Origin of the sequence: Acrocarpospora corrugata (assembly GCF_009687845.1) — a bacterium.
Taxonomy (GTDB): Bacteria; Actinomycetota; Actinomycetes; order Streptosporangiales; family Streptosporangiaceae; genus Acrocarpospora; species Acrocarpospora corrugata.
Genome location: NZ_BLAD01000060.1, coordinates 1 through 115,343 on the forward strand (window position 1 = coordinate 1; position 115,343 = coordinate 115,343).

Consider the following 115,343-nt stretch of genomic DNA (forward strand, 5'->3'; position numbering starts at 1 on the left):
CCCCTGTGAATGGACACCTACCGGCCGGTCGACGGTCGCCTCACGGCTGTAGGCCCGGGTCTCGGGATTACCTGGAATGAGGAAGCGATCACCCGGTATGCGGCATGAACGCTCACGTCGCGGTGTCCGGCTTATGGCATCAATGGCACGGCCGGATGCCCCCATCTTTCTGCTGATGTGAAGGCTTTAATTTCTTTCGACCATTCCAGGATTGTCATGGAAAAGCCTGCTACATAGCGTTTTATGGTCAGAAGCTCGTCCGTCGTTTCCGGAGTCGAGCGCGAGGCGAGATCACGGTGGTGTTGTCCGCCGCCCCTTGGCGCGGGCCCACCTATCGCCGGAGCGATCGACCCCGACGGGACGACCCGGTCCGCCGTGGGTCAGCCCAGTAGCGCCTTTCCAGCTTCGGGGGCCCGGCATCACCAATGCTTCGCTTCGGGACCGCAAGCTCGCCGCCCGGCCGGAGAGAGAACCCGTACCCGCCGGGCTCTTTTCAGGTGCGTGAGGGCTTGGGCCGTACCAGATGTCGTGGCGGAGGTGGAGATGTGATGAGGACTCTGGTCGTGGGTGCGGGGGCGACCGGTGGCTACTTCGGGGGCAGGCTTGTTCAGGCGGGTCGTGATGTGACGTTCCTGGTCCGGTCTGGACGGGCCCGCGTGCTGCGCGAGCGCGGACTGCGGATCGTGGGTTTGGGGGAGACGACGACGCTCAACCCGCGAACGATCCTGACCGGTGAGATCACCTCGCCCTTCGATCTGATCCTGCTCTCGGTGAAGGCGACCGGGCTTCGAGGGGCGATGGAGGCTCTGGCGCCTGCCGTCGGCCCGCGCACGCTGATCTTGCCCGTCCTGAACGGCCTGCGGCACATCGACGACCTGGCAGAACGGTTCGGTGAGCGCGCGGTGCTGGGCGGGGTGGCGAAACTTTCCACCACCGTCGACGCCGACGGCTACTTCGTGCGCCTCGCCGACCTGCAGGGGCTGACCTATGGCGCACGCACCGCGCCCACCCCGGAACTGGCCGAGGCGCACCGCGCGCTCAGCGGCGCGGGGTTCGACTCCAGGCTGTCGGACGACATTCTCGGAGAGATGTGGGTCAAGTGGGTGTTCATCGCAGCGACCGGCGCGGTGACCTGTCTGATGCGCGGAACGGTGGGTGAGGTCGCGTCCGTCCCCGGCGGCGTCGAGTTCGCTGAAGCGGTGGTTGCCGAGTGCGCGGCCATCGCTGACGCGGCTGGCCACGCCGTACCGAAGGAGGAGTTCGAGAACACGCGCGACACGGTCACCGCGCCAGGCTCCGCCTTCTCCTCCTCCCTGTATCGCGACCTGGTCAGCGGCCAGGCCGTCGAGGCGGAGCACATCTTCGGTGATCTCGTTCTGCGGGCGCGGCGGCTCGGGGTCGAGGTCCCGCTGATGGACCTGGTCACGCTGCATCTGCGTGTGTACCAGGGCCGCCCGGAAACAAGCAGGCGGCCGACGGCTCCCTCTCATGACCGACGGCCCACCGATCACCAGAGCCATCGTGTGCGGGAGGGTTCCGGGACACGGGTGCGTCGCGGTCCCGCAGGAGGGAACTTGGCATGAGCTCGCAGTTCGGCGACTACCAGAACGAGATCTACGGCAACGGTCTGCGCGGCGTGGTGCCGGGGCTGCCGATGACCTTCGCCGAGCTTGAGGCCAGGGCTGAGGCCACGCTGCCGCCCTCGGTGTGGTCATATGTCGCGGGGGGCGCCGGCGACGAGCACACCCAGCTGCCAATGTCGCCGCCTTCCAGCGCTGGGGTCTCATCCCCCGGATGCCCGTGGGAGCCGTACGGCGTGAGCTGTCGATGGAGCTGTTCGGCATGAAACTGCCGGCCCCTCTGTTCATGTCCCCGGTCGGGGTGATCGGCCTGTGCGCCCAGGACGGGCACGGGGACCTGGCCACGGCACGGGCGGCGGCCCGCACCGGGATTCCGATGATCGCTTCGACGTTCTCCGTCGATCCGATGGAAGCCGTGGCCGGGGAGTTCGGTGACACGCCTGGCTTGTTCCAGCTCTACACCCCCGCCGATCGGAAACTGGCCGAAAGCCTGATTCACCGCGCCGAGATCGCCGGATTCAAGGGCATCGTCGTCACCCTCGACACCTGGGTCACCGGCTGGCGGCCCCGCGACCTGAGCACCGGCAACTTCCCCCAGCTACGTGGGTACTGCCTGGCCAACTACACCTCCGATCCGGTTTTCCGCGGCCAGCTCACCCGTACTCCCGAAGAGGATCTGCCGGCGGCCGCCGCGTACTGGGCCCGGATCTTCGGTAACGCCCTCACCTGGGACGACCTGCGCTGGCTACGCTCGATCACCGAGCTGCCCCTCCTGCTGAAGGGCATCTGCCACCCCGACGACGTCCGTCAGGCCAAGGATGCCGGCGTCGACGGCATCTACTGCTCCAACCATGGCGGCCGGCAGGCCAACGGCGGTCTGGCCGCCCTCGACGCACTGCCCGCCGTGGTCGACGCCGCGGACGGCCTGCCCGTCCTGTTCGACTCCGGCATCCGCTCCGGAGCCGACGTGATCAAAGCTCTCGCGCTCGGCGCCACCGCCGTCGGCATCGGCCGCCCCTACGCCTACGGGCTCGCCGTGGGCGGTATCGACGGCATCGTCCACGTCCTGCGCGCCATTCTCGCCGAAGCCGACCTGATCATGGCCGTGGACGGCTACCCCACACTCGCCGACCTGACGCCTCAAGCCCTCCGCTATTGCACTTGACGGACATTCGCGATCAGGGGTTCGTCCCCGGAGCATGGGGAAGAAGAGACGCACTCGCCGCTCGTTCAGGGTTGGATTCGGTGTTGGTCGAGGTGGGCCAGGATCGTGTGGTTCGCCGCCCAGCCGTCCGGGAATTTGATCGGGACGTTGAGTTGCATGCGCGGGCTGGACGGATGGTGGTCCAAAAGGTCGGCGATGCCCGCGCGGGCGACCACGATGCAGGCGTGGCGGTGGCGGGAGGTGAGGACGCAGAGGCGGCCGGATTCGAGGTGGAAGGCGGTGGCGTCGCGGCGGCCGGAGAGGGGGTGCCAGACGAGGGTGATGTCGTATTCGCGGCCTTGGAGGCGGTTGGCGGTGTCGATGGTGACGCCGGGTGGGGGGTTGGCGGCGCGGACGGCGGCGACCTGGTCGTTGTGGGCGCAGCCGATGGCGATGCGGTCGGGGGTGATGGGGTGGGAGCCGTGTTCGTCGTGGGCGATGGCGCCGCGGTCGAGGATTCGGCGGGCCAGGGCGGCGCAGGCGTGGGCCACGTCGGGGTCGGTCCGTACGGTGTGGCGGTCGGGGAGTTCGTGGAGTGCCCAGCCGGACGCGGTGGCTTCCTCGATGGTGGGGTCCCACGGGCCGGGGAGGCCGCGGACGGGGAGTTCGAGGCGGCGTTCGCCGGGGGCGGTGCCGGGGGAGAAGCCGGCGGCGGGGTAGAAGGCGCGGGAGACGACGGGTGCCGCGGAGGCGGGGAGGCGCCACGAGACGGGGAGCTGGTGGACTTTGAGGTTGTTGGTCCGCTGGGTGACCGCGACGGCGCTCTGCAGGGGGTCCCAGGCCATGCCGGTCCAGCGGTCGCTCTCGATCACTGAGAACGGGTCGAGTTGCCCGGGGTCGCCGACGAACAGGGCGTGCCCGTCGGCGAAGAGGGAGGCGACGGCGAGGAGCTTGTCCGACCGCATCTGGTACGCCTCATCCACGATCGCCCAAGGCCAGCTACGCCCGGAAATGTACGCCCATTTGTCGGCGGTGGCGACGACGACCTGACAATTCTCGACATTCTCGATCTTGTTGTGGAGCGTGACTCCGGGGTGGCGGGTGACGCGGTCCGGTGGTTCGAAGCCTTCGGCGTGGAGCCGCCCGATGTCGATGCCGGGGGCGTTGCTCGCGAGCTTGTCCACCAGGTCGTCGACCTGCTCGTTGGTCTGCGCCACGATCATCAGCCGTTCGTCGGCTTTGACGAGTTCGATGCTGGTCGACACGACCAGGGTGGTCTTGCCCGCCCCGGGCGGGGAGTCGACGACCAGTCCGCGATGCGCGCCGCTCGTGTAGTCCGAGAGGATTTCCGCCGTGGTGGCTCTGGATTGGTCCTGCGGCGTCATGACCAGGCCTCCTGCGCGTCCTCGTCCGTCGGTACGTACTCGGGGGGCGGGCCGCCGTGGGTCCACGGGGTTTCCGTCACGTCGGGGAGGGCCGGGCGGCGGCCCCCGGCGGGATCGAGTTCGGTGTAACAGACGACCTCTCCCGGCGAGGGCAGCGTCGCGTCCTTGGTCATGCCGCTGTTGATCTGAAGCGTCACGATATCGGCGTCTACGGACACCAGGACGGTGCCCTGCTTCGGCCGGGCGGGGGATAGCAGCTTCTTGCCGGGCGCGAACCTGACCGGATCGCTGGTCCCGATGGTCACCAGCGGGCGGGCCACCAGCCGTTTCTTGCCAGGCGGGATGATCTTACGGTCGGCGTCGACGGTGATCACCCGGCCGGTGAAGGCGGCGCCCTCGGCGCGGTGCTCGGCCATCACCAGCGGATCGTCGAACGCCTTGCTCGCCTCGTAGCTCTGCTGGGCGCCCTCCAGCCCGGCCAGCCGCCGCGCCGCCGCGACCGCGCTGTCCCACCGCCCCGGCGGCAGCCCGCCTTCGGCGATCCACGTGTTCTGCCTGGCCAGCGCCGTACGATCCCGCTCCCACCGTCCTTCGGCACTGTCCGCGTCCGGTACGGCACGCAGCAGATCGACCGCACGCCACATCAGCTCCCAGGTGGGTTCGAGCTGCCCGCGCAGGGCCTCGTGGAGCCGGGCCGGGGAAGGCGCGTCGATCAGCGGTTTCAGGACATGCCGGTCGAAGCCGGGATCGGTGTCGGGGCCCGCCGGGGGCGAGCGCAGCGGGTCTTCCGCGATGAGCGCCGCGTCCTGCCCGGTCATGCCGTCCGGCGGATCTATCCACGCCAGCTGCCCGGCGAGGTTCACGTTCTCGGGGCCGCTCAGGCCGGTCACCCAGTGTTCGGCGAGCAGGTCGGTCATGGCGAGCAGCATGGCCGAACCGGCGAACTCGCTGCGCTCGTGCAGGAAGGTCAGCCACCGGCCGAGCAGCGGCACCTGCGGCGCGACCGCGTGCGGGCCCTCGGTCGCCCGGAAGCGCGTCGACCGCCCGATCAGCCGGATGAAGGCGAGCCCGCCCGGATTGGGAACCAGGATCTGCGGCGCGTCCAGGCACCGCTCATACGCACTCTTGGTGTCCGAAATTTCAACCTGCGCCGCATATTTCTGGATGTACGGCACGATGATTTCGGCGAGTTCGGCCATGAAAGTGAAGCGCTGGTCGCGGCTGCGCGGGTTCGCGACCCCCAGCAGGCGGGCGTCGGCGCGGCCGGTGCCGACCATCGCCGCCAGCGGAGCGGCCGCCTCGCCGGCCAGGCGCAGCGGGATGAACACCAGCGGCTCCGCGGACAGATGGGCGTGGCGCACCGTCGCGGCCGGTTGGGCGCGGCCTTCCCGTACGGCGCGCACGGTCAGGAAGGATCGCAGCAGGCTCACGCGACCACCTCGTCGAAGATCCTGCGCACGAACCCCAGCCGCTCCGCGATGGCCGCGTGCTCGGCGGACGGCACGCCGCTGCCCGCGATCAGATCCATCGCCACGGGCAGCGAGGCGACCCCGCCGAGATCGTCGCGGACGGTCCGCCCCAGCGCCTCCAGCGACCCGCACGCGCGCGCCTCGTCCCGGCAGAAATACGCCATTTCACACGCCGACAGGCACTCAGGGGCGTACCTGGCCGGAATGGAGGACAGTGCCGCCGAGAGCTCCGGCACCGGCCGGGTCGGCGTCTCGCCGTCCAGTTGCAGGTCGAGGCTGAGCCCCGGCGGCAATCGGTCGAGGAGCGTGTCGATCTTGGCCAGCCGCTGCAACTGCCGCTTCAACGCCTCCAGCTGGAGCCGCACATCGACCAGGCAGGCGGTCGGAAAGTTCATGAAATCCTTGGGGCAGATCAGGACGACATCGTGCGAAACCCGCTCAGGGTCCAGCCCGAGCTGCGCGAACAGATCCCGCATCGCGTGCACGTAGACGGCCGCTTCGCGCGCGGCGGCGGACACCTTCCCCGAGTCGGCCTGCCCATCGATGATCGCGAACGATTTGATCGCCACGACGTGGAACCGCCGGTCGACCTGGAAGGCGATGACGTCCGGTTCCAGGTACACGTCGTAGCCGGCGACCCCGAGCTTGAGCAGCGGATGGTCGACGAGTGTGGCCGCGTCGGCCGGATTCTCGGCCGCCGATTTCAGCACGGCCATGGTGTGCCGATACCGGACCCCGTGACCGGCGTCTGCGCCGACATCGCCGACGTCGTGATATCCCGCCTCTTCGACGGACAACCCCAGCACTTCGCGCAGCAGCCGCAGGATGTGCGCCCCGCCGTGCGCTTTGACGGTGGCCCTGAACTCCTGCGTCCGCGAGACCGCGAACGGCGACTGCCCGAATCGCGTCGGAAATCCGAGATGCTCCACGGTCTTGGCCTTGTCGATCCCGGCGGCGTCCAGCACCGCCCGGCGGTCGCACGCGGGATTGGCGGCCAGCGCGGCGATGCGGCGCGCATCGTGATCGACCGGCAGGCTGCGCCCGCGAATCGCGTCCAGGCGGCTCACGCGATCCTCGCCGTCTTCAGCCCGGCTCCGAACAGCCGATTGACCTCCGGCAACTGCCGCGCCGCCCGCTCAGCCGCGGCCGCACGCTGCCGCAGATCCTTCTCCTGATGTACGGCAAGCTCAGCCTGAGCCGCCACGACGACCGCGGCCGGATCGGCAGGCCCGAAATCGTCCATCGCGCCCGGGATGTTCTGCGCCAGCTGGGTCAGGAGCCGGAATGCCACGACGGGATTCTCCCCCACAGAAGCGAGCCCCCGCACCCGTTCCGCGATCCTGACGGCCGTGGTCAGAAAGTCGGTACGCAGGCTGAGCGGCCCGACGACGCGCACCGGCGCCGCCCAGGTGCTGATCGCCAGCAGCCCCCGCGCCGGAGACAGCCGCTCGGCGGTCAGCGCCGCGCACAGATAGTACGGCCGGGCATTGGGGGCGGACCGGAACGACTTCTCCTCATCCCTGCGCAGACTGGAAAGCTGCGTGTTCACCAGCATCCCGCCGAAGAACGCCTCATCCACGGAGACAATGATCTTCGTCGCCGACGGCACTCCGAGGAACGTCAGCACTTGGTGCACGTTCTCCCGGACCGGCGGCCGAGGCAGCGGCGGCGGATCAAGCGTCTCCTCCCAGGCCCGCTCGGCCTGCCGGAGCTCCGCCCGCAACGACCTCACCCGCACCGGATCGTTCACCGCCGAGGCCGCACGAATCTCCCGCCGCAGAGCCAACATGCGCTCCTCCAGCCCATCCATGTCCACGTTGCCGTACCTTACCAATCAACCCACGATATTCCACACATTCCCACTAATTCCCACGGACGCGACCTTTGACCAACCCGGCCACGAAGACTCTCCGCACTACCCAGAGCCCGGCCCGCGCCGAACGGCCCCAGCCACAAGCCCTGCACAGCTTGACCTGGCCGCAGCCATCCAGAGCGCAAGCCAGTCTGCCAATCACCTCCGACATTTCCGGGGGACCGGAAACTGCGTCCCGGCTGAATCGCGGAGCGCTTGGGCGGCGGATGCCGGAGCTTTTCAGCGCTGCGATCGCCCATCCGGGCGTTCCCGCTGGCCTACCGGCTCCTCGTCCCCCTGATCCGGCTGCTCGGGCCGGTGCTCCTGGCCGATCTGGCGAAGCCCGCGCGATCCAGCCTGCACCTTGCCTCAAGCACCGAGGTGGAGGGCGTCAGCGGGACGTACTTCAACACCGAAGGCAAGCCGGCACCCTGGCCGGCCTCCGTCCGCGACCAGCGCAACCGCAAGGAGATCTGGGCCCTGTGCGAGAAACTGAGCGGAGTGGACGCGTCATGGTGAGTTTTGATGCCCGGCGTTGCAGGAGAGGCGCGGGCCTTTCTGTTGGTGGTGTCAAGTGGCTGGTTCGTCGCCCTCGATCAGGAAGCCCAGGTGGGGCTGGGGGAGGAGTGGGGCGGTGCCTAACAGCCAGTCGGCGAGGCGGTCTCGTTCGATGAGGAGTAAGGGCTGTCTGGCGGTGAGGGCTTCCTCGCGGGCTTGGCGGGTGAGGCGGCCGGAGGTGACCAGGACGCCGGTGTGGCCGGCGAAGGTGTTGGCGAGGGCGCCGAGGAAGTTGCGGACCTCGGGTGCGCCGACCGTTTTGCTGTATCGCTTGCACTGGACGGCGTAGCGCTGGCCTTTCGGGGTGGTCGCGGTGATGTCGACGCCTCGGTCGCCGCTGCGGCCGGTTTCCCTTACCTGGCGGAAGCCGTCGGCGGTCATTCGTTCGGCGATGAGATGCTCGAACTCGGGGCCGGACATCCGGTCGACCTTCGCCAGTTCGACGTTGGCCGCGAGGAACTGGGCCCGTCGTCTTTCGATCACGCGGAAACGCAGGAAGAGGCCGCCGACCAGGGCCAGCGCCGCCGCACAGACGATCGCCGCCGCCCAGCCCGGGTGCTCGTTGACGAAGCGTGCCACCACCACGATCGCCGCGACGGCGATCAGGACTCCCAGGACCCACAGTCCGCCGTCGCCGCTCGACCGTCTCCGTTTCTTGCCTCGCCCGGAGCCCCTCGCCATTGGTTCCTCCTGATTCGACGCTGTCGATTCGAGTGTGCGTCGCGGGACCGACAGAATCGGTGCTTCGATCAGCCCACCAGCAGAGATTGTTGGCGCTCCCTTTGCCGGACCTGAGAAGATTGATCGTGTGGGTGACGACGGGCGGCTGCGGCTGATCGATGATGAAGCGCTGGAGCGGTCGTCGACGGTGGCCAACTGCCTGATGAATCGTGAACGCCGCCTCCCCGGCTACAACCGGGAACTGGGGCTCGACATCCTGGCCGAACTGCGATCCCGGCGACGTCCGGGAACCGCCGTCCGCTGGCTGGATCTTTGCTGCGGCACAGCCAACGCCCTGCTCGAAGCCTCCGCCGACTTCGGCGCGGGGATCGAGATCGTTGGCGTTGATTTGGTCGATTTCTTCAGTGGGGCGTCTCGTCCGCCGGGGCTGGCGTTGATCACATCGTCGATCGCCGCTTGGGAGCCCCAGGGCGTGTTCGACCTGATCACCTGCGTCCATGGGCTGCACTACGTCGGCGACAAGCTGGCCACGATCCGCAGAGCCGCCTCCTGGCTCGCCGAAGACGGCCTGTTCGTCGCGAACTTCGACGCACGCAGCGTCCGCCTCGCCGATGGCACACCGGCGGGCCCCCGCCTGCCCGCCGCACTCCGCGCCGCCGGGCTGAACTATGACCCGCGCAACCGCCGGATCCGCTGCGAAGGCGCCCGGACCATCGAGCTTCCCTACGCCTACGCGGGCTCAGACGACCAGGCCGGACCGAACTACACCGGGCAGCCGGCGGTCAACTCCCACTACGACTATCAAGCTTCTGCGCGAACACGTCATACGCCTCATCAGTGAAGTCGACGGCCTGGACGAGCGTGATCCTCATGGTTCAGGAGTTCGCCACCATGCGGCTCGCGGCATGTTCACCGATCATCATCGAAGCGGCGTTGGTGTTGCCGCCGACGATAGACGGCATGATCGACGCGTCCACGACACGGAGCCCGTCGACGCCGCGGACCCGGAGTTCGGGGTCGACGACCGCGCGCTCGTCCGAGCCCATCCGGCAGGTGCCGACCGGATGGTAGACGGTGGTCGCGCGGTTGGGCACCTCGTCCTTCATCGAGTCGCGGTCCGGGTAGCCGGGCCCGGGGGAGACCTCCCCGTCGACCCCGGACGCGATGAGCTTGCTGGCCATCACGTCGCGGATCAGGTCGATCCCGTCCAGCAGCAGGCGCCGGTCGTCGTCGTCGCTGAGGTAGGCCGGGTCGATGACCGGCGCGGCGGCGGGGTCGGCGGAGGCGAGGCGGAGCGTGCCCCGGCTCTTGGGGTAGATCAGGGTGGCCAGCAGGGTGAGCGAGGGACGCGGGTCCACTTTGTGGCGGATGGGGGCGTCCTGGTTCGGGCCGGGGTAGCCCCACGGCAGCGCGTGGATCTGCAGGTCGGGCACGTCACCGGCCAGGGAGCTGCGGACGAATCCGACACCCTCGAAGACGCTGCGGCTCACCCACGTGCCGCCCCGCAGCGTCTCCTTGATCATTCCGGCCGCGAAGTACGGCGCCGTGCCCCGGTTGCGCGCCGATTTCATCAGGAAGCTCAGCGGCACGAACATGTGGTCGTGCAGGTTGTCCCCGACGGGCAGGTCGGAGATCACCTCGATCCGGTGTTCCCGCAGGTGCGCGGCCGGTCCGACCCCGGAGAGCATCAGCAGCTGCGCCGAGCCGAAGGCGCCCGCCGCGAGGATCACCTCCCGGGTGGCGCTGATCGTCTCGCGTACCGAACCGCGGACGACCTCCACGCCCGTCGCCCGGCCATTGGCGATCACGACCCGGGTGACCAGGCAGTTCAGCGCGACGGAGAGGTTGGGCAGGCCGTGCCCGTCCAGGTAGCCGACCGACGAGCTGTACCGGAGGCCGTCGTGGGCGCTCTGCTGGAACAGCGCCGCGCCTTCCTGGGATTCGCCGTTGTAGTCGTCGTTGCGTTTCACGCCCGCGGTGTCGGCGAGCGCTTCGATGAACGCCTGCGTGGCGGGGGTGATGTCCTTGGCCCGGGTCACCCGGATCGGGCCGCCGCCGCCGCGCAGTTCGGTCGCGCCGTCCTCCCAGGTCTCCATCCGCTTGAAACTGGGCAGCACGTCGTCGTAGGACCAGCCGGGGCAGCCGTCCGCCGCCCAGTCGTCGAAGTTCCTGGGGTTGCCGCGGACGAACACCATGCCGTTGATCGATCCGGAGCCGCCGAGGATCCGCCCGCGGGTCTGCGGGATCTTGCGCCCGAGCGCGTCGGCCTGCGGGGCGCTGTAGTAGCCCCAGTCGAAGCGCTGCTTGAGTTGCGGGATGCTGTGGAAGACGGCGATCAGGCCGGGTTTGCGTACCCACTGCGTCCGGTCCGATCCGCCGGCCTCCAGCAGGATGACGCTCGCCCCGGCTTCGGCCAGGCGCTTGGCCAGCACGCATCCGGCGCTCCCGGCTCCGACGACGACGTAGTCAGCGGTCTGATCCATAGTTCCTCGCAGCGGGGAGCTCTCTGGCCGCGAAACCACGGCCAGCGTGAATGTACTCCACCATGCAAGCGCTTGGTCAATAGCTGAGATGTCTTGATTGTGGGCATCACCAGGGTGGCCGAGATTCGACGCGGGAGAAGCGTAATGGTGGATTTGGTCGAGTTCTACCGGGAAAACGGATACGTGCTCGTCAGGGGGCTGCTGGGGAGGGAGGAGGCGCTGGGGTACCGGGAGGAGTGTCACGCGGTGCTGGGGCGGCTGCGGAAGACGGATCCGACCTGGGGGAGCGCGCGGGAGCTGGCGGGCGGGCCCACCGAGTTGCGGCACTGCCACGACGCCCAGTTCTATTCGGCGGCGTTCGCGAAGCTGATGGTCGATCCGCGGTTCACCGACGTGGCGGCGGCGGTGCTGGGGACGGAGAACGTGCAGCTCCACCACACGAAGATCTTCGTGAAGCCGGAGGAGAAGGGGTCGCCGTTCCCGATGCATCAGGACGCGCCGCACTTCCCGCACAGCCGGGACGCGGTGGGCGCGGCCATCTTCCACTTCGACGACGCGCCCGAGGAGAAAGGGTGCGTACGGGTGATGCCGGGCAGCCACAAGAACGGCGTCCTGCCGCACATCGAGGAGGGCGGCTGGCACCTGCCACTCGCGGAATGGCCGCTCGAAGCCGCCACCCCCATCGAGGCGCGGGCCGGCGACGTGCTGTTCTTCAGCTACCTCACCGTGCACGGATCCGGCGTCAACTCCTCGGCGGAGTCGCGTACCACCTGGCTGGTGCAGTTCCGCGACCCGGAGGCGGCCCCGATCGACGACGTCCATCAGTCCCGGGGCCAGGGGATGATGCTGCGTGGCATCGACCCGACGATGCGCGTCAACTGACGCGGCGGCCAATTACTCTGGATCGATGTCCGGTCCGCGCGGGCTGCTCCGACGTCACGGGTGAGCGGCACCGGAGGGGTGCCCCGGCGAAGGAGAAACCATGAAATACATGATCATGTTGTACGGCTCGCAGCGCGACTACGACGCCATGTCCGGCCAGTCCGGCACCGCCTGGTCCCCCGAGCAGGTCGGGGCCATGCACGCCTTCATGGAGAAGTGGAACAACGCCCTGGTCGAATCCGGCGAGTTCGTCGACGCCCAGGGCCTCAGCGCCCCCGTGCACGCCCGCCGGATCCAGCTCCAGAACGGGCTCCCGGTGGTGACCGACGGGCCGTACCCGGAGACGCAGGAAGTCCTGGCCGGTTACACGATCGTCGACTGCGAGAGCTTCGACCGGGCCACCGAGATCGTCGCCCAGCTGGCGCACACCCCGCACCCGGAGGCGGCCGGCCAGGTCTGGTACGCGGACGTCAGGCCCATCATCGAAGGCTTCGGCGACCTGTAACCGCACGGTGCTCGAACGCGACGTCGAGGACCTGCTGCGCCGCAGCGCGCCGCGGGTCCTCGGCGCGCTCGTCCGCCGTTACGGACATTTCGACACAGCCGAGGACGCGGTGCAGGAAGCCCTCCTGGCCGCCGCCGTGCAGTGGCCGAAAGACGGCGTCCCCGACAATCCACCGGCCTGGCTGATCACCGTCGCCGCCCGCCGGCTGACCGATCTGCTCCGCGCCCAGCAGGCCCGCCGGCTCCGCGAGGACACCGTCGCCCGCTGGACCCTCCCCGACGGCTGGCTCGCCCCGGCCGCCGACCGGCAGCCCGGCGACTCCGACGACACGCTCATCCTGCTGTTCCTGTGCTGCCACCCGTCGCTGTCGGCGGCCTCCCAGATCGCGCTCACCCTGCGCGCCGTCGGCGGCCTGACCACCGCTGAGATCGCCCGCGCGTTCCTGGTGCCAGAAGCCACCATGACCCGCCGGATCACCCGGGCGAAGCAGACCATCAAGGACAGCGGGCTCGCGTTCAGCATGCCGTCGGGCCCGGAGCGCGCCGAACGGCTCGGCGTGGTCCTGCACGTCCTCTACCTGATCTTCAACGAGGGGTACGCGAGCACGTCCGGGCCCTCCCTGCACCGCCCCGAACTGTCCGCCGAGGCCATCCGGCTGGCCCGCCTCGTCCACGGGCTGCTGCCCGGCGACGGAGAGGTGGCCGGACTGCTCGCGCTCATGCTGCTCACCGACGCCCGGCGGCCCGCGCGCAGCGGGCCCGACGGCGCGCTGATCCCGATGGCCGAGCAGGATCGCAGCCGCTGGAACGCCGGCCTGATCGCCGAAGGCGTGCGCCTGATCAGTGCCGCGCTGCCGCGTGGCGGCACGGGGCCGTACCAGCTGCAGGCGGCCATCGCCGCCGTCCACGACGAGGCGGCGAGCGCCGAGGACACCGACTGGCCACAGATCATGGCTCTGTACGGACTGCTCCTGCGCATCTCCGGCACTCCCATGGTCGCCCTCAATCACGCCGTCGCCGTGGCCATGGTCAACGGCCCGCAAGCCGGTCTGACCCTGCTGACCGAGCTCGACGGGCCGTTGTCCGAGGACCACCGGCTGCACGCGGTGCGGGCGCATCTGCTGGAACTGGCGGGAGACCGTGCCGGCGCGCGCGGCTGCTACCTCGCCGCGGCCCGGCGCACGATGAGCCTCCCGCAGCAGCGCTACCTGCACGCGCGCGCCGCACGGCTGGGATGACGGTCAGGTAGTCGTGCGTTCCACGGGGATCCAGAGTTCCGTGTCCGCCTCGGTTCCGTCCGCCGACAAGCGCGTGCTCAGAAGCTCGGGCCCCGGCCTGCTCTGGTACGGATTGGACGGGAACCACTGGGTATACACGTCCCGCCACAGATACTGGAGGGACTGCGGGAACGGACCCGAATTGTCGAATACCGCCCAGGTTCCGGCGGGCACGGTGAGCGTGTCCAGGTCCTCCGGCGCCGGCGCGGTGGTCACCACGCCGTGGTAGTAGTCGAGTTCGGTGCCCTCCGCGCGGCTCTCGGCGATGTCGTCGGTGACACTGAGGACGCCGCGGGGCTCGGAGTCGGACAGCCGCGCGATGCGGTCGATGGTCTCCTTGCCGAGGCCCTTGATGAACGAGACCAGTGCCGGGTTCATCCCCTCGTGCACGAGCGGGACGCGGGCCTTCATCCCGACCACGGTGAACGTTTCCTTCTCCACGATGCGGTATCGCATGGTGCTGCTCCCTTCGACGATGAGGCGGAAGGACATACGTGGCTGGGAGTTGAGCGCGGTGCCGGTGCGCCGGGCCTCGCCCGGGCCGACACCGTGCATGGCGCGGAACGCGCGGGCGAACGCCTCGCCCGAGCCGTACCCGTAGCGGACCGCGACATCGAGGAGCGTGCGGTCACCGGCCAGCACCTCGGCCCCCGCGAGGGTGAGCCGCCTGCGGCGGATGTACTCCGACAGCGGCATGCCCGCCAGTGCGGAGAACATCCGCCGGAAGTGGTACTCCGAGGTGATGGCGATTCGCGCGAGCTCGGCCGGCTCGATCGGCTGATCGAGATGCCGCTCGATGTGGTCCATCGCCTGGTTCAGCCGTTCCAGCACTCCCGGCCTCCTTCCTTGTGAGCACCACGCTAGAAAGCGAGGACCCTGCCGCACCCGACATCCTGTGCCCGTGCCGGTCGGGTCCTGTCCGGCTTCGCGGGATTTGCCCTTGATATCAGAGCGGGTTGGTAAAAGAGCAGGTCAAGAGTCGGGCAAAGATGGGAATCCGGTGTTCTGCTGGGTGCATGGAGGCTGGGTATCGGGTGCGGGTGGCCCGGCAGGGCGGACCGGATTGGCGGGAGTCTGAGGCGTGTCATCTGCTGATCTCGGTCGGGCAGCCGTACCACGAGGGGGAGAAGTTGGCCGCGATCGTCGACTGGGTGAACGGACGATTCCGGAAATGTCATGTCACGGTGGCTGACACGCTTTATCGGCATAATCTCGGTGCGCTCGACGGTATCGGGCCGGAGCTCGCGCACGAGACGGCCGCCCAGCACGGGCGGGCGTGGGCGCGCAGGAACCGGCCGATCCTGGTCCGGCTGGCGATGCCGGTCACGCTGCGCCGCTGGGACGACTGGCTGACCCATCCCGGTTATCCGGCGGCGCGGGCCGCCGTCGATCGGTTCCTCACCGTCGAACCCCGTTTCGCCGCGCTGGTCGACGAACACGTCGGCCAGATTCTCGCCCGGGTACGGGCCAGAGGCACGCAGGTCACCTCCTCGGCGGGGTTCCGTGAGTTCCTCGTCGAAGAACTGGCGTGCATGGAGCTGTTCACCGGCGTACTCCAAGCCGCCGAGGTCTATCCGGGGTCGCTCGGACTCGCCATGGAGGGCTGCCGCACCCTTCCCGGCGCACCCGCCGGACTGGTCTCCCGCCGGGTCGCGCAACTGGACTTCCGCCGCCGCCCCCAAGCCCAGCAGAACAGCTGACCGCGAAACTTTCAGAACCCCGCCCAGCCCGGCCCGCCCGAGTGATCTTGGAACGTTGACGGGAGCGCTGGGATCGTGCCAATAGTGTGGCGTTGATCCGGGCGCGCGAGAGGTTCCTGATGGCGAGCACATGGGCGAAGTCGAAGATCGCGATCGTCCTGGTGGGAGCGGCCGTGGCCCTGCCGCTCCCCGCGCACGCGACCCCCGCATTCAGCTGCGCCTACCGATTCGTCGCCTGGACCGGATCCTTCAACGCCGAACTCGCCATCACCAACAACGGCCCGGCCATCAACTCCTGGCGCGCCCACTGGACCTTCTCCACCGCCACCACGAACCTCGTCGGCTGGCAGGCGAAACTACACCAGCAAACCCCGTACGACCTGACCGCCAGCAACATGCCCTGGAACGGCACAATCCCATCCGGAGGCGTGACAACCTTCGGCTGGACGGCTTTCGCCGTGACCACCGCGGCGCCGACCGACATCACCGTCAACGGCATCCCCTGCTGATCTCTCGCCAGGGATGGTCGGAAGTATGTTCGCGCACGGTGTGGGCGATTTCGGCGGGTGCCTGTCCTGGATGGAGTATTCCGAGTCGTTGGGTGGCCCGGGTCATTGCCACGTACAGGTCGTAGTGGCCTCGGGGGGAGGCGGTCAGGATCGCGGCTGGGTCGGCGATCAGTACTGAGTCGAATTCGAGTCCTTTGGCTTGCTTGACCCCCAGGACCACGATGGGGGTTGTCAGATCGGGGTGGCTGCCGGAGGCGGCGTGGGGGAGTGCAGTCCGGACCGCTGTGGCCAGTTCGGGGAGCCGGTCGTCGGGGACGATCACCGCGAGTCGGCCGTCGTCCAGCATGGCGGCTTCCTCGGCGGCGTGGCGGGCCAGCAGCGCGGGGAGTGCGGCGGCGGACGTGGTCATTCGCCATGGGGGAACGCCCGTTTCGCGTACCGACTTCGGGGGTTCGAGGTCGGGCAGGAGGTCGGTGATGGCTGCCATGATTTCGGCGGGTGTGCGGTAGTTGACCGACAGCTGGGACAGCCGCCATCGGTCGCCGACGTGGGGGTGGAGAGCTTGGGCCCAGGAGGTGGCGCCGGCCGCGTCGGAAGTTTGGGCGACGTCTCCGACGAGGGTCATCGATCGGCTGGGGCAGCGGCGCATCAGCAGTCGCCAGGCCATCTGGGACAGTTCCTGGGCCTCGTCGACGATCACGTGCCCGAAGGTCCATTCACGGTCGGCGGCTGCCCGTTCGGCCACCGTGGCCTGGTCGGTGTCCTGGTGGCGGTCGGCGAGGCGGTGGGCGTCCAGTAGGTCAGCGGCCGTCAGCTCGTCGGGGGCGCCGTTGGAGGCGACGTCCAGAACGCCCTGGGCGTACGCGACGCGCTGGGCACGCTCATGTGCCGCCTGTGCCCGGAAGGCTCGATCGTCGAAGCCGAGTAGTTCGGCGGCTTCGTCCAGTAGGGGCACATCTGCTGTACTCCAGCCGCCGGGGGTCCGTACCAGCAAGGACTGTTCGGACTCGGTCAGCTGGGGGCCAAGCCTTCGCCGGTCGGCGAACAGGTCTTCCAGTAGTTGTTGCGGCGTCAGTTCGGGCCACAACGCGTCGATTGCGGTCCGCACGGCGGTGTCCGAGGCCAGCGCCCGGCGCAGATCGGGGCGGTCCGCATCGTCGATGATCTCCTGCGGCCACGGCAGACCCGCCAGATCGTTCTGTACGGCGTTGTCCACGTCGGCCTCGGCCAGGACGTCGGCCACTTCGGCTTCGAGGTGATCGACCAGCCGCCGGGTCTGTTCGGCGAGGTCGTCCGCGAGCTGATCGATGATCGCGTTCACGAAGACCGCCCGGGCCCGGTTGTGCGGCAGACCGGAGGCGCGCGCTCGGGTGACGGCGTCGGCGCAGGTGCCGGGGTCCAGGCGAAGGACTTCCGTACCGAATGTGAAGGAGACATCGACGCCGGGCGGTGCCTGCCGATCCTTCACGGCCGAGGCCAGCACCTCGGCCATCACCGCCCGGCCCTTGGCCTCCGCCGTCGCCGCCGACTCCACGCGGTCCGCGACGACGCCGGGGAACAGCTCGGCGACGGTGGCCAGCAGGACGCCGGTCTCGCCCAGTCCGGGGAGCACCTGGCCGATGTAGCGGAGAAACGTGGCGTTCGGCCCGACCACCAGCACACCCTGGGCGGCCAGCCCGGGACGGTCGTAGAGCAGATACGCGGCGCGATGCAGGGCGACCGCGGTCTTGCCGGTGCCGGGCCCGCCCCGCACCACCAGCACCCCACGATGGTCGGACCGGATGATCGAGTCCTGCTCGGCCTGCAACGTCGCCACGATGTCGCGCATCAACCCGGTCCGCCCGGCGTCCAGCGCCGCCAGCAACGCGGCCTCTCCAGCCAGACCCTCCCCGGCGGAGATCTCACCGCCGTCGAGGATCTCGTCATCCACGCTCACCACGCGACGCCCGCGGGTCACGATGTGCCGCCGCCGGTGTACGCCTTCCGGGACGGCGGCGGTCGCCACGTAGAACGGCCGGGCCGCACGCGCCCGCCAGTCCACCAGCAACGGATCACCCTCGCCGGACGCCGCCGACACCCCGATCCGCCCGATATAGAGCTGCCCGCCATCGCCGAAATCCAGCCGCCCGAAACACAACCCGTTCTCCGCCGCCTCAAGCCGGGCAAGCTTCCCGGAATACTCGCTGAAGGCCACATCCCGCTCGACGCGGGCCTGCGCGGTCCCACCCCCGCCCCGCGACACTTCGGCCAGCCGGGCCGCGGTGTCGGCACGAAGCGAGTCCACTCTCCGATAGAGCCGCGACACATACGCCTGCTCACGCTTGATCGGATCCTGAGATATCAACTTTCCGCCCTCTTGTCGCTGGTCTGAGGCCAGTCAAGAGTGCGGCGAAGAACACGGCGAAAACAGTCTTGTTCTTGCGGCCCGCGTCAGCCGCCCGGTGTCAGCGCAGGTCAAACGGTGCAATTCGAGGTGGTGCGGTGCTGCCCCGGACGGTGAGTTCGGTGCCCACCTCGACCCGGTTCTGCGGCAGCGGCTCGTCCTGGGCGAGGGCGATCAGCATGGTGGCCGCGGTGGCCCCCATCTCCGTCAGCGGCTGCCGGATCGTGGTCAGCGGCGGGATGGCCCACCGCCACGCCGGCATGTCGTCGAAGCCGATCACGCTCAACTCGTCGGGGATGCGCAGCCGCAGCTCATGGGCCGCGTGGTACACGCCGATCGCCTGGCCGTCGTTGCAGGCGAAGATCGCGGTTGGCGGGTCGGGCAGGCGCATCAGGCGAGGGGTGTGGAGCAGGCCGTCCTCGATCGCGAAGGCGCCGGGGCAGATCAGCTCAGGATCGATCGGCACGCCGGCGGCGTCGAGCGCGGCGCGGTAGCCGTCCAGGCGGGCCCGGCTGGCGAGCGCGTACTCGGGGCCGGTGATGATGGCGATGCGGCGGTGGCCGAGTTCCAGCAGATGGCGGGTGGCCACCAGGCCGCCGCTCCAGTTGGCCGCGCCCACCGAGGGAACCCGGTAACCCGGCTCGCCGGCCGGATCCAGCACGACCAGGGGGACCTCGCGGCTGGCGAGCTGGCCGCGCTGGTCGTCGGTCGGGCTGGAGAACACCGTGATCACCCCGTACGGGCGGTGGCTGAGCAGGTCCTCGATCCAGTCGCGCCCGGGGGTGTGACGGCCACCAGTTCCGAGATCATCACGCCCAGATGGTGCTGCCGGGCCACCTGCCGGACCCCCTTGATCACCTCTATCGGGTAGTCGCCGGCCAGCTCGTGGAAGACGAGTTCGATCAGGCGCGTCGTCCTGACCCGCCGCCGCTGCCTGCGGTAGCCGTGCTCGCGGATGAGGCCCTCGATCAGGGCTCGGGTCTCCGGGCCGACCTCAAAGCGTCCGTTGACCACTTTGGAGACCGTCGCCATCGACACTCCGGCCAGTTCCGCCAGCGTCAGCGCCTGGGATGACGCGGAGCCGGTGGCGAGCGGTTCCTCGATCGCGGTCATGGAGAAAGTCTAACCGGGAGTTTTCGGATTTCGATCACCGGCATTTGCGCTGCTCTTGCCAACGAGATGGGGAAGGTTCGAGAGCTCTCGCACTGCTCGATCCTAGAATTATCGGAGAAATGCAGAAACTTTCTGAAGGGAAGATGGCCGGGACGGCGACCATTCCTTTCGACCCGGAGCGCACCCGAGATCTCACTATCTGGTCCCGAAAATAGCATCTGATTTTCGGGGCCAATGACGATCAGATTTCTGAAAATTCTGGGACTCTGATTTTCTCCGGCGGGCGGGTTGAACCGCCTGGCGCTGCCGGGGAAGGTGCCGACCCCCGTGGGCGGCACCTGCCCCTAGCTCCGCGAATCCGCGAAATCCTTCGCCGCCCCCGGCGACAGCAGGCACGCGGTGAGGGCGATGGTGAGCACGGCCGCGGCGGCGGCGTACGCCACCGGCTCCAGCCAGCCCGGGTTCTGGTTCGGCGGGAACACTTCCGCGACAAGCCAGAAGGTCGACGCCACCGCGCCGGAGACGCCCAGTGTGGCGGCCGTCCAGCGGGCGGCGGCCCGGCGCCGGACCAGGCCGACGGCCAGTATGCCCAGGGCCGCGCACAGGAGCAGGACCGCCGGAGCGGCGAGCAGCACGAGGATTTCGTCGAGTTCTTTGGCCGCGCGACGCGCACCGTCCCACATCACGACCGCCTGGACGGCGCCCGCCACCAGCAGCCCGGCCGCCGTCTTCGTGGCTGCCGAAGCCGGATGCCCGGCACTTTCGCCCCGGCGTGTGCCGATCTCCAGCCGCTTCGCCGAAGCGCCCAGCGCGACCCCCGCGACGGCGCCGACGAACACCCCCACCGGAGTCGCCCCATCCATGCCGAAGCTGACGAACCCGGAGACCTCATCCGCGATCACGGCCCCGGCCGCACTCCCGATGGCACCCGCTCCGACCAACTGCCACGGCGCCAACGCGTCCGTCGTTTCGGGAAATCCGATGATTTTCATGTCTTGATCGTGCCGGGCGGGCTTTCCCGGAGACACCGCTCATGTACTCAGTTCGGCGGTAGATCGTACTCATGGGTAGCTTTTCTGTCGGGGCCGGTGGCCTCGGCGCACAGGCAGCGTCGTTAACGGCAATCCCACCTGTACCACTGAATTTTCATACCTCCGTTGAATCCTTCATGCGCAGGAGCAGGTCAGCCGCTTGGCCTGGGGAAACGTCCTGTACGCATACCTGAATCCCGCCAAACATGGGGGCGCTCCCAATTCGGGTGCTCCTTCCATGGAGGCTTGAAATGAAGAAACTACGTTTTGTGGGCTCTGTCCACGGCGGCCGCGCTCCTGGCGGCGATCGGGGTGGCCGTCACCTCGCCCGCGGCCCACGCGGCGGTCGCCTGCTCGGTGACCTACACCAAAGCGTGGGACAACGGCGGCGGGTTCGGCGCCAACATCACGATCAGGAACCTCGGCGACGCGGTCAGCCCGTGGACGCTGCGCTACACCTGGCCCGGCAACCAGCAGGTCACCCAGGGCTGGGGCGGAAACTGGACCCAGTCCGACCAGAGCGTGACCGTGACCGCCCCTTCCTATGCCCCGAGCCTGCCGACCGGAGCGAGCCTGACCGTCGGCTTCAACGGCAGCTACAGCGGCGCCAACACCAACCCCACCGCTTTCACCGTCAACAACGTGGCCTGCGGCGGCACCCCGACAGCTACCCCGACGCCCACGCCCACCCCGACACCCAGCCGGACGCCCACGCCGACGCCCACGCCCACACCGACGCACACACCGCCCCCCGGCAACGCGCGGGCCGCGGTGGCCGCGATGCAGCCCGGCTGGAACCTGGGCAACTCCCTCGACGCCACCGGCTCGGGCGAGACCTCATGGGGCAACCCGCAGATCACGGCGGCGCTGCTCGACAACATCAGGGCGCAGGGCTTCGACAGCATCCGGATCCCGGTGACCTGGGGCCAGTACCAGGGCGGGGCGCCCAACTACACCATCAGCGCCGCCCACATGAACCGGGTGAAAGAGGTCGTCGACTGGGCTCTCGCCGATGGTTTCTACGTGATGATCAATATCCATCACGATTCGTGGCAGTGGATCCAGAACATGCCGGGCGACCGTACCAACGTACTCGCCCGGTACAACGCGATCTGGACTCAGATCTCCAGCACCTTCCGGAACTCCTCCGCCAAGCTGGTGTTCGAGAGCGTCAACGAGCCGACCTTCACCGGCAGCTCCGGAGACGCCCAGAACGCGACGCTGCTGAACGAGCTCAACACCTCCTTCCGCACCATCGTCCGCCAGTCGGGCGGCAACAACGCGACTCGGCTGCTCGTCCTGCCGACCCTGCACACCTCCGCCGACCAGGCCAGAGTCGACGAGCTGGTCAGCACGTTCACCGCGATGAACGACCCCAACCTCATCGCGACGGTCCACTTCTACGGATACTGGCCCTTCAGCGTCAACGTCGCCGGCGGCACCCGCTTCGACGCCACCGTCCAGCAGGACCTGACCGGCGTCTTCGACCGGGCGTACAACACCTTCACCGCCCGCGGCATCCCCGTGATCATCGGCGAGTACGGCCTGCTGGGCTTCGACCGGCACACCGGCACGATCCAGCAGGGCGAGAAACTGAAGTTCTTCGAGTTCCTCGGCCACTACGCGCGTACCAGGCAGATCACCACCATGCTGTGGGACAACGGCCAGCACTTCGGCCGTACCTCGTTCCAGTGGTCCGACCCCGAGCTGTTCGCGCAGATCAAGTCCAGCTGGACGACGCGCTCGGGCACGGCCTCCTCGGATCAGGTGTTCAACGCGAAGGCGTCCGCCATCACCGGCAAGACGCTCACGCTGAACCTGAACGGCACCTCGTTCGTCGGCATCCGCCAGGGCAGCACAGATCTGGTACGCGGCACTGACTACACCGTCTCGGGCGACCAGCTCACGTTCACCGCGTCCGCGCTCACCCGCCTGACGAGCTCCCGGGCCTACGGCGTCAACGCGACCCTGTCGGCGCGGTTCTCCCAGGGCGTCCCGTGGCGGATCAACATACTCACCTACGACACCCCGACCGTGCAGAACGCGAACGGAACGACGAGCTCCTTGGCCATCCCCACCACCTTCCATGGTGACCAGCTGGCCACCATGGAAGCCAAGTACGCCAACGGCACCAACGCCGGCCCCCACAACTGGACGTCGTTCAAGGAGTTCGACGTCGCCTTCGCGCCCAACTACAGCACCAACACGACCACACTGACACCGGCCTTCTTCGCCGAGGTCACCGACGCCTCACGGGTCACCCTCACCCTCCACTTCTGGAGCGGCGCGACCGTGACCTACTACGTCACCAAGTCGGGAACCACGGTCACCGGCACCACGAGCTGATCGATCACCCGGCGGGCCACGGTTCAGAAGACCGGATCGTGGCCCGCCACCCCAGGCGACTTCAGCCGGCGAGCATGCTGAGCGAGACCTCCCAGAGACGCGCGGCGTTCCCGGGATCGAGGGCATACGGGTTGACGCACTCACGGACATCGGGGTCGGTCGTGCCCGTGGCTTCGTAGAGGCGGGGGTCGGAATCGGCACGCTTTACCGGCATTTCCCCACCCGCGAGGCGCTGATCGAGGCCGCCTACCGCAACGAACTGGCGGCGGTGTGCGACGCGGTCCCGGAACTGCTGGCGAAGGCGCCGCCGATCGAGGCCCTCCACACCTGGATGCATCGGTTCATCGACTACATGACCACCAAGATCGGTATGGCCGACGCGCTGCGGGCGGTCATCGCCTCCGGCGGCGATCCGTACGCGCAGAGCCGCAGCCTGCTCGGCGACGCCGTCGCGCGATTGCTGGACGCCGCCGCGGCGGGTGACATCCGCGGCGACATCGAGGCCGCCGACGTGCTGATCGGCCTGAGCGGCATCTCCCTCGCGGCGGGCGAGACCTCACAACGCGATCAGGCGGGACGGCTCATCGATCTGATGATGGACGCGCTGCGCTACCGGCAAGGGAAGCTCGATAGATTTTCTCCGGATCTGCCCGGGTTGTGATCAAATCGGCGTGGGGAATTCTGAGGGTGAAAAGGACCCATCCATGCGCCGTTTCGCAATGATTCTCGCCGTAGTGGTCAGCGCGCTCCTCCCATGGTCCGCGGCTTCCGCCGCCGGTGACCCCGGCCACGCGTGGCCGGCGAAGGCGTGGCCGGCGGTCCACACCAAGGGGAAGACCGTTGAGGCACGAGGCACCAGCTGGGAGTACCAGGAAGGCACGCGTGTCGAGACCCGCGTGAAGGGCCGGCTTCGCGTGAACAAGAAGAACCTGTGCGGCTGGGTACGGCTTGAGTATTCGGTTCTCGGTTCCGGCGTCATGCGCGAAACAGCCAGGAACTGCGGCAGCAAGTGGAAGGGGTTCCACTTCGCGGTGGACAAGAAGTGGGTTCTCTACGTCACCGTCCAGGCGTGTGAGGGCACCAAGAGCAAGCCGGGCAAGCGCTGCTCGCCGGTGAGATATCTCCCGGGCTTCAAAATCGATTCGGCGGACGACTGGAACAAGCCTTCCTAGCTCCACGGGGGAGTCGTCCGCTTTGTCGCCCCGGCCCTACGCTCCAAGTGGATTTGGAGGAGGGCCGTGGTCGAGCAGCGTCAGGCCAAGGTGGGACAGGGCGTCCGCCCCACCGGCGAGAACCATCGGGCGACTCCCTTCGAGCTGTTCTTCGACCTGGTCTATGTCTTCGCGGTGACGCAGGTCACCGGCTACATGGCGAATGAGCACAGCGCGCACGGCGTACTGCGGGGCCTGCTGATGCTGGCGCTGCTGTGGGGGACCTGGTCGGGCTACACCTGGCTGGGAAACCATTCGCGTGCCGACGAGGGTTTCGTGCGGGCGGGGATGGTCGTCGCGATGGCGGCCATGTTCGTGGTCGCCCTGACCATTCCCGAGGCGTGGCGCGACAGCCCCGGCGGCCTGAACGGCCCTCTGGTGCTGGTGTGCGCCTACCTGCTGGTCCGCTGCGTGCACCTCACGGTCTACGCCGTGGCCGCCACCGGCGACGCCGGGCTGCGGCACCAGGTTGTGATCACCTGGCTGCCGATGGCTGGGGGTGCGGCGCTGCTGGTGGCCGGGGTGCTGCTGGGCGGCTGGACCCAGACGCTGCTGTTCACCGTCGCCCTCCTGGTGGACTGGCTCGGCATCTATCTCACCGCCAGGCGTGGCGGCTGGCGGCTGCACAGCCCGATGCACCTGACCGAACGCCACGGCCTGTTCATCATCCTGGCCATCGGCGAGTCGGTCGTCGCCATCGGCGGCGGCGCCGCCGACCGGCCCATCAGCACGCCGCTGCTGTTTCGCGGCCATTCTCGGCGTCGCCGTCGCCGTCTGCCTGTGGTGGCTGTACTTCGACGTGGTGTCACTGGCGGCCGAGCACCGGCTCGTCGAGGCGCGCGGCAGGGCCCGGGTCAACCTGGCGGTCGAGGCGTACACGTACGGGCATTTTCCCGTCGTGGCCGGCATCGTGCTGGCCGCCCTCGGCGTTGAGGGCGTGCTGGCGCACGCCGGGGAGGGCGAGCCGCTGGGCGCCTTCTACGCGCTTCCGCTCTTCGGCGGCCTCGCGCTGTACCTGGCCGGGCATCTGCTGTTCGAGCGCCGCATGCACGGCGCGCTGAGCCGGCCGCGGCTGGTGGCGACCGGCGTGCTCCTCGCCGCCCTGCCTGCCTCCATCGCCCTTCCGCCGCTCGCCGGGCTGGGCGGTTCGGTGGCCATCCTGACCGCCCTCATCGTCGTCGAGACCACGCGCGACGCGCAGGCCCGCCGTAGCCTCCGGGGCACGCTGGTGCAGTGACCACTCGAATCGCGCGGGAACGGGTCAGATCATGTCGTGGGCGAGCAGGCTGCGGGCGCAGTCGAGGATGGTCTGGGCGGCGGGCCGGGGTCGCCAGCCGAGGACGTTTTCGGCCTTTTCGGTGCTGTGGCGGTTGCGGCGTCCCAGAGAGACGGTGATCGAGCGCAGGGGTTTGTCGAAGATCGCGGTGAGGCGGACGAGGAAGTCGGGAAGCTGGCGGGTGGGGACCTTTGATCCCGCGTCTCCGAGGCCGTCGCGCAGGATGGTCGCCATCTGGCGCATCCAGGTGAACTCGCCGGTGGCGAGGAATCGTTGCCCGGCCGCTTCCGGTGCGGTCATGGCGCGGATGTGGATGTCGGCGAGGTCGCGCACGTCGACGATCTCCAGCCCGATGCGCGGGCTGCCCGGGAGTCCGCCGCCGATCATGCGCGCGACGATCTGAACCGAGCCGAGATTGGCGGCGGTCAGGATCGGGCCGAAGACCGCGCCGGGGAGGATCGTGGTCAGAGTGGTCGGTCCGTGACTCTACCGGCACTTCCCCACCCGGGAGGCGCTCATCACCGGCGCCTACCTTCGCGAGATCGAACTGCTCTGCGACGGCGTCGACGACCTGCTGGCCGCCAGGCCGGCCGACGAGGCCCTGGTGGTCTGGATGCAGCGGTTCGTCGGCTAGGTGGCAGGCAAGCCCGGGATGGCGCTGGCCCTCAAATCCATCGTCACCAGCACCGACGCGACGGCCGTGCAGGACAGCCACGACCGCGTCTACGCCGCCCTCGGCCAGCTCATCGAGGCCGGTCAGCGTGCCGGCGTCATCCGCGCCGACGCCTCGTCCGAGGATCTGGCCAACGGCCTCAGCGGCGTCAGCCTCGCCAACAGCCAACCCGGCACCGGGGAGCGAGCGAACCGGCTCATCGTCCTGCTCGTCGACGGCCTGCGGTACAACGCCACACCTCACCGGGCGACCGCCCGGTGAAGGGCGTCCATCGGCGGTTGCGGTGACTCGGCGGGTTAGGCGAGACTCAGCGGCGATCACGAAGGGCCGGAGGGGATCATGAGCGCCGCCGACAGAGGCAACGCCTATTTGGAGCAAGTCGTCGCGCAGCAGGCGGTGCTTGAGGATGATCTCAGGGCGCGCCGCAACGCTGCCGCGCCCGGGGCGGCGATGCCCCCGGCGAGTCCGGCCGTGAGGCGGCCGAGTCCGCTGGCCAAGCGCGATCGGGCGCTTGGCGGGGCCGCGCCCGAGAAGCTGACGCCGGGGCCGGTGGATGTGCGGATCACCGGCTTCTGGCGCTGGAAGAACGTGCTCGTGCCGCCCAACGCGTTCGTGGTGCACACCCGGCGCGGCCGGGCGAAGCCGCTGCACATCGGGCTCGGGGAGTCGTTCCGCTTCAACCCCGCCACCGATTCCTTCCTGGTGGTGCCGGGGGCGACCCAGACCATCCTGATCAACGCGTACTGCATCTGCCGGGAGTTGCAGGGCGTGCTGGTGCAGGGCTACGTGCAGTGGATCACGCAGGACTTCGGCATCGCCTACCGCAAGCTGGACTTCAGCGACCCGGACGACCCGATGCGACTGGTCAACCTCCAGTTGCGGGAGCAGGCGGAGGCGGCGATCAAGGACAAGGTCGCCACCATGGGCGTCCGTGACGTGCTCAGCGACAAGCAGCCCATCATCGAGGAGCTGACCGCGCGGCTGCGCGCGGTGGCCGAGGGCGAGGGCGACAGCGACCAGGGGCTCGGCCTGCGCATCGTCACGGTCCAGATCAAGGAGGCCGTCGTCAGCTCGTCGCGGCTGTGGGAGAACCTGCAGAAGCCGTACCGGGCCGAACAGGGTCAGATCGCCCGGCTGGCCGAGTTGCAGGCCGAGGAGGCCATCGCCCAGCGGGAGATGGCGACCGAGCGGCTCAAGGAGACCCAGCGCCTGGGGTACGAGCGGGAGCTCGCCGAGCTGCGCGCCCGCAACGAGGCGTGGCAGTTCGACACCGAGGCGGCCGAGCGGCTGCGGCGCACCGAGCGGGAGCACGACGACGCCAGGGCGATGTCGGAGCTGGAGACCGAGACCACCCGGCACACGCTGCGGATGGAGCGCGAACGGCACGCCGAGGAGGCCGAGACCGGCAGGCTCAGGATCGAGCGGGAGCAGGAGCTCAAACGCCTGGAGCTGGACGGCACGCTGGGGCTGGCCCACTCCCAGGCGCAGTTCGACCACCATCGGGCGCTGCTGGAAGTGGAACGCGCGCGGCTGCGGGCCGAAATCGAGAACCAGCAGACCCCGACCAGCCTGCAGGCCATGCTGATCGGTTCGCTGCCCGAGATCATGGCGAAGCTCCCCAAGCCGGACGAACTGCGCACGGTGTCGATCAACGGAGGCGACCGGACTACCGTGGCCGGCCTCCTGGCTGAGATCGCCACCGTGGTCGGCGCGCTACGCTCGGCCGTCGACACCGACCGGCCGGGTTCCTGATCGGCTCAGCGGCGTTCCTGGATGCGGATCATGTTGCCCGCCGGATCGCGGAAGGCGCAGTCGCGAACGCCGTACGGCTGCTCGGTCGGCTCCTGGACGACCTCGGCGCCGCCGGCCTGCACCTGGTCGAAGGTGCCGTCGAGGTCGGCGGTGGCCAGGATGATGGAGGCGTAGCTGCCCTTGGCCATCATCTCGGCGATGGTGCGGCGCTCGTCATCGGTGATGCCGGGGTCGGCGGCCGGCGGGTGCAGGACGATGGAGGTGCCGGGCCAATTGGCGGGGCCGACCGTGATCCAGCGCATCCCGCCGTACCCGACGTCGCCGCGCACCTCGAAGCCGAGGGTGTCGCGGTAGAAGGCCAGGGAGGCATCCGGGTCTTCGTGCGGGAGGAAGGTCTGGTGAATGGTGATGTCCATGACCGTCACGCTAGTTGCGGCTCGGTAACCGGCGCTTCTCGATTCCTGATCGGCCTGGTCACCTGTTTCGCGACGCAGGACGGCATCCCGGCCGTCGCACGCGCCGCGTGGCGCCGGTAGACGCTGGGCGGAACCCCGACCAGCTCGGTGAAGCGGGTGCTGAAAGTGCCCAGCGAAGAACAGCCGACCGCGAAACATACCTCGGTGACGCTCAGGTCCCCCCGGCGCAGCAGCGCCATCGCACGCTCGATCCGCCGCGTCATCAGATAGGCGTACGGCGACTCGCCATACGCCTGTTTGAACTCGCGGCTGAGATGCCCGGACGACATGTTGACCCCCCGGGCCAGCGCCTCGACGTCCAGCGGCTGCGCGTACTCCCGATCGATCCGGTCGCGGACACGGCGCATCCGCGCGAGGTCACGCAGGTGCTGCGCCGCGGCGGAATTGCTGGTCACAGGCGAAATCCTGCCACGTCACACCCCTTGTTGCCCAGTGTGCTCCGCGCACAGGCAGGCGACGCCCTTCTCGATCCAGTCCTGGCCCTCCCACTGCGGATGCCCGGCGAGCATCAAGGCTTCCACCTCTTCGATGATCGTCTGCTCGCTCATGGCCGAATCGCGGCGTAGCCAGGTTTCGTCGCGCAGGAGTTGAAGGTAGTCACGGACGTCGGCCAGTAGGTGGGGGCCGCCGATGTCGCCGTGGCCCGGGACCACCAGCCGGGGGTTCTGTTCGGCCAAGCGGTGCATCACCGCCAGCCAGCGGGTGCCGGACACGTCGGTGTCGTATGGCGGGAACCACGGGAAGATGGCGAACTGGCCGGACTCCACGAGGTCGCCGGTGAACATCACCCCGGCGTCGGGGACGGTGATCACCTGGTCGCCCTTGCTGTGGGCCTGGCCGGTCGCGCGTAGTTCCACTGTTCTGCCGCCGAGGTCCAGGGTGTGCTCGTGGTCGTACACGAGGTCGGGGGTCGCCAGCCGGACGCCGTCGAGCTGGCGGGCGACGGGTTCGCCGAGACCTTTGAACATCTCGATGTAGCCGGGGCCTTTTCCTTTCAGGTCCTCGGCCTGCGCCCGGTTGATCAGGAAGGTCGCTTCGCCGGTGAATGTCTGCGCCCCGAAGGCGTGCTCGGGGTGAAAGTGGGTCGTGGTCAGGTACAGCCTGCGTCCTCTGGCGAACTCCGACGCGAAGGCCAGCACGGTTTCGGCGTTTCGCGGGCCCAGGCCGGTCTCGACCACGAGGACCGAGTGGGTGCCGCCGATGACGCCGATGTTCGGCACCAGCTGCACCCGCCGGTTCGGGATCACCACCAGGTCGTGGGCAAGCTCCTGGACATCCGTGACCTGCACGACGGGGTCTGGCATCACGTAATCGGTCATAGACGGAGTCCATCGCCGCGGGGGCGGCGGCGTCCAACACCGATTCCCCGCCCCCGATACCGTGCGGGTATCGTCGCCGCTGATGGACCTCCGCCTGTTGCGCTACTTCGTGGCCGTCGCCGAAGAGCTCCACTTCGGCCGTGCCGCCGCGCGCCTGCACATGACCCAGCCGCCGCTGAGCCGGGCGATCAAGCAACTGGAGACCGACCTGGGCGCGGTGCTGCTGCACCGATCGCCTGCCGGGGTGACCCTCACGGCGGCGGGGGCGGCGCTCTACGACGAAGCGCGCACGCTGCTGGAACAGGCCGATCGGGTCCGCCACCGGGTCGCGGCGGCGGCCGGGGCCGCCACTCTCACCATCGGCACGCTCGGCGACAGCGCGGAACAGGTCGGCACCCGGCTGGCCGCCGCCTACCGTGAACGCCACCCCGCGGTGCACATCCGCGTCCGCGAGGCCGACTTCACCGACCCGACCACCGGGCTCCGCGCCGGCCTCGTCGACGTCGCCCTCACCCGTACGCCGTTCGACGACACCGGCATCACCACTCACCTGCTGCGATCCGACCCTGTCGGGGTGGTCCTGCGCACCGACGACCCGCTCGCCGGCCGCGACACCCTGAGTTTGGGCGATCTCGCCGGCCGCCGCTGGTTCCGGCTGCCCGACGGCGCCGACCCCATCTGGTGCGCGTACTGGAACGCCACCACCCCCGGCGGCCCGCAGCGTGAGGGGCCCGTTGTGAGAACCGTGCACGAATGCCTGCAGGGCGTCCTGTGGAACGGCGCGATCGGGCTCACGCCGCTGACCCACGCCCTGCCCGAAGGGCTCACCTCGGTTCCGCTGCTCGACATGCCGCCCAGCTGCCTGGTCGTGGCGCACAACAGCGACGACGGCGGCCCGCTCATCCGCTCGTTCGTCCACATCGCCGCGTCCGTCTACTCGCCCGGCCCGTCGAGCAGGGCCAGGACGCGTCCGGCTTCCGGGACGCCCAACCGGCGGTAGATGCCGGCCGCGGCCCGCCAGTTCTCCCGGGCCTGGCCGGTACGGCCGGCGGCGTGCTGGACATGCGCGATGCCTTCGAGCGCCCGCGCGTGCTCGTACTGGTCGCCGGTCTGTTCGGTCAGCGCGTGCGCGGCCCGGTGGCGGGCGAGGGCCGAGTCCGGCTGGGCCATCGCGCGCAGGGTCTCGCCTAGCGTGTTGAGTGTTTCGGTCTCCAGGCTGCGGTCGCCCGTTTCGCGGCTGATGGCCAGGGCCCGATGCAGGTGGTCGAGAGCTTCGGGGTGGCGTTCCAGCCGGAGGTAGACCGCGCCCATCGTGCCCAGCGCGCTGCCCTCGCCTCCCGGGTCGCCGGATTCGCGGCAGTTCGCGAGGGCTTGTTCCAGGTGGGTGAGCGCGTCGGCGTGCCGCCCGAGCAGGCCGTACAGTGCGCCGAGATTGCCGAGCGCGTAGCCGCGCAGACGCAGATCGCCGACTTCGGCGAAGACCGAGGCGGCCTCAAGCTGGCAGTCGGCGGCTTCCTCTGGCCGGCCCAGCCGCCGGTACAGCGCGCCCATGTTGATCAGCTGGGTGCCCGCGCCGTGCCGGTTGCCGGTACGGCGGCAGAGTGCCAGCGCCTCCCGCAGCTGTTCCAGCGCCTCGGCCAGTTCGCCGAGGCGCTCGGACACCACGCCGAGCCGCCCCAGCGAGCGCGCCTCCGCCTCAAGATCCCCGGCCTCCCGCGCGGCGGCGAGCGCCTGCCCGAACCACGTCCTGGCCTCCCGGAAGTTGCCCAGCCACCAGTGGATCCCGCCCAGATTGGCCATCACCGCCGCCCGCCCTTCGCCGGCCGCGAGGGCTGCCCGCGCGGCGCACGTGTGCACGGTGAGCGCCTCCTGGTAGTGGCAGCCGACCTCGAAATGCCGCCAGAGCGCACGCGACAGATCGACGCAGTGCCCCGGCCAGCCGTGCCGGGCCGTGTAGACGGCGACCCCGACGAGGTTCGCCCGTTCCCGCTCCAGCCACCCGGCGAGATCGCCGGGTATCGGCGTTTCCGGCTCCGCGGGGGAGGGCCGCCCGCGCTCGTACGGAAACAGCGCGGCTGTCGCCGAGACCGCCGCGTACCGGTAGTAGTCGAACAGCCGGGTGAGCGCCGGGTGCGTCTCCGTCGCGTGTTCGACGGCGAAGGCGCGCAGCAGGTCGTGCATCGTGTACCGGCCGGAACCCGCGTGTTCCAGCAGGTGACCCCGGGCGAGTTCGTCGACCAGGCGGCCGGCGCGCGCCAGCCCGGTGCCGAGCAGGGCGGCGGCCGCGTACGCGTCGGCGTCCCGTCCCGGATGCAGTCCCAGCAGGTCGAACAGCCGCGCCGCGTCCGCGCTGAGCTGCCGATACGACCACGAGAACACCGCGCGCACCGCCGTACGGGGATCGCCGGCCGCGTCTAGCAGGTCCAGCCGCCGTTGTTCGTCCCGCAACCCGGCGACCAGCTTCGCCAGCGCCACCTCCGGCCGCGTCACCGCGAGTTCGGCGGCGATCCGCAGCGCCAGCGGCAGCCGCGCGCAGCTCTCCGCGAGCGCCGCCGCGTCCACCGGCGACTCCTCCACCCGCGCCCCGATCAGCGTCCGCAGCAGCTCCACCGCCTCCGCCGCGCCCAGCATGTCCAGCTCGATCCGGCTGGCGCCTTCGCGCGCGACCAGCCCGGCCAGATCCTCCCGGCTGGTCACCACCACGAAACAGGACGGGCTGCCCGGCAGCAGCGGGCGCACATGGTCGGCCCCGGACGCGTTGTCCAGCACGACGAGCATCCGCCGCCCGGCCACGACCGTCCGATACAGGGCCGCGCGTTCGGGAAGCCCATCCGGGATGTCCGGCCCGGCCACGCCCAGGCCGCGCAGGAATCCCGCCAGCGCGTCGGCCGCGGGCACCGGCCGCTCGGGGTCGTAGCCGCGAAGGTCGACGTAGAGCTGCCCGTCGGGGAAACGTTTCGCCGCCCGGTGCGCCCAGTGCACGGCCAGCGCGGTCTTGCCCACCCCGGCCGTGCCCGCGACCGCGGAGATCACCACGGTTCTTCCCCGGGCCAGCAGGGCGTCCAGCAGGGTGAGCTGGCCGGTCCTGCCGGTGAAACCGTACACGTCGAGGGGGAGCTGGCGGGGGACCGGGCGTTCGGCGGGCAGGGCCCGGCGGCGGCCCTCCTCGACCTGGTCGCGGGCGGTGGCGAGGGCGCCCTGCTCGGCGGGGGTCGCGCCGAGCAGGGCGATGAGCGCGTCGAATCGGTCGGTCGGCGGGAGGACCCGGCCGGCCAGGTACTCGCCGATGATTCCGTGCGACCAGCCGGTGGCCGCCGCCAGTTCGCGGTAGGTCAGCTCCTGCCTGCCCCGCTGCCGCGCGTGCCGCCGTCGCAGCCCGCGCAGCACCCGCGCGAGGTCCGCCAGGGTCCTGACCTCCGCCACCCGCCAAGCCGATGCGCCGTCGATGGGTGAAGGAAATCACGCGCGCGGATCGCGCGCGATCTCACACCGTGCAGGGGATGCCGTTGAGCGTGAACGAGCTTGGCGGCGTGAACGGGGTGGCCATGCCGCTGAAGCCGACGAACGCCTGGACGCCCGGCGCGATCACCGCGTTGTACGCGGCCGGGGTGATCGTCCCGGTGCCGCCGGCGCGGGTCAGCACGCCGCCGAATGTGCTGCCCGCGGACGCCGTCGCGGGCAGACTGAACCGGATCGTCCAGCCGCTGGTGGCGGTGGCCGTGGTGTTGACGATGGTGATGTTGGCCAGGAAACCGGGGCTGAACGTGATGACCTGGATCCGGCAGGTCGGCGTGGCGGTGAGGGCCAGCGTCGTGAAAGTTCCCGGATCCGAGCGGGCCGAGGTGTTGCCCTGCGCGTCGAAGGCGATCACCCCGAACGTGTACGGCGTGCCCGCCGTCAGCCCGGTGACCGGCTGGAAACGATCGGCCGGCCCGACCGTCCTGATCGTGCTCCAGCTGCCGCCGACGAGCTGCTGCAGGTAGTAGCCCGTGACCCCGACATTGTCGGTGGCCTCCGGCCAGAACACGTTCGCCGCCGTCGTGGTGACACTGCTGAACGTCGGCGCCGCCGGCTTGGACGGCGGCGTCGTGTCCGTGGACGCCCGCGCGGGCGCGGCGAGGAACGCCGCCGACAGCACCACGCCGAGAGTCGCGAGGAGGATTCTTCTCATCATCTGCACCTGTCCATGGGGGTAGCGGGCAATGCCGCAATGATCGGCAACCCACGCCCGGACGCCCCCGGATCCTGGACACGGTTGGACGGGCTACGGCTGGAGTTCCGCCACCCGGCGGGTGAGACCGGTGTTGCGCCGCCCGCCGAGCTGGCGGACGGCCAGCCGGAGCGCGTCGCGCTGGCCGACCAGGACGACCCAGGAGCGGGCCCGGGTGACCAGCGTGTACAGCAGGCGGCGTCGCAGCATGACGCCGCCCGCCTCGTTGACCAGCGGGGCCACCACGAACGGATACTCGCTGCCCTGGGCGCGGTGCACGCTGATCGCGTAGCAGTGGGTCAGGTCGTCGAGCTCGTCGAAGCCGTACTCGACCGGCTGGCCGTCGTCGGTGGTGAGGCGGATCAGGCGGTCCTGCGGCAGGACGGCGGTGACCGTGGCCGTCTCCCCGTTGAAGACGTTCTTCTCGTAGTTGTTGCGGATCGGCATGACCCGGTCGCCGGGCCGGAACACCGACGAACCCGACCAGTGTTCCGGCAGCTCGTCGCGGGCCGGGTTGAGCCGGTCCTGGATGGTGCGCCCGATCTCCAGCGTTCCGGTGGTCCCCTTGCGCATCGGGCAGAGCACCTGGACCTGGCCGGGGGAGATGTTCTGCTTGCGCGGGATCGCCACCGTGGCCAGGTGGATCACCCGTTCCGCCACCTCCTCGGGGCTGTCGACCTCCTCGAACCAGAAGCCGCCGCGCCCCGGCAGCGCGGGCAGCTCACCGGCCCGGATGCGGTGCGCGGCCTGGATGATCCCGCTGTCCCCGGCCTGGCGGAACACGTGCGTCAGCCGGACCCGCGCGATCTCCGCCACGTCCAGCAGGTCGGCCAGGATCCGGCCGGGGCCGATGCTCGGCAGCTGGTCGCTGTCGCCGACCAGCAGCAGATGGCTGCCGGTCGGGATGGCGGCCAGCAGCCTGGTCGCCAGGTGCAGGTCCAGCATCGACGCCTCGTCGACCACGATCAGATCGGCCTCGGCGGGGGAGTCGGGGAACAGCGAGTCGTCGGGCGCGGTGTGCGCGAGCATGCGGTGCACGGTCATCGCGGGCAGGCCGGTCAGCTCCGACAGCCGTTTGGCGGCCTTCCCGGTCGGCGCGGCGAGCGTGACCGTGCCGCCCATGGCCCGGACGGTGGCCGCGATGGCCCGCACGGTGTGGCTCTTGCCGCAGCCGGGGCCGCCGGTGAGGATGCTGACCGTGCAGGTCAGCGCGAGCGTCATCGCGGCGCGCTGGTCGTCGTGCAGCCGTGGATCCTCCTCGTAGGCCCGCAGCGGCAGCCGCGACTTGGCCTGGAGCAGCCGGGTCAGCTGCGCGGCCAGCGACACCTCCCGGCTGTGCTGCTCCTTCGGATAGACGACCGTCTGGCCCGAGTGCGCCTCGACGACCACCCGGCGTTCGGCGGTGAGCGCGTCCAGCGACCGGCGGATCAGCGCCCGATCCTGGTCGATCAGCTCGGCCGTCTCGGCCAGCAGCGCCGTCAGCGGCAGGAAGCAGTGGCCCGCCCGCGCCCCCGCTGACTCCAGCCGGTCCACGATCGCCGCCTTGACCCGTTGCGGGCTCTGCTCGGGCACCCCGGAACGCAGCGCGATCCGGTCCGCGATGCCGAACCCGATCCCTCTGACCTGGCCGATCAGCCGGTACGGATCGGTGGCCAGCACCTCGGCCGACTGCTCGCCATACACCTGGTAGATCTTGGCGGCGAGCAGCGGGCTGACGGCGAAACCCTGCAGGACCAGCATCAGCGCGGCGATGGCCCGCTGCTCCTGCCAGGCCTCGACGATCTGGGCCTGCCGGCCGGGGCCGATGTTGATGACCTCGCGCAGCCGGTCAGGCTCGGTGTCGATCACGGTCAGCGTGGCCTCGCCGAAGTGGCCGACGATCGCCTGCGCCAGCCGGGGGCCGATCCCGCGGATCAGGCCGGAGCCCAGATACGCCCGGATGGCCGGGACCGTGGACGGGGTGATCCGCTCGCACGCGGTGACGGCGAGGCGGCGGCCGTGGCGCGCATGGTCGGCCCATTCGCCGGTCAGCCGCAGGGTCTCGCCGGGCTGAATCCCGGCGAGGGCGCGCCCGGCCGCGATGAAACCGGGCCCGCCCTCGGCGGCCATCCGGGCGATGGTGAACTCGTCCTCCCGGACGAACACCAGCCGCTCGACCGAAGCCTCCACAGCAGCGATCCAATCACCAGGTCACGCGGGCTCCGCCGCCCGCCGCTCGGTGACCCACGTTACGGAACGCGGCCGACAATCGTGAATCAGGTGGCGACCAGGTCGAACTCCTCCCACCCGCCGATCGCGGCCCGGTTGGCGATCAGCGCCTGGGCGCCCGCGCCTTCGGCGCAGACGTACTGGTTGTTGGCCTGGGCGCGCAGGCTGACCGAGCCGTTCGGGTTGGTGACCAGCGCGAAGGTCTCCCAGGGGCCGACCGAGGCGCGGTTGGCGATCAGCGCCTGGACGCCGGCGGCCTCGGCGCAGACGTACTGGTTGTTGGCGCGGGCGCGCAGCGCGATGTTGCCGTTGCCGAGGTTGACGCGCTCGAACTGCTGGGCCGTGCCGGCCGAGGTGGCGTTGGCGATCAGCGCCGCGCCGGTCGCGGCCGTGACGAAACGGCTGTTGACGCGGGCCCGCAGCGCCACGAACGCGCTCGCCGCCGGGGTGGTCACGTTGACCGTGTTCGAGGGGGCGGAGACGTTCCCGGCCGCGTCGCGGGCGGTGACGTTGAAGCTGTACGCGGTGGACGCGGCCAGCCCCGTGACCGTGAACGGCGAGCTGGCAGGCGAGGCGACCACTGTGGTCCCGCGCCGCACCTGGTAGCCGGTGACCCCGACGTTGTCGGACGCGGCCGACCACGACAGCGTCAAGCTGGTCGACGTCGTGGCCGTGACCTGCAGGTTGCCGGGGGCGGTGGGGGCCTGGGTGTCGCCGCCGCCACCCGCGACCGGAGGCGTCGGCCGGACCGCGGTGAGGGCGATCTGGCCCTTCAGCATGCGGCCGCCGTCGCCGGTGAGCCGCAGGTAGTAGTCCGAGGAGCAGAACGTGCGGTCCTCGTCCAGGGCCAGCAGGCCGGAGTTGGCCGGCACGGTCGCCAGCGTCTCGGCGGTCTTGGCGATCTGGTTGCCCTCGTTGAACTCGTCGAACATCGAGATGTAGATGCCCTGGCAGCCCGCGCGGATCACGTTGTAGAACTGCCGCCACATGAAGTCGCCGTGCGCGCGGTGCCGGCGGGTCACCTCGCCGGGCATCACGCAGGGCTGGTAGTCGATCCCGCGGGCGTTGCATTCGGCCTGGTCGGGGACGGTGAGGTTGGTGTAGAAGTTGTCGGCGTCCTGGATGGTGCTGATCCGGCCGACCATCCACGGCGAGATCATGTTGAAGGCGCGGTAGACGTCGATGAAGCCCGGACGGGAGTCGTTGATGCCCTGCCGCCAGTAGGTGGGCACTCCGCCGATCACGTAGCAGCCCTGGGCCTTGAACCAGTTGACCACTTCGAGGCAGGGGGCCGGCGTGAAGGGGCGGGACGGCTCGCTGAAGCCGAAGCCCCAGATGCAGACGACCGGCTTGCCGTTCTGCCTGGCGTACATCGGGGAGGCCAGGTGGGCCGACATCTTGTTCAGCCAGTCGGCCTTGATCTCCGACTGCATGTTGGTCCAGCTGGTGACGTCGTACATGACGTACCACTTGCGGCCGTTGGCCTCGGCCGCCTGGCGGACCTTCACCGTCATCGCGTCCCGGGTCGGGCCTTCGCCCCCGTTCGGGTTGAACCGCTGCAAAGCGGCCGTGTCGATGTTGTTCTCCCGCATCCAGCGGAAATGCGCGTCCACGACCTGCTGGTCCCAGCTGGAGAATAGGGTGGCGGGCTGCCCGTTGTTCAGGTTCGAGTACGCGGTCACGTACGTCTTGGTGAACTCCCGCATGTCCGGCCAGGCCACGATCGTGTTGTTGCCCGGCGACGGCGCCACCTGGTTGTTGGCGCCGCTCCAGTGCCACCAGGCGTTGATCGGGGCGCCGTCGCCCTTGCAGGCGAACCAGCCCTGGTAGCCCACCGTGATCTTCCCGACCACGTCCCCTGGCGGGCTCGCCGCGTTCGCCGCGTTCGACAGCGCCGACAGCATCGTGGTCGACGATGCGGCGGCGAGAGCGGATCCGGTCACTGCGGAGGCCAGGAAGCCCCGGCGCGAGACGGTCACGTGCAACTCCTTCGTTTTGAGGGATCGTTCACGCACGTCGCGCCCGCTGGCGGAGATCGAGTCGGCGAAACGGAATCGAGGGCTTCATGCCAACAGAAACGCCACCAAGAGACACGAAGCGGATCCTGTTATCGCCGCGTAACATCGGACCGCTGGCGTCATCTTGACAGGATTCGATACGCAAACGCAACACTCAAAAATACGGAGGAAACTTCTGTACAACCTGCACGCAAGAGGATGCGTGGTGTGGACGCTCCAGCTGTGGCGTGCGATCGGTCCAGGATTCATCGGACCTCTAGCGCGTGGCGCGGCGTTTGGTCCAGACGTCGAAGGCGACCGCGGCGAGCAGCACGACGCCCTTCACGAGCATGACGCGCTCGCTCGGCGAGCCGATCAGGGACATGCCGTTGTTGATGACGCCCATGATGAGGCCGCCGGTGATGGCGCCGACGACCTTGCCGACACCGCCCTGGACGGCCGCGCCGCCGATGAAGGCGGCGGCGATGGCGTCGAGCTCGAAGGCGTTGCCGGCGGTGGGGCCGGCCTGGTTGAGGCGGCCGGCGAAGATGACGCCGGCGAGGGCGGCCAGCACGCCCATGTTGACGAAGATCCAGAAGACGACCTGGCGGACGTTGATCCCGGAGAGCTGGGCGGCCTGCAGGTTGCCGCCGATGGCGTAGATCTGGCGGCCGAAGACGGCGCGGGTGGTGAGCAGGGAGTAGGCCAGGACCAGCAGGGCGAGCAGCACCAGCACCCAGGGCAGGTTCTTGAAGCGGGCCAGCTGGACCACCACGACGATGATCACGGCGGCGGCGGTGAGGAGTTTGAGCAGGAAGACCGGGAGCGGGTCGACGCTCTGGCGGTAGCCGAGGCGGGCGGCGCGGGCGCGCCACTGGGTGGCCGCCATGCCGGCGATGGCCAGGGCGCCGACGATCAGGCTGAACAGGTCGGCGCCGCCGAGCGGGCCCAGGCCGATGTTGCCCAGGTAGCCGTCGGTGAAGCCGTTGGACAGCGTCCGTACCGGATCGGGGAAGGGGCCGATGCCCTGGTTGCCGAGGACGGTGAGGGTGAGGGCGCGGAACAGCAGCATGCCGGCCAGGGTGACGATGAAGGCGGGGATGCCGTAGTAGGCGATCCAGTAGCCCTGCCAGGCGCCGATGACGCCGCCCGCGATCAGGGTGATCACCAGGGCGAGCGGCCAGGGCAGGCCGTACTCGACCATCAGGACGGCGGCGATCGCGCCGGTCACGGCCACCACCGAGCCGACCGACAGGTCGATGTGACCGGCGATGATGATCAGGATCATGCCGATGGACAGGATCAGGATGTAGGAGTTCTGGACGATGATGTTGGAGATGTTCTGCGGCTGCAGCAGAGCGCCGTCGGTCAGGATCGAGAAGAGCACGACGATCAGCGCGAACGCGATGTAGATGCCGCTCTGGCGGATGTTCAGCGACCGGCCGAGCAGGGAAGTCGTCATCGGGGCTGTTCCTTGGTCATCAGCTGCATGAGGCGTTCCTGGGTGGCGTCGGCGCGGGCCAGTTCGCCGGTGACGCGCCCGGCCGACAGGGTGTAGATCCGGTCGCAGAGGCCGAGGAGTTCCGGCAGTTCTGAGGAGATGACCAGCAGCGCCTTCCCGGCGTCGGCCAGCCGGTTGATGATCGAGTAGATCTCGTACTTGGCGCCGACGTCGATGCCGCGGGTGGGTTCGTCCAGGATCAGCACGTCCGCGTCCGTGAAGATCCACTTGGACAGCACGACCTTCTGCTGGTTGCCGCCGCTGAGCTTGCCGGTGACGCTGAGCACGCTGGGCGCCTTGATGCCGAGGTCGTGGCGGTACTGGTCGGCGACGCGGTACTCCTCGTTGTCGTCGACCCAGCCGCGCCGGGCCAGCCGGCCCAGGTCGGCGGCGGAGATGTTGCGTTTGATGTCCTCGATCAGGTTGAGTCCGTAGCGTTTGCGGTCCTCGGTGGCGTACGCGATGCCGTGCCGGATCGCGTCGCGCACCGTCCGGATCTCGACCTGCCTGCCGTCGCGGTAGATCCGGCCGGAGATGTCCGTGCCGTAGGCGCGGCCGAAGACGCTCATCGCCAGCTCGGTACGGCCCGCGCCCATCAGCCCGGCCAGCCCGACGATCTCGCCGCGGCACACCGACAGGGTGGCCCCCGAGACGACGGCACGCCCCCGCTGCACCGGGCTGTGCACCGTCCAGTCCTCGATCCGCAGCGCTTCCCGGCCGATGTCCGGCTCGTGCGGCGGGAACCGGTGTTCCAGGTCGCGGCCGACCATGCCGGAGATGATGCGGTCCTCGGTCACCCGGTCGGTCGCCAGGTCCAGGGTCTCGATCAGCTTCCCGTCCCGCAGGATGGTGATCGAGTCGGCGATCGAGGCGACCTCGTTCAGCTTGTGGGAGATGATCACGCAGGTGACGCCCTCGGCGCGCAGGCCGCGCAGCAGGTCCAGCAGGTGCGCCGAGTCCTCGTCGTTGAGCGCCGCGGTCGGCTCGTCCAGGATGAGCAGCCGGACCTCCTTGGCCAGCGCCTTGGCGATCTCGACCAGCTGCTGCTTGCCGACCCCGATGTCGGCCACCGTGGTGACCGGGAGCTCCCGCAGGCCGACCCGCTCCAGCAGCAGGCCGGCCTCGTGGTTGGTGCGGTTCCAGTCCACCAGGCCGCGCCTGGACCGCTCGTTGCCGAGGAAGATGTTCTCCGCGATCGACAGCTGCGGGCAGAGCGCGAGCTCCTGGTGGATGATGACGATCCCGCGCCGCTCGCTGTCCCGGATGTCGGCGAACCGGCCGGGGGCGCCGTCGAAGGTGATCTCACCCTCGTACGACCCGTGCGGGTACACCCCCGACAGCACCTTCATCAACGTCGACTTGCCGGCGCCGTTCTCCCCGCAAATCGCGTGGATCTCGCCCCGGCGCACCGACAGGTTCACGTCGTGCAGCGCCCGTACGCCGGGGAAGGTCTTGGTGATCGCGCGCATGCGCAGGATGTCATCGCTCATCCGAGCTGCGACGCCTGGTAGTAGCCGGTGTCGATCAGCGCCTGCTGGTAGTTGGCCTTGTCCACGATGATCGGTTCGAGCAGGAACGACGGCACGACCTTGTTGCCGTTCTCGTAGTCGGTGGTGTTGTTCACCTCGGGCGTGCCGCCCTTGAGCAGGGCGTCGGTCATCTTCACGGTGACGTCGGCCAGCTGCCGGGTGTCCTTGTAGATCGTCGAGTACTGCTCGTCCGCGATGATCGACTTGACCGAGGCCAGCTCGGCGTCCTGCCCGGTCACGATCGGGTACGGCTGCCCGGACGTGCCGTAGCCGTTGCTCTTCAGCGCCGACAGGATCCCGATCGACAGCCCGTCGTACGGCGAGAGCACGCCCGCCACCTGGTCGCCGCCGCTGTAGGTCTTGGTGAGGATGTCCTCCATCCGCTTCTGCGCCGTGGCCGGATCCCAGCGCAGGATGGCGACGGTCTTGAAGTCGGTCTGGCCGCTCCGCACCACCAGGGTGCCCTTGTCGATGTGCGGCTTGAGGATGGACATCGCGCCGTTGAAGAAGAAGGTGGCGTTGTTGTCGTCGGGGGAACCGGCGAACAGTTCGACGTTGAACGGGCCCTTCGCGTCGCCCGCGGAGCCGTCGGCGTTCAGCACCTTCAGGCCGGTCAGTAGCGAGGTGGCCTGCTGCACGCCCACCTTGAAGTTGTCGAAGGTGGCGTAGTAGTCCACGTTCGGGCTGTTGCGGATCAACCGGTCGTAGGCGATGACCGGGATCTTCTTGTCCGCCGCCTCCTGCAGCTGGGTGGTGATCGCGGTGCCGTCGATCGAGGCGATGATCAGCAGCTTGGCGCCCTTGGTGATCTGGTTCTCGATCTGGTTGACCTGGGTGGGGATGTCGTTCTCCGCGTACTGCAGGTCGACCTGGTAGCCCAGCTTTTCTAGCCCGGCCTTGACGTTGTCGCCGTCGTGGATCCAGCGTTCGGAGGACTTGGTCGGCATGGTGACGCCGACCAGGGCGCCCGCGTTTCCGGCCGAGGCGGGGGCGGAGGCTTCCTGGTCGACTGTCTTCTCGCTGGAACCGCAGGCGGCGAGCCCGACAGCGAGAGCGACGATGGCGGCCATTCTGGTCAGGGAAGAGGGGTCCATCATGGGGATGACTGTTATCGTTAACATTAGGCTTGTCAATAACAAGCCGGTAACAGCGGGATGGGCTGCTCATTCAGTCCGATCGGCGGTCGGTTGCGCTCTCATCGCACGACGCGGCGGGTCGCCAGGTCGGCGATGGCGGGGGCGTCCAGGCCGAGCCAGCCGGTCAGGACGGCGGCGGTGTCCTGGCCGAGCAGCGGAGCGGGCCGGGGTTCCTGGCCGCCGGCGACCGGGCCGGGAACGGGGTAGCGGCCGGCGCCGGGCTGGTCGATCTCGGTGAAGAGCGGGCCCAGGGTGGCGGTGAATTCGGCGATGGTGCGGTATTCGCTCCAGAGGACCTGGCTCGCGTCCAGGCGGGGCGTCAGGTCGGCGAGGGTGTGCCGGGCGAACCACGGGGCGAGCAGCGCGGTGATCAGGTGGCGGTGGCGGTAGCGGGCCTGCTCCCCGGCGAAACGTTCGCCCAGGTTCTCCTCCAGGGCGGCGATCACCTTGCCGGTGCCGGTCAGGTCGACGAGGGAGTGCCAGTGGCGTTCGGTCAGCGCGACGATCATGACGCGGCGGCCGTCGGCGGTGCCGAAATCGGTGCCGTAGCCGCCGTACAGGTAGTTGCCGTCGCGTTCCCTGGCCGCGCCGTTGAGCACCACGTCGGCGACGAAGCCGAGGTGGCCCATGGTGGCCGCGGCGACGTCGGACAGGCTGATGTCGATCAGGCTTCCCGCCCCCGTACGGCGTCGCGCGCGTTCGGCCGCGACGACGGCGAGCGCCGCGTGCAGGCCGGTCAGCAGGTCCCAGGCCGGGAGCACGTGGTTGACCGGGCCGCCGGGCGGGCCGGTGATCCAGGGCAGGCCGACCTCGGCGTTGACGGTGTAGTCGACCGCGGGGCGGCCGTCGGGGTGGCCGGAGATCCGTACCGCGATGAGATCGGCACGGCGGGCGCGCAGCGCGTCGGGGCCGAGCCAGCCGGTGGCGGGCGCGTTGGTGACCAGGATGCCGTGCACGTTCAGCAGGGCGTAGACCAGCTCGCGGCCCGCCGGGGCGCGCAGGTCGATCTCGATCGAACGTTTGCCCTTGTTCAGGCCGGTCCAGTAGAGGCTCGCGCCGGACGGGGCCAGCGGGGAGCGGCGGTGGTCGGGCGCGCCGCCGATCGGGTCCACCCGGACCACGTCCGCCCCCAGCTGGGCCAGGGTCATCGTCGCCGACGGGCCCGCGACGTAGGTCGAGAGGTCCAGGATGTGCAGCCCGGCGAGCGGCCCGGTCACGGTGTTTCTGGGTCGCAGAGCCGTTCCAGCACGGGGACCGCGTGCAGCAGCGCGGTCACCTCGTCGGGGGAGAGCCGGTCCAGGTGGCCGGAGAGCCAGACCTCGCGGCTGCGCAGGATCCGGGCGCGTTCCAGCATGCCGGCGTTGGTCAGCCGGATCAGGGTGGCCCGGCGGTCGACCGTGTCCTGCTCGCGGGAGATCAGGCCGAGTTCGAACAGCCGGTTCAGCGAGCGGGTCACCGACGGCGGGCTGACGCCCTCGGTGGCGGCCAGGTCGCCGGCTGTGGTGGGCTGGTTGCGGGCCACGTTGAAGAGCAGGGAGATCAACGCGTACGACAGGCCTTCGTCGTTCTGCTGGCGGAGCACCCGGCCCAGGCGTCCGAGCGCCATCCGTAGCCGGGTGAGTTCCTCGTGGCTGACACGGGATGCCGCAGTCGTCATTCCGCTCCCGGTGGTGGAGGGATTGCGTTGCAATAATGATAACCCATTTCCCGGCATACGCATGATTCCGAAATAGCATCACAAATTACTTTGCGGCGGTTGCATAAATGAGAGGAGCTGGTTCATGGACATCCGGCGGGAAGGGCTAATCGACCCGCACGCCGTGCGGGCCCTGGCGGGGCTGCTCGGGACCGAGGCGGGCGAGCGGCTGCCGCCGATGTGGCACTGGGCGCACCTGCTGGACGAGTGGCGGCAGGACGAGCTCGGGCCGGACGGGCATCCGCTGGCGGGGCAGCCCGGCCCCGGCCGGACCCGGATGTTCGCGGGCGGGCGGACCACGCACCTGCGGGCGCTGCGGGTGGGCGAGGCGGCCGTGCGGACCACCCGGGTGGTCGCGTCGGCGGACAAGACCGGCCGCTCCGGCCCGCTGACCTTCGTGACGGTACGGAACGAGATCCACCAGGGCGGCGAACCGGCCGTCGTCGAGGAACAGGATCTCGTGTACCGGCCGCCGGGGATTTTGCCGAAAACCGGCGCGGGCTTGCCGATGGGGGAACCGCGTCTCACTTTCGACGTCGATCCGGTGGTGTTGTTCCGGTTCTCCGCGCTCACTTATAACGCGCATCGCATTCACTATGACCACCGGTTCGCCGCCGGTGAGGGATACCCGGACCTCGTGGTGCACGGGCCGCTGCTGATCGTGCTCATGGCGGAGCTGTTCCGGCGGACCGGCCTGGACCTGATCGGGACGGAGTTCGCCTACCGGCTGCTCGCGCCCGCGATCGGGCCGCAGCGGCTCACGGTGGCCATGGCCGGGCCCGGCTCGGCCGAGGTCTACGACGGGGAGGGGCGCCGGGTCGCGGCGGGTTCTGTCAGTCGCAGTTGATACAAGGTGTTGCCATGCGACGCCTGCTTGAACAGATACTCCGCCCGTTCGTAGGACAGGCGGCGGCGGCCTGTCTCCGGGCACAGGTCGCGGGACGGCGGCGTCCGGGCCGGGGCCGGGCGCCGGTCGGCCAGGAACAGCGGGCCCCGGCGGCGGCCGGCGATGAGCTGGGGGAGGAGCCCGGCCGTGCGCGGTCCCCACAGGGTGCCGCGCGTGTGGTCGCCGATGTCCTCGATGTCCTCGATGCCCCCTGTGCCCCCTGTGCCCCCGATGCTCTTCACGTCCTCGATGTCGAGGGAGAGGGCCAGGGCGGCGGTGGCCGTGCTCTCGTAGAGCATCGTCCAGAGGGTGCGTTCGCGCAGGGCGAGGCCGGGGCGCGCCAGCAGGGCTTCGACGAAGACGGGGTCCAGGGCGGGGGTTCTGCCCCGTGGTTCGTGGCGGCGGCCGAGCCGGGCGGCGGGGTCGGCGGTGTGCCAGCCCCGGTCGCGGGCCGCCCACGCGGCGAAGGAGCGGACGGCCGCGCGGTGCCGGTTCCAGGTCGCGTCCGCCGCGCCGCCCCACGCGGCGGCGAACAGCTCGGCGACCCGCTCGGCGGTCACCTCGGGCAGCGGGATCCCGGCGCCGAGGTGGGCGAGCATCCGGTTCATGGTGTGCCGGTAGGCGCGGAGCGTCCCCGCGTCCAGGTCGGCGCGGTCCAGGAACGCGGCGACGGCGTGGCCGAGCGTGACCGCGTCGTCCCGGCCGCCGCAGGCGGCGGCGCGTTTCAGCAGGATCGCGCGCTCGGGCGTGTTCTGGGCGAGTTCGGCGGCGCGCTCGAACTCGGCGCGCGCCTCGGTGCTGCGGCCGAGCCTGGCCAGCAGGTCGCCCCGCACGCCCGGCAGCAGATGGTAGTTGCGCATCGCTGGCTCGGCCAGCAGCGGATCCGCCAGGGCCAGGCCCGCCTCGGGGCCGTCCGCCATCGCGACCGCGACCGCGCGGTTGAGCTGCACGACCGGGGTGGGCAGCACCCGGAACAGCGCGTCGTAGAGCGCCGCGATCTGGGCCCAGTCGGTGCCGGCCGCCGTGGCGGCCTGGGCGTGGCAGACCGCGATGGCGGCCTGCAGGACGTACGGGCCCAGCGGGCCGCCGGCGGTCCTGGCCTGGAGCAGCGCCGTCATGCCCCGGCGGATCAGCAGCCGATCCCAGCGCCCGCGATTCTGCTCGTGCAGCGGGATCGGCTCGCCCTCTGGGCCGGTTCTGGCCTCGGCCCGCGACGCCTGCAACTCCATCAGCGCGACCAGGCCGAGCACCTCGGCCTCACCGGGCATCAGCTGGGCCAGCACCCGGCCGAGCCGCAACGCCTCCAGGCACAATCCCGGCCGGATCAGGTCCTCGCCCGCCGTGGCCGCGTAGCCCTCGTTGAACACCAGGTAGATGACTTCGAGCACCGAAGACAGCCGGGCGGCGCGCTCCCGCCCCTCGGGCACCTCGAACGGGATCCGCCGGGCGGCCAGCGTGCGCTTGGCCCGGACGATCCGCTGCGCGACCGCGGTCTCCGACACCAGGAACGCGCGTGCGATCTCCTCGGTCCGCAGGCCGCCGACGAGCCGTAGGGTCAGCGCCAGCCGCGCCTCGGTGGTCAGTGCGGGGTGGCAGGAGATGAACATCAGCCGCAGGACGTCGTCGCCGACCTCGTCGCCGTCCGGTGCCAGGTCGAGGGACTCGTCGGGCTGGGTGGTGAGCTCGTGCGCGAGCTGTTCGTGCTTGCGGTCCAGCCGTTCGGCGCGGCGCAGGTGGTCGATGGCCCGGCGTTTGGCGATGGCCATCAGCCAGGCGCCCGGATTGTCCGGGACGCCTGACTCAGGCCATCGCTCAAGCGCGGCCAGGAGCGCGTCCTGCGCGAACTCCTCGGCCAGGCCGACATCGCCTGTCATCCGGACCAGGCCGGCGACGATCCGCGCGGACTCCAGCTTCCAGACGCCGTCGACCGCTGCGTGCGCGTCCCACGACGTCATGATCGGATCATCGCCTCGGCCTGCCGTCGATGCGCGGGGTTATTCGGGGCCGAACACCTGCTGCATGTCGCCCACGCCGTCGCCGACGATCTGCCAGAACCGGCGGGACAGCTCGATGGCCTCCTCCTTGGAGCGCACCTCGATCAGCGCGAAGCTCACGATCGCCTCGCGCGCCTCGGTGAAAGGCCCGTCGGTGATGGTGAGGTCGCCGCCGGAGGAGGTGAAGCGGGTGCCCGCGGGGTCGAGCCCGCCGGTCGCCAGCAGCACGCCCGCCTTGGTCATCTCCTCCACGAACTTGCCCATCTCGATGTGCATCGCCTCGTCCGGGGCCGGGCCGCCGCCCTTGGTGGTCATCAGGAATCGCATGGTCTGCTCCTTGTTCGTTTCGTGCCTTTCAGCCACGCGTCGAACATCTGGCACGGAAATCGACCGTACCGGGGTTGACCTGGGATTCGACGGGATGTGACAGGTAATGCGCCCACTCAACATATGACAGGTAACGCCGAAATTTCTAGATATGGCCTGGTCGGCGGGGTGGCCGGGGCGGGAGGTCGATTCCGGGCTTCGCCGATCGACGCGTCAGCGAGGCCGGTTCGACCGGCACCGCCGCAGAAAGGGAAACGGCATGACCACCACCAAGGCCAGCGCCCAGGCCGGCACGCAAGCCAGCGCCCAGGCCGGCACGCAAGCCAGCGCCCAGACCAGCGCCCAGACCAGCACCCAGGTTGGCACCCGGACCGGCACGGGCGCGCTCCTCGTCGGCGGCGCGCTGGCCGCGCCCGTCTTCGGGATCCTGTCCTTCGGCCAGGCTTTCACCCGGGAGGGCTTCGACCTGACCCGCCACCCGCTCAGCATGCTGAGCAACGGCGACCTCGCCTGGCTCCAGATCACCACGTTCGTGCTGATGGGCGTCCTGGCCGTCGCCGGCTCGATCGGTCTCCGCCGCGCCCTGGACGGCCAGTCCGGCGGTGTCTGGGCGCCCAGGTTGATCGGGGTGTTCGGCGTCACCACCGTCCTGGCCGGGATCTTCACGCTGGAGCCGATGGACGGCTTCCCCGTCGGCACCCCGCCGGGCGTGCCGGCCTCGATGAGCTGGCACAGCCTCGTGCACAACGCCTCCGGCGCGATCGGGTTCCTCGCGCTCATCGTGGCCTGGTTCGTCCTCGCCCGGCACTACGGCCGGGCGGGCCGTACCGGATACGCGGTGGGCTCGGCGGCCAGCGGAGTGATCTTCCTGGCCGGCAACGTCTGGGCGATGTCGGGCGGGGCCGCGGGCGCGCTCGCCGTCGGGCTCGGCTCCCTGGCGGGCATCGCCTGGCTCACCGTCGTCGCCCTGGACGAGCGCGCCGGGCTTCGCTGACCGCCTCGCGCATTGTGCGGCATTGCGCGAGGTGGCCCCCGCCCTGCCGAGTACGATCGAGCAATGGCCGAAATGACCGAAACCGCGCACGGCTGGCTCGCTCCGGAAGAGCTGGAGGCCATCCGGGGGCGGATGCCGATCCTGTACGTCGACGCCGTCCCCGTCCGGGTCGACGAGTCGGGCGCGGTGACCCACGTGGGCCTGCTGCTCCGCATCGGCCCGGACGGGGCGGTCAGCCGGGCCCTGGTCTCCGGCAGGGTGCTCTACCACGAGCGGATCCGCGACGCCCTCATGCGCCACCTGGAGAAGGACCTCGGGCCGGTGGCGCTGCCCAAGATCCCGGTTTCGCCGCAGCCGTTCACGGTGGCCGAGTACTTCCCGACCCAGGACGTCACGCCCTACCACGACCCGCGCCAGCACGCGGTCTCGCTCGCCTACATCGTGCCGGTCGCGGGTGACTGCCGTCCCCGGCAGGACGCGCTCGACCTGGAGTGGTTCACCCCCGCCGAGGCCGCCTCCATGATGGTGCAGCAGGAGATGACGGGCGGCCAGGGCGTGCTGCTCAAGCAGGCCCTGGCCCATGTCGGCCGCCTGACCTGATGGCGACCATGCGGGCGTACGCCACGGGCGCGGATCTTCGCGCGATGCAGGAGCTGACCCAGCGGCTGTGGTCTGTCCGGAGTTCGTATCATGTGGGGGATCTGGCGTGGGGGCGGCTGATGTACCCGCCGGAGCTGACCGAGTGGCCGATCGCGCTCTGGGAGGACGGCGGGCGCGTGGTCGCCTGGGGGTGGGCGAACTTGCCGGGAGATTTCCGGTTACAGGTGGATCCGGAGCATCCGGAGCTGATGGGTGAGGTGCTCCAGTGGTTCAAGAGCCTCGCAGACGGTCAGCCGGTGGCGATCACGACGCTGGACGTCGAGGAGGGCCTCCGGTCGGCGCTGGCCGGTTACGGATACCTCCAGGATCCGCATGAGACGGCGTTCTTCGCCCACCACCGGCGCTCGTTGAGGCGACTGCCGGATCCGGTGGTTCCGCCCGGGTTCGTGGTGCGGCCGGTGTCGGGCGCGGCCGATCTGGTACGGCGGGTGGCCGTCCATCGGCGCTCCTGGAATTCGACCAAGGTGACCGAGGAGTCCTATCGGGCCCTGATGGGGGCCTGGCCGTACCGGGCGGATCTGGACTGGGTCGCGGAAGGGCCCGACGGCGAGTTCGCCGCCAGTTGCCTGATCTGGCTGGATGACCAGCACAGGGTCGGCCTGATCGAGCCAGTGGGGACGGTTCCGGAGTTCCGCCGCCAAGGACTGTCCCGCGCGGTCTGCCTGGCCGCCCTGCACTCCCTCCGCGACGCCGGCGGGAGCACCGCGATCGTCTGCCCCCGGGGCGACACCGGCTATCCAATCCCGCAGCGCCTGTACCGCGGCATGGGCTTCCGGCGTCAGGCCCGGACGATTCCCTACCTCGGCTGATCTGTCGTACCCGGCTGGCATGATGTGCCGATGCCACCGGACAGCTCATCGATCGCGTCCTACTGGGACGCCGCCGCTTCCTTCGACGACGAGGCCGATCACGGCCTGCTCGATCCCCGGGTCAGGGCCGCGTGGTCGGAACGCCTGCGCTCCTGGATGCCCGCCGCCCCCGCCGACGTCCTCGACCTGGGCTGCGGCACCGGCTCACTGTCCCTGCTCCTGGCCCAGCAGAGACACCGGCCGGTCGGCGTAGACCTGGCGCCCCTGATGGTCGATCAGGCCCGGCGCAAACTCAGCACGGCAGGCTTCGACGCCCCGATGCTGGTGGGCGACGCGGCCGGCCCGCCAGAAGCGGCGGGAACAGCCTTCGACGTGATCCTCTCCCGCCACCTGCTGTGGACCCTGCCCGACCCCGAGCGGGCACTGAGCCGCTGGACCGGCCTGCTCCGTCCAGGCGGCCGCCTGGTCCTCGTCGAGGGCCGCTGGGCCACCTCGGCCGAACCCGAGGAAGACCAGTCCTACGCGGACCCCGGCTCGCTCCCGTGGCGGGGCGGCGTCACCGCCGAAGATCTCCAGCGGGCGCTGCGCCCGCTGGTGAGAACCTCGCGCGTCGAGCCGCTCCCGGATCCCGATCTGTGGGGCCGGCCCATCCACGACGAGAGATACGCCGTGGTCGCCTTCGTCTAGTTCGTCTTCCGTACCGCGATCAGGAAGTCCTCCACGGCGGCCCGGTCGGGATCGGCGGGCAGGCCGTCCGGGGCCTCGTCGAGGTCGGCGATCAGTCTGGCGCGCCAGGCTTGGACCTCGGGCCAGGGGATTTCGCCGCGCCGGATCGCGAGCAGCCGGTCGCGATGGCCGCCCACGTGGACGAGGGGTTCGCCGTGCAGGGCCAGGTGGCGGCCGGAGAGCAGCAGGCGGATCATGTGCATCGCCGACTTCCACTTCGGCGATTCGGGGTCGATCCGTTTGCGGAGGGTGTCGGCGTACTCCAGGAAGCTTTTCCGGGCCCGCCGGGACAGGAACGCGGGGCGTAATTCCCGTAGCTCCGCGCCGATCGGGGTGACGCGTTCCACGATGGGGGACCACAGGCATTCGATGACGGTGGGGTCGCAGGTCAGGGCCAGGCTGACGAAGCGTTCGATCTCCCAGGAGAACTGTTCGGGCAGCGGGCCGTCCAGATGGGTCGGCGGCTTGTCGAGACGCCAGAACGAGGACGTCGGGGCCGCGTAGACGCCCCGGCGGTCGGTGTCGGAGGCGGCGGTGTCCAGGCCCTGGGCCCGGGAGCCGACCACGACCGAGAGGACCGTGTGGTCGGTATCAGGTTCATGGGTGTAACGCTGCCACCAGGAGAACGATATAGGAAAATAGGGAAGGGCGAATCGGGCATCTGGCTCGGACAGGCGTTGTTCGCTAGCCTCCACCCGTGACGATGCAAGCAGACGCGACTCTGCACGAGGATGACGGCGCACCCCCCGCTCACTGGATCCCGGTGCGACCCAGGCTGGTGGTGGCCAGCGCGTTCATGTTGTTCCTTGAACTCGCGCTGATCCGGTGGACCGGATCCAACATCGTCCACCTCAGCTACTTCACGAACTTCGTCCTGCTCGGCTCGTTCCTCGGCATCGGGCTGGGGTTCCTGCGGGTCGGGCGGACCAAACGGCTGCCCTACTACTCACCGGTCGTGCTGGCCGTGCTGGTGCTGGTCGTCAGCTTCTTCCCGGTGGTGGTCAACCGGGAGACCGACGGCATCCTGTACTTCACCAGCCTCTCCACCAGCGGCCCGCCGGCCTGGGCGATCCTGCCGGTGATCTTCGTGGCGGCGGCGCTGGTCCTGATGGGCCCGGCCGAGCTGGTCGGCCGCTGCTTCCCCGAGCTGCCCCGGCTGGAGGCGTACCGGTGGGACCTGGTCGGCAGCCTGATCGGCATCGGCCTGTTCACGCTGCTGTCGTTCCTGTCCGCGCCGCCGCTGGTGTGGGGGATCTTCGCGGCCGTCGCGTACGGCGTGCTGCTCCGCCCCAAGTCGTTCGCCCTCCACTTCGGCCTCGTGATCGCGCCCTGCATCCTGGTGCTGACGGCGCTCGGCCTTGAAACCTTCACGGCGGGGGCGCTCTGGTCGCCCTACTACAAGGTGACGGCCAACCATTTCGAGCGCGACGGCGTGCCGATCATGCGGATCGACGTGAACGGCATCCCGCACCAGGAGGCCATCCCGGCCGCCAAGCGGCTGGAGTGGGAGCCGCAGTACGGCATGCCGTACGAGCGGGCCGCCACCAAGACCCTCGACGACGTGCTGATCGTCGGCGCGGGCAGCGGCACCGACGTGGCCATCGCGCTGGCCAAGGGCGCCAAGCACATCGACGCCGTGGAGATCGACCCCAAGCTCCGCGAGCTCGGCGGCGAGTTCCACCCCGACCGGCCCTACCAGGACGCCCGCGTCACCACCCACATCAACGACGGCCGCGCCTTCCTGGAGCGCACCGACAAGAAGTACGACCTGATCCTGTTCGCGCTGCCCGACTCGCTCACCCTGGTCTCGGGGGCGAGCTCGCTGCGGCTGGAGAGCTACCTGTTCACCGAGCAGGCGATGCGCTCAGCCCAGGCCCACCTCAAGCCCGGCGGCGCGTTCGCGATGTACAACTACTACCGCGAGATCTGGCTGATGGACCGGCTCGCGTCCACCGCGCAGGCGGCGTTCGGCCACAAGCCGTGCGTGGACGTGGTCGGCTGGGGCCAGCAGGCCGTCATCACCGCCGGGCTGACCGCCGCCGACCAGACCTGCGCCGCCGAGTGGGGCGGCGCGTCCGCCGACACCCCGCCGCCGACCAGTGACGACCGGCCGTTCCTGTACCTGCACGACACCTCGATCCCGATGCTCTACGTGGTCGCGCTCGGCCTGATCCTGCTGGTCAGCCTGCTCGCGGTGCGCGCGGTGGCGGGCCCGTTCCGCACCATGCGGCCGTACGCGGACCTGTTCCTGCTGGGCGTCGGCTTCATGCTGCTGGAGACCAAGAACGTCACCGGGTTCGCGCTGCTGTTCGGCACCACCTGGCTGGTGAACGCGATCGTCTTCGGCGGCGTCCTGGTCGCGGTGCTCGCCGCCGTGGAGGTGACCCGCCGCTTCCGCACCCCGTCCCTGCCCGTCATGTACGGCGTGATCCTGGCGGGACTGGCCATCGGCTGGCTGGTGCCCAACGCCTGGCTGCTGTCCATGCCGGTGCCGCTGCGCCTGCTCACGGCGGTGGTGATCGCGTTCCTGCCGATCTTCGCGGCCAACGTGGTGTTCGCGAAGCGGTTCGCCGACACCGACAACGCCACCATGTCGTTCGGCGCGAACCTGCTCGGCGCGATGGTCGGCGGCTGCCTGGAGTACCTGGCCCTGGTGGTCGGCTACAACGCCCTGCTGATCGTGGCCGGATGTCTCTACCTGGGCGCGTTCGCGCTGCTGCCCCGGGCCTCGCGAGGCGCCGTCTCGGTCTGACGCGCTGCGCTGTCATTCGGCGCTGTCATTCTCCGCTGTCACTCCGCGCGCAGCACGGCCGCGACGCGGATGCGCGCGGCGGTTCTGGCGGGCCACACCGCCAGCGCCGCCGCGGCCAGCAGCGCGGCCGGGGCGATCAGCAGCAGCGTGCCCACCGGCGTCGGCGGCACGTAGAGCAGCGGCGCGCCCTCGGCCACGACCCGCCACAGCACCCGGCCCAGCGCCAGCCCCAGCGGCACCCCGGCGACCAGGCCGAACAGGGCCAGCGTGCCCGCCTGGGTCAGCACGATCCACCGGGACTGCGCCGGAGTCAGGCCCAGCGCCCGCAGCACCGCCACCTCGTGCCGCCGCCGCCGGACGGCGACCGTCAGCGCGTGGCCGGTCGCGGCCAGCGCCAGCAGCGCGAGGAAGCCGCCCAGGGTGGCGGGCAGCCCGGAGATGCCCTTGATTTCGACCAGCTGCCGGGGCTCGTAGAACGGGACGAAGCCGAGCCGCGCGCCGTCCAGGGCCTCGCTCGACGTACGGCCGAGCCGGGCGGCGGCCGTCGTGACGTCCGCGCCGGGGCGGAGGGCGATGAGGAGGAAGTCGATCTCGTACGCGTCGAACAGGGCGCGGTAGCCGCCGGGGGTGGCCAGCGCGCCCTCCGCGTAGTTGTTGGCGGGCCCTTCGGGGACGAAGCCGACGCCGGAGACGGTGTACTCGTGGCTGCCCCGGGTGCCGGTGAGCGGGATCCGGTCGCCGACGCCCATCCCGAGCGTCTCCGCCGTCCGGGTCGCCAGCAGGACCTCCGTGTCGGTGGCGGGGAGCCGTCCGGCCAGGAGGCCGCCGACCGGGACGGGGTGGCGGCCGGGGGCGTAGCCGTACAGGGAGAGGGTGAGGTGGCCGGAGACGGCCGGGGACATCGGCCGGTCCTCGATGCCCGCCACGTCTGGGTCGGCGGCCAGCGCGGCGACGGCCCGGTCCGGGGGAATGCCCTGGCCGTTGAAGCCGAGGAAGACGATCAGCTGGTGGGTCTGGCCGTATCTGGCCGGGTTGGTGGCGGCGTCGGCGACGCCGGCGGCGAAGGTTAGCGCGGCCAGCACGCCGAGCACGCCCGCCACGGTCCCGGTCAGCGCGGAGCCGACCGGCAGGGTGTCCAGGCCCCTGCCGCGCTCCAGCGCGAACCGCAGCCCTGTCTGGATCGGCACCGGCCAGCCCTGGCGGCCGGCGGCGGCGGCGATCACGGACGGGGTGCGGCGGCGCGGCGACCGCGCGGCGGCGAACAGGATCCAGGCGTAGCCGGCCGCGCCCAGCGCGAGCACGATGGGCGCGCCCAGCAGGCCGGGCAGTAGCACGGCCCAGTCCAGGTCGAAGCCGGGCCTCGGCTCGTAGGAGGCGGCGGCCCCGATCGGCAGCCACGGGGAGGCGGCCGCGGCCCCGAGCACGCCGGTCATCGCGCCGGCGGCTCCGGCCAGGGCGGGGCCGAGGGCGGCGGCGGCCACCGCCTGCCGGGGGGTGAGGCCGGGGGCGCGCAGGGTCCGCAGCGCGGGGATCGACGAGCCGACCAGCCGGGCCGTGGACTGGCCGATCAGCAGCGTCCCTGCGGCCAGCACGGACAGGCCGAGCGCGAGCAGCACCGCCGCCTCGTAGCCGAGCAGCCGGTCGACCTGGCGGCGCGTGGTCGCCAGGTTCTCGATCTTGACGGCCGGGCGGGCGGTCAGCGCGGCGAAACGTGCACGGAACGCCGGTATCCCCGCCTCGCCGCCGGCCAGCCGGACGAGCGCGATGGTGAAGCCGCCGCGGCCGTCCGTGCCAATGAAATTTTCGCGATATCTCAAGAACAATCCGGGCGACGGGAGGATCGTTCCGGTGGCTCCGCTCGGGTCGACGTAGTACGGCGACCTGATCACTCCCACGATCCGCGCCACGACCCTCGGCCCGTGCCTGGCGACCGTCCCCGACGTGTCGCCGATCAGGTTGACCTCCTCCGGCGTGCTCAACTGGATCACCACCGAGTCGCCGACGCCCTTGCCGTACTCGTCCAGGAAGTGCGGGAGCACCACCACCTCGTCGGCGCGGGCCGGGTCGGGCAGCCGCCCGGCCAGCACCACCGGGCGCTCGACCGAGCGCCAGATCTCGGCGTCGGCGGGCGGCGCGGAGTCCCAGCCCAGCCGCACACCCTGCACGGACAGCGCGGACACCACGGTCGGCGCGACCGCGGCCACCCCGGGCAGGGCCCGCACCCGGTCCCAGTCGAAGTCGGGGATCTGGCTCTGCACCAGGATGTCGGCGGGCAGGGCGCCGGCCCGCAGCCGCTCCTGCGCGGACCCGCCGCGCCGCGCGCCCGCGATCGCGGCCAGGACGGTGGCCAGCGCGAACGCGACGATCACGGCGAGCGCGACGTGGGCTCGCCACCGCGGCGCGACGGCGATCGCCAGCCAGGCACGGGAGAACCTCATCGCGACCTCTCGATCGGCGGCAGCCGGACCTTCCGACTATCCGCCGGGCCGGGGCGAGCCGCCACCGGGCTAGCCCTCGGTTGACCGTCCTGACGGGCCTGGCTAACATCCGGTTGCGCTCCCTCGAAATTTTCGTTCATCGGAAAAAACTTTCGGTCCACGAGTTCCCGAGAAGTGAGGAGGGGGCGACGGGTGTACGCCGACTTCGGTGGTGGCCGGTCCGGGCAGGCGCCGCTGACCTGGGGGCAACGCGGGATCTGGGACGCGATGGCGCGCAATCCGCCGGGTCATTTCAACATCGGCCGGGTGCTGATGGTGCCCAGGCGCGGCGGGGCGGCGGTCGCGGAGGCGGCCCGCGCGGTCGGGCTGCTGGCCGAGCGGCACGAGTCGCTGCGGACCCGGGTGGAGGTCACCGGCGGCGAGCCACGGCAGGTGCTCTCCGGGTCCGGGCGCATCCCGCTCACCGTCGTGGCCGCAGAATCGGGCGCCGACGCGGCGTCGCTGCTGGAAAAGCTCACGGCCGGGGAGTTCGACCTCGCGGGGGAGTGGCCGCTGCGGGTGGGACTGGTCACCTCGCGCGGCCGGGTGCGGTGGGTGGTGCTGGTCCTGTCCCACCTGGCCGCCGACGGTCAGGCCACCGGGATCCTCCTGCGCGACCTGCGCAGGCTGCTCCGCCAGGACGAGCTCGCCGGGCCGCCGCCCGCGCAGCCGCTGGACCTGGCGCTCGGCCAGCGTGACGGCGGCGAGCGCCGCACCCGGGCCGCGATCGCCTTCTGGACCGGCCAGTACGAGCGCGTCCCGCCCGTCATGTTCACGCCCGTGCACCCCGGCCGGCGGCGGCACCGCCGGGTCCGGCTGGCCTCGGAGCCGCTCGCGGCGGCGGCCAGGACGGTCGCCGACCGGCACCAGGTCAGCTCCACCACCGTCCTGCTGGCCGCCACCGCCGTCCTGGTCGGCGCGCGGACCGGCCACGGCTCGGTCGCCCTGTCCACGATCGTCGGCAACCGCTTCGCCGGCGAGCTGCGCGGCATGGTCACCACCCTCGACCAGCTCGGCCTGTTCGCCCTCGAACTCGGCGGCGGCCTGGACGAGCTGGTGCCCCGCGCCTGGCGGGCCGCGCTGGCCGCCTACCGGCACGCCTACTACGACCAGCCCGCCCTCGACCGGGCTCTCACCCGGATGGGCGCGGAACGCGGCGCGGAGCTGAACCCGTACGCCTGCTTCAACGACGTACGGCAGGCCGCCGACCGCGCCCCGGCCAGTCCGGACGCCAAATCCCGGCTGGACTGGCTGCCCGACCCTGACGGCATCCGCTGCCGGTTCTGCCTCCTGGTCCTGGACGCCCCCGACGCCGGGCTGGTCCTCCAGCTGACGGCGGACACGCGCTGCCTGACCTCTGAGCAGATCGCGCGTTTCCTGCCGGAGCTGGAGAACCTGGTCCTGGCGGCGGCCTGATCAGTCCTCCCCGGCGAGCAGCCGCTCCGCCTCCTCGTCGGACATGTCGGACAGTTCGGCGGTCAGGCCCTCCTCCAGCGCGACAGCCAGATCGGCCACCGTCCGGCGGGTGAACATGGTCAGGATCGGCAGCTCGACGCCGGTGATGGCCAGGATCCTGGCCGCCACCCTGACCGCCAGCAGGGACTGGCCGCCGAGCCGGAAGAAGTCGTCGTGCGCGCCGACCCGGGGCACGCCGAGCACCTCGGTCCACACGTCGGCGACCAGCGACTCCGCGTCGGTCCGCGGCGGGGTGAACTCGGCGCGCTGCGCGGTCGGGGAGGGCAGGGCGGCCCGGTCGACCTTGCCGTTGGGGGTCATCGGCAGGGTGGTGATGCGGATGAATCGGGCGGGCACCAGGTGGGCGGGCAGGGTGCTCGCCAGCGCGCGGGAGACCGCGCCCAGGCTGACTTCGCCGATGATGTAGGCGATCAGGTTCTCCTCGTGCACGGCGGCGACCGCTTGGATGACGCCGGGGAATGCCTCGCAGGCCGCTTCCACTTCGCCCAGTTCGATTCGGTGGCCGCGCACTTTGACCTGGTTGTCGGTCCGGCCCAGGAACTCCAGCTCGCCTTCCGGCCGCCAGCGGACCATGTCGCCGGTGCGGTAGAGGCGGCCGCCGGGGGCGCCGTACGGGTCGGGGACGAAACGTTCGGCGGTGAGGGACGCTCTGCCGAGGTAGCCGTGCGCGACGCCGGCACCGCCGATGAGCAGCTCGCCGGGGACGCCGGCGCGGACGGGGTTGAAGCGCTCATCGAGTACGTAGACCTGGGTCCCGCCGATGGGAGCGCCGATCCGCACCGCCGCCGGTTTCGCGGGAACCTCCCACGCGGTCGACCAGATGGTCGTCTCGGTAGGCCCGTACACGTTCACCAGGCGGCCCACCGACCCGCGCAGGCGGCGGGCCAGCTCGGGACCGAGCGCCTCGCCGCCGACCAGCGCGGTCAGCGCCGGATCCCGGTAGCCGGAGTCCAGCAGCATCCGCCAGCCGGACGGAGTGGCCTGCACGTGTGTGACCCCCGCCTCCTTGATCAGCCGGGCCTGGGCGAAGCCGTCCCCCGCGGTGGCCGTGTCCGCGATCGCGACCCGGCCGCCGGTGACCAGCGGCAGGTAGAGCTCCAGCGCGGAGATGTCGAAGGACAGCGAGGTGAGGCCGAGCCAGACGTGCTCGGGGGCGGCGTCGAACATGGCGGCCATCGAGGTCAGCAGGTTGGCGAGCGCGGCCTGCGGGACGGGCACGCCCTTGGGCTTGCCGGTCGAGCCGGAGGTGTAGAGGACGTAGGCGGTGTCCGCGCCCCGGACCGGGGCGCGGGTGAAGTCGGCGCGGGCGGGGGGCGGGCTGTCGATCAGGACGGTCGGGACCGGGTGGTCCGGCAGCGCCGTCACCGTCTCCGAACTGGCCAGGACCAGGGCGGCGGCGCAGTCGTCCAGGACGAAGGCCAGCCGGGCGGGCGGGTAGGCCGGGTCGATCGGCACGTACGCCGCCCCCGCGCGCTGCACGGCGAGCAGGGCGACCAGGGATTCCGCCGTTCTGGGCAGGCAGACGGCCACCAGCTCGCCGGGGCGGACCGGGAGGCGGGCGGCCAGGTCGTCGGCGCGGCGGTCGAGTTCGGCGTAGCTGAGCCGGACGTCGCCGCCGGTGACGGCGATCGCGTCCGGGCGCAGGGCCACCTGGCGGCGGATCAGGTCGGGGACCAGGTCGGCGGCGGGGGGCGCGGTGCGGTTCCAGTCGTGGATGAGGCGCTCGTACTCCGCGCCGGTGGGGGCGGTCAGCTCGGACAGGCGCAGGTCCGGGTCGGCGGCGGCGCGGGCCATCAGGGTCTCGAACTCGTGGGCGTACCCGGCGATGGTCGGCTCGTCGAACAGGCCGGTGTTGTAGACCAGCAGCAGCTGCCAGATCCCGCTCAGGCCGAAGATGTCGGCCTTCAGCTCGTACGGCGTGTGCCCGAACCCGGCGTCGGCCCGCTCGGACCGCACCCCCTCCAGGGCCAGCCCCGGGCCGCCGGTCTGGTGGTGCATGCCGAACATGGTCTGGAACAGCGGCGCCCGGCTCAGGTCGCGTTCGATGTCGAGCGCGGGCAGCAGCCGCTCGAACGGCACCTTCTGGTGGCGGTACCCGGCCAGCAGGCGGGTCCTGGTCCGGCGCAGCACCTCACGGAAGCTCGGATCGCCGGATAAGTCGCCGCGGGCGACCACGGTGTTGGAGAAGTAGCCGACCAGGCGTTCCAGGTCCTCGCGGTCCCGGCCCGCCGTCGGGAAGCCCACGCAGAAGTCGCTCTGGCCGCTCCGCCCGGACAGCAGCACCTGGTACACCGCCATCAGCGCCATGAAGAGCGTGCAACGTTCCTTGGCGGCGAGTGCCGCGAACGGGGTCGTCACCTCAGGCGGCAGCGGGTGCAGCAGGTGCGCGCTCGCCGTGTCCGCCACCGCCGGGCGCGGCCGGTCGACGGCCAGTTCCAGGGCCGCCGCCCCGGCCAGCTCCCCGGTCCAGTACGCGAGAGACTCCGCGCTCTCCTCCGTCTCCTCGATGACGTCGGAGTAGCGGACCGGGAGGGGGTCGAGGGCGGTTCCGCCGTACCGGGCGGTCAGCTCGTCGGCGATGATGCCGATCGACCGGCCATCGCAGACGATGTGGTGCGCCACCACGCACAGCAGGTGCTCGTCCGGGCCGCACGCGATCAGCCAGGCCCGCAGCAGCCGCCCGGCCGCCAGGTCGAACGGCCGCTCGATCAGCGCGCTCACCATCGCCTCCGCCTCGGCCGGCGTCGCCGCCATCCGGGTCAGCTCGAACGGCCACGGCGGGTCGATGACCTGCACGGGACCGCCGTCCCTGGCCGGGAACCTGGCCCGCAGCGCCTCGTGCCGCGCGACGATGTCGCCGAACGCCCGGGTCAGGCGCGCCGGGTCGATCGGGCCGGTGAGCCGGGTGGTCTGGGAGAGATGGTAGGAGGCGTCCTGCGGGTCCACCTGCTGGAGGAACCAGACACGCTCCTGGGCGGCCGTGAGAGGCAGCTCGATCATGGGGGGTGCTCCCTGAAAGTACGGCGAAGTACGGTCGTACGGTACTCAATGGGAGCGTTCCCGCCGACACTATGATCGCCAACACCCCGCGTCAAGAAACATTGTGTAGGAGGCTACTCACGCCTCCGCGCCCCTCCCGCACCCACCGTGAGAGCACGGGAAAGCACTCTTACGGAGGGGAAACGACATGGCCTTACGAAGGTCGTGGATCGCGGTTCTGACGGCGATCCTGCTCGTGGCGGCGCTGCTGCCGCCCACGGCGGCGCGGGCGCTCGCCACCAAACCGCTCACCATCACGATCACCAAGGTGCGCTGCGTCGACGACTGCCGCAACGACGGCCTGGAGGACTCGGGCGAGTCCGCCGCCGACTTCTACGCCAAGGTCTTCATCAACGGCGCCGAACACCGAACGCCGCGCGGCGCGGAGGACCAGGAACTGATCGAGCCGTACTGGGCGGTCACCCAGCAGGTCGACGAGAACGCGGCCGGCGTGCCGGTCGCCATCCAGATCTGGGACCACGACAGCACGTCCGGCGACGACCTCGGCGACACCAGCCCGCGCAACGACGACAACACCCTGGACTTCACCGTCAACTACGCCGACGGCCGGTGGTCGGGGGACGTGAACTGGCCGCAGTCGTGCGCCACCGGCGACGGGGACGACGACGATGAGCCGCGCGTCGAGGTCTGCTTCGACGTCAGCACCACGCCAGGCGCGGACGCCGACGGGGACGGCCTGCTGGACGGCTGGGAGCGCAACGGCTACAACGCCGACGGCGACGGCACCATCGACGTCGACCTGCCCGCGATGGGCGCCGACGTCAACCACAAGGACCTGTTCCTCGAACTCGACTACGAGCAGGGCCGCAACCTGAGCAAGGAGGACGTGACCGCGATGAAGGCCGCGTTCGCGGCGGCCCCCATGAACGCGGGCACCCTGTCCGGCACCAGAGGCGGCGTCAGCGCCCAGCCCAACCCGGACGGGACGCGCGGCATCAATCTCCACGTCGACATGGGCAACCTGGCCGACGCCACCCTCCGCGAGGGCACCCCGGCCGGCACCTGCCACGACGGCCTCGACAACGGCGCGGACGGCTTGACCGACGGCCGCGACACCGACTGCCTGACCCTGGACGGCGACGTCGAGGACCCCGGTCCCGGCAACTGCCAGAACAACGCCGACGACGACGGCGACGGCCGTACCGACGACGACGACCCCGACTGCCTGATCGGCGACCCGCTGGGCGCCAACGGGCGCGGCAACATGATCTCCGGCCTGACCGCCTGCGACCTGGACGCCGCCTTCTACGCCGCCAAGGACCAGATGTTCGACAAGGCCCGCCGCCTGATCTTCCGCTACGGCATCAGCGCCAACCCCGACGGCTGCACCGACGCCCCCGGCGGCAGCGGCGAGTACGGCGGCAACGACTTCATCGACTTCAACAACAACGGCGTCAGCGTCATGCACGAGCTGGGCCACACCCTCTTCCTCGACCACGGCGGCTTCGAGGAGGCCAACTGCAAGCCCAACTACGTCAGCATCATGAACTACTTCACCGCCGGCGCCGGGATCGGCCGCCAGGGCGGCGGGCGCGTGCTCGACTACTCCCCGCCGAGGATCGCCTTCGACGGCGCCACCCGCGGCAACGCGCCGCTCGCCAACCTGGTCGAGAACCAGCTCAACGAGAACGTGATCCCGGACGGCGCCGACCCGGTCAACCGGTTCGTCTTCGTGAACGGCGCCGGCCGGCGGGGCACCCACGACCTGGACGCGCGGCCCGACTGGAACGGCGACCGCGCCGACCCGCCGTTCGACAACCCGGTGATCGCCAACATCGACACGGCCGGCCTCAACGGCGAGCCCGTGGAGTGCATGAACGGCACCACCGACGGCACGCTGCGCGGCTCCGACGACTGGAGCTTCATCTCGCTGCCGTTCCGCCAGTTCGGCGACTCCGCCAACGCCCCGGTCAACCGGGTCGACACGCACGAACCCACCACCGCCCGCCTCGATCAGATCTGGCGGGACCTGAACACCACCGACCTGTCGGTGGCCGTCACCGACAGCCCCGACCCGGTCGCGGCCGGCACCGAGCTCACCTACACGGTCACCGCCGCGAACGCGGGCGACAACCCCGCCACCTCGGTCCGGATCGTCGACACCCTCCCCGCCGACGTCACCTACACCGGCGGCTCCTCCTCCTGTACGGCCTCCGGCGCCACCGTCACCTGCAACCTGGGCGAACTGGCGGTCGGCGCGAGCGCCCGGGTCACCCTCCGGGCGAGCGTGCCCGCCGGCCTGGTCCACGCCAACGGCGGCCCGAAGACGCTCACCAACCGGGCGGTCGTCAGCAACCTGGCCGGCCCCGACCCCACCCCGGCCAACAACGAGGCCACGGCCACCACCCGGGTGGTCGCCGTCGCCGACCTGTCGGTCACCGCGCTCCAGGCCGACGCCCCCAGCCAGATCCTGATCGGGCAAACCCTGCCCGTGACGGTCACCGGCACGGTCGCCAACGGCGGCCCGTCCACCCCGATGAACGCCACCCTGACCACCGCCGCGACGGCCTCCACCGGCGCGACCATCACCCCCGCGTCGGTCGCCACCGCCGTGGCCGCCCTGGCCGCCGGCTCCCCCCGGACGATCCAGAAGACGGTCACCATCGGCTGCGCGCAGCCAGGCCCGCACACCTACACGGTGACCGGCGCCGTCGCTCCCGCCGGCGCGGACGACTCCGACCCCACGCCCGCCAACAACCAGCGCCAGACCACCTTCACGGTCGACTGCATTGTGCCGATCGCGATCAACATCGTGCCCGGCCTCAACCCCAACCTGGTCAACCTCGCCCACGGCGTCGTCCCGGTCGCCGCCCTGACCACCCGCGCCGGCGAGTACAACCTCCCACTCGCCTTCGACGCCACCAAGATCAAGCCGGAAACCGTCCGCTTCGGCACCAGAAACGGCGCCGCCGCCCACGGCGCGCCCCCCATCCACAACATCGGCGTGCGAACCCTCAGCATCGAACGCGGCCCCCTGGAGATCTTCATCGACCTCGACTGGGACATGCTGATGACCTTCACCGCCCACGACACCGACCTGACCCGCACCTCCACCGAAGCCTGCCTGGCCGGCTCTTTCTCCCCACGAACCGGCGAGACCTACCGCTTCTTCGGCTGCGACGCCGTCCGCATGTTCCCCTGACCTGCCCACCGATGCGCGGCCTGCCCAGCAGGCCGCGCGTCCTCATTCCCAATTATAAGTGGACCTATAATAGGTCCACTTATAATTGGGTCAGCCGGTGATGGATGAGGTGTCGAGGAGCCAGTACTTCTCGGGGACGGCGAAGAGGGCGTCTACGCCCTGGTGGGTCAGGGCGAAGTCGGCGGCGGAGCGGACCAGGTTGCGTTTGGATTCGCTTTTGGGGGCGGTGGTGGCCTTGTCGGAGGTGGCCCAGTAGACGAGGGGGTCGGCCACGCCGGGGTTGACGCCGCCGGCGCCGAGGACGGGTTCGGTGCCGTACAGGGTCATCAGGGTGGCGGTTAGGCCGGTGTCGAGGTCGTAGACGATGGAGCTGGGGGCTTTGTCGCCGGCGGGGGAGCCGTGCGGGGGGACGGTCTGGAGGAGGAGGTAGCGCTGGCCGAGGAGGCCGAACGGGAAGACCACCCAGGGCGGGAGCATGGTGCGGCGGGAGCCGTCGGGGCGCTGGATGAAGACGCGGACCGTGGTGGTGGAGACGATCTGGGTGCCGACGCACCAGCGGAAGCCGCAGTTGACGTCGGCGTCGGCGGGGGCGCGGACGGTGATGCGCTCGCCGGTGACGAGGTTGAGCAGGCGGCGGTCGTCGCCGATCCAGGGCCAGTCCTTCATCCGCATGCCCTCGGTGTAGCGGACACGCTCGACCGTGCCGCCCTTGAGCGGGACGCGGTCGACGCCGCCGTGCGGGAAGGACCAGAACAGGTTCTCGCCGTCGATGACCAGTTTGGGGTCGCGGCCGACGGTCACGTCGAGGACGGTGGTCAGCAGGACGGCCTTGCCGTCCTTCTCGAGCATGGACCAGATCTCGCCGACCGTGCGGGACTTCTCCTCGACGGTGCGGTACCAGGCGACCGCGCCGTCCGCGGCGGTGGCCGCGGTGATCTCGTGCTCCTCGCGCCCGCGCCGGTTCGGGATGGCGCCGAGCGGCACGCCCAGGCCCATCTGGAGGTTGAAGGCGACCAGTCCGGAGTCCTCGCCCGGGTCGCCGACCTCCTCCATGAGCACCCGGGTGGGGTCCATCCGGGCCAGCGGGCGGAGCGCCCAGTCCCGGAACGACCAGGCCGGGACCTTGACGACGGCGTCCGGCCAGACCTCCCGTACGGACGGGAAGGCGGCCAGCTGCGCCGGAAAGGCGGGCGTGATCAGCGGCCGCGCCGGACCGGACGCCGAGGGCGGCCGGATCAGCAGCGCGGTCACGCCCGCCACGGTCAGGACCAGAAACCCACCGAACGCGATGTCACCCCAGGACCTCCGCGCCACGGCACCTCCCCAGTTGTTCGCGATCTCATCGTGAAACGCGGGACGCGGTCTGTCGAGAGGCGGGATTTCGGCGGTCTCGACAGTTGAGGCGCACGTGGCTAACGTCCGTAGATAAGGTGGTTGGACCCCCTATTCAGGGAGGGCCGTCATGGCGGGCCCGGACGGAGCCTGGCACGAGAACGTCGAGACAGTCGAGGAAGAGGGCGGCGCCGCGAGCGTGGGCGACGGGGTCAAGCTACGCCTGCTGATCAGGGAAGAGGGCGCGACCGGTTTCGCGGCGGCCCTGCTGGTCCTGAAAGGATCATTGGTCGCGCTGGCCGCGGCCCACCGGGACGGGCGCCCCCAGGGGGAGCTGGCGCCGGAGGGCGTGGTCGTCACCCCGGCCGGGGGGATCCGGCTGGACGAGGTGCCGGTGGAGGCCCCCGCCTACCAGGCGCCCGAATTGTGGCGGGGCGCGCCCGCGAGCCCGGCGAGTGACATGTACGCGGCGACCGCGGTCTTCTTCGAGTGCGTCACCGGTGACGCGCCGTTCCACGCCTCCGGGGTGGCGCGGCTGGGCTGGCTGCACCGGACCGCGCCGCCGCCGGTCGAGCAGGTGCCTGAGGAGCTGCGGCGGCTGGTCGAACGCGGCCTGGCCAAGGCTCCGCAGCACCGGCCCGCTTCGGCGGCGCAGTTCGCGGCCGAGGTCGAGACGGTCGCGGTGGCCGCGCTAGGACCCGACTGGGAGCGTCTCGGCCGGGTGGCGCTGGCCGCGCTGGCCGCCGCCTACCCGGACGCCGTCCCCGAGCCGGTACCGCCCCCGGTCGCCCGGCCGAGCCGGGTCAGGATCGCCACACTGGTCGCCCTCACCGCCGCCGCGGTCGTGGTGGTGGCCCTCTCCGCCGGGGACCGCCCGTCCCGGCAGTCGAACCAGGCCGCGTCCCCGCCCCCGCCGACCCGGGTGACCCTGCTGCCGACCCCCAGTTTCGCGGTCGTCGAGCCGGTCAGGAACAGCAGGCCGCTGCCGGACCGCGAACCGGCCGTGGCCGCCGAGGAGTCCGGCTCTCCGCGTACGGCCACGCCCACGGGCAGCTCCTCACCCAGCCCGACGGCGACGGCGTCGAAGGGGACGGCAGGCAGAGCCACCATTCCCACCACGGCGGCTCCGGCCGAGACCGTCGAACCGGTGACCGTGCCGGAGAAGGACGCCGCGACGCCGCCTCCGCCGCTCGTGCCGACCAGGGACCCGGTCCTGGACGTCGAGGCGTCGGTCGGGGCGCCGCTGCTCGGCGGCAACGGCCTGCAAGTGGGCGTGTCCCTGGGCGTGCAGACCGGCCTGCTGGGACTCTCGCTCTAAATCCTTGGATGGAGTTCGTTTGATCGAGAAGATCCTGCCGTCCTGGGTGACGAGCGTCGAGGCGTTCGACGACCCGGCGGGGGTCACGCTCTTCCCCGAGGAGGAGCAGTACATCGCGCGCGCGGTCGACAAGCGGCGGCGCGAGTTCACCACGGCCAGGTACTGCGCCCGGCAGGCCATGGCCCGCTTGGGCGTCCCGCCCGCGGCGATCGTGCCGGGCGAGCGCGGCGCGCCCGGCTGGCCGCCCGGCGTGGTCGGCGCGATCACCCACTGCGACGGCTACCGCGCGGCGGCGCTCTCGCTGACGGCGGTCACGGTCGGCATCGACGCCGAGCCGAACGCGCCGCTGCCGGACGGCGTGCTGGACACCATCGCGCTCCCGGCCGAACGGCGGGCGCTGACGGAGCTGGACGGGCCCGCGCACTGGGACCGGCTGCTGTTCAGCGCCAAGGAGTCGGTCTACAAGGCGTGGTTCCCGCTGGCCCGCCGCTGGCTCGGCTTCGAGGAGGCGGAGATCTCCCTCGACCCTGGCGGCACCTTCGCGGCGCGTTTCCTGGTGCCGGGGCCGCGCGGCCTGACCGGCTTCGACGGGCGCTGGCTGTGCGAGTCCGGCCTGGTGGTGACCGCGATCACGCTGCCGGACTAGGCAGGATCTGCCGCAGCACCCCGGGCGGGGCGGCGCGCGGCGACCATTCGCGCGGGTAGCCCAGCGACACCTCCTCGAAGCGCACCCCGTCGTACCAGGTGGTGCGGGGGATGTGCAGGTGGCCGTAGACGACGGCGCGGGCGTTGAAGCGGACGTGCCAGTCGGCGGTGCCCGCGGTGCCGCACCAGATCGCGAACTCCGGATAGCGCAGCACGAACGTCGGGTCCCGGACCAGCGGGTAGTGGTTGACCAGCACGGTCGCCGTACCTGGCGGAAGCTCGGCGAGGCGGCGTTCGGTCTCCTCCAGCCGGGCCGCGCACCACGCGTCGATGGTCGGGTACGGATCCGGGTGCAGCACCACCTCGTCGGTGCACACCACCCCGGCCGCGTGCGCCCGCCGGAGCGCCTCCTCCTTGGTGTCCACGCCGGGCATCCGGAAGGTGTAGTCGTACAGCAGCAGCATCGGCGCGACGACGACAGGCCCCTCGGGCCCGGTCCAGGTCGGGTACTGATCCTCCGGCGTCACCACCCCGAGCTCCCGGCAGGACTTCACCAGCCGCTCGTACCGCTCCACGCCGCGCAGCGGGTCGGGATCGGCGGGATGGGTCCACAGGTCGTGGTTGCCCGGGGCCCACACCACCTTCTCGAACCGGGACGCCAGCAGCCCCAGCGCCCACTCGATGTCGGCGACCTTCTCCGAGATGTCCCCCGGCACCAGCAGCCAGTCCGACGGCGTCCGGGGCCGGATCCGGTCGACGATCTCGCGGTTCTCCGGGTACCCGATGTGCAGGTCGCTGAGGGCCAGCAGAAAACTCATGGTCGCAAGTGTCTCAAGCCGGTCGGGCGCGGCGGCAGGGGGGCCGCCGCGCCCTGTTCTGTCACGGTTCCGTGCCCGCCACCCTGACACCGTCCACATAGACGGTGACCTTGGGATTGTTCGCGTAGCCGGCGGCCGGGGCGGCCCAGCTGTGGTCGCCGGTCTCGGTGAACGTGCCATTGTTCTTGGTCAGGCACAGCTCGATCCGGCCGCTGGACTGGCCGGGGCCGAGCGTCCCGGCGTTGGCGGTGAAGCCGACCTCCAGGTAGGCGTCCGCGCCCGGGCGAGGCGTGGTCAGCGGCACCACCTTTCTGGTGATCTTGGAGCAGCCGAGCTGGGCCTGCCCGCAGGCGAGGGTGATGGGGGAGCCGCCGTCGCGGGTGAACCAGTAGCGCATCGTCACCCGGTTGAGCGCGATCGGCTGCGGGCCCGGGTTGGACGCCTGGAAGGCGGGCTTGATCGTTTTGTCCCTGGTGGAGTTGTCCAGGTTGCGGTAGCGGGCTTCCGCCTTCTGCCGGGGGACCACGAAGAGGGTGATCGAGTCGGCGGGGAAGGTGTGGGTGAGGGTCGAGCCGGTGGCGGTCTTGGTGAGCGCCTGGTCGGGGGCGTGGGTGATGGCCGTCAGGGCGCCCGCGCCGTACCGGTAGACCTGGGCGGTCGGGGCGAAGCGGCCGGTGACGTCGACGGCGCTGGTCAGGTCGGTGCCGCTCTTGTTGACGACCATCATGGTGAGCGCGCCGTCGGCGGCCCGCTCGGCGCCGTACACGGAGAGCCGGTCCTGGTCGGCGCTGGCGGAGCGGACCGAGACGTCGCCGAACCGGCCGCCCGCGCCGTCGTAGTTCAGGTACATCCGGAACGCGTACGCGCCGGGCTGGGCCGACGACGGCGGGGACCACAGCGTGGCCAGGTCGAGGCCCTCGCGGCCGAAGATGCCGAAGATGTCGGCCTGGGTGAGCGCGCCGTTGACGTGGTCGAGCGCGCCCCAGTTGTACTCGGTGATCGCGGTGCCGGTGCCGGGGTAGTTGGCGGCGACCAGCTCCTTCATCCGGGGGATGAGCCGCACCTGGGCGCCGATCCAGCTCTCGTCGGTGTACGCCGGATCCCACAGCGCGCGGGTGGAGCGCAGCCGCAGCGCGTTCACGGCCGGGTCACCGCCGCCGCCGAAGGCGACCCCGCCCGCCTGCGGGTAGAAGTGCATGTCGAAGTAGTCGAGCACCCGGACGCCGTGCTGGTCCTGGTAGTTCTTCATCTGCTGCAGGTACCAGGTGGTGAAGGGCAGGCCGCCGCGCGCGGGCCGGTCCGGCGGGTCGCCCCAGCAGCCGGTCCTGGCGCAGGTCTCCTGGTCCAGGCCGGAGTAGTCCCACGAGGTCCAGCCCCAGCCGACCGGGCCGAGCGTCTTCGCGCCGGGGTCGGCCGCCTTGACGGCCGCGCCGATCAGGTAGGCCCGGTCGCGCAGTTCGGCCGAACTCGCGCCGACGGGGTGCACGTCCCGGTGGGTGCTGTGCCAGATGTCCGGCTCGTTGTCCAGGTTGTAGAACTTCACCCCGCCCTGGGCGGCGGTGCCGTACTTGCCGGTGAGATGGCCGAGCCAGTCCGTGATGTACGCGGCGCCCACCTCGACGCTGGTGTCGTGCGGGTCGTTGCCGGTGATCGGCGTGCCGTCGGGGCGTACGCCGTTGCCGCAGTCGGGACGCCACTCGTCGGTGCGCTGCTGCGGGCCGTACTTGGCGACCGAGAAGCCGCAGGAGCCGTCGCGGGCCTTCGGCGCCCAGCCGATCAGCGGCAGGGTGAGGATGGAGGCGGTGCCGGTTCGCCGGTCCTGCTCGACGAACTCGTCGGTGGAGGAGCCGTCCGGCAGCGCGGCCGGGTTCGCGTTCTCCTCCTCGATGTTCTCGAAGAACCAGTCCGAGGCCCGGTTGGTGGTGTCGTGGCGGAAGTGGTAGCGGGTGGTGGCGTTTCCGCCCCACCGGCGGACCGGCAGGCCCAGCTCGTCGGCCAGCGCCTCGTCGGTGAAGTTGGTCCCGTAGACGTAGGGACTGATCGGGTGCCGCCCCGCGGTCAGGTCGACCGACAGCCGCGGACCCTCGGCGGCTACGGCCGCGGCCGGCGTCGCGCTGCCCGCGACTACCAGGGCGGCGACCAGGATGATGGAGGGTAGGTTGCTGCGCACACGCGAACACGCTACGCAGCCCCGGCCGCCCGACAAGCGCTGTCCCGCCCGGCCGCCAGGACCCGCAGGCCGCGGGTGTAACTTTCACCGCCGCAGTCGGGTCCAGTGAGGACCCGCTGTCATCCCCCCGTACCGGTTATCGTGTCCAGCATGCCTTCTCAAGTGCGGGCCTGATGCCCAGGAGCACCGCGCTGGAGATCGCCTTCCCGCCGCGGGCGCTGGTCCTGCTCACCGGCCTGCCCGGCGCGGGCAAGAGCACCCTGCTGAACCAGCTGTACGGCTTGCGCGGCGACGAGACCCACCCGGTCCTCAGGCACGGCACCCTGGTGATCGACTCCCGCCAGGTCCGGGTCCGCTGGGCCCGGCTGCTCGCCCGCCTGCCCCGCCGGGGCCGCAGCCTGGTCGTGCACGTCACCCACCTCTGGCGGATCGCCCGCGCCCTCCCGAACGGGCGCCCCGTGGTCGCCCACTCCCGGGCCGCCTGGCCGCACCTGCTGTACGGCTTCGCCCTGCTGGCCCGCCTCACCGGCCGCCGGCTGCACGTGGTTCTGCTGGACGTCCCGCCGGAGACCGCCAGGGCCGGCCAGGTCACCCGCGGCCGCGTCGTGCCCGAGGTGACCTTCGCCCGGCACCGGCGGCGCTGGCAGCGGCTGCTGACCCGGGCCAGGTCAGGCACGCTGCCACCGGCGCACGGGGTGCGCATCCTGGACCGGCCTTCGGCCGACCGGCTGCGGCGGATCGTCTTCGAACGTTCCAGCTGAAACTTACATTCGGTGACTCTGCGCACTTACCGTCCGTGGTTGACCGGGTAGGACGCCGGGTCTAACATCCCGGGTTGCGCCGTTGGTGAAAGTTTCGATTGGCTACAGAAACTTTCGATTGACCGTATCCGGAGGTCGCTCATGGCAAGGCTCTCCGCAGGTTCCGTCATGTCCAGAATCCTGTTGGCCGCCGCGCTGGTGATCACCGCGGGGGTGACGGCGGTGCCCGCCGAGGCGGGCGCCCAGAATGACTCGTACATCGTGAGCAGCCCGGGGAACGGGCGATTCCCGCTGGTGGCCGGGGGCAGGGCGGCCCCGCTGGTGGTCAGCGCGAGCGACCATCCCGGCGTGCTGCGGGTGGTCGGCGACCTGCAGTCCGACATCCAGAAGGTGACCGGCGTGCGCCCGGCGGTGTCCAACCAGACGCCGACCCAGGGCGACGTGGTCATCGTCGGCACGCTCGGCCGCAGCCCGCTCGTGGACGGCCTGGTCGCCGCCGGGAAACTGGACGTGTCCAGTATCGCGGGCAAGTGGGAGACCACCATCGAACAGGTCGTCCGAAACCCGCTGCCGGGCGTGCGGAGCGCCTTCGTGATCGCCGGCAGCGACCAGCGCGGCACCATCTTCGGCGCCTACGACGTGTCCAAGGAGATCGGCGTCTCGCCCTGGTACTGGTGGGACGACGTGCCGGTCCGGCACCGGGGCTCGCTGTACGTCGAGCCTGGCCGCCACACCCAGGGCACCCCCGCCGTGAAGTACCGGGGCTTCTTCATCAACGACGAGAACCCCGCGCTCGGCACCTGGGGCCCCGAGTTCTTCGGCCCCGGCCTCGCGCCCGGCTTCGAGGGCGGCTTCAACCGGAACCTGTTCGCGAAGGTCTTCGAGACCATGCTCCGGCTGAAGGCCAACTACCTGTGGCCGGCCGTCTGGGGGCGCGCGTTCGCCGAGGACGACCCGCAGAACCACGCCACCGCGACCGCGTACGGCGTGGTGATGGGCACCTCGCACGAGGCGCCCATGATGCGCGGCATCGAGGAGTGGAACCGGCACGCCGTGGCCGCGGTGCGCGACTCGGCCGGGAACATCGTCACGCCGGGCCACGACCCGTACGGCGGGACCGGCGAGTGGAGCTTCCGCCGCAACCCGGACGCGATCAAGGCGTACTGGCGGGACGGCATCCGCCGGATGAAGAACGAGAACTTCGAGGGCGTCGTCACGCTCGGCATGCGCGGCAACGGCGACGTGAGCCTCCCCGACGGCGACGGCATCGACCTGATGAGCAGCATCATCGCCAGCGAACGCCAGATCCTGGCCGAGGAGTCAGGCAAGGACGTCACCACGATCCCGCAGGTGTGGACCCTCTACAAGGAGGTCCAGCGTTACTGGGACCGCGGCCTGCGGGTGCCCGATGACGTGACCGTCGTCTTCACCGACGACAACTGGGGCAACATGCGCAAGCTGCCCGACCAGAGCGCGCCGCCCCGGGCCGGCGGCTACGGCCTCTACTACCACTACGACTACGTCGGCGGCGGCCGCAACTACAAGTGGGTGGACACCAACCAGCTGCCCAACATCTGGGAGCAGCTCAACCTCTCCTACAAGTACGGTGTGGACCGCCTCTGGGTGGTCAACGTCGGCGACATGAAGAACGAGGAGCTCCCGCTCCAGTTCTTCCTCGACTACGCCTGGAACCCGGACAAGTGGCCGCTGGAGAAGCTGCCCGAGTGGGAGAAGCAGTACGCGGCCCAGAACTTCGGCGACGACCGGGCCGAGGCCATCGCCGACGTCCTGCACAGCTACGCCGCCCTGCAGTCCCGCCGCAAGCCGGAGCTGCTCAACCGCCTGATCAGCCTGGACCCGGCCAAGGACCTGTCCACCGACTCCAGCGCCGTGCTCTACGACGACCAGGCCAGCCCCTACAGCCTGACCAACTACCGCGAGATGGAACGGGTGACCGCCGAGTGGGCCACCCTCTCGGCGAAGGCCGAGAAGATCGGCCGCCAGCTCGGCTCAGGGGCCCAGGACGCCTACTTCCAGCTGGTGCTCTACCAGGTCAAGGCCACCGCCAACCTGTACGCGCTGCGCCTGGCCGAGTTCGACAACATCCGCTACGCCGCCCAGGGCCGGGCCGCCACCAACGACCTGGCCGCGCTGGCCGAAGCCAGGTTCGACGACGACCAGGCCATGAACGCGCACTACAACACCGCTTTGGCCGGCGGGAAGTGGAAGAACTGGCAGCTCCAGCCCAAGATCGGGTACGGCGACATCGCCCGCTACGGCCCGAACGCGCCCTGGCAGCAGCCCGAACTGAACAACGTCGCGCTGCCCGACGAGATCTTCCCGGCGGTCAAGCGCATCCAGCTCCCCGCCGCCGCCGACATGGGCGTCGCCGTGGACGGCTCGGCCGCCTGGTGGCCGAACGCGGCCACGCCCGCGGTGCTGCCCGCGTTCAGCCCGTACCAGAGCCAGCCGGAGCAGTACATCGAGGTGTTCAACCGGGGAACCACGGCGTTCGACTACCAGATCAAGCCGTCGGTCTCCTGGCTGAAGGCCGAGCCGAGCCGGGGCCGGCTGGCCAAGCAGGTCCGCAGCACGCTGCGGGTCGACTGGTCCCGCGCGCCCAAGGGCACCACCAATGTGCCGATCACGGTCACCGGGCCGGGCGGGGCCAGCGTGGTCGTCCAGGCGGTCGTGCAGAAGCCGAACACCGGCCAGGTGAAGGGCTTCGTGGAGGCCAACGGGTACGTGTCGATCGACGCGGACCGGTACTCCAAGGCCGTCGGTTCCGGCGGGGTGTCGTGGAAGCGGATTCCGGGCATCGGCCGTACCGGCGCGGGCCTGACGCCGGTGCCGGTCACGGCGGCGCGGCAGACGCCGGGCGGGAACAGCCCGCGCCTGGAGTACAAGATGCACCTGTTCACCACCGGCAGCGTCAAGGTGACGGCCTTCCTGTCACCGCGCAACAACGTGCTGCCGACCGAGGGGCTCAAGTACGCCGTATCCATCGACGACGGGCCGCCGCAGGTGGTGGACGTCATCGCCGCCACCGGCTCGGACGACACCCGGATGAACCGGCAGTGGGAGCGCAACACCTCCGACAACGTCAACCGGACGACCACCACGCACACCATCACCCAGCCGGGCGCGCACACGCTCAAGTTCTGGATGGTGGACCCGACGGTGATCGTGCAGAGGCTCGTGGTGGACACCGGCGGGCTGCTGACCAGCTACCTCGGACCGCCGCAGAGCACGCAGAACTAACCCCCTCAGGGGCGCGCGGGCCCGTTAGGTCGGGACGGGTCCGCGCGCCCAGTTCGGCAGCGGCTCCACCCGGGCCGACCAGTCCGCCGGCAGGGAGCCCGCCCTGACCCCGACGATGCCGCCCACGATCGCGCAGGTGGTGTCGACGTCGCCGCCCGCGCGGGCCGTGGTCCACACGGCCCGCTCGTAGTCGTCCAGATGCCGGGCGGCGGCCCACAACGTCAGCGGGACCGTGTCCTGGACGCGGTCCCCGCTGCCGTTGCCGAGCACGGCGGCCACCCGGACCGGGTCGGCGTCGCCGAGCAGCCGCCCGGCCTGCACGATCTTGTCGGCGACCTCGCTCGGCGGCAGGTGCGGCAGGATCCGGCCGAGGAAGCCGGCGGGGGAGGGGCGGTCGCCGGCGACCGCGATCGAGGTGGCCACGGCGACGGCCATCGCGCCCGCCGCCGCCTCCGGATGGGTGTGCGTGACCTCGGCCGACAGCCGCGCCTGCGCGGCCGCGATGGCCGGATCGCCGCCGAACCAGGCGCCCAGCGGGGCCACCCGCATGGCCGCGCCGTTGCCCCACGAGCCCTGGCCGCCGAACTGCCCGGCCGCCAGCGACCGCCAGTCGCCGCCGGCCCGGATCCGCCCCAGCATGCGCCCGGTGGCGGCGCCGTAGCCGCGGGCCGGGTCGTGGTGGGCGGCGAAGGCGGCGGCCAGCGCGTCCTGGTCGATCCGGCCGTGGTCGGCGAGCACGCGGAAGAGCGAGCAGGCCATCTCGGTGTCGTCGGTCCAGCGCCACGGCGGGGGCGGCAGCGTGCGCTGGTCGAGGTAGTGGATCTTGTCGGGATCGGCGAACTGGGAGCCGAGGGCGTCGCCCAACGCCAGGCCCGACAGGGAGGCGGCGGCACGGGCCAGAGGATCAGCTGACATCGCGGCCATTGTGACATTCGCCCCTGAGATCGTCCTTGACTGGCCATCTGACTTGACGTCAAGTGCCTCGCAAGATCCAGAAATCCCGAAATTCTCTGGGTTTATTGGCAGATAAAGCTACTTGTGCCGCACCGAAAGGACCGGTAGTCACGTTATGTCAGCGCATTCAGTCATGCGTGGCGAATACCCGCGAGGTTCCGAGCACCGAAGGGGGTTCCATGGCACGCAACCGATTCGTCGGGTTAGCAGCCACGGCGCTTGTCCTGCCCTTACTCTCCGTGATCCCGGCGTCGGCCAGCGCCGCACCGCCACCACCCGGAGACGTACGCGAATTCACCGGCAAGATCTCCAAACTGGACGGCAAGGAGATCGACTCTCCCGCCCAGTACACCCCGAAGGTCAGCAAGGCCCGCACCGCCGCCGCGGCCGCCACCCCGCCGGTCGGCACGGTCAGGAACTGGCCCGCCCTCGACGACACCGTCGGGCAGGCCTACGCCAAGGCGTTCACGCTGCGCGGCGTGGGCTCCAAGATCGAGGTCTGGGTCGCCAACGACACCGCCTTCCCGGCCGGCGACTGCCGCGCCCAGATCCCCGGGTCGACCACGATCACCGACCAGCAGGTCACCGACCTGATCACCCAGTTCGACACCAACATGTACCCCAAGGAGACGGCGGCCTTCAGCACCCCGCCGGACCGGGACGGCTCCGGGGCGATCATCGCGGGCGACTACTCCGGCCAGGGCGACCGCACGGTGGCGCTGATCGACAACGTCAGGGACGACAACTTCTTCGACTTCCCGGCGTTCCCCACCTACATCGCCGGCTTCTTCTCCTCCGCGATCAACAACTGGACCGACCGCAACGTCATGACGGTGGACGCCTTCGACTGGGCGCACCGCACCGGCGCCAGCCCGGCCGACGCCCCCACCGCGGACCTGTGCACCAGCCGCCCGGCCCGCCCCCGCCTGTACGAGGGCACCTTCGCGCACGAGTGGCAGCACCTGCTGCACTACTACACCGACCCGTTCGAGGGGAACTGGATCAACGAGGGTCTGTCGGACTTCGCGCAGACCCTGGTCGGCTACGTGGACGCCACCCGCACCGTCTTCGACCCCGCCCCCGACAGCCACATCTACTGCTACCAGGGCTTCGGCTCGGTGCAGACGCAGTACAACCCCAACCCGCGCGACTGCGGCGGCCCGGAGAACTCGCTGACCCTGTGGGGTGAGGGCCAGCCCAACGAGGTCCTCGCCGACTACGGCCACGCCTACTCCGCGATGCTCTTCCTGTACGACCGGTACGGCACCGACTTCATGTCCAGGCTGCACCGGGACGGGGAGCACCAGGGCATCGCCAGCCTGGACGCGGCGCTGGAGGCCGAGGGGGTCTCCGATCCGTACAAGGCGCTGCACGACCACCAGACGATGACACTGGTCGACAAGATCATCGGTGACTCGCCCCGCGGCGTCATGCTCGGCGTGCCGAAGAGCCGGGTGACCAGCAAGAGCCTGCGCTCCACCGTCAACTTCGCCAACCCCAACGTCAACGACAACCCCGGCGCGGCCCCCAACGGCGCCGACTACGTCGCGCTGCAGAAGGCCAACGGCACCGTGCTGAAGGGCAGCGAGCTGCGCTCGCTCACCTTCAAGGGCGCCAAGTCGCTGCCGGCGCAGCCGCTGACCTGGACGATCGTGAACAACGACCCGGACAGGGCCGGGAACCCGGTGATCTGGTCCGGCAACGCCAACAACATCAACGCCACCGCCGTGGCCTCGGTGACGGTCCCGGCCGCCGACCCGACGCTGCGCTTCCTGGCCAAGTACGGCGCCGAGGAGGGCTACGACTACGGCTACGTGCTCGTCTCCACCGACGGCGGCACCACCTACACGGTGATCCCCGGCGACCAGACCGTGGTCGGCCCGCTCGGCCCGTCGCTCAACGGTTCCACCACGGGCTTCGAGCCGCACAGCTTCAACCTGTCGGCGTACGCGGGCCAGCAGATCCTGGTCGGCTTCCAGTACATCAGCGACGGCGGCGTCAACGAGGGCGGCCTGCTCATCGACGACATCACCGTCGGCGGCACGGTGGTCAGCGACGGCTCCAGCCTGACGCCGTTCAAGACGCCGACCCAGATCAAGCCGGTCCAGGTGAAGAACTGGAACGTGCGGCTGATCGGGCTGGACGAGTCCAACAAGATCGCGCTGCAGGCCGAGTTCAACGGCAAGACCAGCATCTCGCTGAACCGGCTGGAACTGCTGCTGGCGGTTCCGTTCAAGAAGGTCGTCGCCATCGTGGCCTACGACGAGCCGACCGAGCAGGTCACCCAGTACGCGCCGTACCAGCTGACGGTGAACGGGGTGGTCCAGCCGGGCGGCGCCCCGGTTTCCTGATATTTCAGGAAATATCAGTGGAGCGCCCGCTGCCGATCTCGTCGGCGGCGGGCGCTGCCGTGCGGGGCGATTCTGTCGGTGGCGGGGTGCACGATGGAGTCATGACCGAAGCCCAGCCCGGCGGTGTCGCCGAACCTTTGCCGCATGTCACGCCCCTCGCCGACCAGGCCGCCTATGCCGAGGCCGTGTGGACGGCGGTGGCCGCCGCGGCGGCCTACTACGCCGACGGCGAGACGGCTCTGGACGACGACACGTATGACCGGTTGGTCCGGGGGATCGAGGCGTATGAGGCGGCTCATCCCGAGCAGGTGCTGGCCGAGTCGCCCACCGGCAAGGTCGCCGGGGGAGCCGTCGTCGGGGATGTGCCGCACACGGTGCCGATGCTGAGCCTGGACAACGTGTTCTCGGCCGAGGACCTGGCCGCCTGGGTGGCGGGCCTGGAGCGGCGGCTGGGGCGGCCGGTCGAGCGGTGGAGCGTGGAGCCCAAGCTGGACGGTCTGGCGGTGTCGGCGCGCTATCGGTCGGGGCGGCTGGTCCAGCTGGTCACCCGGGGCGACGGCGTGGCGGGGGAGGACGTGTCCCATGCCATCGGCACCGTGCTGGGCCTGCCCGCGACGCTGACCGAGCCGGTGACCGTGGAACTCCGGGGCGAGGTGCTGATGACCACCGCCCAGTTCGAGGCCGCCAACGAGGCCCGCGTCGCGCACGACGGCGTGCCGTTCGCGAACGCGCGCAGCGCCGCCGCCGGCACCCTGCGCGCCAGGGAACGCACCTACAAGTGTGAGATGACCTTCTTCGGCTATGGGGCGCTGCCGCTGGAGGGCGAGTCGGCCGGGCTGCGGGAGCTGGCGCACAGCGAGCTGATGAAGACGGTCGCGGGCTTCGGCGCGCGGACCACCGAGGAGACCCCGGTGGCCGGGATCGTGGCGGGCACGCTGGAGGAGATCCAGGCCAGGATCGAGCGGATCGCCGCGTCGCGGGCGGAGCTCGAGTTCGGCATCGACGGGATCGTGATCAAGTGCGATCTGGCCGCCGACCAGGAGCAGGCCGGGTTCAGCTCGCGGGCGCCCCGGTGGGCGATCGCGTACAAGCTGCCCGCCACCGAGAAGGTCACCAAGCTGGTCGGGGTGGAGTGGAACGTGGGCAGGACCGGGATCATCGCGCCGCGCGCGGTGCTTGAACCCGTCCGCCTGGACGGCAGCCTGGTCACCTACGCGACCCTGCACAATCCCGCCGACATCGCCCGCCGGGGCCTGATGCTCGGGGATTCGGTGACCGTCTACAAGGCCGGTGACGTGATTCCCCGGATCGAGGCGCCGGTCGTGCGTCTCCGCACCGGGGACGAGCAGCCGATCGTGTTCCCCGCCGACTGCCCGAGGTGCGGCGGTGAGATCGACGCCTCGCAGGAGCGCTGGCGGTGCGCGCGCGGGCGGGCCTGCCACGCGGTGGCGTCCATCAGTTACGCGGCCGGCCGGGACCAGCTCGACATCGAGGGGCTGGGCGAGACCAGGATCGTCCAGATGGTCGACGCCGGACTGATCTCCGACTTCGCCGACCTGTTCACGCTGACCAGGGAGCAGGTCCTCGGGCTGGACCGGATGGCCGAGCTCAGCACCGACAACCTGATCGCCGCCATCGAACGGGCCAAGGGCAAGCCGCTCAACAAGGTGTTCTGCGCGCTCGGCGTGCGCGGCACCGGGCGCTCGATGTCCCGGCGGATCGCGCGGCACTTCGCCACCATGGACGCGATCAGGGCCGCCGACCTGGACGGGCTGCAGGCGGTGGAGGGCGTCGGCCCCGAGAAGGCCATCCTGCTGGTCGAGGAACTGGCCGAACTCGCGCCGCTGATCGACAAACTGGTCGCGGCCGGGGTGTCGATGACCGAACCGGGCGCGACCGCCCCCAGCGCGGCGCCCGCCGGAGAAACCGGCGAATCCGGGGAGTCCGGGGAATCCGATGGCGTCGATACGGCTGCGCTGCCGCTGACCGGGATGTCCGTGGTGGTCACCGGCGCGATGGCCGGGCCGCTCGCGGCGCTCTCCCGCAACGAGATGAACGAACTGGTCGAGCGCGCCGGCGGCAAATCATCGGGAAGCGTCTCCGCGAAGACGTCCCTGGTCGTGGCGGGGGAGAAGGCGGGCTCCAAGCGGGACAAAGCCGAAAAACTCGGCGTCCAGATCATGTCGCCGGAGGAGTTCGCGGAACTCGTCGCCGCCTTCGTCTGAGCCATGTCCGAGCCTTCGCCTGAGCTTTCGTTTGGGCTTTCGTTTGGGCCTTTCGGCTGGCCGTCCTAGATTCGGTCGGCGGTCTCTCCCTCGGTGCGCTTGGCGGTTTCGACGGTCACCGTGAGGGCGACCAGCAGGAGCGCGATCAGCGGGAGCGGGAACGCCGTCAGCGGGGTGAGCAGGACCAGGACGGCCGCCGCGGGGAACGCGAGGTTGGTCCGGCGGCCGACCTGGTGCGGGCGGATGTGCACGAACCAGACGCTGAGCAGGAAGGTCGCGACCGGCACGGCCACCGACGCGCCCGCCGCGAACCCGGTGATGTGCGCGGTGTGCGTGCCGTAGTCGATGGACACCGCCAGTCCCGCTCCCACCGCGGCGGCCGACAGGAAGATCAGGTAGTGGCCGTAGCCCCACGGGAACGAGGCCCGGTTGGAGGTGAGCAGCAGATGGGCGGGCCGCCCGAAGTACAGCCACCACATCCCGAACACGATCACCACCCCGCTCAGCGCCACCGAGAGCAGCGTCCCCGTGGCGAGCCCCCGGTCGAGCCCGGTCTGAATGGCCAGCGTCGCCGCCAGCACCGACTCACCGAGCACGATCAGCGTGAACAGCCCGTACCGTTCGGCGATGTGCCGGGGGTGCCAGCTCGTCTCCTGGGACCGCTCCGCCCATACCGGGACGGCCATCTCCGCCCCCGCCAGCGCCACCCAGACGAACAGCTGCGGGTACCCGTCCAGACCGGCCCACTCGGCCGCCGCCAGCCGTGCCAGCCACCCCACCTGCACGGCCGCGATCCCGATCGCGTACCTGCGGGCGCACGTCCGCGACGCCGGATCCTCCCTGGCGGCCCGCAACCAGAGCGCCACCATGCCCAGCCGCATGATCGCGTACCCGAGGGTCATCAGGCTGAAGTCCTTGTCGGCGAACGCGCGGGGCACCCCCGCCGCCAGGATCAGCACGCCCACGATCTGCACCAGCACCAGCAGCCGGTAGGGCGCGTCGTCGGTGTCGTACGCGGAGGCGAACCAGGTGAAGTTCATCCAGGCCCACCAGATGGCGAAGAACACCAGCAGGTAGCCGATGAGCCCCTCGCCCGCGTGCCCCTCCGCCAGCGCGTGATGCAGACTGGCCGCCGCCTGCGCCACCCCCACCACGAAACACAGATCGAACAGCAACTCCAGCGGCGTGGCCGCCCGGTGCCCTTCGGCCCGGCTCCGGCTCACCATCGGCCGCCGCGTCCCCAAACCCGCCATAACCACTCCACAGGTGCCCAAAGATAGAAACCGCGCCCCGATGGTATTGGCTGCGCGGCACCCGCTCTGTCACTGGTGGCGGTCTCGGCTCAACAACCTCTGAGCCGTCCTCAGGCCGGGCGCACGGCCGCGAGCTGTTCCGCGAACGGCACCACCCGGTCCTGCTGGTCGTGCACGGCGGCCGGTGCGGGGCGGCGCAGCAGTAGGTCGGCGAGTTCGCCGGCGGCGCGGGTGACCCGGCGGGAGAGGCCGGTGTCGCCGTTGGAGGCCCAGTCCTCGGAGGAGGCGTAGACGGCGGTCGGGGCCACCGTCGCGCGCAGGTAGGTGAAGAGCGGGCGGAGCGCGTGCTCCAGGGCCAGCGAGTGGCGGGCGGTCCCGCCGGTCGCGGCGATGAGGACGGGCTTGCCGGTCAGCGCGGTGTTGTCCAGCACGTCGAAGAAGGACTTGAACAGGCCGCTGTAGGAGGCGGTGAAGATCGGCGACACGGCGATCAGCGCGTCCGACCTGGTGACCGCGTCCAGCGCGTCCGCGAGTGTGGGCGAGGGGAAGCCGGTGACCATGTTCTTGGCGACGTCGGTGGCCAGGTCGCGGAGCTCGATCACGCGAAGCTCGACCGGGTGCTCGACCGCGAGCCGGGTGGCCTCCGCGAGACGGTCGGCCAGCAGCCGCGTCGAGGAGGGCTGGCTCAGACCGGCGGTCACGACGACGAGTCGGTAGGGGTGCATCGATGTCCTTCCTGATCGGTGAAGCCGGTCAGCCGGTGACAGAAGCGGTGACAGAAGCGGTGTCGGCGGCAGCGTCCGCGGCGGCAGCGTTTGCGGCGGCTGCGTTTGCGGAGGCTGCGTTTGCGGACGCGGCGTCTGCGGCGGCGCGGGCGACGAGGAACTCGTGCGTCGGGCCGTCGGGGACGTCCGCCGGGCGGTTCGCGGCGAACTCGCGGCGCAGCACCGGGATGACCTCCTCGCCGAGGAGGTCCAGCTGCTCCAGGACCGTCTTCAGGGGCAGGCCCGCGTGGTCCATCAGGAACAGCTGCCGCTGGTAGTCGCCGAAGTGCTCGCGGAAAATCAGCGTCTTGTCGATGACCTCCTGCGGGCTGCCCACGGTGAGCGGCGTCTGCTCGGTGAACTCCTCCAGCGAGGGGCCGTTGCCGTACACGGGGGCCTGGTCGAAGTACGGGCGGAACTCGCGGACCGCGTCCTGGGAGTTCTTCCGCATGAACACCTGCCCGCCCAGCCCCACGTACGCCTGCTCGGCCGTGCCGTGCCCGTAGTGGGCGTACCGCTCCCGGTACAGGCTGATCAGGCGGATGAAGTGCTCCTTCGGCCAGAAGATGTTGTTGGCGAAGAAGCCGTCGCCGTAGTAGGCGGCCTGCTCGGCGATCTCGGGGGTGCGGATCGAGCCGTGCCACACGAACGGGGGCACGCCGTCCAGCGGGCGCGGGGTCGCGGTGAAACCTTGCAGGGGCGTACGGAACCGGCCTTCCCAGTCGACCACGTCGGTGCGCCACAGCTCGTGCAGGAGGGCGTAGTTCTCGACGGCCAGCGAGAGGCCGTTGCGGATGTCCTGGCCGAACCACGGGTACACGGGGCCGGTGTTGCCCCGGCCGAGCATCAGGTCGACCCGGCCGTCGGCCAGGTGCTGCAGCATCGCGTAGTCTTCGGCGATCTTGACCGGGTCGTTCGTGGTGATCAGGGTGGTCGCGGTGGACAGGATCAGCCGCTCGGTCCTGGCGGCGATGTAGCCGAGCATGGTCGTCGGCGAGGACGGCACGAACGGCGGGTTGTGGTGCTCGCCGGTGGCGAACACGTCCAGCCCGACCTCCTCGGCCTTCAGCGCGAGCGTCACCATCGCCTTGATGCGTTCGTGCTCGCTCGGCGCCCGGCCGTTCGTCGGGTCCGGCGTCACGTCGCCGACGGTGAAAATCCCGAACTGCATTCTGCCCTCCAACCTCATGACCTTGTCTGTTCAGTCCGGCACAGCGCCGGGACACACCAACTTATTCCGCGCCGCAACAATCACCACTGGGTAGTATCGGGCCTCATGACCGATGCGATGATCAGGACGATCTCCTCCAGGGTGGTGTACAAGAACGCCTGGATGACCGTGCGGGAGGACGAGATCGAACGACCGGACGGATCGCCCGGTCTGTACGGTTATGTCGACAAGCCGGATTTCGTGCTGGTCATCCCGATGGAACGGGACGGATTCCACCTCGTCCAAGAATATCGGTACCCGATCGGCCGCCGATCGTGGAGTTTCCCGCAGGGCGCCGCGCCCGCGCGGGACCACGCCGACGAGGCCAGGATCGAATTGGCCGAGGAGACCGGCCTGACCGCGGCGAGCCTGGACCGGCTCGGCCGGCTGGACAACGCGCACGGGACCATCACCCAGGGCTTCCACGTCTATCTGGCCACCGGACTGACCCCGGGTCCCACCCGGCGGGAGGCGTCCGAGCAGGACATGACCCAGTCCTGGGTGCCGAGGGCGGAGCTGGAACGCATGATCAGCGACGGTAGTTTCGGGGATTCCTGCTCGATCGCCGCATACGCGTTGCTGCTTCTCCGTGAGCGAACCGGCAAGTAGTGCTTAATTAGAGGTATCCACAGATATTTGGGGGCGGATGTGCGGCGGGACGGACAGGTGCTCATCTTCGATGCGGATGACACCCTGTGGGAGAACAACATCCTGTTCGAGCGGGTCATCGATGACTTCTTCGACTGGATGGCCCATCCCACCCTGGCCAAGTCCGAGATCAGGGCGATCCTCGACGACATCGAGCGGGCCAACGCGGTCGCGCACGGCTACGGCAGCAAGGTCTTCCTGCGCAGCCTCGCCGAGTGCCTGGAGCGATTGAACGAACGCCCGGCCACCCTGGACGAGCAGCGCCGGATCGAGCAGCTGGCGATCCGCCTGATCAGGGGTGAGATCGAGCTGATCCCCGGCGTCGCGGACACGCTCGCCGAGCTGGGCGCCCGGCACCGGATGCTCCTGCTCACCAAGGGCGACCCGGCGGAACAGCAACGCAAACTAGACGCCTCACAACTTGCCCGACATTTCGGAAATATCCATATTGTTCCGGAAAAGGGAGTGGAGGTGTACGAGTGGCTCGCCCGGGAACACTCCCTGGCACTTTCGTCCACCTGGATGATCGGCAACTCCCCGAAATCCGACATCGGCCCGGCCAGGCAGGCCGGGATGAACGCGGTCTTCATCCCGCACGAGCACACCTGGGTCCTGGAACACGCCGAACTGGACCCGCACGACCAGGGCGTGCTCCGGCTGACCCGATTCCCCGAACTTCTCGACCACTTCTAAAAATCCCATAGTTCGGCCTCGGCGAGGGGGTCCCGAATGTCAGGAAATCCCAGGTACGTGGATGTGGCACTGGCCGGGGAACGTGCCAGGGCGTTCGACGGCGAGCGCCGCCGCAGGATCGAGGAGCGCCGCCGCCGGGAGGAGGACCGCCGCCGGGCCCGGGCCGCCGAGCACGCGTCCCGCCTGGCGGCGGAGCGGGAACGGCTGTCCGATCGGCTGATCGTCCTGGCCCGCAGGACCGACGCGCTGGCCGGCCTCCGGGTGACCGGCACGGCCGAGGACGAGCGGCAGGGGGTGCTGCGCACGCTGGCCGTGCTCGGCACCCGCCTGGCCCGGGTCGCCAACCAGGCCGACGCGGATGGCGTGCACCTGGACCTGGTCGCCGCCGCCCGCCGCCTGGAGGCGGTCCGGGCCGGCCTGGCCGCCGTGCTGGCCGAGGACGAGCGGGTGGCCGCGCTCGACCTGGTGCACACCCGCCTGGACGAATGGGACGACCGGGTCGCCCTGGATCCCGACGGCGCGCAGGCGGTGGCCGACCAGCTGGCCGCCGTCCGCGCCGGCGTGGCCGACACCCGCACCTTCAGGTTCGGCTACGCCCGCCTCAACGACCTGGTCGGCGAGCACCTCACCCAGGTGGCCCGGCGGACCGCCCTGCTCGCCGAGGCCAGGGACAGCGCCCAGGAGGCCGCCGACTCCCTGGCGGCCATCCTCACCGAGGCCGACGCACTGGCCGTCGAACTCCCCGGCCGCGCCGACGCACAGGAGATCCGCGACCTGCTCGCCGCCCACCTGGCCGCCGGCCGCTTCCGGGAGGCCGCCCACGGCGCGGTACGGCTGGCCGGCTCGGCCCCCTCCCTGGAGAAGGCCCTGGAGGAGCACCTGGACCACCGCGAACTCACCCGCCACATCACCGAGGCCGCCGCCGGGGCCGGGCTGCCGGTCGTCGAGGTGGTGCCCGAGGCCCGCGCGGCCCGCCTCGCCTACCTCGGCGACCTCACCGCCGAGATGCTCTCCGCTCTCCGCGCCCAGGACGTGGAACCCGGCTCACCGCAGTAGCACCCTGGCCCGGTACGGCCGCAGCATCACGTCCAGCCAGGCGAATCCCTCTTCGGTGTCCAGCTCGACGTGGAGTGGCGTGGCCGCGAGCGGCGGCGCCGGGCAGCGGTCCTTGAACAGGATGACGCTGCGCTTGGGCAGATCCCGGCGGGAGATCCAGTCCAGCCCGGCCGCGCCGGGTTCGAGGCCTCGCATCCAGTGCGCCCACCGCCGGGTCAGCGGGTACTCCGGCGGCTCCGCCTGGATCAGCCACTCGTCCTGGGCCACCGCCGCCAGCGCGGGCGTGCTGGACAGCGAGATCAGCGGCAGCTCGCGGGTGGTCTCGACCAGGGACAGCCGCCGCCCCTCCAGCTGGGCGAGGGTGAGCTCGCGGGGGCCCTCGTCGTCGAACCGTACCGACCGGAGCAGGCATTCGGCCAGCGCGGTGCTCTGCTCGTAGGCGAGGTAGCAGTGGTCGTACAGGTCGGGGTCGGCGCCGTCGAAGCGGCCGCCGTACCTGCCGGGGTGGCGGCGCGCCGGGGTGAACGTGTCGCTCGGGTGTTTGCGCAGGTGAACCCGCCAGAGCTGGGTTCCCCTGGGCAGCAGTAGCCGGTGCGCGGCGATGGCGCGGAGGTTCGGGGGGTCCTGCGCGGGCACCTCAGTACTCCTCTCGAAGGGCCTGCGCGGCCTCGATGACGTCGTCGGGATGGTCGGCGACGAGCCGCGCCGGCGCGTCGCCGAGCAGCGCGTTGCCGCGGAGCCACCAGTGGGCGGCCCCCCAGGGGTCGCGCCCGGCGGCCAGCAGCAGGTTGACGGTCCGCACGGCGGGCAGTTCCGCGCCGTCGGGGCCGAACTGGAACGCGGGGACGGTGACGCCGCCGGGGCCCGGCAGCCGGAGCAGGTGGGCGGCGTCCGGGTCGGCGCCCCGGGCGCGCAGCTCCTCCAGGGAGACCGAGGGGGCGGCCCGCAGCCGCTCCCTGACCTCCTTGATGTCGTCGTCCACGTCGGTGTCCCCGGCGATCTCGGCCAGGTCGGGCAGCATCGCCCGGAGCACGGTGAGGGTGGCGGAGATCTCGGTGTCGGCGGGCGCGCCCCTGGTGCCGCCGGCGGTCTCGGCGGAGATGGCGCGGCGGATCTCGTGGCCGCGCGGCAGCGAGAACTGGATCAGGTCCAGCAGGTCGTACCAGTCGGCCTCGGCGTCCTGGTCGGCTTCGACGGCGATCCGGTCGAGCAGCGCGGCCACCCGCGCCCACGTCTCGGCGTCCAGCGCGTCGTGGATCTCGCGGAGGTGCTGCATCAGGTAGCGGGCCAGTTTGCGGGAGGGCATCAGCGCTCCCCGCCGCGCCGGGCCAGCACGATGGTGATGTTGTCGCGGCCGGAGGCGTTCATGGCGAGCGCCCAGAGGCGTTTGACCGCCTGGCTGTCGTCGTCGGCCGTGTTCAGCGCCTCCTCCATGTCGGCCACCGGGACCAGGTCGGTGAGGCCGTCGGTGCAGAGCAGCCAGCAGCCGGTCCGCTCGTCCGCGCCGGTGTGCACGTCGATGTCGCGGCCTGAGCCGCCGATCACCTGGGTGACGATGTGGGTGGGGGGCGGGGGAGCGCCGGGTTCGCCGCCGCGCGGGGAGTCGTCCACCGAGAGCTGGCCGAGGAAGCGGTCCTCCAGGCGGTAGACGCGGGAGTCGCCGACGTTGAACCAGGTCGTGGCGTCGGGGGTGAACAGCAGCCCGGCCAGGGTGGTGGCCATGCCGGTGAGGAACGGGTGCTGCGCGGCCAGGGCGGTGAGCTGGGCGTCGATGTCCTTGATCAGGCCGGCCAGCTCGCCGGGGCCGTCGGCGGCGGCGCCCTGGCGGGCCAGCACGCCGACAGTGTGCGCGGCGGCCACCTCGCCGCCCGCGTGCCCGCCCAGGCCGTCCGCGACCGCCACCAGGACGGTGCGGGACAGTGGCAGCGAGCAGGTGATCGGTTCGGCCATCGAGATCTCCGAGATGACCAGCCCGGCGGCGGTCACCGCGTCCTCGTTGTGGTCGCGCACCGCGCCGACGTGGGTCAGGGCGGTTATCACGAGCCGGTCATCCATCGGCGTTCTCCCGTAGCCGTACCCGCGCCTCCACGTCGGCGGCCAGGCGGAGCAGATCCCCGTCGTGGAGGGAGGTCCTGGCGCCCGGCCTGATGGGGACGCCGTTGACGAACGTGCCGTTGGTGGAGTTCTCGTCCCGGATCCAGGCGGAGCCGCCGGGGTCGACGCCGAGGGTGGCGTGCCGCCGGGAGATGTTCTCGAAGCGCTGGAACACCTGGGCGCTGCCGCCGGCGGCCGGGTCGCGGCCGAGCGTCTCGGTCCCGCCGGGCGGGACGGTCACCCGGCCGCCGGGGAAGTCCAGCAGCAGCGTGCGCGGCCGGTCCCGCCGGGTGCCCGCGACCGGTTCCCGCCGGTCCGGGGTACGGCCGAGCGGTTCCAGGCATTCGACGCAGACCAGGTTGCCGGGGTCGGGGATGTCGGCGCCGCAGGCCGGGCAGCCGTCCCGGCGTGCGGGGAGCGGGCCGATCCTGGTCTTGCCGGGCTCACCAGCCTGGCCGCCTTGACCGAGTTGGCCGGCGTGACCGAGTTGGCCGGCCTGGCTATCCTGGCCGGGCTGGCCGCTCTGGCCGGTTTCGCCCGTCAGGAGCGGGCCGCCGCAGGTCGGGCAGAGTGGGGCGGTCTCCGGTGCGGGGTTGCCGCAGTAGGGGCAGGTCAGGTCCGCCACGACGCCTCCTCGATGGGTACGCCGGCGCGGCGCAGGGCCTCGGCCGTGCGGTCGAGGTCGTCCCGGCGGGGCACGCCGATCAGGTAGACGCGTTCCCCTTCCACGCCCATCTGAAGCCGGGGGCCGTCGGGCGGGTCGCCGCCGTACCGGTCCCGGCCGAGCGGGGTGATCACGGTGAGGACCTGGTTGTCGGAGCCGCGCAGCCAGCCGCCGTCGGGCCGATTCCGCGCGTACGGCCCGGTCACCACCGCGTCGCAGGCGTCCACCAGCGCGGACAGCGCGGGCCTGGCGCGCAGCCGGGACAGCGTGTACCCCGAGTAGGCGAGCACGTCCACCGGCCGCTCGCCCGCCCAGGCCCGGATTCCGGCGATCAGCTCGCCGACCGCGTCCGGCTGCTGGAACGGCTCGCCGCCGGAGATGGTGACGCCGTCCACCGGCCCGTCCAGCGAGGCCAGCCAGCCCAGCACCGTCTCCACCCGCACCTCCGCTCCCGGTTCTGACGACCAGGTGTCGGTGGCGGCACAGCCGGGGCAGGCGATCGTGCAGCCCTGCACCCAGACCCCCGCCCGCACCCCCGGCCCGAGCGTGGTCACCGGGTAATGGCACCGGTTCAGCCGCAACTTCGGCCGCGAGTCCGGCCCCAGCTCCGGCCCTAAGTCCGGCCCCGGCCCGGTCACGCCGGCTCCAGTGTCACGGTTGGGCCGTCCCGGCGCATCGAGGTCACGGTCACCGGCCCGTGATGCCCCGGCGGCAGTTCGAACAGCGCTCGCGCGAGCGGGTTCACCAGGAGTGACTCCAGTGCGGCCCCGATGCCGCGCCCGCCCTTCTCCAGCCCGGCCGTGCACCACGCCTTCAGCTCGCTCCTGGCCGGCTCACCCAGCAGCACGTCGATCCCGTGCTGCTCGCTGACCACCCGCAGGATGTTGGCCAGCTGCAGATCGAAGATCCGCCCGGCCGCCTCCGCGCCGATGAAGTCGAACACCACGATGTTGTCGCCCAGCCGGTTCAGCAGCTCCGGCCGCTTCAGCACCTGGACGAAATGATCCTCGATCGCCGCCTTGATCGTCCGCTCGATCTCCTCGTACGGCAACCCATGCCGCACCGCACTCCCCGCCATCCCCAGATTCGACGTGAAGATCAGGATGCACTCGGAGAAGTGCGTCGTGGTGCCCCGCCCGTCGGTCAGCCGCCCGTCCTCCAGCACCTGAAGGAACTTGTCCAGGATCCGCGGATGCGCCTTCTCGATCTCGTCGAACAGGATCACCCGGAACGGCTGCTGCCGTACCGCGTTGGTCAGCTCCCCGCCCGCCTCATGCCCGACATATCCGGGCGGCGAGCCGATCAGCCGGTCGCCCGCGTGCTCGGCGGAGAACTCGCTCATGTCGAACCGCAGATAGGCGGCCTCGTCGCCGAACACCAGCGCGGCCACCGTCTTGGCCAGCTCGGTCTTGCCCACCCCGGTCGGCCCCGCGAAGAACAGCACGCCGCGCGGCCGGGACGACGACTGCGCCGCCTGCGCGCCCGACAGCCCGAGCGCGGCCCGCTTGAGAATGTCCAGCGTCTTCACCACGGCCGCGTCCTGTCCGAGAATGCGGCGCGGCACACTGGTTTCGCCGTCCCTGATCCGCTGCCGCAGGAATCCGCGCCGCCACGGGTTGTCCAGCACCCCCAGCCGGTAGGTGCGCACCGCGTCCGGCAGCTGCTCGAACCCCAGGCCGCGATCGCGGGCCAGCCGGGTCACGTCCACCATCTGCCGCAGCGCCAGCCCTTCCGCCTGCTCGGCGAAGGCGTCGCACACCTCCGGATCCTGGCCGGCCCCAGGGAACGAGGCGGCCAGCAGCCTGGCGGTCTCCTTCCGGTCCCCGAAGTCCGGGCTGGGCACCCCGATCGCCCTGATCCGCTCGTTCCCGGCGGTCAGCCACGACGGCAGATCCCGCTCCCGCTCCACCAGCCAGAAGACCGGGTTGTAGAGCGGGCCGGGGCGGGTGCTTCCGGGCAGGAACAGCGGCATCGCCGTACGCGAGGATTTCAGGCAGAACAGGAAGAAGTCGCGTTCCGCCGGGTCGAGCTGTTCCGGGCTGACCACCAGCCGGGAGGCGTAGTCGACCACGAACGCCCCCCGGACCGGCGGCTCCCCCGGCTCCTGCGGGCGGCCGAACGCGGTCAGCTCCGTCCGCAGCCGGGCCAGCGAAGGCGGCTGGTCGCCGGGTTTGCCGCCGAGTAGTCGGGTGGCCGCGTCCAGGGCCTCCGGCCGCTGCGGGTGCACGAGCAGCCCGTCCACCGGATCGTAGGAGAGCAGCGCCCGGTAGTCGCCGGCTTCCAGCACCCGCCACAGCAGGTCGCGCAACGACCGGAGCGCGGGCGTCCCGTCCGCGGCGCGCACCAGGAAAAGGTCACGGAGGTTGCCGTACAGCACGTACTGCGACTGGACGGCCAGGGTCACGTCGATCTCCCTGGCGAACGCGGGCCACTCCATCTCGCTCATTCCGGCCGGTCACGCTCTCTGGCCCGGGTGAGCCTGCGGGGCAGCGCGCCGCGCGGCCGGACCCGGGGCGCGGGGCGTGAGCCCGGCGGGACCAGGCGTTCCACCGAGGTGTCCACCCCCTCGGCCGACAGCCGGGCCCTGGCCTGGTCGAAGGCGTCGCACCACTCCTGCTCGCGGGCCGCGTCGGCGTCCGCGCCGTCGGCGGTGCGCACGACGGCAGAGCGGACCCCGCCTTCCTCGGTCAGCACCAGCTGGACGGCGTGCTGCTCCCAGCCCTGTTTGGCCAGGCGCACCGGCTGCAGCGTCTCGAAGCCCTCCTCGACCCGGTAGCCGAGGTCGCCGAGCGCGCCCAGCAGGCTCGCCCGGACGTGCGCGCGGTCCGCGGCGGCCACCACCGCCTCGCACGCGGCGCGCGCCTCGGCCCGCAGGCCGTATTCCAGGTCGGCGCGACCGGCCACCACTTCGGCCAGCCCGGCCTTGACCTGGTCGTACTCGGCGGGGGCGTCCAGCCGCAGCGCGTGCAGCAGCCGGGCGGCCTCCAACGCGCGGGCGCGCCGCCCGGTGGCGGCCTGGTTGGCCAGCTGCACCCGGTGCCGCACGTCCACCACCCGGGTCCGCGCCTCGGCCGGTCCGGCCGCCGCGCCGACCCGGCGCGCGGCCGCGCGGATGGCGTCCAGGTCCTGCGCGGAGACGTGGGCCGTGAGCCGCCCCAGCACCCGGTCCAGCGTCTCGGCGAGATCGCGGGCGGCCCCTTCGTTCCGCCAGGCCTGCGGCGCCTCCGGCAGGGCGGCCAGCAGTTCGGCCAGCTCGGCGGCCGACCCGGCGTGACCGTCGCCGCCGAGGGCCCGGATCAGGTCGTCGAACACCGTCGTGGTCAGCGCGGCCGCGTTCAGCCCGGTCAGCTCCCCGTCCACCCGGCGCAGGCGTTCGTCGGTCTCGCCGCACCAGCGCAGCAGCTCCGCCGCCGCCATCCCGGCCGGCGTCAGCGGCTCGGGCAGCAGCGCGGCCGGGCCGTCGCCCCCCGGCGTGCGCGCGCACGCCTCCGCGAGCACGGCCAGCCGCGCGTTCCGGTCCAGCACGCCGCTCGCCGCCGCTCCCCACGCGCACGCCTCCCGGTGTGACTCCTCGGCGCGGGCCACCACCCCGTTCATGTGCTCGCCGAGCGCGCTCACGCCCTCCAGCGCCAGCGTCGTGCCCGCGATCGCGGTCCGGCTGGCGAACCCCACCGCCACCACCGCGCCCGCCCCCGCCAGCGCCGCGATCAGGAATACCTCGCCGCTCACGCGTTACCCCCCAGTGTGTTCGCCCTGGCCTGGCCGAGTTCCCGTTCCCAGTTCTGCCAGCGGCGGTGGGTCCACAGGCCGTAGGCGACCGCGACCCCCGCGGGCAGGATCAGGTAGTGCACCAGCAGCCCCGCCACGATGTTGACGACGATCAGCAGGAAGATGAAGATGACCGCCGCCGCGATCAGCCCGCCCCGCCCGCCGGCGGCCAGCTGGGACAGCGAGCGCAGCGCGCCCGCCGGTCCGCGCGCCCCGGCCGCGATCCGGCCCAGCGGCCCCAGCAGCGAGTAGCGGGGGTAGTACGCCCCGGCGATCTGCAGTGCCAGCACGGTCTCGGCCAGGCCGAGGCAGAACCAGACCAGTGCCATCACCAGGAACGGGATCGACGGTGTCGCGGTCACCGTCACGCCCGTCCACGGGTCCACGCCCTCCCGGGGGAGCGCGTCGGCCAGCCAGAGCACGATCAGCCAGAGCACCGAGAGGATCCCGACGGCCAGCGCCGCCCAGCTCACCGCCCGCATCCGGCCCGCCTCGCGTAACGTCTCCAGCTCGCGCCAGCGCTGCTCTCTGGCCAGGGAGGCGGCGCGCTGCTCGGCCTGGCGGCGGGCCTCGTTCTCGGCCCAGGCGCGCGCGGTGCCGGCGGCCAGGTGGGCGGCCAGCAGCTGGACCGGGTCGCCTGAGTCGATCAGGTCCGCGAACCACGGCACCGGGGCCGGCAGCGAAGCCCGTACCTGGCTGGTGGAGTCGCGCAGGGTGCGCGCGGTGGCCTGCTCGTCCAGGGCGAGGGCGAGCAGGCCACCGCGGACCTGCGCCTCGTCGAAGCCGGGGTGGGCGGCGACGGTGGGGAAGGCCGCCGCCAGTCGCCGCCAGCGCGCGTCCACGCCGCGCAGCTCCTCGGCGCCGGTCAGGCCGGCCAGCACGGGCAGCAGGTGGTGGTCCCACAGGTCGGCCAGCATCGCCCGCGCCTCCTGCGGGCGGGCCGGCGCGGATGCGGCCAGTTCCCGCAGGCTGTCCAGGGTCACGGCCCGCCCCCGGTAGAGCGGCGGCAGGCCAGGGTCCAGCCAGTAGAGCAGGTAGAGGAGTTTGACGTCGGGGGAGCGGGCGGCTGAGGTCAGCCGCAGGTCGATCAGCTCCTGGCGGCCCTCCACGTCGTCGGCGGCCGGGTCGTCGAACTGGCGGAGCCAGGCGCGGAGCGTGCCCCAGCCCTCGCTGGGGTGCTCGGGCGTGCCCATGGTGACCAGGAAACGGCGGGCCGCGTCGTCCCAGCGGGCGGCCATCGCGCGCGCCAGCGGCACCCGGGCGGTGTGGTACTCGCCCAGGAACAGCAGCGGGATCCGCGTCCCGTCTCCCGGACCCCGGTCCTCGGCCACCACCGGGGCCGACCCGGCCAGCCACTCGGCGACCTGCGCGGCGCCCCAGCGCACGGCGGGATCCCGCAGCAGCAGGCCCCGGCAGAGCAGCCGCAGCCGGGGATCGGCCACCGGCTCCACGTCCATGCCCTTGGTCAGCAGGTGGTGCATGACGGCCTGCTCGGTCATGCCCTCGAACGGGGACCGGCCGATGGCCAGCTCCAGGACCAGGACGCCCAGCGACCACCAGTCCCACTGCCGGGAGACCGCGCCGCTGAAGGACTCCGGCGGCGCGTACGCGAGCGTCCTGGACGCCGTCCCGAACACGATCGAGGCGTCGATGCCCCGGCTCAGCCCGAAGTCGGCCAGCACCAGATCGAGCGGCTCCGTCCCCCGGACCAGCACGTTGGCGGGCTTCAGGTCGCGGTGCACCGCCCCGAGGCCGTGCAGCTCGCCGAGCGCGTCCGCCAGCTGGGCGACCGCCCGCCCGGTGTCGACCGGCCCCCGGCGGGCCAGGTCGGCCAGGGTGCCGCCGGGCACGTACTCCTGGATCTCGTAGTCGCGGCCGTCCGCCTGGCCGGTCGTGACGATCCGCACGATGTGGCGGGAGCGGAGTTCCCGCACCGCCGCCCACACCTTCGGGTCGGCGCGGTATCCGGCGCGGTAGACCTTGAGCACGAACTCGTGCCCGGCCCGGTCCCGCACCACGACCAGGTCCGCCTCCGCGCCCTGGCCGGGAATCGGCCGGACGACCTCGTAGGCCTCCGCGAGTGACGGCGGCAGGCCCCCGGCCCCGGCTCGCGGGCCGTCCCGGCGCGTCTCGGGGACGGCCAGATCCCTCCTGGTCGGCGGGACCTCTCCTGGGGGGAAGCCCATGAGACTTGACTCCTCGGTGACAGATCGCCCCGGGCCCCCCAACCCATCACGTACGAGCCTAATATAGGCAACACCGAAGATTCGTGGAATGAGTTATATAGTTGGCACTACATTATAAATCTTCCCAGAGGCGGTCCTCCGGGAGCGCCGACGGCGGGTCGCCCACCCGGGTCGCCAGGGCGCGCGCCTCGGCCAGCAGCGGATGCCCGTCGCCCAGCGCGGGCTTTCTGTGGGCCAGCACCTTGCGGTCCAGGATCGGCGCCAGCAGGTCGCGGACGTCGCTCGCGTGGCCGGTCCTGGCGCGTTGCAGGGCGGTGTCCAGGCGGCCGGCCAGCAGGATCGGGTGGGTCGCGTCCATGGCCTCCTTGCCCAGCGCGCCCAGCGCCGCGGCGGCCGCGTTGGCGGCGTCGTCCTCGGCCAGCACGGTGGCCGCCCGCGCGGTCAGCAGCAGCGTCTCGGCCTGACCAGGATGGTCGTCCTCCAGCTCCCGCTCCGCCTCGGCGATCGTGTCCAGCAGCCGGACCGCGGCCTCGGTCTCGCCCATGACCAGCAGCGCGGCGGCCCTGGCCCGCCTGGCCGCCCGGTCCGGCGGCAGCCGCTCCAGGTCGTCCAGCGCCTGCGCCACGTCGCCGGAGGCGACCAGGGCGCGGGCCCGGATCAGGGTGGCGTCGCGGCGCAGCCGGGGGGAGACCCGGTCGGCGAACCACGGCGTCATCACGATCGAGTCGGCCAGCAGCCGGACCGCCTGGGCCGGGAACCCGGCGGACAGTTCGATCTCGGCCAGCCTGACCAGGTCGTACTGCGGCCAGTAGCCCTCCTTGGGCAGGTGCAGGGCGCGCAGCCGCATCGCCTCGGTGAGATGGTGGCGGGCCTGGGCCGGATGCCCGGCGGCCAGCAGCGCCTCGGCCAGGGTGACCCGGGCGGAGGCGGTGTTCACGTTGTCGGCCCCGAGCCGTTCCTCCCGGTCGGCCACCACCTGCTCGGCCAGCACCACCCCGGCCACCACCTGGCCGGACCTGGTCTCGGCCGCGGCCAGCGCCTGCCGGGTCAGGGTGAGCCGCCGCCACGGCGCGCCGACCCCGATCTCCGGCACGCCCTCGGCCCGCTTCGCCGCCACCCGCTCCAGCGCGCGCCGGCCGGCCGTCGGGCGGCCCTCCTCGACCAGCACCTCGGCCAGGTTGTGCTCGGCCCTGGTCAGGTACGACTCCCGGTCGAAGTCGTCGGAGAAGTCCCGCGCGATCCGCTCGGACTCCTCGAAACCGGCCCGCGCGCCCGCCGTGTCGCCCAGCCGGAGCAGGGCCAGGCCGCGGCGGCTGGTGACGTCGCAGCGCCACTGCCGGTCGCCCGCCCGGTCGCCGATCAGGTCGGTCAGCTCGCCGCCCACCTCGGCGGCCCGGACCAGCAGCGGGCTGTCGTCCAGCAGGACCTGGAAGACCACGTCCAGGGCGCGCACCCGGGCCCGGCCGTTCGGCCCGATCCGCTCGGTCAGCTCGCAGGTCCGCTCCGCGGTGTGCAGCCGGTCGGCCCACTCCCCGGCCAGCGGCACCAGATCCCGGGACAGCCAGTACGCGGCCAGCGCGTTCGCCTGATGGTCGACCGGGCCCTCCGGGTCGTCCACCATGGCCCGGAAGGCCAGCTCGGAGAGGCGCTCCGCGCTGGCCACGGCCCAGCCCTCCGGCGGCACGGTCACGGTCAGGGCGGCCTCGCGCAGGCGCGGCGCCAGATACTCGGCGTAGGCGGTGACCCGGCCCTCCCAGCCGGCGGCGGCGGCCGCGCCGAACGTGCCGGGCAGCCAGCCTGGCGGGGTCTGCGCCGCCGAAGGGCGCTTCTCGGAGGTGGAGATGTCACCGATGCCGAGCCGGACCTGCGCCAGCATGAAACGGTCGAGCTGGTGGAAGCGGGCGATCCTGCGCAGCGCCGAGGTGACCAGGGCCTGCGCGTCCAGCACCGAGCGGGTCGGCGGGGGAGCCGGTTCCCCGGCGGTGAACTCGTCGAAGGCGTGCTTGACCGCGAGCGCCACCAGGACCCGCCGGCTGCGGACCTCGTTGTAGAGCCAGACCGCGCTGCGCCCGCTGCCGGAGTCGCCGCCGCGCGGCAGCCGGACCCGCTCGGCGACGTCCTCGGCCCGGACCTGGTGGTAGTCGCTGCGGCGGAAGGCCGCCGCCGACGCCGCGGCGATCGCGGCGAGCCTGCGCTCTTGGGCCAACACTCCTCGACTCCCCCTTGTGTCGTTTTCCTACAAGTGTCTACAACCGAATGTATCTCACTAAGGTTGGACGAACCCTAGGCTGATGACCTGACTCTCGCAAGGGCCGCCCGGATCTCGCCCCGGAGCCGCCCGGGCCGCGACCGGATGGCGCGCCCCCCTTGGCGGTTCCCTGGAAAGCATCGGTTTTCCGCGAGACGGGGTTCACCATGAATGGAATCGAGCGCGCCAGGGCGGACCTGGCCAAGCACGGCTGGACGGTGCTGCGGGGACAGCGGTTCGGGGCCGGCCACGACGAGGTGCTGAGGATCGCCGCGGCCTTCGGGCGGCCCTCCACCAGAGACGGCGGCCAGGCCGTCTGGGAGGTCCGGCCGCGTCCCGGCCGGGACCACGGCACCTTCTCCGAGCGGACCGGGCCCGCCGCCTTCCACACCGACGCGCAGTACCACGCGCAGCCGGAGGACTACGTCTGCCTGTTCGTGGTGCGGCCCGCCGACGACGGCGGCGACACCCGGGTGCTGGGCGCGGCGGCCGCCCTGTCATCCCTGCCCGCCGGCACTCTCACCGCACTCCGCGAGCCGGCCTGGACCTGGAAGGTCCCGGAGGTGTTCCGCTCCGGCGCGCCCGCCCCCACCCCCACCACGGTGACGACCACGGCGGGCACCATCCGCTGGCGCTCCGACAACCTGGCGGGCCCGCCCGGCCGGGCCCGCCGCCGCCCCGCCGCCGCGTTCACGGCCGCCCTGGACCGGGCCGAGGCCCACCAGGTACGGCACCGCCCCGGCGACGTGATCATCCTGGACAACCTGCGCACCCTGCACGCCAGGACCGCGTTCCAGGATCCCGCCAGGCTGGTGCTGAGGGTACGGCTGTGGGCGCGCTGAGCCGCGACGCCGTCCACGCCTGGACGGAGGCGCGGGCGGTCGCCGCCACCCTGGTCCCCGCGACCGGCGCGGAGGCGGCGGCCTGGACCGTGCGCGGCTGGGCCGAGGTGGCGCTGGGCTGCGCGGTGCTCGGGCGGGCCTTCGACGGCCTGGACCGGGTGGTCAGGGCGGCCGGGATCCGGCACGGCGGCCCCGGCGCGGTCCGGCTGCGGGCGCTGCGGGCGCTGGGCGGCCCGGTGCCGTCCTGGTACCCGGACGAGGGCGATCCCGGTCCGGTCGCGCCGGTCGGCGCGGAGGTGTGGCGGCTGTGCGAGCTGGTCGCCGAGTTCTGCGCCGCCGTCCCGACGGGGGCGCAGGCCCGGACCTCGCGGGGGCGCGACTCCGCCAGGGGTCAGCTCCGCTGGGGGGAGCGGTACCGGCCGGAGCCCGCCCGCCGCTACCGGATCGTGCGCGGCGACGCGTACGCGGGCATGGTGTGGCGCACCTGGATGCGGCTGCCCACGGCGAAGGGCGTGGAGAACGTGCTGGTGGCGGTGGGACGCCAGAAGCCGGAGTTACAGCGGCGGGTCTGGCTGGGCATCCACGAGGGCGCCCATCTGGATCTGCTCGCCGCCCGGGACGGGGAGCTGGAGTTCGGCGCGGGGCTGCTGGCGGCGGAGTCGTACGCGATGGCCGTCGAGATGGCCGCCCTGCTGGCGGCGGCCGGGGACGGCCAGCGGGAACTGGCGGGCTGGCTCCGGCTGGGCCTGCTGGAGCGGATCGGCCGCCTGCCGGGCTTCGACGGCCGGATCCCGGCGGCCCGGGGGTTCTCCGCCCCCGAGCTCGCGCCGCTGCCGACCCTCGCCGCCGCCTACGTCACCGGGCCGCTCACCCTGCTCTGCGCCCCGGCCGAGACGCCCCTGCACGCCCGCTGGCGGGCCGGGCTGGAGACCGCGCCGCGCGCGGCCGAGGTGATGGGCCGGATCGCGGCCGCTATCGCCCGGACGTCAGCGCCCGCACCACCTCCGCCGCGACCTCCGGCACGGGCACGGTGAGGTGCACCTCCCAGCCGGAGTGACGGGCCAGCTCCTCCACGATCGTGGTCCACAGCCAGTGCAGGCCGGTACGCAGCGGCAGTGAACCCCGGCCGGTCCCGATCAGGGGGAAGCAGATCGAGCCGAGCGGCGGCGCGAAGGCGTCCCGCTCGGTTCGCGCCAGCCGGAACACGTTCCGGACGGCGAGGGCGATCGCCGGGGGCGTCACGTCGTACTCGTTGCTGCCGGTCCGCGGGACCGCGATGGCGGCGTGGTAGATCCGGCGGGCGCCGTTCACGGCCAGGCCGCCCGGACCGGTCGCCGCGACCGTCCCGGTGGCCACCGGCAGGCCGGTCCTGCCGTACACGGCCAGCCATTCGTGCAGCTCGCGCTGGATGACGTCGTCCTCCACCTCGCCGGACGGGCCGAGGATGGCCCCGGTCCTGCGCACCGCCGCCGACACCGAGGGCATGAACGGCTTGGACATCTCCAGGTACACGTTCTCCGGCGACACCAGGATGTCCACCCCGGTGACCAGCTCGATCGGCTGCACCTGCACGGTCACCCAGCCCGAGCCCGCGGCGACCGGGATCCTGGCCCGGTCGATCGTGCGCGCCGCGGGCGCGGCCGGCCCGGCGTCGCCGCAGAGCGCCAGGATCTGCTCGGCCACCTGGGCCAGCACCAGCCGCTCCTGGTGCTTGCGGAACCGCTCCACGCTCACCGGATACACCTGCGCCGCCCGCCGCCTGCGGTCCGAGGCGGCCCAGTCCCGGGTGCCGGGGACCAGACCGAACGTGTACGCCGCCGCCTCACCCAGTTTGCCCCCGCCGAGCCGCTCCACCGCGTCGCTCAGCAGCCGTTCCGCGGCCCCGACGGCGTCCAGGCCGGGATGGCGGATCCCGGCGGCCAGCCGGATGGCGGGCAGGTCCGCGTCGCGCAGGCGCAGCAGGCCGCGCTCACGCAGGGCCCGGAGGTCGCCGACCAGCCCTTCGTGACTGGGAAGGGGGGACACGCCAGAAGGATGCCCAGTTCTGGGATCGGCATCACCCTTCCGGCACGGCCACCGCGACGAACGCGGCCCAGGTGCGCGGATGGCCCATCAGGTCGACCAGGTTCCAGTGCTCCGGATCCTTGGCGGCCACCGCCGCGCGGGCCTCGGCGAGCCGGGCGTCCTCCGTCCCGGCGGTCTCGGCGAGCAGCCGGACCACCGCCCGCCGATGCTGCGCCGGGCCGCGCCGCCGGAACACCTCCTGGGTGCGCCGGAGCGCCTCCGGCACCGAACCGGCCGTCCGCAGCCGCCGGTGGAAGTCGGTCATGAACAGCGCCGTCGGCAGGTCGTGCACCGGCCACAGCGTGACCACCGCCGCCCCCGCCCCCGCCGCCAGCACCCCGCTGAGCAGCCCCTGCACGTCGTCGCCCGGCGAAACCCCGCCCTGCCCGGTACGGCACGCGCTCAAAACCACCAGATCCGCCCGGAGCGTCACCCCCGCCAGCTCGGCGACGCTCAGCGACTCCCCGTCGGAGAACAGCACCGCCGACGACAGCGGGCTGGCCTCGTCCAGCCGGGCATGGGTGGCCAGGTGCACGACGGACGCGTCGGCCGCCGCCGCAAGCACCGCGTCCCTGGTGGCCTCGCGCCCGAGCAGCGCCTCCGCCTCGCCGGGGAAACGCCGGGCGATCAGGCTGGCCTCCAGCCCGCTGGCAGGCAGCCGCCGCGCGTGCCGTCCCGGCTCCCCGGCCGCGTCGGGGTAGCGCATGCAGGCGGGGTCGCCCACCGCGAGCAGCCGCCCGTCGGCGAAGGTCTCCGGCCGGATCGGGCGCAGGAACGCCAGCGCGCCCGCGCCCGGCAGGACGGACAGGGTGCGCTGGGCGGCCAGCGGCGCGCCGCGCCACGGCAGCACGCCGAACGGCAGCGAGTGCAACGCTCCCGACGGGACCAGCAGCACGTTCCGGTGGGCCGCCAGGGCGTCGTGCACCGGCGCGAGCAGGACGGCCGCCAGCTCCGCGGCCGGGCCGGCCGGGTCGCCGCCGTTGGCGCAGGCGTTGCGCACCGCCCGGACCAGGCCGTCGACGCCGCGCACGTCCAGCGCCCGCGACACCAGCAGCCCGGCGGGGCCGATCGCCCACACCAGCAGCCGCTCGTCCCGCAGCAGGTAGCTGACCAGCAAGGTGTCCCGCGGCAGCAGCCGCGCGGCGGCGGGCGCCCCCAGCGGTTCCGCGCGCGCGTCCAGCGCCCGCCACAGGGCGGGACGGTCCCGGGCCAGCTCCCGTTCGAGCCCGGTCAGCCGCTCCTCCGCCTGCGCGAACCGCTTCTCCACCCGGGGGTCCGGCGGTTCCCCCGCGGCCAGCCGCGCCGCCGCCAGGTGCTGCAGCAGCGCCACCTCTGCGGTGGCGGCCCGCCAGCCGGCCAGCGCCGGGATCTCCGCCCGGCCGGTGGCCCGCCGCGACTCCAGCAGGTCCAGGAACGCGCGGGCCCGGGACTGCTCGCCGACCAGGAACGCCTCCTCGGCCAGCGCGTCCGCCCTGGCCGAATCCTCGGCCCTGGCCGCCTCGCCGGCCTCCAGCAGGCAGCGCGCCGCGCCGAACCTGATCCGGGACACCACGTGCGCGTCGGCCAGCGACCGGCGCGCCGAGTCGTCCCTGACGCCGCCGCGGACCAGCTCGATCGCGCGCAGCGCCTCCCGGTAGAACCCCACCGCCCGGCCGAAGCCCACCCCAGGCCCCCGGCCGGCCGCGCGGGCGGCGGCGGCCAGGCCGCGCGCGGTCTCCGCCTCCACCTCCAGCGCCGTCCACGGTTCCAGCGAGCGCCGCCACCAGTCCTCGCCCAGCAGGCCGCGCAGCGCCCGCAGCTCGATCTCGGCGTCGTCGTGGGCGCGGAACCGGGTGAAGTGCACGGCGGCCAGCTCGTGCTCGTCGGCCCGGGTGCGCGTCGCGGCCGGGTCAGGGGCCGCCCCGATCGTGTCCAGCACCCGGGAGCCGGTGCCGCCCCGGCTCCGGTGGACCCGGTAGGCGGCCGCCGCCCGGCTCCACTCCCGCCGCCAGCCCAGCACGTACGCCCGGTGCAGGTCGCGCTGCTCGGGGCCGGCGGCGTCGGCGGCGAGCATCGCGGCGGCGAACTGCTCGCCCGCCTCCCGCGCGTCGCCCCGCGCCAGCGCCGCCACCGCGCGCAGCGTCGGCACGTGCACGGCGGCGCCCTCCAGCGCGTCCTCGGCGGTCCTGGTCAGCACCCACGCGCCGAGCAGCTCGTCCAGGTTGGGGGAGAGGCTGTCCTCGACGCCCGCCATGGCCTGCCGGGGGCCGTCGTCCACCTCGTCCATCGCGATCAGCGCCGCGTCGTCGCTCAGCGGCGGCAGCCCCGCCATGGCCGACCTGATCCGGTCGGCGGTGCGCAGCACCGCGCCGGGGTCGCCGCCCGGCGTGTCCAGCAGGCGCAGATGCAGGATGAGGATGCCGACCAGCCGGATGCTCTCCCGCAGCGCCAGCGCCGGGCGGCGGCGGATGTCGGCCTCGAACAGGGTCGCCGCCTCGGCCAGCGTCACCTGGGCCCCGGCCCGGTCGCCGATCCACAGGCGCAGCATGCCCAGGTCGGTGACCGACTGGGCCTCGTTGCCCGCGTACCCGAGCGCGCCGTGGATCTCCCTGGCCAGCCGGTGGCACCCGGCCGCCCGCTCGTAGTGCCCGGCGCGGGCGGCGTGGTGGCCCTCCTGCGAGCAGAGCGCCCCCAGCCCCTCGGCCAGGCTCAGGCTGCCGGGCCCGTGCGCCCACTTGGCCAGGTCGTGCACGTCGGCCGGGTCCAGCGGCGCGCCGACCGCGATCGCGGCCAGCGCCCGGTGGGTCCACGCGGTCCAGCGCAATCCCTGGTCACCGGCTTCCCTGGCCAGCTCCGCCGCCTCGGACGCCAGCGCCAGCACCGCCTCGCCGTCCCCGGCCAGCCGGGCCAGGTAGGCGCGGCGCAGCTTCAGCGCGGCCCGCAGCCGCTGCGCGACCACGTCCCGTTCTGACGCGAAGCCGAGCGCGCGCTCGGCGGTGGCGTACGCCTGCTCGGCCAGGTCGGGGCGGATCCGGCGGCCCGGCAGCACCGGGGCGTCCGCGTGGTCGGTGTAGGCGCTCAGGCTGAGCACCGGCCAGTGGTCCAGCAGCAGCGGGGAGGTGCGGATCGCCGCCGCCCAGTCGCCGCGCATCAGCTCGGCCAGCACGAATGCGTGCGGATCCGACCGGCACCGCTCGGCCGCCTCGGCCAGCAGCTCCGCCGCCCGCTCGTCCTTGCCTGCCTCGCGGCACAGGGTCGCCATGGCCCGGCAGACCAGCGCGGTCACCGGGTTCAGGCCGGGCTCGTCCGCCAGCGCGGCCCGCACCTCGGGCAGCTTGCCGGTGACGAAGGCCAGCAGCTCGTCCAGGTCGGCCGAGGTGCTGCCGGCCGTCACCGCCGACCGCAGCGTGTACTGCGAGCGCGGCAGATCCGCCATGACCTTGACGATCACCCCGGCGTCCAGGTCCAGGCCGAGATCCGCGGCGTTCGCCTGGGCCGCCGCCTGGTAGGCGCGGGCCAGCCGATCCTCGTCCAGCTGCGCGGTCTCCAGCCAGGGCTCGCGGGCCTCCATCTCCGGGGTCAGCGCGCCGCAGCCGTCCGGCCACTGCGCGTAGCGGCCGATCCGCGCCAGGCGGGTCCAGGCCAGGCAGCGGACCAGCAGCGGCGAGCCGTGCGGGGCCAGCCAGGAGGCGCGCTGGAGCAGGTCGACGGCGGTGCCCGCGTCACTGGCCCGGGTGGCGGCGATGGCCTGGGCGAGCAGCCGCTCAGGTGAGTCCCCGGGTGACTTCCCGGACGGCGAACCGTACCCGGGAGCGAAAAGATCCACTGAAATCCACTATCCGATCTAGGCGGTCTCCGTGCGGATCGACGGCCCGGCCGCGCTGTCCGCCCTGGATGTCTTCGCCGAGCTCATCAGCAGGAGGGCGACGACCACGGCGAGACCGACCACGAACGCGGTCAAGATGCTCAGCAGGAGGTAAAGACTCTTCGGGACGTCCCGGCGCGATGCGGGTACGGGCCCGGCGTGTCCCTGGTGGTGTTGCTCTGACATTGCCTCGCCGATCTGAAGGGGAGCCTGGTGGGGCGGCGCTCGAAGAGTTCAGTCAGATTGACGGTTCCCCATAGTAATTGGTTTACCCCACTATTCCTAAATGTGACGGAAGTGAAGGAGCCGGACCAGTAGCGAAGAGGTGATCATATGTTTGGCACACTTGGCGATGTGTCCGGTCTGACCAGTATTCGCAGGAGTGTGAGCAGCCATGGTTCATGAGCGAGCGGGGCAGCAGGCCCAGCCCTCCGACCTCGCCGACATCGCCCGGCTCGTCACGGCGTACTACGCGCTCCACCCCGATCCCGGGCAGCCGGGGCAGCGGGTCGCCTTCGGCACCTCCGGGCACCGGGGGTCCTCGCTCAACACGGCCTTCAACGAGGATCACATCCTCGCCACCAGCCAGGCGATCTGCGAGCACCGGGCCGCGCAGGGCGTGGACGGGCCGCTGTACCTGGGCGCGGACACGCACGCGCTGTCCGAGCCGGCGACCGTGTCGGCGCTGGAGGTGTTCGCCGCCAACGGCGTCCGGGTGCTGATCGACAGCCGGGGCGGCTACACGCCCACGCCCGCCGTGTCGCACGCCATCCTCGCCCACAACCGGGGGCGGACCACCGGGCTGGCCGACGGCGTCGTGGTGACCCCGTCGCACAACCCGCCGGTGGACGGCGGCTTCAAGTACAACCCGCCGAACGGCGGCCCGGCCGGGTCCGACGCCACCTCGTGGATCCAGGACCGGGCCAACGTCCTGATCGCGGGCGGGCTGAAGGAGGTCGATCGGATCCCGTACGAGCGGGCGCTGCGCGCCGACACCACCGGGCGGTACGACTTCCTGGCCGCGTACGTGGACGATCTCGGCTCGGTCCTGGACCTGGACGCGATCAGGAACGCCGGGGTCCGGATCGGCGCCGACCCGCTGGGCGGCGCGAGCGTGGCCTACTGGGGGGAGATCGCCGACCGGCACCGCCTCGACCTCACCGTGGTCAACCCGCTGGTCGACCCGGCCTGGCGGTTCATGACCCTGGACTGGGACGGCAAGATCCGGATGGACTGCTCCTCGCCGTACGCGATGGCGTCCCTGATCGCCAACCGGGACGCCTACGACCTGTCCACCGGCAACGACGCCGACTCCGACCGGCACGGCATCGTCACCCCCGACGCCGGCCTGATGAACCCCAACCACTACCTGGCCGTCGCCATCTCCTACCTCTACACCAACCGCCCCGGCTGGAGCGCCGGGACCGGCATCGGCAAGACCATGGTCAGCAGCAGCATGATCGACCGGGTCGCCGCGGGCCTCGGCCGCCGCCTGGACGAGGTGCCCGTCGGCTTCAAATGGTTCGTGCCCGGCCTGCTGGACGGCTCGATCGGGTTCGGCGGCGAGGAGAGCGCGGGCGCGTCGTTCCTGCGCCGCGACGGCTCGGTCTGGACCACCGACAAGGACGGCCTGATCCTGGCCCTGCTGGCGGCCGAGATCACCGCCGTCACCGGCGCCACCCCGAGCGTCATCTACCGCGGCCTGACCACCCGGTACGGCGACCCCGCCTACGCCCGGGTGGACGCCCCCGCCACCCGCGAGCAGAAGGCCGTGCTGGCCGCGCTCTCGGCCGGCCAGGTGACCGCCGACACGCTCGCCGGCGAGCCGATCGTCGAGGTGCTCACCGCCGCCCCCGGCAACGGCGCCGCGCTGGGCGGCCTGAAGGTGGTCACCGAGTCCGCCTGGTTCGCCGCCCGCCCGTCCGGCACCGAGGACGTCTACAAGATCTACGCTGAATCATTCCAAGGCCCGGAGCACCTGGCGCGGGTTCAGGAGGAGGCCAGGTCGGTGGTGTCGGCGGCGTTGGGCGGCTGACCATTGACCTTTCCCGGGGAGCGGCTGAAAGGATGCGATAATGCCGCTCTTTGATCTTCCGGTTACCGAACTACGCGAATACACCCCCGCCGTCGAGGAACCGGGGGATTTCTCCGCCTTCTGGGCGGACACCCTGTCCGAGACCCGGGCGCACAAGCTGGAGGCCACGTTCGAGCCCGTAGACACCGGCCTGGAGCTGGTCGAGGTCTACGACGTGACGTTCGCGGGCTGGGCCGGCGACCCGGTCCGCGGCTGGTTCCTGGTCCCGGCCGGCCGGCCGGGCCCGCTCCCGTGCGTCGTCCAGTACCAGGGGTACGGCGGCGGGCGCGGCCTGCCCCACCAGTGGCTCTACTGGGCCTCCGCCGGGTACGCCCACCTGTTCATGGACACCCGCGGCCAGGGCAGCGGCTGGTCGGTGGGGCACACCCCCGACCCGGCCGGCTCCGCCCCCGCCCACCCCGGTTTCATGACCCGCGGCATCGAGGACCCGCACACCTACTACTACCGGCGGGTGTTCGCCGACGCGGTCCGCGCCGTGGAGGCCGCCCGCTCCCACCCGCTGGTCGACCCGGCCCGGTTGGCCGTCACCGGCGGCAGCCAGGGCGGCGGCATCACGCTCGCCGTGGCCGGACTGGTCCCCGACGTGGCCGCCGCCATGCCCGACGTCCCGTTCCTGTGCCACTTCCAGCGCGCCATCGAAATCACCAGCCAAGACCCTTATCCCGAAATAGCGCGATACCTGACTGTGCACCGCGACAAGGTCGCCCCCGTACGGCGGACCCTGTCCTACTTCGACGGCGTGTCCTTCTCCCGCCGGGCCACCGCCCCCACCCTGTTCTCGGTGGGCCTGATGGACCAGATCTGCCCGCCCTCCACCGTGTACGCGGCCTACAACGCCTACGCCGGAACCGACAAGAGCATCGTCGAGTACCCGTTCAACGACCACGAGGGCGGCGGCCCCTTCCACGAACGCGAGCAGCTGGCCTGGCTCCGGGCCAGGATGTGAGCTGACCATGGCGATCGACTTCACCCTCGCCCCGGAACACGAGGAGATCCGCCGCCGGGTCCGGGCCTTCATCCAGGAGACCGTCATCCCGGCCGTCCCCGACGGCCTGCCGCGCGAGGAGTACCTGCGCGTCATCTTCGCCCTGCGCCGGGAGGCGAAGGAGCAGGGGCTGTGGCTGCCGCACATGCCGCGCGAGTGGGGCGGCATGGGGCTCGGCCACGTGGAACTGGCCATGGTCCAGTCGGAGGCGGCCAAGACCCGGCTCGGGCCGTGGGTGCTCAACTGCGCGGCCCCCGACGAGGGCAACATGCACACGCTGCTGCACTGGGGGACCGACGAGCAGAAGGAGAGGTATCTCCGGCCGCTGCTTGAGGGCAGCCAGATGTCGTGCTTCGCGATGACCGAGCCGGAGGTGGCGGGGTCGGATCCGACGCTGATCCGGACGCATGCCGTACAGGATGGGGACGAGTGGCTGATCAACGGCCACAAATGGTTCATCTCCAACGCGCGCCGGGCCAGTTTCGCCATCCTCATCGCCAAGACCGAGCCCGACGTGCCCGAGGGCTCCCGGGGCGGCAACACCGCGTTCCTGATCGACCTGCCCCAGGACGGCTGGCACGACGTGCGCGAGGTCGAGACCATGCACGGCTCGACCGGGCACAGCGAGATCGTCATCACCGACCTGCGGGTGCCGGCTGACCGGATCCTGGGCGGGCGCGGCAACGGGCACCGGCTCGGGCAGTACCGCCTCGGCCCGGCCCGGCTGGCGCACTGCATGCGCTGGATCTCGCAGGCCGAGACCGCGCTCGACATGATGGTGGACCGCGCGCTCAACCGCTACAGCCACGGCTCGCTGCTGGCCGACAAGCAGGGCGTGCAGTGGCTGATCGCCGACTCGGCGATGGAGCTCTACCAGTGCAAGCTGATGGTCCTGCACGCCGCCTCGAAGATCGACAAGGGCGAGGATTTCCGGACCGAGGTGTCGATGGCCAAACACTTCGTGGCCAACAGCCTGAACCGGATCATCGACCGGTCCATCCAGGTGCACGGCGCGCTCGGCTACTCCACGGACATCCCGCTGGCCAACATGTTCCAGCACGCGCGCTGGGCGCGGTTCGCCGACGGAGCTGACGAGATCCACCAGATGCGGATCGCCGAGCGGGTGATCGCCGCGTATCGTGACTCGGGTTCGACGAACGCCGCGACCGGGGGACTGCCATTGTGATCGCGCTCATCACCGGGGGCGCCAACGGGATCGGCGCGGCCGTGGCGTGGCGGCTCGCCGCCGACGGCGCGCAACTCGTGCTCGCCGACGTGAACGAGGCGGCAGGATCGGCGCTCGCCGCCGAACTCGGCGCGGTGTACGTGCGCTGCGACGTATCGGTCCTGGCCGACAACGAGGCCGCCGTGGCCGCCGCCGTGTCCGCCTACGGCGGTCTCGACCTGGCCTTCCTGAACGCGGGCGTGACCACGGGCTGCGGGCTGGGGGAGGACTTCGACCTGGCCGCCTACCGGCGCGCGATGGGCGTCAACCTGGACGGGGTCGTGTTCGGCGTGCACGCCGCGCTGCCCGCGCTCACCGCCTCCGGCGGCACGATCGTGGCCACCGCCAGCATGGCGGGCATGATCGGAGTGGAGTCCGACCCGGTCTACTCGGCCAGCAAACACGCCGTGATCGGCCTGGTCCGGTCACTGGCCGGGCAGCTCGCCCCGGCCGGGATCCGGGTGCAGGCGCTCTGCCCGTCCTTCGCCGACACCGCGATCCTGGGCGACAACCGGGCCCTCCTGGCCGAACTGGGCTTCCCGATCCTGCCCGTGTCCGAGGTCGCCGACACCTTCTTCCAGCTGCTGGCAAGCGAAGGGACCGGGGAGTGCTGGTTCGTGATCCCCGGCCGGGAGAGCGCGCCCTTCGCCTTCCGGCGGCTGCCGGGGCCGCGCTAGGGTGACGGCATGACCTGGCGACATTGATCCTCACCTGAGGCACGGTTCACGCGAAGGCTCTACGCCTACGCGTTCCTCGCGGACTTCGTCCTGCTCTATCCGGTGTACGCGGTGCTGTTCACCGACGCCGGACTGTCGCCCGCGCAGATCTCCTCGCTCTTCGTCATCTGGTCGGTGACCGCGTTCGCGCTGGAGATCCCGTCCGGAGTGTGGGCGGACGTGTTCTCTCCCGAAGGTCATCGGCCGCGAGGGCGCCGTCAGCATGACGGCCATGCTGGCCGCCGTCGCGCTCGCCGCTCTCGTGCTGGCCGCCGGCGGCTACCCGGTCGTCGGCGCCGCCAGCGTGGCCGTCTGCCTGGCCGCCGCCACCCTGGCCCTGACCCTGCCGGAATCCCGCGCCCGGCCCGAGGAGCGGGAGACTTACGCCGCCGTCCTGCGCTCCGGCCTGGCCGAGGTGCGCGCCTCGCCCGGCCTGCGGCGCAGCCTGCTCCTGCTGGCGGTCATCATGGGCGCAGCCTCCCTCGACGAATATCTTCCGCTGCTCGCCGCCGGCACCGGCGTCGGCGCGGCCACGGTGCCCTGGCTCATGCTGACGCTGTTCGCCGCCTCCGCCGCGGGCGGCTGGCCGGCCGGGGCGTCCGCTGGACCGCCCCCGGCCTGGCCGCCGCCGCCGTCCTGCTCGCGGCCGGCGCGGCCTGGCGCACCCCGCTCGGGTTCGTGCTGGCCGCCGCCTACGGCATCGTCGAATGGGCCATCGCCGCGATGGAGGCCGCCCTGCAGGACGGCCTCGCCGACCGCTCCCGCGCCACCGTCACCTCCATGTCCGGCCTGGGCGCGGAGGTCTTCGCCGTGCTCGCCTTCGCCGGGTACGCCCTGGGCTCGGTGTGGGCCGCACCCTGGCTGCTGTTCACGCTGGCGGCGGTGCCGTACCTGCTGCTCGCGGTGGCCGTCAGGCGGGGACCGCGCGGACCCAGCCCCGATCCGGAGTGAGGAAACCGGCGATGCTCAGCCCGGCCGCGTTCAGCGACGCCTCCAGGAAGTCGTCGTCCAGGCGCTTGCTGAGGAAGTAGTGCGTCCAGGTGCGCTCGCCCACCGTGTACCGCATGGTGGCGCCGAGCAGGCCGGGCCCCGGGCGCTGGAGGTCGGTCATCGCGACGGTGTGGCCGTCGCCGGCGTCGCGTTCGAACGGCTCGACCGTGTCGTACCACTCCGGCGGCTGCCGCTGCAGGATCACGCAGCCGTCCTGCGCGACGTGGCGGCGGCAGCCGCGCAGGAACGCCGCGCGCAGGTCGTCGTCGGCGGTCTCGATCACGTACGACATCAGCAGCACCACGTCGAAGACCTCCGGCAGGGCCAGGTCCTGGATCGAGGACGCCACCGTCCTGGCCCCCTTGACGTGGCCGAGCATCTCCGGCGACTCGTCCACCGCGACCACCTCGTGGCCGAGCGCGAGCAGGCCGTGCGTCACCCGCCCGGTGCCCGCGCCGAGCTCCAGGATCCGCGCCCCGGCGGGGACCGCGCCGTGGATCAGCTCGGGTTCGCCGCGCGGCTGGAGCGTCGCGTAGTAGTCGACGGCGCAGCCGTCAGGGGTGATGGGTCCCGGTCCAGTGCCGTGATAGATGGGTTCTGAGGTCATCTGCCCATCCTGCCCCGATCAAGGGCGGATCGCGGAGAACAGCACCTGATCGTGCCAGCGGCCGTCCCGCCACTGGGCGTGGCGCAGGGTGCCCTCCCTGGTGAAGCCCGCCTTCTCCAGGGCGCGCTGCTCGGCGAAGTTGCCCGCGTCGGTGAAGGACTGCACCCGCTCGGCCCTGGTGTGCGCGAACAGGTAGGCGACCAGCTGCCGCTGCGCCTCCGACCCCGCGCCCTTGCCGCGGAAGTCGGCGAACACGCAGATGCCGATGGTCCAGCACCAGGAGGTCGCGTCCGGGCCCCAGGAGTTCATCCACCAGGTCACCCAGCCGCCCGGCTGGCCGTCGGCGTCGATGGTGAGGCGGCCGGAGTCGTGCCCGAGCAGGCCGTTCTCGGCGAACTCGCGGCGCAGGCTGTGCGAGGTCCGGTGGCCGAACCACTGGAACTCGCCGGTGCCCTCCGGTGTGGTGCGTTCCCGGTCGAAGACGTCAAGATCCATCACTCGGACCGGCCGAAGTGTGACCCGCATCGATGGCTCCTCTGTGCGTTCGCGTCAGCCGTACAGGATAAGCCGTCAGGGTGCGGCACGCGTCAGGTAGGCGCCGAAACCGCTCTCCAGGAGGTCGAAGCCGGCGTTCGCCGTGGTGACCGCGTCGGGGTAGATCTCGTCCGCCGGTTCGCCGTCGACGAGCCTGCGGGTGTTAGTGACCTGAAGGCGGCGCCACAGCGCGGTCAGCTGGCCGGCCGCGATGCCGGCCCGCGGGTCGCCGGGGGACTCGGCCTCCATCAGGCGCGCCAGGCGTTCCTCGGCGAAGACCTGGATCATGTACAGCCGGGCCATCAGCGACGGGGTCCGCCTGATCAGGTACATCAGCTCCTGGACCGCCGGACGGTCGTCGAGCCCCGTGTCGGCGCTGCGGCGCTCCAGCCGCTCCAGGAAGGCGCGGCGGAAGGCGGCCACGACCGGCTCGCCGGGGCGGCGGCCGCCCAGGATCTCGGCGGCGTCGCTGTTCAGCTGCTCCTCCATGGGGGCGAGCACGAGGTCCTCCTTGGTCGGGAAGTAATTGAAGACCGTCATCTTGGAGACCTGGGCGGCGGCGGCGACCTCGGCGACGGAGACGGCGTCGAAACCCCGCTCCAGGAACAGCGCCAGCGCGGTCTCGTGGATGGCGCGCCTGGTCAGGAGCTTCTTCTGTTCGCGGAGGCCCATGGGACCGAGACTATCAACCGGTCTAAATATTGACTCAGTACAAATTTGGACTCAGTCTTGTTCTCGTGACGGAGACGCGGAAGAAACTCGCCATGGCCGGGTGCCTGCTGACGCTGGTGCTGGCCATCCTCGACCAGAACATCGTGACCACCGCGGCCTGGTCGATCGTGACCGACCTCGACCCCGCGCACGGCCTCGAACGCCTGCCGTGGCTGGTCACCGCGTACGCGCTGGCCGCCACGGCCGCCCTCCCGCTGTACGGGAAACTCTGCGACGTGTACGGCGCGAAGATCGTCTACATGGGCGCGGTCGGCCTTTTCGTGGCCGGCTCCCTGCTGTGCGGGGCAGCCGCCGACATGACCTGGCTGATCGCGGCCCGCGCGGTCCAGGGCCTGGGCGGCGGCGGCCTGATGAGCGTCACCCTGGTGGTATTCGCGCATCTGGTCCCCCCTCAGCAGCGGGCCGGCTCGGCGGGCGCGGGCGGCGTGCTGGCCGGGCTCGGGATGGTGGCGGGACCGCTGCTGGGCGGGCTGCTGGCGGAGCACCTCGGCTGGCGCTGGATCTTCCTCGGCAACCTGCCGCTCGGGCTGCTGGTCCTGCTCACCGCCGCCGGGCTGCGCCTGTCCGACGGCGGCCTCCGGCACCGCATCGACTACCCGGGCGCGGCCATCTTCGCGGCGGCGGCCACCGGCCTGCTGCTGGCCACCGAATGGGGCGGCGACGAGCACGCCTGGACATCCCCCACCATCCTCACCCTCGGCGCGGTCACGCTCGTGCTGGTGGCGGCCTTCGCCCGGCGCGAGCTCACCGCGCCAGAACCGATCGTGCCGCTCGACCTGTTCCGCGACCGGGTGATGCGGATGGCCGTGCCCGTGCAGTTCCTGACCGGCTTCGCGATGATCGGCTCGGTACTGTTCGCGATCATCTACCTGCGCGCCGCCCGGGGCGTGGCCGCAGCCGACTCCGGCCTCTACCTGATCCCGATGGCGGCCGGCATGGCCCTGTCCGGCCTGGTCTCCGGCCGGGCCATCGGCCGGGGCGCGCCGCCGCGCACCTTCCTGCTGGCCGGGCTCGCCATGTCCGCGCTGGCCATGCTCCTGCTCGGGCTGCTGCGCCTGGACACCCCGCTGTGGATCCTCGATCTCGACCTGGCCCTGCTCGGCGCGGGCTTCGGCCAGTCGCTCGGCATCCTCATCATGCTCGTCCAGAACTCGGTCCCGGTCGACCGGCTCGGCGTGGCCATCACCTCGATCCGGTTCGTCCAGACGCTGGGCATCTCCCTCGGCTCCGCCGTCTTCGGCCTCATCCTGGACCGGGTGAGCTCCGCCAGCCTCCCGTCCGGCGCGCCGGCCGCCGTCGTGGCGGGCGTGGACGCCGTCTTCCTGACCGCGGCCGCGATCATGCTCGCCGCCCTGGCCACGGCCGCGTACGGCTGGCGCGCCAGGGAAACTGTCAGTGGCAGCTCCTAGGGTGACGGGCGTCAGCGGTTCACGGACTGGGGGAGAGGCATGATCATCGTCGCCGGGAAGCTCTACGTCGATCCGGGCGCGCGGGAGGCGTATCTGGCCGGGTGCCAGCTCCTCGTCGAGGAGGCCAGGCGCACGCCCGGGTGCCTGGACTTCGCGATGGCCGCCGACGCGCTCGAACCCGGCCGGATCAACGTGTTCGAGCGGTGGGACTCGGACGAGGCGCTGGAGAAGTTCCGGGGCGACGGGCCCGACCCTGGGCAGCTCGCCGAGATCCGGGGCGCGGAGGTGGCCCGCTACCGCATCTCGGCGGTGGAGGACGCCTGACCCTAGATATCGAGACCCAGCCGGGCGAGCGGCTCGACCAGTTCCTCCTCCTCGTAGGCGAGATGCGAGAGCAGGACCTCCGACAGCAGGTCGACCTGGTCGCGGACCGCGTTCAGCCCGGCGGGGTCCTCGATCATCGCCACCAGCGCCGCGTCCAGGCCGGTCAGGATGTCGGCCACGACCTCGTGCTCCTGCTCCAGGCGCTCGACGACGGGGACCAGCGACGCGTCGGCCGTCGCCAGCGCCGGAAACATGTGCGCGTCCTCGATGCTGTGGTGCGCGGTCAGGATCCGGCAGTAGGACGCGCAGAAGCTGCCCAGCGTCCAGTAGTTCTGCCGCATGGTCATCTCATTGATCAGCGACCGCAGCGCGGCGGCCTCACTCCGCCCGTCCGCGACCTGCTCCAGCGCGTCCCTGATCTGGGTCAACTCGTGCCGCAGATGATCGTGAATCTGAACCAGCCGCCGCCCGTTCGCCCGCTGCCGCGCGCTGAGCGCGCCCATATCCCGCTTCGGCAACCGCGGCCGACTGGCCTCGTCCAGCCCGCGAATCGCCGGCCGAGCGGCCTTGCCCGACCTGTAGGTCGGCCGGGCGGTCTCGTCCAGCTCGTTGGTCGTCGGTCGGCTCGCCTGGTCGGACCCGTGGGTCGTCGGCCGGGCGGCTTCGTCCAGCTCGTGGGTTGTCGGTCGGCTGGCCTCGTCCGACCCGTGGATTCGCGCCGCGCCCGGAGGTGCCGGTGTCTCCGGCCCCGGACGTTCCCGGTCGACGAGCTCCCGGACAGCCGGCGCGACCTCGCCCGCGAACGTCCGCAGCGTGTGCTCGTCACCGGCCGACAGGACGAAGACGCTGAAGCCGTGGCTCAGGGTCAGCTCGGCCAGCTGCTCGGCCCACTGCGCGGGCGTACCGTCCAGGAACCCCGCCGACGACATCGACGAGAACCGTCCCGACACGTTGTAGACCCGCCGCACGTCCCCCGGATCCCGCCCGGCGTCCTCGGCGGCGATGTCCACGATCTTCGTCATCCCGGCCAGCTCCTCCGGCGCCGCGTACCCCGACGAAGGCACCCACCCGTCGGCCAGCCGCCCGCTCAGCTCCAGCATCCGCCGCTTGTACGCCCCCAGCCACACCCCGATCGCGTGCGGCGGGAACGGTCCCGGCCGCGCACCGTCCAGCCGGTAGTGCGCGCCGCCGAACACCACCGGCTCACCCGGCGTCCACAACGCCCGCAGCACGCCGATCGCCTCCGCCACCGCGTCCATCGCCTCGCCGGGCGAACGCGCGGGCCCGCCCATCGCATGGACCCCGTTCGCGAACGCCCCCGCCCCCAACCCGATCTCGACCCGCCCGCCACTGAGAATGTCCAGCGAGGCGGCCCCCCGGGCCAGCACCGCGGGCGGCCGCAACGGAAGATTGATCACATCCGGGAACAGCCGGATCCGCGTGGTCCGCGCCGCCAGCACCGGCAGCAACATCCAGGCGTCCAGAAACGCCGGCTGGTATGGATGATCCTGCACACCCAGAATGTCGAGCCCCAGCTCCTCCGCCGTCACCGCCTGCCGGACCAACCGCTCGGCGTCGGCCGCCTTGGGCACCAGCCCGGCCCCGAACCACAGCTCATGCCCGAAATCACCCATCAGCCCGCGTCCCTTCCCCGATCCACCGTTCACCCCATGCGATCAACGGCCGCAGCGCGTCCACCAGCTCCGCGCCCTTGCCCGTCAGTGTGTACGTGATCTGCACCGGCGTACTCGGCACGACCACCCGCTCCACCAGCCCCTCGGCGTCCAGCTCCCGAAGCCGCTGCGCCAGCAGCCGCTCCGAGATCCCCGGCACCGCCGCCAGGAACTCGCTGTACCGGGTGGCACCACGCTCGGCCGCCAGCAGGATCGCGCCGTTCCAGCGCCGCCCGGCCAGCTCCACGGTGATCTGGAAGGCCGGGCAGTGCCGCTCAGGATCAACCGCACTCATAGTAGGTAACTTACCAGAAGGAAGTTGCCGCCCATGTCACGATAGAACTGGATCAACACACCATCGAGGGGGCCCCATGTCCGTCCTGATCGCCTTCAGCGTCACTCCGATCGGCACCGGTGAGAACGTCGGCGAACTCGTCGCCGAAGCCGTCCGCGTGGTCCGCGCCTCCGGCCTGCCCAACCACACCGACGCCATGTTCACCACCATCGAGGCCCCCACCTGGAACGAGGCCATGACCGTCGTCCACGCCGCGGTAGCAGCCGTCGAGGCCCGCTCCCCACGCGTCAGCCTGGTCCTCAAAGCCGACATCCGCCCCAGCGAGCCCAACAGAATCACCACAAAAGTGAACTCCATCGAACACCACCTGGCTTAAACCCCTACCAACAGAACGGACCGCGCCTTTTTGGCACCAGTGCGATGTGGCCACATCAACGGCCTGGGCCAACAGCTCGCCGGTGGGCCACGCCTCTTTGGTGTCGGTGTGCTGGGGCTATATCCACGGCTGGGTCAGCTGTTCGCCGGTGGTCGCGCTTCTTTGGTGCCGTGTGGTGGGGCCGCACTATGGCCTGGGCCAACAGCTCGCCGGTGGGCTGCGACCCTTTGGTGTCGGTGCTGGGGCCACATCTTCGGCTGGGTCAGTTGTTCGCCGGTGGGTCGCGCCTCTTTGGTGCCGGTTGGATGAGGGCTATAAACCCGCGTTAACGGCACCGGATTATGGCGAGCAGCCTGGCGGAGTCTCCCGGCCCGATGGAGTGGACGCTGCCCCACATCAATGTGAGTCCTACTAGAACTCGCGCACATATCTGCTGTGCTTGTGCTCCTCTACGAAGCCGGCAGCTCGGTAGAGGCTGAGCGCGCCGGTGGGGTTGTCGGTGTCGACGACGAGCATGACCCGGCTGAAGCCCTGGGTCTTGGCCTCCGTCAGAGTCGCGCGCATCAGGGCGCCGGCCACGCCGCGCTTGCGCCAGGCCCGCAGTGTGCCGATCGTGGAGATCCATGCCTCCCGGTGGCCCGTCGCGACGGTGTCGGCCTCGAAGTAATGCGTGAGCAGGATGGCCGCGACCTGCGCGTCGGCGATGGCCAGGAAGGACAGGTCGGGACGGAACGAGCGCGTCCCGGTGTACCCCTGCCGCCACGACTCCTCGGTTTGCCGGGCGCTGCCCCAGTTGTCGGCGAAGGATTCGTTGCGCACATCGCGCGCCTCGGCGTCGTACGCGAAATCGAAGCCGGTGACGCGGATTCCCTCGGGGATCGCCACGTCCGGGACATCGTCCGCCAGGTCACGTCGCATGACGAAGAACCAGCGCTGCGGCGTGTACCCCTCGTGCTCGAACAGAGCCGCCTTGCCGGGATTGCGTTCGCTGACGTCGACGTGCAGCTCCACGGGCCGCCCCGGATAGCG

97 protein-coding genes and 2 pseudogenes (1 of these 99 running past the window's edge) are annotated in these 115,343 nt (G+C 71.3%); 44 read left to right on the forward strand and 55 right to left on the reverse strand.

The window, feature by feature from the left end; genetic code table 11:
• Positions 1-548 precede the first annotated feature (548 nt).
• Both Acor_RS23060 and Acor_RS23065 read left to right on the forward strand, forming a co-directional pair.
• A complete protein-coding gene (locus Acor_RS23060; RefSeq protein WP_155338810.1) occupies positions 549-1,583 on the forward strand; it encodes a ketopantoate reductase family protein in 1,035 nt (344 codons plus the stop codon).
• 124 nt (positions 1,584-1,707) lie between these two features.
• A complete protein-coding gene (locus Acor_RS23065) occupies positions 1,708-2,745 on the forward strand; it encodes an alpha-hydroxy-acid oxidizing protein (protein ID WP_246239001.1) in 1,038 nt (345 codons plus the stop codon).
• A gap of 65 nt (positions 2,746-2,810) precedes the next feature.
• On the opposite strand, the gene Acor_RS23070 is transcribed toward Acor_RS23065, so the two are convergent.
• From Acor_RS23070 to Acor_RS23085, 4 genes are read right to left on the reverse strand one after another with little or no spacing between them, the layout of a single operon-like run.
• Positions 2,811-4,109, reverse strand: a complete 1,299-nt coding sequence (locus Acor_RS23070) for an AAA family ATPase (protein ID WP_155338811.1) — start codon at positions 4,107-4,109, stop codon at positions 2,811-2,813.
• Positions 4,106-5,539, reverse strand: coding sequence for a hypothetical protein (locus Acor_RS23075; RefSeq protein ID WP_155338812.1), 1,434 nt, complete (start codon positions 5,537-5,539; stop codon positions 4,106-4,108). Before Acor_RS23075 ends, Acor_RS23070 begins: the two co-directional genes overlap by 4 nt.
• Positions 5,536-6,645 carry a hypothetical protein gene (locus Acor_RS23080; protein WP_174876190.1) on the reverse strand — a complete coding sequence of 370 codons (1,110 nt, stop codon included), beginning with the start codon at positions 6,643-6,645 and terminating at the stop codon, positions 5,536-5,538. Before Acor_RS23080 ends, Acor_RS23075 begins: the two co-directional genes overlap by 4 nt.
• Positions 6,642-7,412: a hypothetical protein gene (locus Acor_RS23085; RefSeq protein ID WP_246239003.1), complete on the reverse strand. Its 771-nt coding sequence runs from the start codon at positions 7,410-7,412 to the stop codon at positions 6,642-6,644. The genes Acor_RS23080 and Acor_RS23085 overlap by 4 nt, the downstream gene beginning before the upstream one ends.
• Before the next feature lie 234 nt (positions 7,413-7,646).
• Here Acor_RS23085 and Acor_RS23090 point away from each other — a divergent pair, with 234 nt between their 5' ends.
• On the forward strand, positions 7,647-7,949 hold the full coding sequence (locus Acor_RS23090; protein ID WP_155338813.1) for a Rossmann-fold NAD(P)-binding domain-containing protein: 303 nt from the start codon (positions 7,647-7,649) through the stop codon (positions 7,947-7,949).
• 51 nt (positions 7,950-8,000) lie between these two features.
• Here the strand turns inward: Acor_RS23090 and Acor_RS23095 are convergent, their stop codons facing one another.
• Positions 8,001-8,669 carry a restriction endonuclease gene (locus tag Acor_RS23095; RefSeq protein ID WP_155338814.1) on the reverse strand — a complete coding sequence of 223 codons (669 nt, stop codon included), beginning with the start codon at positions 8,667-8,669 and terminating at the stop codon, positions 8,001-8,003.
• A 34-nt stretch (positions 8,670-8,703) separates the two neighbouring features.
• On the opposite strand from Acor_RS23095, the gene Acor_RS23100 reads away from it, so the two are divergent.
• Positions 8,704-9,510 (forward strand): class I SAM-dependent methyltransferase, encoded by an 807-nt coding sequence (locus Acor_RS23100; RefSeq protein ID WP_246239005.1) that lies wholly within the window; start codon positions 8,704-8,706, stop codon positions 9,508-9,510.
• 34 nt (positions 9,511-9,544) lie between these two features.
• Here the strand turns inward: Acor_RS23100 and Acor_RS23105 are convergent, their stop codons facing one another.
• Positions 9,545-11,152: a GMC family oxidoreductase gene (locus Acor_RS23105; RefSeq protein ID WP_155338815.1), complete on the reverse strand. Its 1,608-nt coding sequence runs from the start codon at positions 11,150-11,152 to the stop codon at positions 9,545-9,547.
• A 144-nt stretch (positions 11,153-11,296) separates the two neighbouring features.
• Between Acor_RS23105 and Acor_RS23110 the strand changes: the two genes are divergently transcribed.
• The 3 genes from Acor_RS23110 (at position 11,297) to Acor_RS23120 (ending at position 13,776) form a co-directional block, all read left to right on the forward strand.
• Positions 11,297-12,034, forward strand: coding sequence for a phytanoyl-CoA dioxygenase family protein (locus Acor_RS23110; protein ID WP_155338816.1), 738 nt, complete (start codon positions 11,297-11,299; stop codon positions 12,032-12,034).
• Between the two features lie 100 nt (positions 12,035-12,134).
• Positions 12,135-12,539, forward strand: a complete 405-nt coding sequence (locus Acor_RS23115; RefSeq protein ID WP_155338817.1) for a YciI family protein — start codon at positions 12,135-12,137, stop codon at positions 12,537-12,539.
• A 7-nt stretch (positions 12,540-12,546) separates the two neighbouring features.
• Entirely contained in the window at positions 12,547-13,776 is a 1,230-nt protein-coding gene (locus Acor_RS23120; protein ID WP_155338818.1) for an RNA polymerase sigma factor, read from the forward strand.
• 3 nt (positions 13,777-13,779) lie between these two features.
• Here the strand turns inward: Acor_RS23120 and Acor_RS23125 are convergent, their stop codons facing one another.
• Positions 13,780-14,646 carry an AraC family transcriptional regulator gene (locus tag Acor_RS23125; RefSeq protein WP_155338819.1) on the reverse strand — a complete coding sequence of 289 codons (867 nt, stop codon included), beginning with the start codon at positions 14,644-14,646 and terminating at the stop codon, positions 13,780-13,782.
• A gap of 185 nt (positions 14,647-14,831) precedes the next feature.
• Here Acor_RS23125 and Acor_RS23130 point away from each other — a divergent pair, with 185 nt between their 5' ends.
• Positions 14,832-15,515: a tRNA-dependent cyclodipeptide synthase gene (locus tag Acor_RS23130; protein WP_170317044.1), complete on the forward strand. Its 684-nt coding sequence runs from the start codon at positions 14,832-14,834 to the stop codon at positions 15,513-15,515.
• Positions 15,516-15,634: 119 nt separating this feature from the next.
• Entirely contained in the window at positions 15,635-16,024 is a 390-nt protein-coding gene (locus Acor_RS23135; protein ID WP_155338821.1) for a cellulose binding domain-containing protein, read from the forward strand.
• Here Acor_RS23135 and Acor_RS23140 read toward each other — a convergent pair.
• The 4 genes from Acor_RS23140 to Acor_RS23150 all read right to left on the reverse strand — a co-directional run bounded on the left by Acor_RS23140 (position 16,005) and on the right by Acor_RS23150 (position 20,512).
• On the reverse strand, positions 16,005-18,308 hold the full coding sequence (locus Acor_RS23140) for a HelD family protein (protein WP_308805681.1): 2,304 nt from the start codon (positions 18,306-18,308) through the stop codon (positions 16,005-16,007). The genes Acor_RS23135 and Acor_RS23140 overlap by 20 nt on opposite strands.
• Before the next feature lie 160 nt (positions 18,309-18,468).
• Entirely contained in the window at positions 18,469-19,131 is a 663-nt protein-coding gene (locus tag Acor_RS23145; protein ID WP_308805682.1) for a substrate-binding domain-containing protein, read from the reverse strand.
• A gap of 5 nt (positions 19,132-19,136) precedes the next feature.
• Positions 19,137-19,520 (reverse strand): LacI family DNA-binding transcriptional regulator, encoded by a 384-nt coding sequence (locus tag Acor_RS45925; RefSeq protein WP_308805683.1) that lies wholly within the window; start codon positions 19,518-19,520, stop codon positions 19,137-19,139.
• A 344-nt stretch (positions 19,521-19,864) separates the two neighbouring features.
• A complete protein-coding gene (locus tag Acor_RS23150; RefSeq protein ID WP_155338822.1) occupies positions 19,865-20,512 on the reverse strand; it encodes a hypothetical protein in 648 nt (215 codons plus the stop codon).
• 306 nt (positions 20,513-20,818) lie between these two features.
• Between Acor_RS23150 and Acor_RS23155 the strand changes: the two genes are divergently transcribed.
• Positions 20,819-22,897: a cellulase family glycosylhydrolase gene (locus Acor_RS23155; RefSeq protein WP_155338823.1), complete on the forward strand. Its 2,079-nt coding sequence runs from the start codon at positions 20,819-20,821 to the stop codon at positions 22,895-22,897.
• A 61-nt stretch (positions 22,898-22,958) separates the two neighbouring features.
• Here Acor_RS23155 and Acor_RS44590 read toward each other — a convergent pair whose 3' ends face one another.
• A complete protein-coding gene (locus Acor_RS44590) occupies positions 22,959-23,111 on the reverse strand; it encodes a hypothetical protein (RefSeq protein WP_246239007.1) in 153 nt (50 codons plus the stop codon).
• Here Acor_RS44590 and Acor_RS23160 point away from each other — a divergent pair.
• From Acor_RS23160 to Acor_RS45530, 4 genes and pseudogenes are all read left to right on the forward strand, one after another.
• Positions 23,091-23,558: a TetR/AcrR family transcriptional regulator gene (locus tag Acor_RS23160; protein WP_422664829.1), complete on the forward strand. Its 468-nt coding sequence runs from the start codon at positions 23,091-23,093 to the stop codon at positions 23,556-23,558. The genes Acor_RS44590 and Acor_RS23160 overlap by 21 nt on opposite strands.
• Before the next feature lie 43 nt (positions 23,559-23,601).
• Positions 23,602-24,069 (forward strand): hypothetical protein, encoded by a 468-nt coding sequence (locus Acor_RS23165; RefSeq protein ID WP_155338825.1) that lies wholly within the window; start codon positions 23,602-23,604, stop codon positions 24,067-24,069.
• A gap of 174 nt (positions 24,070-24,243) precedes the next feature.
• Positions 24,244-24,789 (forward strand): annotated as a pseudogene (locus Acor_RS45525) (low temperature requirement protein A); the annotation flags it as partial.
• Positions 24,790-24,910: 121 nt separating this feature from the next.
• Positions 24,911-25,345, forward strand: coding sequence for a low temperature requirement protein A (locus Acor_RS45530; protein WP_422664828.1), 435 nt, complete (start codon positions 24,911-24,913; stop codon positions 25,343-25,345).
• A 24-nt stretch (positions 25,346-25,369) separates the two neighbouring features.
• Here the strand turns inward: Acor_RS45530 and Acor_RS23175 are convergent, their stop codons facing one another.
• Positions 25,370-25,771 carry a Rossmann-fold NAD(P)-binding domain-containing protein gene (locus tag Acor_RS23175; RefSeq protein ID WP_218034432.1) on the reverse strand — a complete coding sequence of 134 codons (402 nt, stop codon included), beginning with the start codon at positions 25,769-25,771 and terminating at the stop codon, positions 25,370-25,372.
• Positions 25,772-26,018: 247 nt separating this feature from the next.
• Here Acor_RS23175 and Acor_RS23180 point away from each other — a divergent pair, with 247 nt between their 5' ends.
• Both Acor_RS23180 and Acor_RS23185 read left to right on the forward strand, forming a co-directional pair.
• Positions 26,019-26,318 (forward strand): SbtR family transcriptional regulator, encoded by a 300-nt coding sequence (locus tag Acor_RS23180; RefSeq protein WP_155338826.1) that lies wholly within the window; start codon positions 26,019-26,021, stop codon positions 26,316-26,318.
• Between the two features lie 78 nt (positions 26,319-26,396).
• Entirely contained in the window at positions 26,397-27,809 is a 1,413-nt protein-coding gene (locus Acor_RS23185; protein ID WP_155338827.1) for an SPFH domain-containing protein, read from the forward strand.
• Between the two features lie 5 nt (positions 27,810-27,814).
• On the opposite strand, the gene Acor_RS23190 is transcribed toward Acor_RS23185, so the two are convergent.
• The 3 genes from Acor_RS23190 to Acor_RS23200 form a co-directional block, all read right to left on the reverse strand.
• Positions 27,815-28,225, reverse strand: coding sequence for a VOC family protein (locus Acor_RS23190; protein ID WP_155338828.1), 411 nt, complete (start codon positions 28,223-28,225; stop codon positions 27,815-27,817).
• Positions 28,226-28,230: 5 nt separating this feature from the next.
• Positions 28,231-28,632, reverse strand: coding sequence for a helix-turn-helix transcriptional regulator (locus tag Acor_RS23195; RefSeq protein WP_218034437.1), 402 nt, complete (start codon positions 28,630-28,632; stop codon positions 28,231-28,233).
• Positions 28,633-28,698: 66 nt separating this feature from the next.
• Positions 28,699-29,604, reverse strand: coding sequence for an MBL fold metallo-hydrolase (locus Acor_RS23200; RefSeq protein ID WP_155338830.1), 906 nt, complete (start codon positions 29,602-29,604; stop codon positions 28,699-28,701).
• Between the two features lie 82 nt (positions 29,605-29,686).
• Here Acor_RS23200 and Acor_RS23205 point away from each other — a divergent pair, with 82 nt between their 5' ends.
• A complete protein-coding gene (locus Acor_RS23205; RefSeq protein ID WP_155338831.1) occupies positions 29,687-30,604 on the forward strand; it encodes a LysR family transcriptional regulator in 918 nt (305 codons plus the stop codon).
• Here the strand turns inward: Acor_RS23205 and Acor_RS23210 are convergent.
• The 9 genes from Acor_RS23210 to Acor_RS23250 all read right to left on the reverse strand — a co-directional run bounded on the left by Acor_RS23210 (position 30,538) and on the right by Acor_RS23250 (position 43,842).
• Entirely contained in the window at positions 30,538-33,027 is a 2,490-nt protein-coding gene (locus Acor_RS23210; RefSeq protein ID WP_155338832.1) for an ATP-binding protein, read from the reverse strand. The genes Acor_RS23205 and Acor_RS23210 overlap by 67 nt on opposite strands.
• A gap of 61 nt (positions 33,028-33,088) precedes the next feature.
• Positions 33,089-33,778, reverse strand: coding sequence for a cellulose binding domain-containing protein (locus Acor_RS23215; protein WP_155338833.1), 690 nt, complete (start codon positions 33,776-33,778; stop codon positions 33,089-33,091).
• Between the two features lie 90 nt (positions 33,779-33,868).
• On the reverse strand, positions 33,869-35,983 hold the full coding sequence (gene recD2, locus Acor_RS23220) for an SF1B family DNA helicase RecD2 (protein ID WP_246239011.1): 2,115 nt from the start codon (positions 35,981-35,983) through the stop codon (positions 33,869-33,871).
• 86 nt (positions 35,984-36,069) lie between these two features.
• Complete coding sequence (locus Acor_RS44600) at positions 36,070-38,001, reverse strand: fibronectin type III domain-containing protein (RefSeq protein ID WP_155338834.1); 1,932 nt, start codon at positions 37,999-38,001, stop codon at positions 36,070-36,072.
• A gap of 295 nt (positions 38,002-38,296) precedes the next feature.
• The gene (mmsB, locus tag Acor_RS23230; protein WP_155338835.1) at positions 38,297-39,481 is read right to left on the reverse strand and encodes a multiple monosaccharide ABC transporter permease; all 1,185 of its coding nucleotides are present in this window, start codon (positions 39,479-39,481) and stop codon (positions 38,297-38,299) included.
• Positions 39,478-41,010, reverse strand: a complete 1,533-nt coding sequence (mmsA, locus tag Acor_RS23235) for a multiple monosaccharide ABC transporter ATP-binding protein (RefSeq protein WP_155338836.1) — start codon at positions 41,008-41,010, stop codon at positions 39,478-39,480. Before mmsA ends, mmsB begins: the two co-directional genes overlap by 4 nt.
• Positions 41,007-42,146 (reverse strand): multiple monosaccharide ABC transporter substrate-binding protein, encoded by a 1,140-nt coding sequence (chvE, locus tag Acor_RS23240; protein ID WP_281353251.1) that lies wholly within the window; start codon positions 42,144-42,146, stop codon positions 41,007-41,009. Before chvE ends, mmsA begins: the two co-directional genes overlap by 4 nt.
• Before the next feature lie 98 nt (positions 42,147-42,244).
• On the reverse strand, positions 42,245-43,402 hold the full coding sequence (locus tag Acor_RS23245; protein ID WP_174876191.1) for a CoA transferase: 1,158 nt from the start codon (positions 43,400-43,402) through the stop codon (positions 42,245-42,247).
• Positions 43,399-43,842 (reverse strand): MarR family winged helix-turn-helix transcriptional regulator, encoded by a 444-nt coding sequence (locus Acor_RS23250; RefSeq protein WP_174876192.1) that lies wholly within the window; start codon positions 43,840-43,842, stop codon positions 43,399-43,401. Before Acor_RS23250 ends, Acor_RS23245 begins: the two co-directional genes overlap by 4 nt.
• Positions 43,843-43,966: 124 nt before the next feature.
• Between Acor_RS23250 and Acor_RS23255 the strand changes: the two genes are divergently transcribed.
• The gene (locus Acor_RS23255; RefSeq protein ID WP_155338837.1) at positions 43,967-44,728 is read left to right on the forward strand and encodes an FAS1-like dehydratase domain-containing protein; all 762 of its coding nucleotides are present in this window, start codon (positions 43,967-43,969) and stop codon (positions 44,726-44,728) included.
• Here the strand turns inward: Acor_RS23255 and Acor_RS46360 are convergent.
• The 3 genes and pseudogenes from Acor_RS46360 to Acor_RS23265 all read right to left on the reverse strand — a co-directional run bounded on the left by Acor_RS46360 (position 44,677) and on the right by Acor_RS23265 (position 47,088).
• On the reverse strand, positions 44,677-45,501 hold the full coding sequence (locus Acor_RS46360) for a site-specific integrase (RefSeq protein WP_422664830.1): 825 nt from the start codon (positions 45,499-45,501) through the stop codon (positions 44,677-44,679). The two genes, Acor_RS23255 and Acor_RS46360, sit on opposite strands and share 52 nt — an antisense overlap.
• Positions 45,475-46,722, reverse strand: a pseudogene (locus tag Acor_RS46365) (RNA polymerase sigma factor); the annotation flags it as partial. The pseudogene Acor_RS46365 and the gene Acor_RS46360, both read right to left, overlap by 27 nt.
• Before the next feature lie 39 nt (positions 46,723-46,761).
• Positions 46,762-47,088 carry a YciI family protein gene (locus Acor_RS23265; protein ID WP_155338839.1) on the reverse strand — a complete coding sequence of 109 codons (327 nt, stop codon included), beginning with the start codon at positions 47,086-47,088 and terminating at the stop codon, positions 46,762-46,764.
• 259 nt (positions 47,089-47,347) lie between these two features.
• Between Acor_RS23265 and Acor_RS23270 the strand changes: the two genes are divergently transcribed.
• The 4 genes from Acor_RS23270 to Acor_RS23285 all read left to right on the forward strand — a co-directional run bounded on the left by Acor_RS23270 (position 47,348) and on the right by Acor_RS23285 (position 50,238).
• Positions 47,348-48,082: a DUF998 domain-containing protein gene (locus Acor_RS23270; RefSeq protein ID WP_155338840.1), complete on the forward strand. Its 735-nt coding sequence runs from the start codon at positions 47,348-47,350 to the stop codon at positions 48,080-48,082.
• Positions 48,083-48,145: 63 nt separating this feature from the next.
• On the forward strand, positions 48,146-48,682 hold the full coding sequence (locus Acor_RS23275; RefSeq protein WP_218034433.1) for an NUDIX hydrolase family protein: 537 nt from the start codon (positions 48,146-48,148) through the stop codon (positions 48,680-48,682).
• Complete coding sequence (locus Acor_RS23280) at positions 48,682-49,551, forward strand: GNAT family N-acetyltransferase (protein WP_155338841.1); 870 nt, start codon at positions 48,682-48,684, stop codon at positions 49,549-49,551. The genes Acor_RS23275 and Acor_RS23280 overlap by 1 nt, the downstream gene beginning before the upstream one ends.
• 30 nt (positions 49,552-49,581) lie before the next feature.
• On the forward strand, positions 49,582-50,238 hold the full coding sequence (locus Acor_RS23285) for a class I SAM-dependent methyltransferase (RefSeq protein WP_155338842.1): 657 nt from the start codon (positions 49,582-49,584) through the stop codon (positions 50,236-50,238).
• Here Acor_RS23285 and Acor_RS23290 read toward each other — a convergent pair.
• Entirely contained in the window at positions 50,235-50,909 is a 675-nt protein-coding gene (locus tag Acor_RS23290; protein ID WP_155338899.1) for a nucleotidyltransferase domain-containing protein, read from the reverse strand. The genes Acor_RS23285 and Acor_RS23290 overlap by 4 nt on opposite strands.
• Positions 50,910-51,040: 131 nt before the next feature.
• Here Acor_RS23290 and Acor_RS23295 point away from each other — a divergent pair, with 131 nt between their 5' ends.
• Entirely contained in the window at positions 51,041-53,029 is a 1,989-nt protein-coding gene (locus Acor_RS23295) for a spermine/spermidine synthase domain-containing protein (protein WP_246239013.1), read from the forward strand.
• A 38-nt stretch (positions 53,030-53,067) separates the two neighbouring features.
• Here Acor_RS23295 and Acor_RS23300 read toward each other — a convergent pair whose 3' ends face one another.
• On the reverse strand, positions 53,068-55,467 hold the full coding sequence (locus Acor_RS23300; RefSeq protein WP_155338843.1) for an ABC transporter permease: 2,400 nt from the start codon (positions 55,465-55,467) through the stop codon (positions 53,068-53,070).
• Between the two features lie 192 nt (positions 55,468-55,659).
• Here Acor_RS23300 and Acor_RS23305 point away from each other — a divergent pair, with 192 nt between their 5' ends.
• Positions 55,660-56,922 (forward strand): condensation domain-containing protein, encoded by a 1,263-nt coding sequence (locus Acor_RS23305; RefSeq protein ID WP_155338844.1) that lies wholly within the window; start codon positions 55,660-55,662, stop codon positions 56,920-56,922.
• Here Acor_RS23305 and Acor_RS23310 read toward each other — a convergent pair whose 3' ends face one another.
• Entirely contained in the window at positions 56,923-59,982 is a 3,060-nt protein-coding gene (locus Acor_RS23310) for a non-ribosomal peptide synthetase (protein WP_155338845.1), read from the reverse strand. It lies immediately after the preceding gene.
• 187 nt (positions 59,983-60,169) lie between these two features.
• Between Acor_RS23310 and Acor_RS23315 the strand changes: the two genes are divergently transcribed.
• Positions 60,170-63,184 carry a DUF11 domain-containing protein gene (locus Acor_RS23315; RefSeq protein WP_155338846.1) on the forward strand — a complete coding sequence of 1,005 codons (3,015 nt, stop codon included), beginning with the start codon at positions 60,170-60,172 and terminating at the stop codon, positions 63,182-63,184.
• A gap of 90 nt (positions 63,185-63,274) precedes the next feature.
• On the opposite strand, the gene Acor_RS23320 is transcribed toward Acor_RS23315, so the two are convergent.
• The gene (locus tag Acor_RS23320) at positions 63,275-64,498 is read right to left on the reverse strand and encodes a hypothetical protein (RefSeq protein WP_155338847.1); all 1,224 of its coding nucleotides are present in this window, start codon (positions 64,496-64,498) and stop codon (positions 63,275-63,277) included.
• A 148-nt stretch (positions 64,499-64,646) separates the two neighbouring features.
• Between Acor_RS23320 and Acor_RS23325 the strand changes: the two genes are divergently transcribed.
• Both Acor_RS23325 and Acor_RS23330 read left to right on the forward strand, forming a co-directional pair.
• The gene (locus Acor_RS23325; protein WP_155338848.1) at positions 64,647-65,834 is read left to right on the forward strand and encodes a protein kinase family protein; all 1,188 of its coding nucleotides are present in this window, start codon (positions 64,647-64,649) and stop codon (positions 65,832-65,834) included.
• Between the two features lie 19 nt (positions 65,835-65,853).
• Positions 65,854-66,480, forward strand: a complete 627-nt coding sequence (locus Acor_RS23330; RefSeq protein WP_155338849.1) for a 4'-phosphopantetheinyl transferase family protein — start codon at positions 65,854-65,856, stop codon at positions 66,478-66,480.
• Here Acor_RS23330 and Acor_RS23335 read toward each other — a convergent pair.
• Positions 66,464-67,297, reverse strand: a complete 834-nt coding sequence (locus Acor_RS23335; protein WP_155338850.1) for a metallophosphoesterase family protein — start codon at positions 67,295-67,297, stop codon at positions 66,464-66,466. The genes Acor_RS23330 and Acor_RS23335 overlap by 17 nt on opposite strands.
• 61 nt (positions 67,298-67,358) lie before the next feature.
• A complete protein-coding gene (locus Acor_RS23340; protein ID WP_155338851.1) occupies positions 67,359-69,467 on the reverse strand; it encodes a glycoside hydrolase family 44 protein in 2,109 nt (702 codons plus the stop codon).
• Between the two features lie 173 nt (positions 69,468-69,640).
• Between Acor_RS23340 and Acor_RS23345 the strand changes: the two genes are divergently transcribed.
• On the forward strand, positions 69,641-70,228 hold the full coding sequence (locus Acor_RS23345; protein ID WP_155338852.1) for an AAA family ATPase: 588 nt from the start codon (positions 69,641-69,643) through the stop codon (positions 70,226-70,228).
• 168 nt (positions 70,229-70,396) lie between these two features.
• Positions 70,397-73,489, forward strand: coding sequence for a glycosyl hydrolase 115 family protein (locus Acor_RS23350; RefSeq protein ID WP_218034434.1), 3,093 nt, complete (start codon positions 70,397-70,399; stop codon positions 73,487-73,489).
• 24 nt (positions 73,490-73,513) lie between these two features.
• On the opposite strand, the gene Acor_RS23355 is transcribed toward Acor_RS23350, so the two are convergent.
• A complete protein-coding gene (locus Acor_RS23355; RefSeq protein WP_155338854.1) occupies positions 73,514-74,404 on the reverse strand; it encodes an ADP-ribosylglycohydrolase family protein in 891 nt (296 codons plus the stop codon).
• 218 nt (positions 74,405-74,622) lie between these two features.
• Between Acor_RS23355 and Acor_RS23360 the strand changes: the two genes are divergently transcribed.
• Both Acor_RS23360 and ligA read left to right on the forward strand, forming a co-directional pair.
• Positions 74,623-76,794, forward strand: a complete 2,172-nt coding sequence (locus Acor_RS23360; RefSeq protein WP_155338855.1) for a choice-of-anchor J domain-containing protein — start codon at positions 74,623-74,625, stop codon at positions 76,792-76,794.
• A 101-nt stretch (positions 76,795-76,895) separates the two neighbouring features.
• A complete protein-coding gene (gene ligA, locus Acor_RS23365; RefSeq protein ID WP_155338856.1) occupies positions 76,896-79,019 on the forward strand; it encodes an NAD-dependent DNA ligase LigA in 2,124 nt (707 codons plus the stop codon).
• A gap of 65 nt (positions 79,020-79,084) precedes the next feature.
• On the opposite strand, the gene Acor_RS23370 is transcribed toward ligA, so the two are convergent.
• The 3 genes from Acor_RS23370 to Acor_RS23380 all read right to left on the reverse strand — a co-directional run bounded on the left by Acor_RS23370 (position 79,085) and on the right by Acor_RS23380 (position 82,207).
• The gene (locus Acor_RS23370; protein ID WP_218034435.1) at positions 79,085-80,272 is read right to left on the reverse strand and encodes a low temperature requirement protein A; all 1,188 of its coding nucleotides are present in this window, start codon (positions 80,270-80,272) and stop codon (positions 79,085-79,087) included.
• A gap of 110 nt (positions 80,273-80,382) precedes the next feature.
• Positions 80,383-80,997 (reverse strand): FMN reductase, encoded by a 615-nt coding sequence (locus Acor_RS23375; protein ID WP_155338857.1) that lies wholly within the window; start codon positions 80,995-80,997, stop codon positions 80,383-80,385.
• A 28-nt stretch (positions 80,998-81,025) separates the two neighbouring features.
• The gene (locus Acor_RS23380; RefSeq protein WP_155338858.1) at positions 81,026-82,207 is read right to left on the reverse strand and encodes an LLM class flavin-dependent oxidoreductase; all 1,182 of its coding nucleotides are present in this window, start codon (positions 82,205-82,207) and stop codon (positions 81,026-81,028) included.
• A gap of 105 nt (positions 82,208-82,312) precedes the next feature.
• Between Acor_RS23380 and Acor_RS23385 the strand changes: the two genes are divergently transcribed.
• Genes Acor_RS23385 through Acor_RS23395 form a run of 3 tightly spaced genes read left to right on the forward strand, consistent with a single transcriptional unit; the run spans position 82,313 to position 84,643 of the window.
• On the forward strand, positions 82,313-82,855 hold the full coding sequence (locus Acor_RS23385; protein WP_155338859.1) for an NUDIX domain-containing protein: 543 nt from the start codon (positions 82,313-82,315) through the stop codon (positions 82,853-82,855).
• A gap of 57 nt (positions 82,856-82,912) precedes the next feature.
• Entirely contained in the window at positions 82,913-83,587 is a 675-nt protein-coding gene (locus Acor_RS23390; protein WP_246239014.1) for an HAD family hydrolase, read from the forward strand.
• A 36-nt stretch (positions 83,588-83,623) separates the two neighbouring features.
• Complete coding sequence (locus Acor_RS23395; protein WP_155338861.1) at positions 83,624-84,643, forward strand: hypothetical protein; 1,020 nt, start codon at positions 83,624-83,626, stop codon at positions 84,641-84,643.
• Here Acor_RS23395 and Acor_RS23400 read toward each other — a convergent pair.
• The 9 genes from Acor_RS23400 to Acor_RS23440 form a co-directional block, all read right to left on the reverse strand.
• On the reverse strand, positions 84,632-85,279 hold the full coding sequence (locus Acor_RS23400; protein WP_170317045.1) for an RES family NAD+ phosphorylase: 648 nt from the start codon (positions 85,277-85,279) through the stop codon (positions 84,632-84,634). The two genes, Acor_RS23395 and Acor_RS23400, sit on opposite strands and share 12 nt — an antisense overlap.
• Before the next feature lies 1 nt (position 85,280).
• The gene (locus Acor_RS23405) at positions 85,281-85,949 is read right to left on the reverse strand and encodes a hypothetical protein (RefSeq protein WP_155338863.1); all 669 of its coding nucleotides are present in this window, start codon (positions 85,947-85,949) and stop codon (positions 85,281-85,283) included.
• Entirely contained in the window at positions 85,949-86,698 is a 750-nt protein-coding gene (locus Acor_RS23410; protein WP_155338864.1) for a PP2C family protein-serine/threonine phosphatase, read from the reverse strand. Before Acor_RS23410 ends, Acor_RS23405 begins: the two co-directional genes overlap by 1 nt.
• Positions 86,691-87,362: an FHA domain-containing protein gene (locus Acor_RS23415; protein ID WP_155338865.1), complete on the reverse strand. Its 672-nt coding sequence runs from the start codon at positions 87,360-87,362 to the stop codon at positions 86,691-86,693. The genes Acor_RS23410 and Acor_RS23415 overlap by 8 nt, the downstream gene beginning before the upstream one ends.
• Positions 87,350-87,955 (reverse strand): 4Fe-4S single cluster domain-containing protein, encoded by a 606-nt coding sequence (locus Acor_RS23420; RefSeq protein WP_246239015.1) that lies wholly within the window; start codon positions 87,953-87,955, stop codon positions 87,350-87,352. The genes Acor_RS23415 and Acor_RS23420 overlap by 13 nt, the downstream gene beginning before the upstream one ends.
• An 80-nt stretch (positions 87,956-88,035) precedes the next feature.
• Entirely contained in the window at positions 88,036-89,838 is a 1,803-nt protein-coding gene (locus Acor_RS23425; RefSeq protein ID WP_246239020.1) for an AAA family ATPase, read from the reverse strand.
• A 5-nt stretch (positions 89,839-89,843) separates the two neighbouring features.
• On the reverse strand, positions 89,844-91,130 hold the full coding sequence (locus Acor_RS23430; RefSeq protein ID WP_155338867.1) for a hypothetical protein: 1,287 nt from the start codon (positions 91,128-91,130) through the stop codon (positions 89,844-89,846).
• The gene (locus Acor_RS23435; protein WP_155338868.1) at positions 91,127-93,355 is read right to left on the reverse strand and encodes a protein kinase domain-containing protein; all 2,229 of its coding nucleotides are present in this window, start codon (positions 93,353-93,355) and stop codon (positions 91,127-91,129) included. Before Acor_RS23435 ends, Acor_RS23430 begins: the two co-directional genes overlap by 4 nt.
• 112 nt (positions 93,356-93,467) lie before the next feature.
• The gene (locus Acor_RS23440) at positions 93,468-95,564 is read right to left on the reverse strand and encodes a tetratricopeptide repeat protein (RefSeq protein ID WP_155338869.1); all 2,097 of its coding nucleotides are present in this window, start codon (positions 95,562-95,564) and stop codon (positions 93,468-93,470) included.
• 206 nt (positions 95,565-95,770) lie between these two features.
• On the opposite strand from Acor_RS23440, the gene Acor_RS23445 reads away from it, so the two are divergent.
• Together Acor_RS23445 and Acor_RS23450 are read left to right on the forward strand one after the other, a co-directional pair.
• Entirely contained in the window at positions 95,771-96,445 is a 675-nt protein-coding gene (locus Acor_RS23445; RefSeq protein ID WP_155338870.1) for a TauD/TfdA family dioxygenase, read from the forward strand.
• Positions 96,433-97,479, forward strand: a complete 1,047-nt coding sequence (locus Acor_RS23450; RefSeq protein WP_155338871.1) for a hypothetical protein — start codon at positions 96,433-96,435, stop codon at positions 97,477-97,479. Before Acor_RS23445 ends, Acor_RS23450 begins: the two co-directional genes overlap by 13 nt.
• Here Acor_RS23450 and Acor_RS23455 read toward each other — a convergent pair.
• Both Acor_RS23455 and Acor_RS45535 read right to left on the reverse strand, forming a co-directional pair.
• Entirely contained in the window at positions 97,418-98,470 is a 1,053-nt protein-coding gene (locus Acor_RS23455) for a macro domain-containing protein (RefSeq protein ID WP_155338872.1), read from the reverse strand. The genes Acor_RS23450 and Acor_RS23455 overlap by 62 nt on opposite strands.
• Before the next feature lie 31 nt (positions 98,471-98,501).
• Positions 98,502-102,314, reverse strand: coding sequence for a CHAT domain-containing protein (locus tag Acor_RS45535; RefSeq protein ID WP_155338873.1), 3,813 nt, complete (start codon positions 102,312-102,314; stop codon positions 98,502-98,504).
• A 433-nt stretch (positions 102,315-102,747) separates the two neighbouring features.
• On the opposite strand from Acor_RS45535, the gene pgm reads away from it, so the two are divergent.
• From pgm to Acor_RS23485, 5 genes are all read left to right on the forward strand, one after another.
• Positions 102,748-104,388: a phosphoglucomutase (alpha-D-glucose-1,6-bisphosphate-dependent) gene (pgm, locus tag Acor_RS23465; protein WP_155338874.1), complete on the forward strand. Its 1,641-nt coding sequence runs from the start codon at positions 102,748-102,750 to the stop codon at positions 104,386-104,388.
• 40 nt (positions 104,389-104,428) lie between these two features.
• Positions 104,429-105,394, forward strand: a complete 966-nt coding sequence (locus tag Acor_RS23470) for an acetylxylan esterase (RefSeq protein ID WP_155338875.1) — start codon at positions 104,429-104,431, stop codon at positions 105,392-105,394.
• 7 nt (positions 105,395-105,401) lie between these two features.
• Complete coding sequence (locus tag Acor_RS23475) at positions 105,402-106,619, forward strand: acyl-CoA dehydrogenase family protein (RefSeq protein WP_155338876.1); 1,218 nt, start codon at positions 105,402-105,404, stop codon at positions 106,617-106,619.
• Complete coding sequence (locus Acor_RS23480) at positions 106,616-107,335, forward strand: SDR family NAD(P)-dependent oxidoreductase (protein ID WP_246239023.1); 720 nt, start codon at positions 106,616-106,618, stop codon at positions 107,333-107,335. Before Acor_RS23475 ends, Acor_RS23480 begins: the two co-directional genes overlap by 4 nt.
• Positions 107,336-107,446: 111 nt before the next feature.
• Complete coding sequence (locus tag Acor_RS23485; RefSeq protein WP_246239025.1) at positions 107,447-108,325, forward strand: hypothetical protein; 879 nt, start codon at positions 107,447-107,449, stop codon at positions 108,323-108,325.
• Here Acor_RS23485 and Acor_RS23490 read toward each other — a convergent pair.
• The 3 genes from Acor_RS23490 to Acor_RS23500 are packed head-to-tail and all read right to left on the reverse strand — an operon-like array spanning position 108,285 to position 110,177.
• Entirely contained in the window at positions 108,285-108,971 is a 687-nt protein-coding gene (locus Acor_RS23490; RefSeq protein ID WP_155338878.1) for a class I SAM-dependent methyltransferase, read from the reverse strand. The genes Acor_RS23485 and Acor_RS23490 overlap by 41 nt on opposite strands.
• A gap of 18 nt (positions 108,972-108,989) precedes the next feature.
• The gene (locus tag Acor_RS23495; protein WP_155338879.1) at positions 108,990-109,496 is read right to left on the reverse strand and encodes a GNAT family N-acetyltransferase; all 507 of its coding nucleotides are present in this window, start codon (positions 109,494-109,496) and stop codon (positions 108,990-108,992) included.
• 45 nt (positions 109,497-109,541) lie between these two features.
• Positions 109,542-110,177, reverse strand: a complete 636-nt coding sequence (locus Acor_RS23500) for a TetR/AcrR family transcriptional regulator (RefSeq protein ID WP_155338880.1) — start codon at positions 110,175-110,177, stop codon at positions 109,542-109,544.
• A 65-nt stretch (positions 110,178-110,242) separates the two neighbouring features.
• Here Acor_RS23500 and Acor_RS23505 point away from each other — a divergent pair, with 65 nt between their 5' ends.
• Both Acor_RS23505 and Acor_RS23510 read left to right on the forward strand, forming a co-directional pair.
• A complete protein-coding gene (locus Acor_RS23505) occupies positions 110,243-111,646 on the forward strand; it encodes an MFS transporter (protein ID WP_155338881.1) in 1,404 nt (467 codons plus the stop codon).
• A 39-nt stretch (positions 111,647-111,685) separates the two neighbouring features.
• Positions 111,686-111,970 carry a putative quinol monooxygenase gene (locus tag Acor_RS23510; RefSeq protein WP_155338882.1) on the forward strand — a complete coding sequence of 95 codons (285 nt, stop codon included), beginning with the start codon at positions 111,686-111,688 and terminating at the stop codon, positions 111,968-111,970.
• A 2-nt stretch (positions 111,971-111,972) separates the two neighbouring features.
• Here the strand turns inward: Acor_RS23510 and Acor_RS23515 are convergent, their stop codons facing one another.
• Positions 111,973-113,604 (reverse strand): LLM class flavin-dependent oxidoreductase, encoded by a 1,632-nt coding sequence (locus Acor_RS23515; protein ID WP_155338883.1) that lies wholly within the window; start codon positions 113,602-113,604, stop codon positions 111,973-111,975.
• Positions 113,597-113,938: a winged helix-turn-helix transcriptional regulator gene (locus Acor_RS23520; protein ID WP_155338884.1), complete on the reverse strand. Its 342-nt coding sequence runs from the start codon at positions 113,936-113,938 to the stop codon at positions 113,597-113,599. The genes Acor_RS23515 and Acor_RS23520 overlap by 8 nt, the downstream gene beginning before the upstream one ends.
• A 76-nt stretch (positions 113,939-114,014) precedes the next feature.
• Here Acor_RS23520 and Acor_RS23525 point away from each other — a divergent pair, with 76 nt between their 5' ends.
• Positions 114,015-114,314: a thiamine-binding protein gene (locus tag Acor_RS23525; RefSeq protein WP_155338885.1), complete on the forward strand. Its 300-nt coding sequence runs from the start codon at positions 114,015-114,017 to the stop codon at positions 114,312-114,314.
• 411 nt (positions 114,315-114,725) lie between these two features.
• Here the strand turns inward: Acor_RS23525 and Acor_RS23530 are convergent, their stop codons facing one another.
• Positions 114,726-115,343, reverse strand: the 3' portion of a protein-coding gene (locus Acor_RS23530; protein ID WP_170317046.1) for a GNAT family N-acetyltransferase. It continues 351 nt past the right edge of the window; 618 of the gene's 969 nt are visible here — the last part of the coding sequence; its start codon lies beyond the right edge, outside the window — the gene reads right to left on this strand; the stop codon is at positions 114,726-114,728.

Excerpts from the sequence above, each read along its gene's own strand:
- Acor_RS23165 (WP_155338825.1), top strand. The coding sequence starts at position 23,602 with ATGCGCCGTTTCGCAATGATTCTCGCCGTAGTGGTCAGCGCGCTCCTC.
- mmsB (WP_155338835.1), bottom strand. The coding sequence starts at position 39,481 with ATGACGACTTCCCTGCTCGGCCGGTCGCTGAACATCCGCCAGAGCGGC.
- Acor_RS23175 (WP_218034432.1), bottom strand. The coding sequence starts at position 25,771 with ATGATCGGCGGCGGACTCCCGGGCAGCCCGCGCATCGGGCTGGAGATC.
- Acor_RS23110 (WP_155338816.1), top strand. The coding sequence starts at position 11,297 with ATGGTGGATTTGGTCGAGTTCTACCGGGAAAACGGATACGTGCTCGTC.
- ligA (WP_155338856.1), top strand. The coding sequence starts at position 76,896 with ATGACCGAAGCCCAGCCCGGCGGTGTCGCCGAACCTTTGCCGCATGTC.
- Acor_RS23190 (WP_155338828.1), bottom strand. The coding sequence starts at position 28,225 with ATGGACATCACCATTCACCAGACCTTCCTCCCGCACGAAGACCCGGAT.
- Acor_RS23200 (WP_155338830.1), bottom strand. The coding sequence starts at position 29,604 with ATGACCGATTACGTGATGCCAGACCCCGTCGTGCAGGTCACGGATGTC.
- Acor_RS23335 (WP_155338850.1), bottom strand. The coding sequence starts at position 67,297 with ATGAGTTTTCTGCTGGCCCTCAGCGACCTGCACATCGGGTACCCGGAG.
- Acor_RS23115 (WP_155338817.1), top strand. The coding sequence starts at position 12,135 with ATGAAATACATGATCATGTTGTACGGCTCGCAGCGCGACTACGACGCC.
- Acor_RS23130 (WP_170317044.1), top strand. The coding sequence starts at position 14,832 with ATGGAGGCTGGGTATCGGGTGCGGGTGGCCCGGCAGGGCGGACCGGAT.
- Acor_RS23105 (WP_155338815.1), bottom strand. The coding sequence starts at position 11,152 with ATGGATCAGACCGCTGACTACGTCGTCGTCGGAGCCGGGAGCGCCGGA.
- Acor_RS23300 (WP_155338843.1), bottom strand. The coding sequence starts at position 55,467 with ATGAGGTTCTCCCGTGCCTGGCTGGCGATCGCCGTCGCGCCGCGGTGG.
- Acor_RS23150 (WP_155338822.1), bottom strand. The coding sequence starts at position 20,512 with ATGAAAATCATCGGATTTCCCGAAACGACGGACGCGTTGGCGCCGTGG.
- Acor_RS23500 (WP_155338880.1), bottom strand. The coding sequence starts at position 110,177 with ATGGGCCTCCGCGAACAGAAGAAGCTCCTGACCAGGCGCGCCATCCAC.
- Acor_RS23470 (WP_155338875.1), top strand. The coding sequence starts at position 104,429 with ATGCCGCTCTTTGATCTTCCGGTTACCGAACTACGCGAATACACCCCC.
- Acor_RS23280 (WP_155338841.1), top strand. The coding sequence starts at position 48,682 with ATGGCGACCATGCGGGCGTACGCCACGGGCGCGGATCTTCGCGCGATG.
- Acor_RS23275 (WP_218034433.1), top strand. The coding sequence starts at position 48,146 with ATGGCCGAAATGACCGAAACCGCGCACGGCTGGCTCGCTCCGGAAGAG.
- Acor_RS44590 (WP_246239007.1), bottom strand. The coding sequence starts at position 23,111 with ATGCCGGTAAAGCGTGCCGATTCCGACCCCCGCCTCTACGAAGCCACG.
- Acor_RS23215 (WP_155338833.1), bottom strand. The coding sequence starts at position 33,778 with ATGATGAGAAGAATCCTCCTCGCGACTCTCGGCGTGGTGCTGTCGGCG.
- Acor_RS23385 (WP_155338859.1), top strand. The coding sequence starts at position 82,313 with ATGACCGATGCGATGATCAGGACGATCTCCTCCAGGGTGGTGTACAAG.
- chvE (WP_281353251.1), bottom strand. The coding sequence starts at position 42,146 with ATGATGGACCCCTCTTCCCTGACCAGAATGGCCGCCATCGTCGCTCTC.
- Acor_RS23345 (WP_155338852.1), top strand. The coding sequence starts at position 69,641 with ATGCCCAGGAGCACCGCGCTGGAGATCGCCTTCCCGCCGCGGGCGCTG.
- Acor_RS23095 (WP_155338814.1), bottom strand. The coding sequence starts at position 8,669 with ATGGCGAGGGGCTCCGGGCGAGGCAAGAAACGGAGACGGTCGAGCGGC.
- Acor_RS23195 (WP_218034437.1), bottom strand. The coding sequence starts at position 28,632 with ATGCGCCGTGTCCGCGACCGGATCGATCGGGAGTACGCGCAGCCGCTG.
- Acor_RS23370 (WP_218034435.1), bottom strand. The coding sequence starts at position 80,272 with ATGGCGGGTTTGGGGACGCGGCGGCCGATGGTGAGCCGGAGCCGGGCC.
- Acor_RS23425 (WP_246239020.1), bottom strand. The coding sequence starts at position 89,838 with ATGGAGTGGCCCGCGTTCGCCAGGGAGATCGACGTGACCCTGGCCGTC.
- Acor_RS23435 (WP_155338868.1), bottom strand. The coding sequence starts at position 93,355 with ATGGGCTTCCCCCCAGGAGAGGTCCCGCCGACCAGGAGGGATCTGGCC.
- Acor_RS23350 (WP_218034434.1), top strand. The coding sequence starts at position 70,397 with ATGTCCAGAATCCTGTTGGCCGCCGCGCTGGTGATCACCGCGGGGGTG.
- Acor_RS23445 (WP_155338870.1), top strand. The coding sequence starts at position 95,771 with ATGAATGGAATCGAGCGCGCCAGGGCGGACCTGGCCAAGCACGGCTGG.
- Acor_RS23520 (WP_155338884.1), bottom strand. The coding sequence starts at position 113,938 with ATGAGTGCGGTTGATCCTGAGCGGCACTGCCCGGCCTTCCAGATCACC.
- Acor_RS23395 (WP_155338861.1), top strand. The coding sequence starts at position 83,624 with ATGTCAGGAAATCCCAGGTACGTGGATGTGGCACTGGCCGGGGAACGT.
- Acor_RS23355 (WP_155338854.1), bottom strand. The coding sequence starts at position 74,404 with ATGTCAGCTGATCCTCTGGCCCGTGCCGCCGCCTCCCTGTCGGGCCTG.
- Acor_RS23250 (WP_174876192.1), bottom strand. The coding sequence starts at position 43,842 with ATGACGACTGCGGCATCCCGTGTCAGCCACGAGGAACTCACCCGGCTA.
- Acor_RS23475 (WP_155338876.1), top strand. The coding sequence starts at position 105,402 with ATGGCGATCGACTTCACCCTCGCCCCGGAACACGAGGAGATCCGCCGC.
- Acor_RS23380 (WP_155338858.1), bottom strand. The coding sequence starts at position 82,207 with ATGCAGTTCGGGATTTTCACCGTCGGCGACGTGACGCCGGACCCGACG.
- Acor_RS23405 (WP_155338863.1), bottom strand. The coding sequence starts at position 85,949 with ATGCCCTCCCGCAAACTGGCCCGCTACCTGATGCAGCACCTCCGCGAG.
- pgm (WP_155338874.1), top strand. The coding sequence starts at position 102,748 with ATGGTTCATGAGCGAGCGGGGCAGCAGGCCCAGCCCTCCGACCTCGCC.
- Acor_RS23185 (WP_155338827.1), top strand. The coding sequence starts at position 26,397 with ATGAGCGCCGCCGACAGAGGCAACGCCTATTTGGAGCAAGTCGTCGCG.
- Acor_RS23285 (WP_155338842.1), top strand. The coding sequence starts at position 49,582 with ATGCCACCGGACAGCTCATCGATCGCGTCCTACTGGGACGCCGCCGCT.
- Acor_RS23360 (WP_155338855.1), top strand. The coding sequence starts at position 74,623 with ATGGCACGCAACCGATTCGTCGGGTTAGCAGCCACGGCGCTTGTCCTG.
- Acor_RS23060 (WP_155338810.1), top strand. The coding sequence starts at position 549 with ATGAGGACTCTGGTCGTGGGTGCGGGGGCGACCGGTGGCTACTTCGGG.
- Acor_RS23325 (WP_155338848.1), top strand. The coding sequence starts at position 64,647 with ATGGCGGGCCCGGACGGAGCCTGGCACGAGAACGTCGAGACAGTCGAG.
- Acor_RS23490 (WP_155338878.1), bottom strand. The coding sequence starts at position 108,971 with ATGACCTCAGAACCCATCTATCACGGCACTGGACCGGGACCCATCACC.
- Acor_RS23525 (WP_155338885.1), top strand. The coding sequence starts at position 114,015 with ATGTCCGTCCTGATCGCCTTCAGCGTCACTCCGATCGGCACCGGTGAG.
- Acor_RS23265 (WP_155338839.1), bottom strand. The coding sequence starts at position 47,088 with ATGCGATTCCTGATGACCACCAAGGGCGGCGGCCCGGCCCCGGACGAG.
- Acor_RS23315 (WP_155338846.1), top strand. The coding sequence starts at position 60,170 with ATGGCCTTACGAAGGTCGTGGATCGCGGTTCTGACGGCGATCCTGCTC.
- Acor_RS23205 (WP_155338831.1), top strand. The coding sequence starts at position 29,687 with ATGGACCTCCGCCTGTTGCGCTACTTCGTGGCCGTCGCCGAAGAGCTC.
- Acor_RS45925 (WP_308805683.1), bottom strand. The coding sequence starts at position 19,520 with ATGACCGCGATCGAGGAACCGCTCGCCACCGGCTCCGCGTCATCCCAG.
- mmsA (WP_155338836.1), bottom strand. The coding sequence starts at position 41,010 with ATGAGCGATGACATCCTGCGCATGCGCGCGATCACCAAGACCTTCCCC.
- Acor_RS23270 (WP_155338840.1), top strand. The coding sequence starts at position 47,348 with ATGACCACCACCAAGGCCAGCGCCCAGGCCGGCACGCAAGCCAGCGCC.
- Acor_RS23495 (WP_155338879.1), bottom strand. The coding sequence starts at position 109,496 with ATGCGGGTCACACTTCGGCCGGTCCGAGTGATGGATCTTGACGTCTTC.
- Acor_RS23310 (WP_155338845.1), bottom strand. The coding sequence starts at position 59,982 with ATGATCGAGCTGCCTCTCACGGCCGCCCAGGAGCGTGTCTGGTTCCTC.
- Acor_RS23515 (WP_155338883.1), bottom strand. The coding sequence starts at position 113,604 with ATGGGTGATTTCGGGCATGAGCTGTGGTTCGGGGCCGGGCTGGTGCCC.
- Acor_RS23510 (WP_155338882.1), top strand. The coding sequence starts at position 111,686 with ATGATCATCGTCGCCGGGAAGCTCTACGTCGATCCGGGCGCGCGGGAG.
- Acor_RS23135 (WP_155338821.1), top strand. The coding sequence starts at position 15,635 with ATGGCGAGCACATGGGCGAAGTCGAAGATCGCGATCGTCCTGGTGGGA.
- Acor_RS23255 (WP_155338837.1), top strand. The coding sequence starts at position 43,967 with ATGGACATCCGGCGGGAAGGGCTAATCGACCCGCACGCCGTGCGGGCC.
- Acor_RS23375 (WP_155338857.1), bottom strand. The coding sequence starts at position 80,997 with ATGCACCCCTACCGACTCGTCGTCGTGACCGCCGGTCTGAGCCAGCCC.
- Acor_RS23410 (WP_155338864.1), bottom strand. The coding sequence starts at position 86,698 with ATGGATGACCGGCTCGTGATAACCGCCCTGACCCACGTCGGCGCGGTG.
- Acor_RS23070 (WP_155338811.1), bottom strand. The coding sequence starts at position 4,109 with ATGACGCCGCAGGACCAATCCAGAGCCACCACGGCGGAAATCCTCTCG.